The following is a 115,343-nucleotide window of genomic DNA, read 5'->3' as shown; positions in this document are numbered from 1 at the left end:
GCTCTTCGTCGTAGCCGCCTTCGAGCGCACCGATAACGTCGCGAGTTTCGCTTGCCAGGTGCTGTACAAGAATCTCCCGCGAGATCGGCTGCAGACGGAGAGAGGAAAAGTCGAGAGTGAAATCGCGGAAGCCGGCCCTTACGACGCCCTTTGGCAGCACTATCACCCTCGGGATGGCGATCGTGTAAGCGACATAGATCGCCGTGGCGTCGCGTACGAGCCCCACGATATCGTTACTGCTGAGCGCGGGATACATAGACAGCTGACCCAAGTTGACCTTCTCCGTCACTTCGGTGACCAGTCGCTTCTGTACCTCCTCGGTTTGAAGCGCTTTGGGGCCGGGCACCGTCTTGGGATCACGCGTGGCATTGTAGATGGCGTCTAGGGCAAGCCTCGCCGCCGCCGCTTCCTCCGGCTTCGTGAACCTGGGCGCGACTGCCGCTTCAATAAGCGTCGGCGAAGCGCCCGCTGCCGCTGACTCGCCGGTGCGGCCGGCCACGACGGGCTCGTGCGTGATGCCGAGAAGCGCTTCGAGCACCGGCGCAATCATGACCGTCTGCTTCGGTACTTCGGGGACATCTACTCCGATCGTAACCGTGCTGAATGTGTATCCGCCTCTCTTGGCCTGATCGACGATATCTTGAAAACGGTCATGCGCGACAATGGTCAATCGGTCCACCGCCGGGACTCCGGTGCGCCTCCCGTAAGGTAAGCGGAGTCCTCGTCCGATTGACTGCTCGACGAGTGTACGCGAGTCGGCCGTACGAAGCGGTACGATTGTGTAGAGGTTGGTAACGTCCCACCCCTCTTTCAACATGTTGACGTGGACAACGATCTCGGTCGGCTCGTCGGCGCGCTCAACCGACAATAGCCGTTCAACGTTCTCGTCCTTCTCAGCGCCCTTGAGCCCCGAATGAACTTGGATGACACGGCCCTTGTAGCGTCCATCGAAGAATTGAGCGTCCTCGATGAGCTTTACCAGCGTGTTGGCATGCTCGGTGTCCGAGGCAATCACCAGCATAAACGGCTTCACCTTTCGGACGTCGTTCTGTTGTGCGTACACGTCGAGATCCACTTTGGTCGACTCGTGGACACGGATGCCGTCCTCGAGCTTGAGGCGCTCGAGCGCCGCCTCAGTCATGGTGGCGGGGTTGAAGTTGGCCCGTGTGGCGACCGCTGGCTCTTTCACGTAGCCATCCCGCATCGCCAGGGCGAGTGAATAGTCGAAAATAACGTTGCTGAAGCGGATCGGCTTGTTTCCAGCTTCGACCTGCGGGGTCGCCGTCACTTCCAACCCGAGAACGGGCTTGAGTTCCTCAATCGACTTCATGCTCGAATCCGCTCGGTATCGGTGTGCCTCATCCATGATCAGCACAAGGTCATCAAGACCGGCGAGGTAGTCGAAGTACGACTGCCCGAGAAACTCCGAGAGTCGGCGGATTTTCCGCGAATCAGCCGCGCGCGTATTGAACTTCGCGATATTGAAAATATTCACAACTACGTCGTCGCGCTCGAATAGGTCCAAAACCTGCGGCCGTTGCTCGAAGTTCTCGCCCGTCACCAATGCGGGCGATTTCACTGCAAACTCCGCAATGCCTTGGAACACATACTTTGGGGTGTTCGGCGTGAAGTCAGCGACGAGCTTGTTGTAAATGGTAAGGTTTGGCGCCAGCACGAAAAAATGACGGATGCCGTGCTCAAGGTGGAGGTAGGCAATAAACGCTCCCATTAGGCGTGTCTTGCCCACGCCAGTGGCCAGCGCGAAGCACAAGCTAGGAAACGAGCGCTCAAAATCTTCCACTGTCGCGAACTCAGAGCGAATGACAGACAGTGCTGCCTCGAGATCACCGTTCTTGCGAGGCGGAGCGATCTCCATTACGCGATGCAGGATCTCGAGCGACTTTCGTTGCGGTGTGCGCAGACTGAGACGTCCACTGATGCTATTCACGTGGCGGCTCATCGATGCCCCTCTCCGTTTCCGAGCCCCGCGAACAGAGGGAGGTCCTGCACGGCATGGCCTTTCTTACGGCGCCCCTCAGACTTGCGACTGGTCGCCTCGCCGTTAGCGCCCGCGTTCATACGCGCCTCAACCTTGGCTTCTTCGACAACCTGTACCGGCGGTAGCTGTTCGACGTTGAGGCTGTAGTCATCGCGCCCCCACTCGCATGCACTCAGCACAGCTTGGGGAATCTTCCTGACAGTGAGGTTCGGAAACTCGTCCTTCTTAGCGCGAAAAGCAGAACAGCAGATTAGCAGTGTACGCTCGCGTCCCACCTGATCGCTGATGAACCTCAACTGCTCGCGGCTCAGGTTTTGTGTCGTAACGTAGATGAAATCGTTCTCAGTGGACCTTCCATGATTCCAGAAGACCTCGGGTTCTGGCGCGTAGTGAAACCCTTCGAGCTTGCACATCGCCTCCGCCAACATCTCCGGATGGTAGGCTCTACTCACGATCCAGTTGCCCCACTTATCCTTCTCCAAAAGAGACGGGGCGAGTCGGTAGCAACGAAACCCACCGCCGCCTCTCCAGCCCGTAGCTTCGGTAACCCCTCCAGGGTCGGCACCATCTATGACCTGTTTTAGGCGCGGAAGGACATGGGTAAGGCAGTGCTCACCCAACTCCACCATGATCCACCGACGGCCCATCTTGTGCGCGACGGCCCCGGTCGTTCCGGATCCCGCAAAAGAATCCAACACCCAGTCGCCGGGGTTAGTTACCGCGTCGATGAGCGTCGATATCAGTTTCTCAGGCTTCGGGTAGTCGAAGGCTGCATCTCCGAAGAGCGCAATACTCTCGGCCGTGGCATCCTCGTAGGTGCTCATCTCGTAGTGAGCGACGCTCAGGAGATTCTTGAGCTTCTTCGGTTCACCACCATCCTTAACGTGGTTCGGGCGAAATGGAGACTTACTGATCACCAGGGTCTCGCCTTCGGCAATGATCTCATCGACCCTCGATTGGGAGTATCGCCATTCGCCTTCCAAGCGGAAGATGCCGACATTGCGCCCGTCGCGCACCTCAAGCCGGTCTAGAAGCCTCGTAACAATCTTGCCCTCGCTCATGTCCTGTGGCTCGAAGACCTGATCGACGCAGCGAAACACAACGGCTCCAGACGGAAATGTCAGCACTTTGACGCCGTTTCCCGCATTGTTCAGTGGGTACTTCTTGCCCGCCGTCGTGAGTCCGCCGATGAACGGCGGCGACTTAGTCCGATCTTTTGCGTAAGCTAGAACGTACTCTGTCACCACCCCCATACTGGCGTTGAGAAAGGACGGCTTCTTCTTCTTCTCCCAGACGAATTGTCCGCATCCGTTCTTTCGGCCGAAGACCTCGTCGAGTAGAATTGTTAGGTACGCAACTTCCGAATCATCGATAGACGAAAATAGAACGCCGTCTTCTGTCAGCAGTAGCCTTAGCAACTCCAATCGGTCCCGCATGAGCGACAGCCAAAGCGAGTGTTCGAGACCATCATCATAGTGTTCGAACGCTGACCCGGTGTTATAGGGCGGATCGATGTAGATACATTTGATCTTGCCGGTGAACTGCTGCTCTAACGCCTTCAACGCGAGCAGGTTGTCGCCGTGAATCAGCAGATTCTCAAAGCTATCGTGTTCCGTGGCCCGTTTTGCGGCGTGGTAGGAGAGTGAGGTCGTCTCCAGCAGGATGCGTGGCTCTAAGCGAGGACGCTCCTCTTTGCCGATCCATGTAAGTTCCAAGCGTTTCTTTCTCTCTGCCATGGTTTCTCTTAGGTCCGCGCGTTGGCTGAGACCGTCCATCTAATCGTGAAGACCGTCTCGCATTGTGTCTCTATGGCTAGCTGACGCTCGATCTTTGCGATCAGTTCGGAGCGCCTCTCGTCAATATCGTCCTGAGCGTCGAAGAATTGTCGACGCTTCGCCGTGCGTCGCTGTTCTAGAGTTTTGATCGCTCTTTGGGCCTCAAGCTTATCGGCGAGTACGATTACGGACTTCGAGCTCTTGCGAGCGGCTCGAATCTCCGCGTCGAGTTCCTTTAGCTCGCGCTCGAGGGTGAACTTCACATCCTCGGCCCAGCGGTCAAGCTTGTCTATTTCCAGATCAAACCAAGCGCCATTGCGCCTCGTCAACTCCTGGAGCAACACCGCACGGCGTTGCGTTTCCGCCTCACGAAGAATCCCCGCAGCGGCGTCCGGAACGGCGCAGCAGCTCTCTACATCCGCCGAAAGGTCAAAAAGCCGTCGGCATTGGGTCTCGTCAATCGGCTCGCCTGTGTCAGTCGTTCCGACGAAGAAGAGATGGTCTTCAATTTCCACCGCACCCACGGTCAACCGCATGCAGCCGATCCACCCGCTAGCCCCGATGAGCGACTCGAGGATCGTGATTTTCTTGCCATTCTCGCCGTAGTAAAAGCGAAGTTGCGCAACGGGTGTTGCTAGGCTGCGGCCGAGCGCGAGAACTCCCTGTGCTAGCGGGTGTCCAACGCGATAAGTGTTCGCAGTTTCCGTTCGTTTCCCAAGGCGGTACGGCCCAGGATGGATCGCCTCGCCACCGAATGGATTGACCAGCAACACGAACGCGAACTCGGTATCATCAAACCGCGCGCAGTCACGGAGTAGATGGCGGGTGAGTCGCCACAGGCGATCATTGAAGCGATCCAGAACGTCTAGGGTCTGGACGCGGACTTTCTCAACCACCTCTTGATCAAAATTGTCGAGGAGCTTCTCGCGTGCGTCGCGCTGCCCCTCGCCGATCTCTGCCTCCAACTCCCGCTGCAGTTGGTCGAATTCGGACTGAATCTGGTCAGGCGCGCGGCACTTCTGGTAAATCGCCGCAATCCGCTTCTCGAAGTCCACGCCGGACTCGATGGCGCCAAGCACTTCGTCGCTCGCACCGAATACGCCGCTGAACAACCGGAACTTCTCGTCAAGCAGTTCATAAACACGGCGGTCAGCGGCGTTGCTCTTGTTGAGGAAGTTGACGACTACTACGTCGAATCGTTGACCGTAGCGGTGACAGCGGCCGATGCGCTGCTCAACCCGCTGTGGGTTCCAAGGCAGATCGTAGTTCACTACGAGATTGCAAAACTGAAGGTTAACCCCCTCTGCGGCGGCCTCCGTGGCGATCAGGATCGCCGCTTCGTCGCGGAAATGCTCTACCAGGGCTGCGCGCATGTCGGCGCTCGGCGAGCCGCTAACTCGATCGGTGCCCGCGTGTAGCTCCATCCATCTCTTATAGATGGCCTTGGAACTTGAGTCGTTGTTCGTGCCATTGAACAGCATGACGCGGCCAGCGAACTCTGTCTTTTCCAGCAGCCCGAACAGGTACTCCTGGGTGCGACGCGATTCAGTGAAGACGATGGCCTTCTCTTGCAGTACCGCGCGACCCTGGGCCGCTTGAGCCTCGGCGGCAGCGGAGAAGCCGCGCCGAAGCGCAGTCAGAAGGACTTCTCCTTTTGAGTTCTTGACGATCGACGTGGCAAGCGCGTGGAACTCACGCAACTCGGCCATCTCATGCTTTAGCCCCGAAAGCTGTTCCGGAGCGAGGCGCGCCCGGTCGGCTGGCATGTCGCCCTGGCCCTCCTCCTCCCACTCGTCGGCCAGTTCATCAAGTTGCTCCCAATCCTGCTGGAGACCAGCCGGCCCGGCCTCAACCGCTTCCGCCGCCGATGCAGCCGCGTGGAGGCGCTGGGCCATGCCGTCGAGTGTCCCGGCGATGGCGTAGGTCGACGAAGCCAGTAGCTTCCGAAGGATCAGCGTTACGAGCTGACGTTGGCTAGCGGGCAGCGCATATAGCGTTTCGCGCTGAAGGTATTCGGAGATCAGGTCGTACAGTCGTTGCTCCTCAAGCGTCGGCACGAACTCCTGCACAAGGGCGTGGCGGTTGGTGTACTTTACGTATTCGAGCACTTGGCGACGAAGCGTGCGTTTGCACAGTGGCGCAAGTCGTAGCTTCAACTCGGCAAAGTCCGCATCGTTACCGATCCGCGCATACCGCGCGCGGTAGCTTTCGAGGTCACCGAAAGCGAACTCGTCGATGATGCTGACTAGCCCGTACAGTTCCAATAGTGAGTTCTGAAGCGGAGTGGCGGTTAGAAGGACTTTCGGAAATGGAGCGATGGCCTGTTTGATTGCCAGCGCGATCTTGCTCGAGTTCTTGTACACGTTGCGAAGACGGTGGGCCTCATCGATGACAACGAGATCCCAAGCCGTCTGCCGGAGATAAGGCTCCTTGGTCCGCGCAAACTGGTAGGAACAGAGGATGATCGCATCTTGCTGAAACGGATTTAGATTGCCGGCGCGAACGGTTTCGTTGAAGCTTCGGCTCTCAAGAATCACTGATGGAAGATAGAATTTGTCTTCGAGCTCCTGGCTCCATTGCTTACGTAGATTGGCGGGGAGGATGATCAGCAGACGCCGCTTTCGCTCGGCCCACTTCTGCGCGATGAGCAGTCCGGCCTCAATTGTCTTCCCGAGCCCAACCTCGTCCGCCAAGATCGCGCCTTTCGAGAAAGGACTCCGGAAGGCGAAGAGTGCCGCCTCGACTTGATGAGGATTCAGATCGACTTGGGCGTCGGCTAGCACCGACGCGAGCTTCTCGACGCTGTCTGAAGCGCAGCGCCTCGTCAGCTCGTGGGCCAGATATTTGGCGTGATAGTCCGTAAGGCTCATCGTAAGAGCCTTACCGTGGTGCTGGGTTTCAAAGCGGGCCGGCCTTCAACGACACGGCACCCGACCGTGACAAGGGCGACGTCGCCGATGTCTGCGCGAATTCCGATGCGGCCGCCGTCGGAGCAGCGTACGCCAGCGTTGACGGCGATGCGGTCCGGGTGGATCCTGACCCGTATCTGAGCGCCGACGGCCAGACCCGGGTTGGCAAGTGGCGGGTGGAGGTATGGACGGGCGGCATCTTCGGTGTTCGGCCTCCCGGCCGCTTTCTCCAAGAGGTTTTACCTTAGGGGTGCCGCTCGGGCGAGCATGGGGGATGCACCGCATTGGCATTCAGACTGCTCGGCCAACCCTCAGGTCGGCGCCCATCAGTCCCGTCTCGCGAAGCCGCGCCAGTGCGGCCTCGGGAATCGGCCACGCATCGTGCCAAAGAACGCCTCGTGTAGGTCGCGCGACGGACTGACGCGTGCCACGAATCTCGTTGACCCTGAGTCCAGAGAGACACGTGTCACACAGCGACGAGGGTCTGCTTCGAGCTCTGGACGCTGCTCGGACTCCGCGCGCGCGCTGGCGGACTCGTGTTCGATCTTCAATCGACGAACGTTGATGGCCACGTGGCGCTCGGGATGTGAGTATCGGGCGGATGGACTGCCGGAGCCAGCTGGTAACGCGCACCTGGCCACGCGAGCGACGCGCGCGACACAAGTGGTCGTATCCGGTTATTTGCCACGCCGCCGGCAGCAGCATAGGAAATAGGAACACGCGCGTTCATCTCCAACCGCCGTGCAAGAAACACTCGCGACCTCCCGTCGCCAATCCGAAGGACAGCACCAACGAATGCCCGGCTCCACGTTCCAAACCAACCCGTTCAATCTCGATAAGCTTCTCGAAGAGTGCCATGTCGGCAGTCTTCAGTTGCCAGATTTTCAGCGAAGTTGGGTCTGGGATGAGGATCGCATCAAGAGTCTGATTGCTTCAATCTCGCGAGCATTCCCTGTTGGCGCCCTCATGACGCTCAACACGGGAGGCCCGGTGAATTTCAAGCCCAGGCCGATCGAAGGCGCGCCGCCCGAATCAAAACAGACTGTTCCTCATGCCCTTCTTCTCGATGGTCAGCAGCGAATGACCTCCCTCTACCAGGTCACGTTGCGCGGAAAGGTTGTCGAGACAGTCACGCCCAAAAACAAAAAGGTAAAGCGCTGGTTCTACCTCGACATCAAAAAAGCGCTCGACCCTTCCGTGGATCGCGAGGAGGCCGTGGTCGGTGTGCCTGAAGATCGCCTCGTCCGAACCGATTTCGGCCGCGAGATCGCATTCGATCTTTCTACTCCGGAGCGGGAATACGCGTTACTCATGTACCCGATCACCCAAGTCTTCGATTGGGACCATTGGCAGGACGGCTTCGACGAATACTGGTGCGGTGACCAGAACAAAAGCATTCGCGACGAATTTCGGACTTTTAAGAAACAGGTACTGGAGAACTTCAAATCGTACCACGTACCGGTCATCACACTGGACAAATCGACTTCGAAAGAAGCGGTCTGCGTTGTCTTCGAGAAGGTGAATACGGGCGGAAAGTCGCTAGATGCGTTTGAGCTCGTGACGGCGATGTACGCAGCGTCAAATCACGAACTGCGGAGAGACTGGTACGGCGATGACACGTCAAAAGGTCGGCACCGACGGTTCGCAGAAACGCTGCGGCCAGCCGGTGCAGACACTGGTATCATTGCCGAGGTCGCCAATACCGACTTCCTGCAGGCCGTCTCGCTATTTTACACCCGTGACCGGCGCCGCGCGGCGGAAGTCGCCGGCAAGCAGGGGAAGGAATTGCCCGCTATATCGGGCAATCGACAAGCGCTGCTGAATCTACCCCTCGAAGCGTACAAGAAGTACGAGGCCCAAGTAGAACGGGGCTTCACTCAGGCAGCAAAATTTCTACACACGCTCCATATCTATCGGATTTTTGATCTTCCGTACCAATCCCAGATCGTTCCGTTGGCTGCCATCTTGGCGGATATCGGTGATGCATGGGAGCACGAGGCGAACCGCGCAATGCTCGTTCGCTGGTACTGGAATGGCGTGTTCGGAGAACTCTACGGATCGGCAGTCGATTCCCGCATTGCGCGGGATTTCATGGAAGTCCCGGCTTGGCTGAAGGGTGGCCCAGAGCCATCCACCGTATCCGAAACTATGTTCCGAGCGGACCGTCTGAAGACCATGCGCATGCGCCTCTCAGCCGCTTACAAAGGCGTGAATGCGCTTCTTATGAAGGAAGGGGCACTCGACTTTCGCTCAGGCCAACGGTTCGATCACACAGTGTTCTTCGGGGAGAACGTCGACATTCATCACATATTCCCGCAAGACTGGTGTAAGCGCCAAGGCGTGAAGCAAGCCGTCTACGACTCCATCATCAACAAGACGCCTCTCTCGTATAGAACGAATCGTATCGTCGGTGGCGTCGCGCCATCTGAGTATCTCGCCAAATTGGAAGGAGGGAATGCGAAGGCGCCGCCAATCAAGGGTGAAAGCCTCGACACCTATCTCACCTCCCACTTGATCGACCCAACCCTCTTACGCGCAGATCGGTTTGATGCTTTTATGGCAGATCGGCAACAACGCCTTCTTAGGCTCATTGAGAAAGCGATCGGCAAAGCCGCGTACGTCGGAGACGTCGAGGATGAAGGTGAGGATGTAGAGATTGACGAGGACGCTGCCGAAGCTGGGCTCACGATCGGGCAATAGTGTCTTTTGCCAGCCTGTTAGCCGGCAAGCTGGTACCACGCGGCTTTGCACCGCATTCGGGTACATCAGGTAAGTCTGTCATCACCTCCGCACGGCACATCCAATGTGGTGGGGCTCTCAATCAAGACACCGTCGTCCCAGGCCGCGCTCTGGGCCGACCACGACTCGTGACTACCGATCCGTCGAAGCGTTCGCTCACTGATCCGCTCCATGTCGGTATCCGTCAGCCGGAGAACCGCCTTCTGAATTCGCGGATCCAACAGCGTCAGGTCGAGTAGTTGCGTCACCCGCGCCCGCGTCGTCTGAAGCTTTCGCGCTACATCCGCCTGGTTGCGGTTCTCTCCTGAATCGATCGATCGCTGGATCGCATGAGCGAGCGCCAGTGCTAGCGCCGCATTGGCGTGAGACGGCTCGGCCGAAGGTTTCGGCAGCGTTGCTTCGAAAGCGGTCCGCTTGCCTCGCCTGACACGGTCCAGCCGCCCCACGACTACTCGCGAACTGCCGGAAATCTCAACCTTCGTCCCGATGCTCATGCCGATTTCTCCTCCGTCGCATCCCCGCCGAGATTTGCCAACGTTATCCGCACTTCCCCGCCCTCGTCGTCGACGTCCACACGCTCGACGACGGCTCTAAACAGTCGTCCTCGGTTCTGCGAGGTAAGCACGTCCCAAACCGAGTTGAAGTCGCGGAGGCACTGGGCGATCCAGCAGGCCTCAAGTTTCGTCGCATCGAGCATCGCAATTTCGCCCTCGACCTCCGCGAGTCGGCGCTCGCGCTCTTGTAGCCGAATATTTGTGTCGTTCAGGTCGGTGGAGAGCGTCGCGATCTCAGACGAAAGTCGGTGACGCTCGACCGTGAGGTCACGACGCCGAGTTTCTATGCGTACCGTGACGCTAGTCGCCGACGCGGCCAGGTCCGAATTCGCGATTGCCTCACGCAGGCGCTGGGCGACGTATTCTTCGATGGCGGAGGCTGACATAGGTCTTGTTGGACAAGCCGCCCTGCCCTCCCGGTCACGCTTGGTGCATCGATAGTAGCGATAAGCACGCCCTCCTTTCCGCGACGACGCCGCAGTCAGCGCCGAACCGCAGCGCGCGCACATCAGGATCCCGCTGAGCAGGTAGTCTGGATTTCGCCGCCGCGGAGTTCTACCTCCGTTGGTGCGCGCGAGCAGGGTTCTTGCCAACTCGAACGTTCGCAGATCGATGATGGCCTCGTGCTCCCCGTCATGGAGTTCATCACGATACCTCATGAGACCGATGTAGAGAGGCTTTTTGAGGACACTGAGCACGTCCCCCTTTCCCCAGGCACGAGCCTCTCGGACGCGTCCCGAATTTGCGAGGTAACGACCAGTAGTGCGACCGCGGTCTGTAAGGGTTTGAGCAACAGTCAGCGCCGAGCGTTGTTCCAAGTAGAGTCCAAACAATTCGCGGACGAGCTCGGCCTCATGATTGTCGATCACCAGCTTCTTGTCGATGACCCGATAGCCGAGCGGCACCACCCCTCCCGTCCACTTCCCGCGTCGTCTGGACGCAGCCATCTTGTCGCGCGTCCGCTCGCCGATCTGCTCGCGCTCGAACTCGGCGAAGGTCGCGAGCAGGTTTAGAGTCATGCGCCCTACAGCGTCCGTCGTCGAGAAGTTCTGCGTAACCGAGACGAAGCCCACGCCTGCACGGTTGAGCCGATTCATAACGGTGGCGAAATCGAGCAGGGACCGCGAAACGCGGTCGAGCTTGTAGACAACGACCGTGTTGACCCTTCCTGCCTCGACATCGGCAAGGAGTCGCTGGAATGCCGGGCGATCGATATTGGCGCCGGTGAAACCGCCATCGTCGTAACGGTCAGCCAGAGTCGTCCAGCCGGCACTGGCTTGCGAACGAATGTAAGCCTCGCAAGCCTCGCGCTGCGCATCGAGAGTGTTGAACTCCTGCTCGAGCCCCATCGTGGTCGACTTACGGGTGTAGATGGCACAGCGCTTGATCGGCGCCGACGCGATCGCGGCTGACGAGGCTCGCTTCATCGGCCACTTTCCGAACCGGAATCGGCGGGAGCAGTCGTCGCCACCTTCTCCCCCTCGACCTCGGCGACGACGAGAAGCTGTTCAAGGTTGGCGTTCAGGCGCGCGAGTTCCCGGACGAGGCCCGGCATCGTGGCCTCATAAAAGGCATGGCCCATGCGTGTCTGGTGGAACGGGATGTCGCTCATGCTGCGCCCTCCGGTGGGGTCAGCTTTCCTGCGCCGCACCCGAAGAACGTGAACCCGTTCCACGGCGTCCCCGTAATCTCGCGCGCGATCTTCGACAGGGACCGGAAACGCTGGCCCCGGTACTCGAAACCATCCTCCAGGACCGTGACCTCGTGGACGTTGCCGCCGTACACGCGGCTGACGACTGCTCCCGGATTGGGGAGCCGGGGATCGCGGGCTGCGTCCGTTGCCGTGGTCTTCGAGCGCGGTTCGGGCCTCGCGCGTCGCCGCGAAGACTGGTCGAAGCGCCTCATGGCCATAGGCGCCAACTCGTCGATCTTGGCGAGCGCGGCTTCGGAGAGCCCACCGTACTCGGCCGCCTGGAGATGCCAGGCAACGCGCTTTCTAAGGTAGGCGCGGTTCCTGTTTCGGGGTAGCTGGCCGGTCAGTTCCGCGAACCTCGTCGCGAGTTCGGCCGTGGTCATCGTGGCCAGAGCGGCCAGTTGCTCGGCGACGCGCGCCGTCGTTTCCCTATCGTCTCGTCTTTGTGCTGGTGTGGGTTTTCCCACGGTTGTGCCTCCTTGCCGGAGGGCCTCTTCGGACCCGCCGGGCGGCGACATGACCGCGTGACGGGGCGATCTTATCAAGTTAACCGGCGGGGCTTTCCGCTGTGTTTTTGGGTGCTTCGGTGCTTGTTTCGTAGGTTGTGCGTAAAGACCGCCCACGGAGGGCCGGGAGGCCCGGGGAGGGCTCGTCACCAGCCGGACCAAGGCGCCAGCCATGATGTCGATGGCCTCGGCGCGGCGGGTCCCTGCCGCTGCGAGAAGTTGCGGTGTGCTCCCCTGTACTCGTCGGTCTTTATTGATCACTTCCGATGGTCTCCACCAGATCGCGCTCCTCAAGGCGCGACAGAAAAAGACCGGACGAAGCTGGAAAAACCCGATCCCCCAAAGCCCATCGACGCCACGGCCCGCGAGATCGATGCGACGCATTTTCGAGACCGCCACGCCGCCTTGGTAGAGTCGCCGTGGCAGCGCTTGCTCGTCGGCCGGAGGGGGCAACTGGCAACTTGGTCAATCCTCGTATCGCTGGTGAACGTGCACGGAGAATTGGGACGATGGGTATTAAGGAAATTCAGGCGTACCGGGCGCGCGAGGTGATGACGACTGGACAGTTCATGAAATTCTGGCTCGACGACTATCCGGGAGACGACGCCTACGAGGTAGCCAAGCTGCTCGCCGACGTTATCGAGGCGGATGCACACTGTATTCACATCGCGAACACCAATCCCGATCTCGATGTATGGGACGAAGATCAACACAAAGCGCGGCGTGACCTGCAGAGCGAAGCAGCGACAACCCTTCGTACGCTCGCAGCTTCGGGCAAAGGACTCGATGCCGCACCACCGACGATGTTGAGCCGCGACGTACTGGCGAAGACCTGCGAGGCGCTAAAAGTTCCCGTACCTAGATTCTTGTACCCTCCCGCCGCCGAGGACGGATTTTGGAATGGTCGTCAGTGTGGAACCCCGGCGGCTGCGCCCGTAGCGACGGACAGCGAAGCGGCCCCGGATTGTCACCACACCGACGACTTCCGAAGAGTTCGGTGGTTTGGAACGACCTACACGTTCTCACCGAATCAGGCTCGTGCTGTCGAAGTGCTGTGGTCACACTGGGAACAGGGCGGCCTAGGCCTGACGCAGAAAGTGCTGGGGGACCTGATCGACTCGAGAAGCGATCGTTTTCGTATGCGCGATCTTTTTCGGCTGTCAGGCAAGACGGGCGAAATGCACCCGGCGTGGAATACGATGATTCACGAGGTCGACCGAGGCATGTATGCCCTCGGCCGACCGGGCGATTTCTGCACGCCGAAGTAGCTCGCCGCAGAAACCCCAGAAAACCCCCGTTTCCCCCCACTTCCACTCCCACTTTTCCCCCATGGCCGTCGACTAACTTGATCCCGGAGCGGCGACGTTCGGTCTGCAAAACGCAGCACCGAGCAAACCACGCCCGCCCCGGAGGTCATGATGAAACCGTCCCCCTCGCCCGCCGCAACTTCGAGCGCCGAACCGGTAGTTCTGCCCAAGCGCTTCGAACACTGGGATATTGATCGGCTTCGGCCCTACGACAAGAACCCGCGCACGCACTCCCCGGAGCAGATCACCAAGCTTGTGGCTTCACTCCGTGAGTACGGATTTACGAACCCGATCCTGGTCGACTCCACGGATGGAATCGTAGCCGGCCATGGCCGGCTCGAAGCCGCCCGCGCCCTCGGCATGACCGAGGTGCCGGTGGTCGTGCTCGATCACCTGACCGCGGCCCAGCGCCGCGCCTACATCATCGCCGACAATCGCCTGGCGCTGGACGCCGGGTGGGACCCAGCCCTCCTGGCCTCTGAACTGGCGGGCTTGAAGCTCGACAGCTTCGACCTCGGGCTTACGGGTTTCGATGATGAAGAACTGGATGCGATCTTCGCAACTGCCGATTCGCAGATCACCGGCGCAATCGATGAAGACGATGCGCCGAATCCGCCTGTCACACCCGTCTCGCGAACAGGAGATCTCTGGACACTAGGTCGACACCGGCTGCTCTGCGGTGACGCAACGATCGCGAACGATGTAAGCCGGCTGGTTGGCGGACGACAGGTCCACTGCCTTTGGACAGATCCGCCGTACGGGGTCGCCTATGAAGGCAACGCCGGTACGATCCAAAATGACGACCTCGATCCGGCAGCTTTCGCCGTATTTCTCGGTTCGGCATTTACGAACGCCTTCACAACGCTGCGTCCCGGCGCGGTCGCCTACATCTGTCACGCCGAGACGGGGGGTATGGCTTTCCGCCGAGCTTTCGTCGAGTCCGGCTTCAAACTCTCGTCCTGTCTAATCTGGCGAAAGAACTCGCTCGTCCTCGGCCGATCGGACTGGCAGTGGGCCCACGAACCCGTCCTCTACGGTTGGAAGCCCGGAGCCGCGCACGCTTGGTACGGCGGCCGCGACAAGACGACAGTTCTCGACGAGAACAAGCCGTTCCGCAACACCGAGCACCCGACGATGAAGCCCGTCGGCCTGGTCGAGCGCATGATCGTGAACTCGACCAAGACCGGCCAAGTCATCCTCGACCTGTTCGCGGGCTCGGGCACCACGCTGATCGCCTGCGAGCGCTCCGCACGAATCGCCCGCGCTCTCGAGATCGATCCCCGCTTCGTCGATATCGCCGTGCGCCGCTGGGAAGAGTTCACTGGCAAGCAGGCCGTCCTCGAAGAGACCGGTGAGACCTTCGCCGACATCCGAACGCAGCGCCTTCAGGAGGCCGCGTGATGAAGGCCGAACGGAAGAAGCGCGGCCGGCCCGAGGCGGCAATCGACATCGACACATTGGAACGGCTCGCGGGTCTCGCTTGTACGATCGAGGAGGCAGCGGCGGTCCTCAGGATATCCAAACGGACGCTGCTGCGGCGCCTCGAGGACCCCAAGTACAAGCGCGTCTGGGAAGACGGCCTTCTGAAGGCCAACGTTTCGCTGCGCAGGCGTCAGTGGGCTCTGGCCAACTCGGAATCTCCGTCGGCCGTCACAATGCTGCTCCACTTGTCGAAGCACCGTCTCGGCCAAAACGACAAGTCCATCGTCGAGATGACCGGGAAGAACGGCGGGCCCATCCAGCTTCTGGAACTGGCCAACATGAGCCGCGAGGAACTCGTGGCGAAGGCGGCAGCCCTCGGCTTGCCGGAGAAAATCTTTGAAGACTGATGCTCGACGTACCGGCGAAGGTCTCGCGATCCTCACCGCCCTCGCTGCCGCGGAAGCCCGGGAGTCCTTCTGGGCCTTCCGGCAGTTTCTCTATCCGAAGATGAAGCGTGGATGGTGGCAGCGGGAAATAACGGCCGAGTTGCAGCGCTTCTATGACGACCTGCTTCGGGGCTCGCGGCCAAAGCTCGTGATCGAGGCTCCGCCCCAGCACGGCAAGAGTAGAATGGTCGTCGAGTTCACTGCGTGGGTTGCCGGCAAGAATCCCGACCTCAAGGTGATCTTCGCCAGCTACGGCGAGCGACTCGGCAAGAGAGCAAACACGGATCTGCAACGGATCTACGCCACGTCGCGATACCGGCTGGTGTTCCCGCAGACAATGACGAGGCTGACATCAGTCGACGCCGACGATCTGGCTCCGGCCATGTTGACCCAGACCATCATCGAGTTTGTCGGCCGGGAGGGATCGTTCCGGAATACAACTATCCGCGGCGCGATTACTGGCGAGGGCTTGGATCTCGGCATCATTGACGATCCGATCAAGGGTCATGACGAGGCCGGCAGCAAAGTTGTACGCGACAAGACGTGGAACTGGTTTACTGACGACTTCTTCACGCGTTTCTCCGAGCACGCCGGCCTGCTGATGATTCTTACGCGTTGGCATATCGACGACCCCGTCGGTCGCCTGAAGGCGGAGCTCGGGGACAAACTGCGCGTGGTCTCGTACCCCGCCATCGCCGTACAGGATGAGGTCCACCGTCGGGAGGGCGAGCCCCTGTTCCCGGATCACAAGTCGCTCGAGTTCCTGATGGAGAAGAAGGCCATCATGGCGAATGTGAGTTGGGAGGCCCTATATCAGCAGAACCCGCAGGTGATCGGCGGGGACATCATCAAAGGAAAGTGGTTCGGCCGATACAAGCTCCCGCCGCGGATCAAATACCGAATGATCTTCGTCGATACGGCGCAGAAAACTGCCGAGCGGAATGACTTCAGCGTCTTCGAACTCTGGGGCAAAGGCGAGGACGGCAAGATCTACCTACTCGACATGATCCGTGGGAAATGGGAGGCGCCTGACCTCAAGCGTCGGGCGATCGAATTTTGGAACAAGCATCACGCCGCCGACACTTTCAAAATGGGCGACCTCCGCGAGATGAAGGTAGAGGACAAGACGAGCGGCACCGGATTGATCCAGGAACTCAAGTGGCCTGCGAGGATCCCCGTCGTCGGCATCGAGCGCACTAAGGATAAGTACACGCGCGTGCTCGACGCCGTCGGCTACATCGAATCGGGACACGTGATGCTGCCAGAGGACGCGCCGTTCACGAACGACTTCGTGGCGGAATGCGAGGCATTCACGGCTGACGACAGCCACCTGCATGACGATCAGGTGGATCCGATGATTGATGCGATCGGCGAGATGCTGGCACGGATGAGCGTGGTGGAGCTGTGGGAGAACATGGACTGACAGTGACAGGCGGTTACACGGGTCGGTTCCCGGGGTTTTGAGGAGGGTCCGCACGGCAATTCTTGCCTTCGGCCTCTCGGGCGGAGACACTCTTCTGCGAATGCCTCCTCCAGACATTGTGGTCGTCGACGCAATCATGCTGGATTCAGTCCGCCACGCGTGTCGAAGCGGCGGGCTCGATCAAGTGCTCAGTACGTCGACTGGCACTTGCACGCTCGGGACCGCCTTGGAATTTGCCTGCTGGGCAGCGGCTGAACCTGAAGAGACCAGACCTCTCGTCGCCCGGTGGCGCGCGACTATGGTCAGTATTGATCTCGCCTATTCCGCACTGGTCGAGGGAAAGAGTCAGCGCACGCCCGGGGCGCACGACGCGCCACTTTTCGAGCTGCGGCGCTGCCCAACCGCCCGGGAACTGCAGGATCCAGCCGCCGACACGGAATGGAGCTATTTTCAGGATCGTTTCCGCCGGTCCCTCGCCAACAGGCTCTCGCTCTCGCCGAAGCTAGCTCGAGGGATCGCTGCCGCACTCGGAGAGATGGTCGACAATGTCGTGCAGCATGCCGGGCTCGGCGACACGCCGAAGGCCTTGGTTGCGTATGAGGTCAACACGCAGAGCTTCAGCATGTCTGTCGCGGATACCGGACGCGGCATCCTGTCCTCACTACGCGAGAATCCGACCAATCGGACCGTGACGAGCGACTCAGCGGCTCTCACGGCTGCTGTTCTCCTGGGCGCATCGAGGCGGACGGACGCCCCGGGCAGTGGCTTCTTGGAGCTCCGGCAGGCGCTAGCGGACCTCCAAGGCCTTTTCTGCTTCCGAACCGGCTCGGCTCGGCTCCAGTTGGACGGCCGCGGTTCGGGCGAGCGGGTCGAAACGATCTCCAACTCCCCGGAACTGGTGGGGTTTCAGATGTCCGTAACGGCAACCCCAGGCTTTACGCACAGCCCGCCTTTGTGAGGCGAGACGAGCGAGCGTATCTCACATCTCAGAATGAGATCAGAGATACGCATAGTCGCTCTCTCAGGAAAACACCTTGTCGGTAGAACGCTGGCCGAGAGCGTTTTCCAAACGACCATCCTGCCCGCCCTTGAGGGGTGCCGACCCGATGACCGCCTGGTGCTCTCCTTCGCCGGCGTGGAACTCGCCACTGGAAGTTTCCTCAAGGCCACGTGGTTGAAGATCCACCAAACACAGCCGCGCGGCCCGCGCTGTCTTGTCACTGACCTCTGCGAAGAGGTGCGTTCCGAGTTCGACATCTTCCTCCACGGTAACCGCCTCCCCGGCCTTGAAGCCACAGATTGGACCGACGACGGGGTGTCCGTCGCACGGCTCCATGGCCGCATCGAGGACGCTGCCTACGCCGCGCTAAGACTTCTGACCGAGATGCGGGGCGCGACTGCGCCCGAGCTTTATCGCGCAAGCGATCAGAGGCTCACGCCGACTGCGTGGACAAACAGGTTGAACGAATTGTGGCGATTGGGCCTTGCGTACCGGGAGCCGGCCGGCCGCGCATCGCGATTCTATCCGGCAGCCAACGAGGTGCTTCGTGGGTGAATCGTTCAAACGAAAACGTGCGCGAGCGTTCAAGAATCTGAGTCATGATGCCTATCAGGAACTCGTCGACATCGACCTCTTCCGGCTTACGCGGAGGACGCGCGTCGAACGCGAGCTCATCTGTCGGCGCGACCGCGACGACGGGACAATTGCTGTCGGCGATAGGTGCCTGCTTCTGCAAGTAGGCGACGCATTTCGCGTCGTGCGCGGCAACAAAGTTCTCGTCACGCTCCCCAAGGACGCGGCAGAGTTTGCGCGCGAAACGATAGCTTCAGCCCCGACATTCAACGGTATCGTCCCGTGCCGTGTCACGCGGGTCGATCCATTCGGTGGACTATCGCTGCAGATGGGAAGCGAGGCTGGGAATGCCAGAAAGTAACCACCGGCTGTATGAGCCTTCGCCGAAGGGCCCCTGTCACTCCTGCGCCTATCAGCAGGGATGCCCGGGGCTCGCCGGCGATCAGTCGGAATTGTTCGGGTGCTTCGGTAGTTGCGGGGATTGCGGAGCGGCGGATGGCAACTGTTCCTTCACCTGCCCGGGAAAGCCGGAAGAATTTTTTCGCAACTATGCCGAGATCGGCGGCCTGGCTCCGACACAGCGGCGTGATCTCCCGAGTCCTACGACACAACTTCCGCTGTATGTCCCTATGATCCGGCACAGTGGTGCGCGGCGCGACGTCCTGCCTCGCCAGACGGTCGCACTCGACACCTTTCGAGTTATCACGGGGGACTGTCGCCCACGCGTGCGTTCCGCAGCCTCATTGCGAAGGCGTTTCAAGGTCGATGCGAAGGCAAAGCTGCTCCTTATCTCGGTGCAGCAGGACAAATGGGTCGAAGGATTCTGGCAATCTCGAAGCGCGGAAAAGCTGAAGGCGCTCGCTGCTCTGAACCTGCTCGCCATGACGACTCCTAATTTTTCGTTCTTCGACGAGGCGCCACGCACCGATACCAAGCGCAATTTCTGGCGCATCATTCGGAGCGCAGAGGAACTCGCGGATGCGGGAATCCATCCGATCCTCCATCTCAACGCGCAGTCCGGTGGAGATTGGGAGCAGTGGCTGGAAGTCCTTCGTAATACCCCAAGCGCGACATACGTCTGCAAGGAGTTTCAGACCGGGCTCAAGAACAGGGAGCGCGGACTCACCGCGATCGCTGATCTGGCTAGGCTTCGCGATCGACTCGGTCGCGAGCTGCATGTCGTCGCCGTCGCCGGTAGGCGCTACCTCAGAACTCTCGCGCGAGAATTCGAGAGGCTGACGATTGTTGATTCCGTGCCTTTTATTTCGGCCGTCCATCGCAAACGCATCATGGCTGACGGCAGCCGGTACCGGAGAATCGATTGGCCCCTTGCGGTAGAATCTCCACTCGACAATCTGCTGAACGAGAACGTGGGCGAGTACGAAGCACTCGTCGAGAGGCGTGCAGCTGAAGCGCGCGCCAGCCGGACCGGGTGCGGCGAGTCACTCGCAAGCGGTGGTCACTTGGATCTCGCGGGACCGCTGGCGAGCACGTTGACTGCTCCGGGTTCAGCGTTCGAGTCGGCCATTAGAGCCTACCGATGGTAGCGCCGCTTCGCCGGGCGAGACTGGACGGGACTCCCTACTCCCGGCGGCCCAACGTCGAAGCGGCGCTGGTCGACCTCGTCGTGTTGCCGGAGTCAGACGTCGCCGACCGGTGCAAAATAGTCGATACTGCGCACGCCGAGTATCTCCCGTCAGAATGCCTGCTTCACCTCGTCCGGGCGTCAAGGGCAGACGACTCGGACGTCCACTTCACGGCGCTATTCCGGACGCTCCGACGGCGCATATTGGCGCTACTGCCGAGGTTGGTGGTTGGGCGCTTGCCTGATGGCAGGTTGCTCGAATCCCACACGAAAACCGTGATTGCCGATGCGGTCATGGACCGATTCCAAGAGCTACTGTTGCTCGACCGCGACGGGTACGAGGACCGACTCGACTATTTCGAGATCAATTTCGACGATGCAGTGGCGAAGCTCCGGCTGACAGCACGAAAAAAGGCATGGAAAGAGGAAAACCGGTCCAAGCCAATGACTGAAGACGAGGCTGGTGAGTTGGAGGCCGAGATCGAGGAAGCGGCTGCCGACGCGGCCGCCGCCCAAAATCCCCCGATGGATTCGAGAATTGACGATCCGGGTTACCGGTTCCGGATTAACGTTGCGATTGATGCCTTGCCAGAGGATCAGCGCCGGGTTGTCGAGTTGCTGAGGCGGGGATTCCCGATCGATTCCAAGGAGCCGGGAGTCCAGACGATCGTAGGTATTCTCAAGTGCGCCGAGAAGACCGTCCGAAACCGCCGAGACAAAGCATTCGAAGTAGTCCGGAAGGTGCTCGAGGAGGAGGAGTCATGAGCCCGGCGAAGCCGCAGATACCGCTCGAGGACGTACTATTCGCGTTTTCGGTCGAGCCCACCCACGACAAGTTGACGCTCGAACGCTACCTGACGCTATATCCGCAGTTTACGGAGGATCTCGTCGATCTGTCGCATGAACTTCGCATTGAAGGTCGCGGCATTGCCGAGGCCGTGGAAGACGAAGCGACCTTCCAGCGGGCGCTGAAACAGTTCACAGGCGTGCGGAGGCCAGCCGCCGTAATCAATCCCTTCGACGCCTTCCGAGGAGCGGGATTCGCCGCCTTAGCGAAGAAGTTACGCGTACCAAGATCGGTCCTATTGGCGTTCAGGGATCGCCTCGTTATCGCTTCATCGGTGCCGGCGGCGTTCGTGGAGCGGGTCGCTCGAGCGGCAAACACAACAGTCGCTGACCTAATGACGCATCTGGACTTGCCTCCGGTTGTCGCCACGCCCGCGAACTATAAGGCCAACGAAAAACCAACGCTCGCAGACAAGGTGGCGTTCGATACGCTGCTTGATGCGTCCGGTACGACGACGGAGCAGAAGCTCGACATCTACACGGCGGCAGAATGACATGGACACCGTCGAGGTCACGCGTCAAACAGCCGAAAGTCTGCACTCGCAAGCGATCGCCCGCGGCCTGGATCCTTGGCGTCTCTACGAGTTCGCGTGCACTGAGGGATTCCGCCGGAATGTCGCTGTCGAGAAGCTGCCTAAGGGCGACGTCCGACTGCGAGGAGCCCGCGCATTGTACGATCCCGGCGCTTTGGCGATTCTTCACGAAGACGCGGGTGACGACTTCACGAATGCGTTCCTCGTCGCCCACGAGCTTGGACACGTAGAATTTGGCGGTGCAAGCGAAGCGAACGTCTCGTTAGTGCCTGATCCTACTCGACCAGCGGAGGCCGCACCCATAGGCGTCGATCGCGTCATCGACTACAGCCGCCGCGAGCGGCGCGAAGTCCAGATGGATCTCTTCGCCCGTGAATTCCTTCTGCCACGTTCCGTCGCGCGGCGGCTGCACGTGGATGAAGGAATGACGGCGTCGGACATCGCCGCCCGCCTCGGCGCGCCGTTCGATGTGGTAGCTCTTCAGTTGCTCGACGCGCTCCTGTTGCCGCCGGTGACGCTCGACCTGCATGGTCGCGAGGAGCAGGATCTCAACAGTGAACAGAAGTGCGCTGCCGAGCATTGGGGCTCGCCGTACCTGTTGGAAGCCGGACCGGGCACTGGAAAAACGCAGACTCTTGTCGGCCGAGTAGAGTGGCTTCTCGAAGAGAAGAAGGTGCCGGCCGAAAACATCCTCGTACTGACCTTCTCAAACAAAGCGGCTGGCGAGCTCTCGGACAGGATCGCGGCTAAGCGGCCGCAGGCAGCGGCCGCGATGTGGATCGGCACCTTCCATTCGTTCGGCCTCGATATCATCCGTCGCTTTCACGAGCGGCTTAACCTGCCACCAAACCCACGACTGATGGACCGCACGGAGGCGATCGATCTGCTGGCGGACGGCTTTCCGCGGCTTGCGCTCACCCATTACCAAAATCTGTGGGATCCCTCTTTCGAGATCAGTGACATTCTCGCCGCTATCTCGCGCGCCAAGGACGAAGTCGTCTGCGCCCGGCGATATGCCGAGTTATCGGACGACATGTTCCGCGCCGCAAGAACACCCGAACAGCAGGAGGCGGCTGAAAAATGCCAAGAGGTGGCCAAGGTCTATGCATACTACGAATCGCTCAAGGAGGAGCGGAGATGCTTGGACTTCGGGGATCTGGTGTCGATGCCGGTGCGGCTCATCGAGCGTGATGAAGAGGTCCTGAACCTTTTGCGCGCCCGCCATCAGCACGTCCTCATCGACGAATTCCAGGACGTGAACCGTGCGAGCGTTCGCCTGCTCAAGGCCATCGCCGGGTCCGGGGAAAATCTGTGGGTCGTTGGCGACGCTAAGCAGTCGATCTACCGTTTTCGTGGCGCGTCATCGGTCAATGTGGCGCAGTTCGGCAGAGAAGACTTTCCTGGCGGCAAGCGTGACCGCCTCAGTATCAACTACCGCTCCAGCGAAGAGATCGTCGATGCCTTCGTCGAGTTCGCCGGCCGCGACATGAAGGCGGCCGCTGGTGACGACGTCAGGCTGAAGGCCGACCGAGGCGCCTCCGGCGTCAAGCCGGAGTACCGCGCGGTTGAGATGGCATCTGCTGAGATCGCGGCGATCGCCGAGGCCATTCAAGAGCATCGCGCGGCAGGAATGTCGTACCGCGATCAGGCTCTGCTCTGCACCGGCAATGAGCGGCTCGGACGGATGGCCGCCGGACTCGAAAGTATGGGCATCCCGGTCCTATACCTGGGTAGCCTCTTCGAGCGAGACGAAGTTCAGGAACTCCTTTCGCTGCTGTCCATGCTCGCCGATCGCCGAGCGATGGGATTGGTTCGCGTCGGGACTATGCCGGAATTTCCCCTGCAACTTTCCGACGTCTCGACCGTGATCGCCCACCTAAAGGACAGCGAGGAGCGACCGCTTCAATGGCTCGATGCGATCGACGGCATCGCGGGGCTTTCGTCCACCGCCGTCGCAGTGCTCGGCACGCTGCAGCAGGCCCTCAACGGGTTCGACGCAACATCCAACCCTTGGATGGTGCTCGCGAAGCTTTTGCTCGACCGAACCCGCATCGGGGCGGGAATAGCACAATCGGGGGAAGTCGCCCTCCGGGCGCGCGGCGTCGCAATCTGGCAGTTCATGAACTTTGTAAGGGCGCAGCCGCTCGCAGCCGGTCTGCCGATCACGCGACTGCTGGACCGCATACGCCGGCTCGTGCTTCTGTCGGACGAGCGGGACCTGCGCCAGCTACCTGCCGCGGCGCAGAGTATCGATGCGGTCAGACTCATGACGATCCACGGCAGCAAGGGGCTCGAGTTCCTTGCGGTCCACATCCCGGGCATGAACTCGGACACGCTCCCCAGATCGCCCAATCATGTGAAGGGATGCGCACCGCCGGACGGGATGGTGGAAGGCGTGTCCGGCACGGGGATCGAGGTACTTAAGGCCGGACATGTCGAAGAGCAGGAATGCCTGTTCTTCGTCGCGCTCTCGCGCGCCAGAGACCGCCTGATCCTCTATTCGCCAACGAAAAAATCCAACGGACACGCACGCGGGCGGTCGCCTTTCATCGATCGGCTCGGCGGCAGGATCGACAGCACACCGGTGACACCGAAGCTCACGTTGCCCCGCGCCGCCGACGACGTGCCCATTCCGGTGGAGTTTCCCGAAGGTGTCCTGCTCACGGAGCGCAAGCTGGGACTCTTCGAGCGGTGCCCTCGACGTTTCTTCTACACCCACGTGCTCGAACTCGGCGGGAGACGAAACGAAACGCCGTTTATGCAGATGCATGATGCGGTGAGATCCATCGTCGACTGGCTCACCGGTGAGCCGTCGGCGGCGCCGTCGCCTTCGGAAGTCGAGTCTCGCCTCGCCGAAGCATGGGACCAGCAACGATTAGGGGATCACGGCTACTCCGACGACTTCATGGTCATCGCGAGACAGCTCGTCGGTTTTTTCATCGAATCCCGCGACGGGTACGCGAAGTCGCTGTCGACCGAGTTGCGGCTGGGTGTGTCCGGCGGCGAGATTGTTGTCCGACCCGACGACGTGCTGACCGGAAAGGACGGCCACACTCGTTTTCGGATGATCCGGACGGGACACGCTTCCTCGAAGGAACTGGAAACTGTGTCCGCCGCCGTCTTCGCGCTGGCGGCGCACGAGACCATTCCCGGTTGCGTGGTGGAATTCGTTCATCTGGGCGACGCCACTGTCAGAATGGTCGGCATGAAGCCGAAAACCCTCGCCGATCGGAAGTCCACAGCAGAGAAGGCCTTGGACGAGATCCGTGCTGGGCGCTTTCCGCGGGACGAGTCTCCTCGGACTTGTCCCCGGTGCCCAGCGTTCTTCATCTGCGGCCCCGTGCCCGACGGGTCCATCGAAAAAAGATTCACAATCTAGCGAGTCGAGTTACCGGTCGGGTTGTCCGGCTCTGATTGACCTGTCGTAGACGGCCCATACCGGACCATCGCTAGACAGAAATTCAAACAGAGGTTCAATCATATGAGTGTATCTTCCCCCGCTCCCACCAGCCGTCCCGACGTCGATGACCTCGAGACGGCTATCCGCGAAGACCGTCCACTGCATCCCGCCCGCGCCTACCTGATCAAGGTCGCGGACGAAACTCTGAACTACCGCGTTGTCGAAGTGACGGACCCGGTGCCCCTGGGCCGTCAGGTGCTCGACGCCGCGGGGGCCCGTCCCGTCGATGAATTCAGCGTCTGCGCCGTGCTACCGAACGGCGAGTTTGAAGACCTGCGGCTCGACGAGCCGTTCGATCTCCGCGGCCACGGAACGGAAAGGTTCATCTACTTTCGCACCGATCGACTCTTCAAGTTCACCATCGACAACAAGCAGCAGGAGTGGGGCAAGGCGCTGATCACCGGCGCCATCCTGCGCCGTCTCGCCGCCGTCGGTCCGAAGTACGCGATCTACCTTGAGGTACGCGGTGGGCAGGATGTCGAAATCGGCGACACCGACCCGGTCGATCTATCGAAGCCCGGCATCGAGCGTTTCATCACTGTCATCAAGGAGACGACGGAGGGGCTGACGGCCCTTCCGGAGGCGGACCGCAACTACCTCGAGCAGCACGGAATCGCCCACCGGCTGGTCGGCCACGGCGGCCAGGTAGGCGTCGTCATCGAGGGCTTCCAGCTGCCGCCGCACAAGTACGACCGCGACCACGTCGACCTGCTAATCATTCTCCCAGGCGGCTATCCCGACGCGTGCCCCGACATGTTCTTCATGGACCCATGGGTTCGTCTCGCGGAGACGGGGCGCTACCCGGAACGCGCTGACCATGCGCACCAATTCAGCGGGCAGTCGTGGCAGAGGTGGTCGCGCCACTGCGGAGAGTGGCGTCCCGGTATCGACGGGCTCCACACCATGATCGCGCGCGCCCGCTACGCCATCGAGAGGGCACGCTGATGGCCCCCGTTCTCGATCTCACGGTGCTCGAGCCACACAACTCGCGCCTCCGACAGATGCTCGCCAGCGGTTCCGCTGAGACAGCGGCCTACATGCTACTCGGAGTGTCGGACATCGCCTCCGATCCTTGGACAGGCCGAGCGCGAACACGGCTGGTATCGCACCAGTTCCGGGACATCGAGTCGACGGCATTCGTAAGCACGTCTGCAGAGCACGTCACATGGAGCACCGCCGGTTACATGAGGCTGCTCTGCGACGCCCTCACTGCTGGCTTGGTACCGGCCATTGTCCACACCCATCCCGGCAGCACGGCCTTCTTCTCGGAGCAGGACACCGCGAACGAAACCAAGCTCGCGCGCACCGCAGCGGTGAAGGGTGTCCTCGGTCTCGTCAGCATCGTGCTCGGCGGCGATGGCTCAATCCGAGCGCGACTCTGGCGCGGCGACGCGCCCCCCGTCGACGCGGTGAACGTACAGCGCGTCGGTGGCCGGTTCACTAGGTGGACGATGGATGCGGCCGTCGCCGCCAACACCGAACACCTGGACCGCCAGGCAAGGCTGTTCGGCCTGTCGTTCAACCCGACCTTACGCGGCCTGCGGATCGCGATCGTTGGGCTTGGCGGCACGGGCAGTGCCGTGGCGATGCTCCTGGCGCGCCTTGGCGTCGGGTACCTACTGCTACTCGATGATGACGTGGTCGAGACCAGCAATCTAAACCGAGTGCATGGGTCCCGTCGGAGCGATGTCGATGAGCTACTGGCGAAGGTCTCGCTCGCCGAACGCGAAATCGCAGCCGCCGGCCTCGGCACCCAGGTCGTAACGAGGAAAGCATGGGCGAATTCCCGCGAGATGCGGGACGCGATCAAGTCGTGCGACTTCGTTTTCGGCTGCACAGATGACCATTCCGGACGCGCGATGCTGAACCGCCTCGCCTACTACTACGGTATCCCTGTCATCGACGTCGGCCTGAGGATGGCCGCTGCCAGAGACGGCCACGATATCAACGGCAGGGTAACAACGCTCTCGCCGGGACGGCCTTGCCTTCTCTGCAGCGGCGTCATCAACCCACGGCGCGCGGCCGAAGAGGCGCTCGAACGTGCGGACCCGGAAGAATTCAGCAAGCGCAAGGCAGAGGCTTACGTCATCGGTGCAGGCGACCCGGCTCCAGCGGTGGTGACGTTCACCACCGAGATGGCCTGCGTCGCGGTGAACGAGATGGTCGACGCGATCACCGGCTACCGTGGTCCGGATGGGATGATCCCGAACCACATACGGCGCTTCCATGCCGGTGATGACCGGAGTCTTGCCCCGAAGCGCAACGACGGCTGCCCGGTCTGCGTGGGCACATCCGCATGGGGCCGTGCAGACACCGACCCATTCCTTGGGATAATGGGGTGACGCTGCTCAGGAAACGCATTGCCAAACTGCTGCGGAGAATCGGCTGGCTCGACTTCGACCTTGTCGCCGTCATGCACCGAGAACATCCCGGTCCCGGCGCGCTGAAGTCAGACGAGATGGTGATCGTAATCGACGGCGAGGTACGGAAATGGGCGTGCCTATTGTGTCCTGGCGGTTGCGGCTCGGCGATCTCGCTGTCGCTGAATCCTCAGCGACGGCCTCGCTGGGCGGTCCTGACCGACTTCTGGACGCGGCCAACCGTATCGCCGAGCGTGCATCAGACAAATGCGTGCGGATGCCATTTCTGGATCAAGGATGGAGTGGTCGAGTGGTGTCCGGGCGGGCACCCAGCCGCCGCGACGGAGTTGCCGTGACGATTTTCTGTTCCCGCGTATCGCACCACGTCGATGCTGCGATACCGAGCCGCGCGACTTCGTCGCATGCCCTGCCCGCTCCAGTCCCGCCCTGCAGAAGAACCTGCAGGGCGGGACGCTCATAACGACTAGTTGCCGCGGTCAGTTTGCGTTGAAGAACGCCGTCGGGTCCGTCCTACCCGTGAGATCATTCGAGTAACCGGTACCCGGCGGCGTCAGCGGTGAGGTCCACATTTCGATGTGGGAGTGCGACCCGGTGCTGCCGAGCGGAGTCTCACCGATGATCCCGATCGGCTGTCCGCGACGGACGACGTCGCCAACGCGCAACCAGGACCTCAGGCTTCCGGCCGACGGGCACCCTGTCAGAGGCGTATTGGTCCAGCACTTGTCCAGATGGCCGTAGAAGGACCACGCCGTTGAGACCTTACTCTGCGACCAGTTCTTCGCGGACGTGCAGGTCGAAGTCGCCCTGGAACCTGCAGGGACCAGGAACGGAGTCGCCGTGGGCGCGGCGTGCCTGACTACGAGGACGCCCTTCCACGAATCACTGGGCGTGCCATCGGAGGCAAGCGGCTGGGCCACGTAGGTCACCACGCCGTCTGCGACGGCACGCACCACCTCACCGCGGTCGGGCCCGGAACGATTCCAGTCTTCTCCGAGATGCAGCTTGGGCGGGATCGTGGACGTGTTGCACTCTCCGAAGTCCTGCGCGGAGTACCATCCATCTGCATCCGTATCGGTTTCAGTTGCCGCGGGCGGAGCAACCGGACTGTCGAACACGCTTGCCGTAGGCACGGGCTGACCGCTGTACTGCTCGAACACCGAGAGCATATATCTTCCCGCGGTCGTACCGTTCACCAACAACCAGTAGGTCCCCGTGAAGGAGGCGACGAACTTACAAACCTCAGGGGTCGTCCCGGTTTCTCGCGGGGCGCACTGGTACGCGGTCGTCGATAGGTTGCTGTTGTTCGACGTGTACAGATCCACGTCCGTCGCAGGGTGTGCGCCAGGAATCGCCACGACAAAGTACGTGCGCCCCAGGACCATGGGGAACCGGTAGCGGTGCTGTTCGCCGAGAGCGATGGCACGATTCGCGATCGTGCTTCCCGGGCTCAGCTCAGTCCCACTCTGTGACGATGCGGTATAGGCAGTATAGGTAGCGTTCGTGTTCTGCCATGCACCGCCGATCCAGGACCAGAGCGTGACGTAGAGAACGCGCCCATCCGTCGGCAATCCGCTCACGGTCACGGAGAGGTTCGTCCCCTGATCCTGGCTATAGAAGTCATTCCCGCCTGCCGAGCTGCCCACGTACAACCAGTAGTCAGTCACACCGGTACCCGTCGACCACTTGAAGGTTGCCGAGGTCCCCGAGAAAGCGCTGCCGGGCGATGGTGCAGTCAGCTTCGCGGGCTGGCTGGCGACCACGCTCGGCGTCTGGAAGTACAGGAGCGTCGTGTAGCCCGAGCAGCCCGAGGCATTGCAGGCGGCGACGTTCCATCTGTACTTCTTTCCCGCCGACAGGCTGGCCGAGTACGAGGTTCCGGTCGTCGTTGTGTCGACCACCAGTACGCCCGCGGCGATGTCGGTGACGCCGAAGCTGTAGTACGTCGCGCCGGTCACGGCGTTCCAGCCCAGGCCCACTGTCGTACCCGAAGTCGTAGGTCCGGGGCTGGTCGTACTGCCTGGCGTCGTCCCCGTCGGCATCGCCGGTGCCGTAGCCGCCGAGGGCGTCTGGAAGTAGAGGAGCGTCGTGTAGCCCGAGCAGCCCGAAGCATTGCAGGCGGCAACGTTCCACCTGTACTTCTTTCCCGCCGACAGACTGGCCGAGTACGAGGTACCGGTCGACGTCGTGTCGATCACTAACACGCCCGCGGCGATGTCGGTGACGCCGAAGCTGTAGTACGTCGCACCAGTCACGGCGTTCCAGCCCAAGCCCACCGTCGCTCCCGAGGTCGTCGGCCCGGGACTCGTCGTGCTTCCCGGCGTCGTGCCCGTCGGCGTCGCTGGTACCGTGGCCGCCGAGGGGGTCTGGAAGTAGAGAAGCGTCGTGTAGCCTGAGCAGCCCGACGCGTTGCAGGCGGCAACGTTCCACCTGTAGTTCTTTCCCGCCGACAGGCTGGCCGAGTACGAGGTTCCGGACGTCGTTTTGTCGACCACCAGTACACCCGCTGCGATGTCGGTGACGCCGAAGCTGTAGTACGTCGCACCGGTCACAGCGTTCCAGCCCAGGCCGACCGTCGTCCCCGAGGTCGTAGGGCCGGGGCTCGTCGTGCTGCCCGGCGTCGTCCCCGTCGGCATCGCTGGCACCGTGGCCGCCGACGGCGTCTGGAAGTAGAGCAGCGTCGTGTAGCCTGAGCAGCCCGAGGCATTGCAGGCTGCGACGTTCCATCTGTACGTCTTGCCCGCTGCCAGGGCAGCGGAGTACGAAGTGCCGGTAGTCGTCGTGTCGACCACCAGCGTGCCGGCGGCGATATCCTTGACTCCGAAGTCGTAGTACGTCGCGCCGGAGACCGCGTTCCAGCCCAGTCCGACCGTCGTCCCCGAGGTCGTAGGGCCGGGGCTCGTCGTGCTGCCCGGTGTCGTCCCCGTCGGCATCGCCGGAACAGTGACCGCCGACGGCGTCTGGAAGTACAGGACCGTCGTGTAGCCCGAACAGCCCGAGGCATTACAGGCTGCGACGTTCCATCTGTACGTCTTGCCCGCTGCCAGGCTGGCCGAGTACGAAGTGCCGGTAGTCGTCGTGTCGACCACCAGCGTGCCGGCAGCGAGATCTTTCACCCCGAGGTCGTAGTACGTCGCGCCGCTGACCGAGTTCCAGCCCAGCGGCACCGAAGTGCTCGAAGTAGTCGGACCGGGGCTTGTCGTGCTGCCGGGCGTCGTGCCGGTCGGGGTAGTCGGCACCGCGGCGGCTGCAGTTGATGCGATACCCAGAGTCAGCGTCACAGTCAGTCCATAACTGAAAGCCAGAAAGCCGCTGACCCTTTTCCCGGTGCGCTTGAAACGGGAGAGAAAAGTGGGGGAATCCATTCGTGTCCTCCTAGGGCCGGTTGTGATGCGGCCTTGGCTCACCCGCAGGGTGCGCGGGAAGCTTCGGAATGCTCGGCATCGCGGCGAGGAGGAGTGGAGCGGCCTCCGGCGTGCGGGAACCCTCGAGCGTGGGATGAACTTGGGTTGCGGACTACTGGGCTGGCCGCTACGCTTTCTTACGGAGCGGCCTCCGACCTGGGTGACCCGTCGGAGACTCGGTGCGCGGCGGCGTCAACCGCCGCGCACCTCTCTCTTCAGTTCTCGACCCCAGCGAAATCGTGCAAAACAAACTTTCTGTCTCACCTCCTTAGGTTCCGGCAGCCCTCCAGTTCAGGAAAAACTCATCCTTTTCGGTAGCTTGGCCATGGCCAGGCGTCCTGCTGGTCTGCGGAACGCCGGAGGGAACCACCACGAGCACAATGCAGGTGCCCCGCGCAGGCGGGACTGCGATCGACTTGTTCGCTGCGTGGTTACCGCCGGTGCGCCGCATAGCCCTTCTCTAGCAGGGCGTACGACTTCTCGTCAATGTTTTTGGTTAACTAACTGACTGGACCGGATAAATAAGTTGCCGGCGGAAGCAGGCCGTGACAGTTTTGCCGACTGGGCGCGAGTGCGAGGCCCATCAGGAACAGCAATGGCAAAGAGAACTCCTCCGGAACCCCGTCCGCCCCTCAAAGAGCAGATAAAGCGTGAGTTGGCCGTCGCTCGGTGGACGCAGGAGGACTTCTGCAGCAACGAGAAACTGAAGCTGAGCGCGTTTCGCGAGCAGTTGTCCCGAAACCGTTATTCCGAGTCTACGTTGAGAGCTGTTGCCGTCCTTCTCGGCGTCAATGAGGCACAGCTAGAGACGGACTTCCGCTTCGAGAAGACAGGCGAACGATCTCTCGTCGAAAATCCTAGGCTCATTGTTGAACGCGACGCCGAAAAGGATCCAAGAAAGCGAAGCCTGACAATCAGCAGAAGCGTCGAATTCTTGTATTCGAGTCTTAACCGCGACGACCTCGTGGTTGTGTTTTCATTGGCCGAGCCGCCGCTGGAATGCACGCGCGAAGGCTGGAGCGCTATCGGGGCGGTATTGGCTGCTGCGCTGCAGCGAGGCGCTAGACTCCTGCACGTGCGTCCGAGCAGGAGTACCGTACGGACTTTCCTAAGCGCCATGCCGGACTATCCGGAATTCGATCCCGATGAACAGTTCAAGATTCTCCAGAGAAACCTGAAGGCAGCGGGGTCCGGGGAAGCGATGGCGAACTGCGTGCTGTGGCGGCCGGACTATTGCCCGCTCTGGTGTCTCGGTCTTCGATTCGGATACTACGCGACCGGCCGCTTTCCCAGACGCGAATACAAGCTTTTCGCCAAGTTTCCCTCGACTCTTGGGTCATCGCGCGGCGGAGAAATCCTGCTGCCGACTGACGGAGCAAATCTAGCTCAGCACTGTCACACTTACCTAACACACGCGTTTCGTACGGAACCGTCGCTACACCAGCTGCAACCCCTGCTCGAAAGCAGGGCCGCATTGGATGACTGAGCAATGACGCTTGCCAGTCCAATCGTACTGGTGTCTGGACTGAAGAAGTCCTTTGAGGGCCCTGCGGGCGCCCTCGAAGCGATCGCCGACCTCAGCCTTGAGATCGGCCCCGGCCAGATCACCGGCTGCGTTGGCCCCTCGGGCTGCGGCAAGACCACGCTACTGCGACTCATCGCAGGACTGGACGCGCCAACGAAGGGATCCATCCTAATTGGCGGGCGGTCTCCGCAGTTCGCGCGGCCCGCCGTCGTTTTTCAAAACTACGCACTCCTTCCGTGGCGCAACCTTCTCGAAAATGTCGCTCTCCCACTGGAGATCGAGGGGGTCGCTTCCGGAGAGCGCCACGCTCGCGCTGAGGAGGTGTTAGCAGCCGTTGGGCTGAAAGGCTTCGAGCGATTCAGGCCGTCAGAGGTTTCGGGCGGCATGCAAGCGCGCACGGCAATCGCCAGGGCCCTTACCCAGAAGGCCGACGTTTTACTGCTCGACGAATGGACCGCCTCGGTCGACGAGATCACCAAGGAATCCCTGCATGCTCTTGTGGTGGAGCTGAATGAGACATTCCGCAATTGCGTGGCGATCGTCACGCATTCGATCAGCGAAGCCGCACTTCTATGCGATCACATCGTCGTGCTTTCCCAGCGACCGGCCCGGATTGTCGGCACCATCGACATTGATCTGCCGAGGCGGGACCGCCTTGCAAATCCAGATCATCCTCAACTCATTGAAGCGCGACGCCTCGGTCGCGCCTTGCTTCAACAATCGTGCGACGTGTCGCAGGTAAGGTTGTAGGAAGCATGTCCTCTCGATTGTTCACATTCTTGGCGTTCGTCGCCGCATGGGCGCTGGCTTGTCGGCTGTTCGAGATCCCGAGCTATCTCCTCCCCACACCGATCGAAGTCTTCCAAACCGTCGTGTCCGAGCGCAGTCTTCTCGCGACTGCGACCCTCGTATCCGCCCTAGAAGCGATCGCCGGGTTCCTGCTGGCCGCTGCGGTCGCACTCGGAATCGGAATCTTCGTCAGCTTGCAGCCGAGGACTTTGAAGCCCGTACTCGGCGCGGCGATCGCACTGAAGTCCATTCCAGTAGCCGCACTGGCTCCGGTGTTCCTGATCTGGTGCGGCTACGGTGTGCAGGGGAAGATCCTGCTTGCTGCCATTGTCGCGGTGTTCCCGATGCTGATCGCCTTAGTCGAAGGAATGGCTGCGATCCCGCCAACCGACCGCGACCTGTTTCGCACATTGCGCGCATCGCGCTGGCAAACGGTCGTGAAACTCTCTCTCCCGAGGTGCGTGCCGTTTGCGGTTGCGGGACTTCGCATCGCGGCGCCGATGGCCGTCCTCGGCAGCCTTATTGCCGAGTATTCGGGAGCTAGAGAGGGACTCGGAGTTACGATGATGATTGCGGCCGCGAATTTGAACTCGCCGCTACTTTTCGGCGCCGCGATCCTGAGCGCGTTCCTCGGAATCGGAGCATTCAGTGCAATACGCCTGTTGGAGATTCCACTGCAAAACTACATGGAGTCAAAGTCATGAAATCGAACTGCAGAGCCTTGCCGTCAATCCGGCGCTTCGTGCGACTCGTCAGCCTCGCGGCCCTGCTCATCACCGCTGGTAACGCGGCTGCAGAACAAGTCCCAGCCGCAAACATCTCTCTCCGCCTGAAGTGGTTCATCTACAGCTCCTTCGCCCACCACCTAGTCGCCGAGGAGAAAGGCCTCTTTGCGGCCGAGGGCCTGAAAGTAGACATACGACCAGGAGGCGTCGGCATCGACCCTATCAAATCCGTAGCCGTCGGTGAGGACGACCTGGGATTGGCCAGCTACGGGCAGATATTGCTCGCGCGTCAACACGGGATTCCGGTGGTCGCAATCGCCGAGGAATATGTGTCGTCCGGCGTTGTGTTCCTCGCTCTGAAATCCTCCGGCATCACCAGCCCGAAACAATTTGTTGGCAAGAAGATTGGCTGGATACCGGGCTCGGATACGGCGACGGTCTACCAGGCGCTGATGGCGAAGGAAGGCGTCGACCGGAAGTCGCTTCAGGAGGTGAGCATCGGCGCGGATCTGGCGCCATTTCTCGCTGGGACTATTGACGTATGGACGGCGGGTTACATCTCGAACCAGCCGATCGTCGCCGAGATGAAGGGCTACCCAGTCAACGTGATCGATCCTCACGACTACGGGATTGACGTGGGCGGCAACGTCGTCTTCGTCAGCGAAGAGACGCTCAGAACTAAACGACCTCAGATCGAGGCTTTTATACGGGCCATGCTGAAATCGATCGAGACCGCGCGTGACATGCCTGCGGCAGAGGTTGTAGACATCGTTCTGAAGTACAATCCCAACCTGAAGCGTGATTCCGAAATCAAGGTGTGGGAAGTAACCAAGGATCGTCTCCTGTCGAAGGATCCCGCGACGGCCGGAGTAATGAAGAAGGAAACCTGGACAAGTACCGCATCCGTCTTCCACGAATTCGGCGAGTTGAAGAATATTCCGGGACTCGAGAGCGTCTACACAAATGACGTGGTGCTGGCGGCGCACGCCTCCAAGGTCAAGGTAGCGGAAAAATGAATGACGTTCTGTATGATCGGCCCGAGATGTTCGAGGCATACGCTCGATATCGAAGCGAGGCCGGCTGCAAGAACGACACGATTGAACAGCCGGCGGTTCGGCGGCTGCTGCCGCCGCTCGCGGGCAAACGGATTCTCGACCTCGGCTGCGGCACGGGAGGTTTCGCCCGCTACGCGCTCGACTGCGGTGCGGATCTCGTCGTCGGCGTCGATGCTTCCTCACGGATGTCGGCGAGAGCGCGCACCCGACTCGGCACGACCGCACATGCGGAGATCCTGGAACAAAGGATCGAGGACTTCCGCTGGGGCGGCCGCCCTTTCGACGTGATTGTCAGCTCGCTGGCGCTGCACTATGTCGAGCCCGTTGATGAAGTATTCCGCCGTTGCTCGGAGTGGATCCGTCCTGACGGCACGTTGGTCCTGACCGTAAGCCACCCCTTGATCACTTCACTACTGGGAACCAACGTCAGCCCATTCGAGAAACGCGATCTCTGGAATACCGAAGGACCTCGCCCGCACACGTGGCTGGTCGATAACGTGGTGAAGTATCATCGCAGGCCGCAAACGTACCTTCAGTACCTGACCAAATCAGGATTTTCCGTCGCGTCCGCCCAGTCGCTTGGTAGACTCGGAATCGCCTCTTGCTCGCCGGCTGGTGGCGAGAGCCCGCTGCCGGATTACGCTCTGCTCTGCGCTCGCGCGCACTGAGACACCAAACATGGACACGTCTGCGCACGCTCAAGCCGCTTCGAGAAGCGAATTTCACATCCACGTCGATCCTATCGACGCCGCTACGTCGTTCGAGGAGCTTCTTCTCGCGGAGGGCTTCGTGCGAGTCGAGTACGCGCTGGAACCGAGCACTTTTGAGACGAATGCCGCTGACTTCTGCCACGACCATCACCTCACCTACAAGACCTTCTCCTCACGGGAGTACAAAAAGGTAAGCGATTTCGTCTTCGCACTACTGGACGAAGGTCAGGCGATTCGCCGAGGGTACGTCGAGTGCGAGTGTGTCACGTTTCGCGAAGCTCTCCCCCAAGCGCCCTATCGATCCAACCCCCTCCCTTTCCGGCTCGAAATGAGCTCGCCTTCGCCATCAGCTTTCCGCGAGAGCGAAATTCACGTCACGCTCGATTCAGAGCGCTCGGACCCACGTTTACTGAAGAAGCTGCGTGAGATCGGAATGCTCAAAGGCACCATTCCAAAGCCGTGGGGGAAGGCGAGCATCTTCACAGCGCAGGGCACCCAGGAACAGATCGACCGAATCAGGGAACCGCTTTGGGATTTTCTGCGTAGGAGCGGCGGTGGGGTTCGCTGCACTATCAAGGAAGAAAAGACCGTGCGGTACTGGCTCAGTCATGCTGTCGGGATTGGGCTTCCACAAGTGATTTCGACGATAGGAAACTAGTTGCGGGCGGAAATCAGCGAGACCCGACAGGAACCCACACCGTCGCGCACGAGACAAGCGGCCTGACAAGAATCGGGCTTCAACTCGGAAGCTCCAGTAGTCAACGACGCAATTAGGAGAGCACAATGGAGCACATCGCAGACATCGTTCGTCGACTTCTGATCGACCAGGACGTAACAAGTTCCGAAGCAGCTTCCGTCAATCGTCGGCCCGAGATCGATTCAGCCCGAAAACTCATTAGCGCCGACGACATTCCTACACTCCTCCGAATCTGCAATGACAAGTCTCCTGGCACGCGGCTTCTCGCCATAAACCTTCTGCACCGTTTCTCCTATGACACGCGCGTCCAAGAGACCATGAGAAACCTTTGGCGGGATTCTTCAGACTTCAGTGTACGACATGCGGCCCTCTGGCGGCTGCTCGACATCGCCGACCTTTCGGCTGCGCAACACGACGCTCTCTTCAGTTTCGTGTGCGAGCACTGGGCAGAGTTTCTTCACGAAACAAAGGCATGGCACGGTGCGAATGGTGATCTTCTTTCCGGCCTCCGCTCACGTCTAAGCAGCGGTGCGCAGCCGGATTCGAAGCGCTGGATCTACGTGTGTGCGGCAGCGGCAGCGGACGACCACAACTCCGCTCACGAATTCATAGAGTCGCACAGCGGTTGTGACGATGCCTTCCTTGCGAAGGTTGCGAACTACTGCCTTCGCCAGATCGACCGCGGTCACTAGTCCGGAAAACACGTCTCGGCGGCAACTTGCGCCCGGTGGGGTGCGCGGCTCACGGGAGCACGCCCTGAATCTAGAGGCTAGGCTCAATCTGTTGTTGGTAGCACCCAATCGACCTGAAGGTCAAAGTTCTTGGCGATCGTCGCATAGCTCAACTCTGAGCTGACCATTCCAATCGAGCGCAGCCCCCGCTCCAGGTCGCTCTTAAACGTCCTCAGCAGATGATTGTTATGCGCTCCGCACTCGTCGATCAGATCTTTCGATGGGGCAGCGTACAGTGTTACAGGGCCCGCATCACCCGTTTCGGACACCTCGACCAAATAGAAGCGACCACGCAGTGATTGCACCAGAAAGGCCGATAAGGACCGGATAGAGATGGAGGTGGGTGGATCGTCGGAACGCGGGGCGACACGAAGCGAGATAAAATTCGCGCGAACCTTACCGCTCTTCCAAATATCCGACAGCGTCCATTCTCGACCCTGTTCCTCAAACTTGGTGAACCTGGATTCCTGCTCGTTGACTACCCTACCTACCCGTTCCGAAAAGTACTGGATGGATTCGACTAAAGACTCGCCTATCTCCATTTCCTCCCCATTCTCGCACTTGACGAAGGCAAGAAAGATCCCCAAAAGTTCCTTCTCAAAAAAAAAGATGCGTTCCGAGCGCCATTGCTGATATCCAAGCTCCGAGAAGACCGGGATCGCGATAATCCGATTGAATCTAAGCTTCTGAGTTTCCAGCAGGTACGGCAGCGCGCGTTGCTCGAAATAGCTTGACTCATCAAGCGAGAATACTCTGACCGGGAATCGTGTCGTGCCCCTTCCCGACCCTTCGCGGAGTGCATCTAACATCGCTCCAACTGCTCCCCATTCCGGGTAGCATACCGAATAGGACATCAGATCCATCGCGGTTGGGTAGGTTCGCCGAACCTGGAATATCTGTTCTCGCGGTTCCCAAGAGAAATACGTTACGGCTCGAAGTCCCGATGAGGTTTTTAGATCTTCACTCCCATTCGGAACGTCGCAAGCTCTGCAAAGATGATCGAACAAGTACTGCTGAAGTTCGAGAAGAAAATGGAAGATAGTGGGCCGCTCCGCGCGATCGGCAAAATTCCGCAGGTGCTTCTCGACACAGGCGTCGATCACTCGCTTGAAATCTGCGGCTTCAGTCATGAGAGTGTGCCTTTGCAAAGACTACCGCAGCTTGGCCAGGCTCATGTCGCCCCCGGCGCGTCGTGCTCAAAACAGCCTTCACTCCGACAGAGGGCCGCATTGCGGGAAATCGGCAGTTCGAGCGCTCTCGCCCGGAGTTTCCCGGATTCCCCAGCGAGATGACTGCGGGTTTCTATTCTGTCCCAGGAGCCACTGCGAATTTTCGTAGAACAAATCTCCCAGGTACCTGAAACCGTGACTGATTTTCTCGGCACCCCCCGGTTTTTGGTGACAAAATCCCCCGCGTTTTTGGTGACAAAATTCTCTCCGACCAGCGACCCGCCAAGTTCCCGAGACAGAGAGTTTCGGTTTCCGAATTCACTGCCGAGCCAACTCCTCTGAACACCAAATGTCTCTCCGCGGATTGGCCGCGCTGCCTCCCTACAGGAGCGGCGCGAATCCGCGTGATGTCGCGAGGCTTTGCGAGTTCGAGTTACCGAAGCTCAGCGCCCCTCTGTTAACCAGGGCGGCGACTGAGAAAGCCGTTCTTACGTCGACCAGGCAGAATTTCGCTCTCAGAGAGCCTCTCCGGGGAGAGAGTCGGCAGAGTGTTTAATAGAACCTGTTAACCACGCCGCGAATCCCGGAGCGCCTGGTTAACAGCCGGTGCAAAATCTCGGTGATCGCCGCAGACGGTGGCGTGACTATGAGCGACCGATGGCAACATCGCGCCCTATCGGTCCGCCTAACGTTCCCTTCCCGCCTAAGCTTTGGGTGAAAGGGCTTGACACGCTGTTCGCTATTTGTGTACAGAGTATGCCGTGGCTTGGGTGCTTTTCCAGCTCTCTCGAAGCCTTCACGGCGCGTACTTCTTATACACGCAGCACCCCGTCGTCGGAGCCATCCTGACGTCGCTACTCGGCACCGTAGTATTGGAGATTGGCAAACTCCTCCGGCGAGCTTGGATCAGAAGACGAACACTTCGAGCTTTCTATCCAGCATCGGCCGGGAGTAATGCAGTCGATCTAGCCCAACATGTAAAGGGTTTCTTCGAGTGGGTTAGGAAGTTCGACGAGCAACTTGAATCGATTGGTTCGCCGAATCAGTTTTCTGTCTGGCTCGCTCTACACGCAAGACAACTACGGATTGCACTGTCGGCACTTTTCCTTGTGGGCCTCCACTACCTCGCTCTATTCTGGCTGTTGCCGTTGGTGCTCCACCCGATCCGTGATGCCATCGACGTAATCTGCGTCGAGTACCTACTTATCGTCGGCTCACTCGAGTTATGGCAGATCGCGCGCGCCCCAGCCGATGAAATAGTTGTCCGCGTTCAGCAGTGGTGGACAAATCGTACTGGGCAGGCAAAGGCGTTGAACGATTGCCGTACACTTCTCCTCTTCGTAATGCCTTCGAGCAGAAGCATCGCGACCGTCCTGTCCCGACGTGATGAACATCTCGCACATCTGCAAGCAGTCCGCGATCTACTCCTCCCGTTGCGAGACAGCCCTCAAATCAATGCAGCAATCATTGATGCAGAGTGGGCAATCGAGCAGATCCGTTCGCACTGGCCAAATTCGTGCAGCAAGATGCTGTCACTTGACATTCCGGAATTAGCGCAGGTTACGTTGGAGGACGTGCCGGCAGAGGATGAACGTCGTAATGCGTGAGTTTTCGTCTCAGTTTCCGGTAGAGCTCCGGCAGATCGTCGGCGGACAGCTCGAAGCCGCCCGACGGCTGCGAGCGCTATCATTGCGGGTCGCCGCGGTGCAGCTCGGGATCTCCCATAGCTATCTTGCGCAGATTGAAAAGGGACAGCGGACGCTACCGATTGAAATTCTTTTTAAAGCGTCTCGCCTTTACAAAGTTAGCGTGGACGTACTCTTGGGGCGCGAGGATCTGCCCGGCAGCAATCAACCGAAAGCGCTATTGGCGTCGTTTGCGAAGTTCTTTCGCGCCGCTAGCGCGTGATTGAGCGAGGTCGACTAGCTGACACTCGGCGCCACGCAGTTAACCAGCACTCCGGCTGAGAGCACCGTATGGTGCCTCATCAGGCCGAATTCCGACTCGGCATCGAGAGCTTCGGCTGGTCAACAGGCGCTAGGACGCCGGTGCACCTAGATATCTGAACCCTTTGAGCGATTGCACTGCTCGCACAGAAGCTGGACGTTCCGTTCGGTGCCGCTGCCGCCTTTGATCACCGGAACGATATGGTCAAACTCCAGCTTGCTGTTGCATCCACACCGGACACATTTTCCTTGGTCGCGTTGCCAGACGAAAAGCCGTACCGAATCGGGAATTCGTTCGCGCCGTGCCCCGTCAACTCTCTCGACGTTTTGAAGCGCCTCAAGCTCGCGCCGCATCTTATCGAACCCTTTGTCGCGGCTAAGTACGACGTGCTTAATCTTTAACTTTGCTTCATCAAGTGACACGTCGCTTCCGTCGTCAACCAGCAACAAGTATCCCCGATACGCCCACGGTCCATCGATCGGCGATTCATCCTCGCCAAACGGTCGAGTTGGTTCTGAACTCGCAGGATCGTACCCAGGGCTCAATTTCAACAGTATAGTCCGCTTCTCCCGCGCTCTGCCGATGGTTAAAGGCGCTTGGTCTTGCCCTTCAGCGTCCTGGGTAATTCGTCCGTGTACTGAAACCTTCACGGATCTTCGCCCCTCTGCAAAGACTTCTCTCGCAGGAGAAGCCTGAGACTAGTTAAGATCTGCTATCGGTGCGCCATCGACCGGGTGGGCTGTATACTAGCGGAACGACCCTAGACGTCGCGGCCGCCGGCTGAACTACGCATCTCTCCGCGTCCGTCATATCGCCTAGCGGCCCGCATTCTATCTCGCGGCGTTGTAGTCGCGATGGAATTGATCAAGCCAGGTCTTGAAAACCCCTCGGTCCTCTATGTGAATCGCTTTCAGCGCTTCTTCGTACATTAGATTCTGATTAAATCTTGACCCACAGAAGTTGCACGCGAGCCATGTCGCGACCAACACAGCCACGTGCGTCCATTCTCGATTCATCAATGCAAGAATTGTAAGAACAACGCAGACCCAGCCGGCGAGTGTGATGAGGAGAGAAAACATACTCGCACCATGAGGAAACATTAGGCACGGCGCGTTGTTTACGATGTAGCCTCGGAGATGTTCGCTCGCTCGGCTGTGCTTCTGCAATATGGCAAGAGTCTGATTTGAAGGCAGCGAGAATTGATCAAGACTGAGTACGGACTTCATCCTACTGCGCGCTGAGTAGATCATGAGCAAACAAACCAGATTCGCGACCCAGATCAGACCGATCGCGATTGTTAAGTAGGTAGCCATTCCCTCTCCTCTGAATAAGAGCCTCGCCCCAGCGATCAGACCTTTCAACTCAACTTAACCCTTGTCCACGAGTCTCCTATGATGCTGCGCGTCGGCCGAGCTCGCTCTTACCATGGCGTAGTAGGTAATCGAGGGGCTCTAGCGAATCTTGCCGACATACGCTTGAGCCAATCCTCTAAAGTCTATCCCGGTCACATAGGTGTCATTTCATACCGGACACATCGGTAACACCTCCGCCGCGAATAAATTCTCTGCGGGTTCGACCCTTTCTCTCCCTGCGGATGAGCCGCGCCGCCTCCCCGCAAGGAGCGGCCCGAAACCTGCGCGATGTCGCGAGGGTTTGCGGGTTCGAGTGGCAGCGTCTCGACGCCCCGCTGTTAACCAAGGCAGCGGCTGAGAGAGCCGTTTTGATGACGACGAGGCCGAATTTCGCTCTCAGGACGCCTCTCCGGTGAGAGAGTCGGGGCAGCGGTTAACAGAATCTGTTAACCAACCGTCAATGAGTATGGCGAGTGGTTAACAGGCTCGGTACTCGAGCGATGGCTCGAGCCTAGGTCCTACCGGATCCAACCAGAAAACGCCGAGTTGCAGGACGTGTTGACGATGGAAGCGCCTACACCAAGCCGCGGTACCTCTAACTAACTGATTAATTCGAGTTCAGAGAGGACGTCGATTGACACAGCCAAATCAGAAGTGCACCTCTCGACATGACGCTTTAGCGTCATGTGTTTTTTTTGCAGATTGAGCACCGCAAGGAGGTTGCTCGTGGTGATCGAGGAGTAAGAAATGGAAACGCCACCGGGCCAGATCCGGTGCCGCCGAGCGTGACCTGGCTGCGGCACTTTCCCAAAAGGTCGTCAACCTGAAGGATACTCCGGATTGTTCCGGAGACATTGGAGCCGATGTGCTCTCAGACTGAGAAGCCTGCCCGCGGGAACGTGGCGCAGGCTTTTCTTTTGGATCACTTTACCCGCGCGTCACGCTCACGGGCGCCACAGGCTCAACTTCGGGGAGAGAATCGTGAGAGTGGACAACATTTGCTGTTAACCACGAAGTGGCAAGCGCATCTACTGGTTAACAGCCAGAAGCATTGGGCTCCCACACCGGCGCTCGTCGGAGTAATGAGTCCGTAGGATCCGAAATCCGGAGGCTCACTGATTTCCATTCGATCTCGTCGATGCCCGCGGCCGTGGGTGCGCGCGCATTGGTGTCATTCCGAGGATCGATCACCTGCAATGTAGAGAAGGCTAAAGCGTGCAGGACCGTGCGCAGCGTCGACGGACGCCTCTCGGTCGAGCATCAGCCAGCGGGCGGCTGATCGACACCGGTTGCGCGGAACGCTTCGAGGATTTCCGATCAAGTTTTCGAGGCGCCAGCTGCGGCCGGTGGACGACCAGCCGCGGAATTGGGTATCGCTCGGACTTCGCTTAAGCGCACCTCTATGTATCACCCAATGCGGTAGCTCGATCTCATTTTTCCGACGCTGCCGACTCTGTCAGGTGCGCGCCGCGCTCGACAAGTCAAAACGACGACAGCTAAGAAACACCCACGCACCGCTGAGCTGCGCTTTCCCGCCCCGGATCGAACGGAGGACGTCATGAGGCAATCCTCTCACGCAAACCTGTTCTGCCGTGCTCTCTCACTCACGCTCCTCCTTGCCGCCGCGCTCGTTGCGCGCGCAGCCCAAGCCGACCCGTGCCGGCCAGCCGGCCAGCCATGTCTGAGCAACAAGAGCTGCTGCAGCCGGACATGCGTCGGCGCCGGCCCGCCGGGCTCTCAATCGTTCGGTACGTGCTGTACGCCGACGACGTGCGCCGCGCAGGGCAAAAACTGCGGCAGCATTCCCAACGGGACTTGTCCTGACACGCTGGATTGCGGCACCTGTACGTTCCCGGAGACCTGTGGGGCGGAGACGCCGAACGTCTGCGGCTGTACGCCGACGACGTGTGCGGCTCAGGGGAAAACCTGCGGCACGATTTCCAACGGCTGTGGCGGACGCCTGAGCTGCGGCAGCTGCGCCGTACCCGATACGTGCGGAGGTGGTGGTACGCCGAACGTCTGCGGCTGCACGCCGCTGACGTGCGACGACGTCGGGGCGACCTGCGGAACGATCGCGAACGGCTGCGGAGGGACAGTTGACTGCACGACTCAGTGTTCCGACGACTCCGACTGCAGTGCAACGCAGCGATGCATCACTCCCAGGAGCAAGTGCGAGGACAGGCTCAGCCTGAGTCGCGGGTGCCGGGCGGACGACGATTGCCTGTCCGGATGCTGCTGCGTCCTGAATGACGCCGAGAACTGTGTTACCGGCGTAGGTCTCGGATTCTGCGACACGCTTTCTGACTGCACGACCGCATCCCGGGCGGGCGCTGCTGTCTTCAGTCTCGCGCAGTGCCCGGGTACGGCGTGCCAAAGCGACGATGACTGCAACACGGCTACCGAGAGCGACAAGTGCGGTGCCGTTGAGTCGCAGTTCTGCAGTGGAGGCGTCTGTCGCATGAAGCAAGAGCTCGATTCCCCTTGTTCGTCTACCTCCGCGTGCGGTGGTGGGGATGAGTTCGTGGACGGAGACTGGCCGCCCGAGTGTTGCTGTTCCACAGCGACTTCGACTGGCGTGTGCAGCACGCAGGACAAGTGCATCCGGATCTCCGGTGGCACATGCGAATGCGGCGATCCTGACCAGTTTGGCGGCGTATGTCTGGGGTCCCCGTGCGACGAGGACTCCGACTGCAATCTCGACGAACAGTTCTGCACGTCAGGGGCGTGTCGACCGAAGCAGGTCGCCGACTCGGCATGCTCGTTCAGCTCCCAGTGCCTGGGTCCGGCGGGGCTGCCGCGAGGTGGTTGCTGCTGCGATACGGGCGGCGCGGTGGCGCAGTGCAAGGACTTCGAGCTCCACTGCGAAGGGACGTGTCTGCCATGACCGTCGTGAGCGGACCTTAGAGCGTCACGGAACGTACTCGTCGGCACCGATGTCGCACTGACTGCCTTGCGGCCGCACCTCACCGTCGAAGTCCTCGGCCGGTGAAGCCGCGCACGAGACCGCGTCGATCGCGGGAGAGTCCGCCCGCAGATGCAGGTCCGAATTTGCGCTCTGAAAGCGCGGGTCCACGTTGAGAATATTGTTGTTCACGATGGTGACGTCCTCGGATGCCCCCGAGGCCGGCCCCTGGATCCCGTTCCCTCGCGTCAGGTTCACAGGGGCGCCGAAGTAGCTTACCGCCAGCACATCCCCACCGGCGTTCCCGTAGATGATGTCGTTGGTGGACACGAACTCGATCTGCGCAGGCTGATACCCGAAGTTGCCTGCTTCCACGACGAGCGCGGGAATGCGACCGGAGTTGTGGCTCACGCTGTTGTTGACCGACGTAGCGCGAAGATGGCCGGGCACATGCTGGTATCCGCCGGCACCGTCCGGCACGGCGTTCGGACCCGCGATGGCGAAAAGTGCCGTTCCCCAGTCGATGCTCGTGTTGTTCACGAAAACACTGTTTTCGAGCTGCAGATCCAGTTCGCCGCCACGCACGTCGACGTCGACAGTCCCACCCCTGTTCTCCTGGAAGGTAAGCCGCGAGAGCAGAACCGTAGAGGTGGTTTCCGTCTTCTGTCGTACAGCAACCAACAGGGCAGAGATGGCTCCCGTTCCGTTGTTTTTCGAGAATACCGTCCGTTCGACATTGATGTTGGGCATCAATGCGCTGTCATCGAGAACGAAGAGGCCGCCTGCGGTAGACGCCCTGTTCTTGGAGAAAACGCTGTCTGCGACCGTCACCGTCATGCTCGCATCGCCGGAGGCGATCAGTGCCGCGCCACCGCCCAACGGACTCCTGTTTTTCACGAACGAGACGTGATCGATGACGACGCCGACCGAGGCGTTCCCGCTCGCGAGGACGAACAACCCGCCGCCGTACGCGCTGTACGTGTTGTCGCCGTACGCGTTGACGAGGTCGGAGCGGTGTCCGTACCGGGTCTTCTGAATCGTCAGGTCGCGAAGCGCGACGGTACCGGAATTGGTGCCGTCGTAGGTGAACGCCAGGCCTCGATCATGCCGAGGCTCGATCACGGTAGCGTCGTTCGGATCGGACACGCCGTCATCCCACCCGCCGGAGATCTCTATGTCGCCCGCATTGATCACGGAGTTGCTTTCGGTGTAGGTGCCGGGCGCGACTTGCACCGAGTCTCCGGAGACGGCGACGTCCAGCGCCCGCCCCACCGTTTTGCAGGGACTCGCGGCCAGCGTGCATGCATTGGCGTCGTCTCCGGCCGAAGCGGAGACATACAGCGTTCCGGCGGCAGCCGCGTTGCAGACGAGTACGACAAGCGCGAGCGCGCGAGCGAGAATGATCATGGTCCCTCCATCAAATTTCGGACGAAGCTGAGGTCCCCGGTCACGGACCGGACCGGGCGAGTGTGGCATTCCTCCACTCCCTATTGCAAAGGAGGAAGCGCCGAGCCCGCCCATGCCTGAAGACCCGCGCCCCCGCCGCCTGACCACCATCGTCGCCCTCGACGTCGCCGGCTACTCCGCGCGAACCGAAGCCGACGAAGACGCCACCACTGCCGAAGTCGCGGCACTGCGCAGCGTAATCGAAAGCATCGCCGCCCCGCGCGGCGGCCGCATCTTCAACAGCGCCGGCGACGGCTTCATGCTCGAGTTCGGGTCGAGCGTGGCCGCGGTCGAAGTCGCGTTCGCGCTGGCCGCGCAGTGCGTGCCGAAGGTGCGCGTCGGCGTGCATCTCGGCGACGTCGTGGTCCAGCCGGGCGGCGACCTGCTCGGCCACGGCGTCAATGTTGCGGCCCGCCTCATGGCTCGCAGCGATCCCGGCTCCGCGCTCGTCTCGGCCGACGTGCGGCGCACGATCCGGGGCCCGCTTGCCGAACGCCTCGTCTCGCGCGGCGATCTTCAGCTCGACAAGATGTCCGAGACGATCGAGGCCTTTGCGCTTACCGCTGTGGGAGCCGCGGTGTCGGCCGCTGCGCCGAGAAACCGCGAGCCGCTGCTTGCCGTGCTCCCGTTCGACAACCTTTCGGACGACCGCGAGATGCAGTTCTTCTCCGACGGCGTCTCCGAAGACATCATCCAGCGCCTGGCGCGCGGCGCCAGCATGAAAGTGATCGGCCGGACTTCGAGCTTTCAGTTCCGCGGCGCCGACAAGACTGCGCGCAAGGTCGCCGACGAGCTCAGGTGCACGCACATCCTCGACGGCTCGATCCGGCGCGCCGGCGGGCGCGTGCGCATTTCGGCGAACCTCGTCGAAGCCGCTTCGCAAACGATCCTGTGGTCGGAGCGCTACGACCGGAGCCTCGAGGACGTGTTCGCCGTGCAGGACGAGATCTCCGAGGAGATCGCGGCCGCGCTAGACCGCACCTTCACGAGCTTTTCGACCAAAGCGATCGATCCGGCGGTCTACGACCTCTACCTGCGGGCCAGCCCTCACTCGTTCTCACCCGACGAGCTGCGCACCAACGTCGGCCTCCTCGACATCGCCACGCAGCGCGCGCCGCACTTCGCGGAGGCCTGGGGCCGGCTCGCGTACCTGCGCGCGTGGCTGCGCTTCTACCAGCCGTTCGCCGAACGCGCGGCGAACGCCGACCTCGTTGCGCGCGAATGCGACCGCGCTCTCACGCTCGATCCGCAGAACGAAGATGCTCTCGTCGCGCGGCTGTTTACGATCGCGCCGTTCGGACGTTTCGGCGAGCACGTGCCGATCGTCGAGCGCATCCGGCGCACGCCCGGTGTCGGAGCCGGCCGAATTTTTCTCGGCTGGTACATCCGCAACGTCGGCCTGGTTCGCGAGAGCCTCGAAGAGACCGAGCGAGCCTATCGGCTCGACGCGCGAAATCCGGGCTGGGGCAACATGATCGCGCTGGCGAGAATGGCCGCCGGACGCGTCGCGGAAGCCGTGCCCGATCTCGAAGACCTGATGAAACGCGTGCCGGAGATGAGTTTCCCCGTCGCGAATCTGCTGCGGGCCAAAGCGTTTCTCGGGGACTGGGCGGCGGTCGATCGCATTCTCGACCCGGCGGCGAACTTTCCGCTGCGCGAATTCCAGGACGGCGTCACGTTCATCCAGGCCAAGCGCGATCCGACGCCGGAGCGCATCGGCGGCATACGGCGCGCGCTCGAGGAGCATTTCCAAAGGACCGGCGGCGTCGATGTCTCGCGCCTCGTGTACGCGGCGCACCTCGGCCTCGTCGACGAGGCTTACCGCATCGCCGAGGGCGCTCGTCTCGGGCCGCGCGGAGCGGCCGACGACATCATGGGCCCCGACGGCTACCGCACCGCCCTGCTCTTTCACGCCGGCATGCCCGAGCTGCGGAGTGATCCGCGCTTCGTGCCGCTTTGCGCGCGGCTCGGCCTCGTCGAGTTCTGGTTATCGAGCGGACAGTGGCCGGACTGCGCCGGCGAGGTGCCCTACGACTTCAAGGCCGAATGCGAGAAGGCGCGAGATATTCCAGTCGAAGCCTTCGAGTTCTGAGACGATCGCCGCGGGCTATCCCGCGACGCGTCCGCCAAAGAATGAGCCGACGAGCAGCGGCCCGGTAAAATCCGCAAAGCACAGGAACACGAACACCAGCACGTACGCGAGCCGAAGCCTGCGCCGTTCGGCCGGGCACTGCGCGAAACCCATGACGGCCAGGACGATTCCGAAGTGCGACACCTGCGCCAGCAGGTACGTCGGCAGCACGAACAGAAAGAGCAGATAGTGCCGGTAGCGCGCGAACCAGCGCGGACGCGGCAGCAGAAACGACAATCCTACTGCGGCCTCGAGAGTAAGAACGAAGTAGCCGAGCACCAAGGCGACCGCACGCAGCCTGTCGCTCGTGATGAGCGTGACACTCTCGACGGCCGACGGCATTGCGGTGAGCGCATTCTTCAGCTGAGTGTTCGCGAGCAGATCCTTCGCGTCGAGACCTCCGAGAGTCATCGCGACGCTGCGGAAGCGCTCGTCCCACAGGATCAGCCCGTGCATGAAGGCGCCGTCCCAGTATTCGCCACGCAGAGCCTTCTGCGTCGCAGCGAGCGCAAACGTAAGGCCGATCAGCAGGCGGCCGTGGCGGGCGAGCAGGCTCTCGGCTTCGTCATCCGGGAAGCCGACGGCGAGACAGCACGCGAGCAGCCAGTAGAAGTCGAGAAACCGGTTGTTCTCGGACGCCGGCCAGCGGGCAACCAGGCCGTAACCGACGGCAGCCACGACGACGGCCCAGGCCCAGCGGCTCACGAGAACGCGCGGGCTCAGCAGCATCAGCACCGCCATTACCGCGGCGAGAAGACTGATCGGATGCCATGCGAAGAAGATGCGCGTCGTCGCGAGCAGGAACAGGGCCGTCAGGCGCAGTGTCGTTCGCCCGTGCGGCTGCGCGAGCAAATCGTCCGCAACGGCGGAGACCGCGGACGGAGCGTTCACCTCGCGAGGTCTGCCTCGCCGGCCTCTCCGATCGGCATCGCCGTGAAGCGCGCCTCTCTGCCGTCGAAAGCAAGCCTCCACACACGTGCGCGCGCATGCACGAGCACGAGGTCGGACGATGCGCGGGCATCCGGGCCCGTCATCAAAGGTTCGATCTTCGCGATCGCGCCGGCATCCGCGTCTCGAAAGCGAACCCGCTCGAGAAGGCCAGCGTTCTCGACGGCAGCGAGAGCCTGCCGCGGTGCCGCGCCGCCGCGGCGCGAGGATCGCAGCGCGTACTCTGCAAGCGACGTAAGAGACTCGCGGTCCGGCTGGGCCAGAAGCCTCTCGCGAGCGAAAAGTCCCGTCGCGCCGAAACGCTGCGGGATCCAGCTCGAGAGATAGTGCTTGCCCGAGGCATCGTCCGCTTCGATCGACAACGCCTGGGGCCATGGCCGGTACGTCGTAGAGAACATTGCGAACCCGCCGCCGAACCACGGATTGAGATCGGCGGTAAGGGTCTGGTGAAGATGCACGATCGCAACTGCGACGAACAGAACGGGCGGAGCCCAGCGGGCAACTCCGCGACTCGCGTGCGAGCTCAGCCGGCTATCTGGCCGGCTGAGCTGCACTTCGGGATCCCTGGATAAGGCTGATGAGCTTCAGCATCCGCCAAGGCTCAGAACGCACAAGTCATCTGTCCCTCGAGCGAAACGCAGCCGCCGAAGCAGCACGGCATAATGGTGCAGTCCTGGCCCGGGAATGCGCACACCGGCGGCATCGTCGTCGATGTGGTTGACGTCGTCGTCGTCGACGACGTGCTCGAGGTGCTCGTCGAAGACGTCGTCGAGCTCGTGCTGGAAGTCGTCGAGCTTGTCGTGGACGTCGTCGTCGTCGTGGTCGTCGTGCCCGACTCGCACTGGAAGTTCACGCAGGTGAAGCCGGGTCCGCATTCGCTGCAGTCGAGCGGACGTCCGCAATTGTCCGTGCCGGATCCGCATTGACGCCCGAGCTCGGCGCAATCCTGCGGCGCACAGCATTCCCCGAACTTGTCCTCGGGATGAATGCGCGTGCAGACGCCGCTGCTGCAGCTCTTGCTCACGTGGCACATCGCGCCGTTCGGCTTGCCGCGGGCAATCGCGCTGTCGGGAAGGACGAACGACACAGTCAGCAGAAACGTGATGCCGACGATTGCTCTCATGCTCATGGGGAACTCCTCCTCGCCCCTGCTACGCCGCGGCATTCTTCCGCTGCGGCACACGTCGCAGGATTTTGCAGGGACGATGGCCGAAAAGCGAGGCCAACGGGCTTGTGTAGCGTCACTGTCTTTTATCTTTGGCTCGATGAGGGTTGGTCCAGCCTGCCCTTCTGATCCAGCGCGTGACGCGCCCGCGTCGTAAAAACTTTTGGCGCGAATGATTGCCTTGTCCGGGCCTCCGGTGGTTGTACGGTCATTCCGGCTTCCCCCGATCGATCGCTCGCGACGATCCCGCCCGCGGCCCGCAGCAAATATCACCCGAATGGCGCAGCTCTCGTGTCGGCAACTCTCGTGTCGGCAGCTCTCGTGTCGGCAGCTCTCGTGTCGCAGCTCTCGTGTCGGATGATCTCGCGCACCAAGCGTGTGCAGCGATTCGCACGAGACGTCAGAATCATATTTCCCAAAGATCTTGTCGGACTTCCTGAGCCGTGAAACTGTGCGAGTGAGCCTCAGTCACAAGGGTGAAGAATTTCGCTCTTACTCAAATCTTCCGTCGCAGGGGGTTCCATGAAGACAGCAACAACGGCTTCGCTGCTGATGATCATTTTGTGTGCAACCGTGGGTGTTGCCGGCCCTGCGGGGAGACCAGGTGGTGCGACCTGCGCCGTCGACAGAGTCTGCAGCAGCAACCTGTGCTTGAAACGGAACCCGTCCGACAGACTCGGAACCTGCTGCGGCGCGCAAAGCTGTGCGCAGCAAGGACTGCAGTGCGGCAGCGCGAGCAACGGCTGCGGTACACCGATCGATTGCGGAGTATGCGGGCCAGGGGACCTTTGCATCGAGAATCAGTGCGTGACCGTGACGACAACGTTGCCGCCGCCGACGACGACCACCACCATCAGCATCACCACGACGACGATTCCTTGCTCGGACGCGACCTGCGGCTCATCGCCGCTGTGCAATCCGGAGCTCGGGTGTTATCGGAACCAGACCACGGAGACGACCTGTGGGGAGTGCGTCTTCAACAGCCTCTGCTTGTTTCCATGCACCGACAGCCAGGACTGCGGCTCAGGTCAGGTCTGCATCATCAACACGTGTTGCGGTGCTTCCGGCGTCTGCGCAGACCTCTGCGAGCCGTCGTCGATCACCACAACGACGGTGCCAGGGATAACCACAACCACGATGCCGGGGATAACCACAACCACGATGCCGGGGATCACCACCACCACCGTGCCGGGAATAACCACGACCACGGAGCCGAGGATAACCACGACGAGCATTACCACGACGACAATGCCGGGCATTACAACGACCACCATTCCATAGCGCGCGACAGAGACCGCCAGTGCGGCGAGGAATGACGTCAGCGGCGCGATTTATTTGAAGCGACGCTTGCAGACTCGTGCCACCGCGACGAGGAGTGCTGGTTCGCGCGATCTCGCGTCAGCGTTGTTGCGACTTCGCCTGCTCGATCGCCGCACGGAGTTTCCCGCCCGCGGCCCGCAGCAATGCCGAGCCTTCGTCGCGGCTTCGGCCATGAGCAATCAGCACGGCCAGCTTGATGTTGCTGCCCGCCTTTTCGAGAGCGTCCGCGGCAACCGGATCTTCGACACCGGCCGCCCGCGCGACGATCCTCACCGCACGATCGCGCAGCTTTCGGTTCGACAGCCGCATATCGATCATCAGACCCATGTCGGCCCGCCCGAGTCGCAGCATCACCGCAGTCGAAAAAAGATTGAGCGCGATCTTCTGCGCCGTTCCGGCCTTCATCCGCGTCGAGCCGCCAATGACCTCAGCGCCCGTGTCGAGCAGGATCGGATGATCGACCGCTTCGAGTAGCGGCGTGCCCGCGTTGTTCGCAAGCCCGACAGTCAATGCGCCTGCGGCTGCCGCCGTTCGAACAGCGGCGAGTGTATAGGCGGTGCGCCCGCTGGCAGCGACGCCGATCACCACATCGTGCGAGGTCGGTGCAAGATTGCGCATCGCCGCGTCGGCAGCCTCTGCGTCATCTTCCGCGCCTTCGACGCTCGAGCGCAGCGCATCCCAACCTCCGGCCAGCAGATACGCCACGCGGTCCCAATCAAAGGTAGGCCCGAGCTCCACTCCGTCCTGCACCGCAATGCGCCCGGACGTGCCCGCACCGACGTAGATGAGCCGCCCTTCGGCGCCGCTGAGGCGGATTGCTGCCTGTTCGGCCGCTTCGACGATCCTTGCGGCCTGCGACTGCACGGCTGCAACAGCGGCGAGCTGGTCTTCGACCATCGCGTGCACCGCGTCACCGGTCGTCCACAGATCGAGATCGGCAAATCGCGCGCTGATATCTTCGGTCGGCAAGTCAGCGTCTCCCCAGTGAAGGTTGCCTTGCTATCACCGTTGCTCACGCTATCCGAGCAGAGATGCCGTTGTACCTCGGGATAGACGCCGGCGGCACCCATACGCGCGCACGGCTGGTATCGGATGACGGCGAAGTCCTCGGCGCCGGTGAAACCGGCGCCGCCAATACGCCGGCCGGACTGCCGCACGCACTCAACGTGATCGAGGAAGCCTACGGCCACGCGATCGACCAGGCAGGAATTGCGGACGGCGAGCTCTCGTCGATTCACGCGGGCATCGGCATCGCCGGGCTCAACCGGCGCGGCGTTCTCGACGGACTCAAGGCGCATCCGTTTCCTTTCAAGTCTACCGCGTTCGCAAGTGATGCGGCGATTGCCAATCTCGGCGCGCATGCCGGGCAGGATGGTGCGATCGTCGTCGTCGGAACCGGGAGCATCGGCTTCGCCCGCGTCGACGACGAGATCTTCACGATCGGCGGGTATGGATTTGCGGTGTCCGACGAAGGCAGCGGCGCCGAGCTCGGCCTGCGCGCAATCCGCCGCGCGCTGTGGGCGCGCGACGGACGCATTTCGCACACGCCGCTTACGCGCGAGCTGCTCGATCACTTCCACGGATCGGCAGGCGAGATCGTCGACTGGACCGCGCGCGCGACTCCGCGCGACTATGCAGCCTTTGCACCGATGGTGATGCAGCACGCGAATCAAGGCGATGCGACGGGCGAGCTGATCGTGCAGGAAGCTGCGCAGCGGATCGGAGCGGTGATCCGCACGATGCTCGAACGCGGCGCTCCGCATTGCTGCCTGATGGGCGGCGTCGCGCCGTACCTTCGCGACTGGCTCGCGCCCAGCATCAGGGCGCGCCTTCGAGAGCCGCTCGGCGATGCGCTCGACGGCGCGATCCTGCTCGCCCGTACACGCGCGGCGCAGCTGTAGAGCAGACATTGCCGCGTGGAACTGATGCGGCGCGACATCGAATCGGACCTGCCCGGTATCGGGAGCGGTGATCGGCCCGGAATTCGACCTGGACCCGTACGAACATCATTGTTAGTAAGCCCAAACTGTTCCACTCTGCGGATGGGGCCGGCCGCCGCGGGCCGGCCCGTGGAGGGACCGACCCATGTCGCAGACTCGCAACCCGGCGATTTTCCTCGCCCCATTGCTCTTTTCGTTGTGCATCGCGACCGACGGGCGAGCCTATCCGCCAACCGAAGCCACGCAGGCCGTCCTCGGCAAGAAGCTCCAGATCAGCCTGACCGGTGATCAGCCTGGCGACCGGATGCTGCGCGCGATGGCCCGCGAACGCGGTAGCTCCGCGACGATCGTGGGCGATCCGACAGTTTCCGGCGCCACGCTGGAAGTCGTCGTCAACGGCGCCACCGCAAGCGACCAGTCCTTCGACCTGCCCGCCGCCGGCTGGAAGGCCAACGGTACGAGCGGCTTCAAGTTCTCCGGAGCGGGCCTCGGCACTGCGGTCGTTGGCGCCAGCATCGCCAAGAGCAGCAGCGGCGTCTTCCAGATCAAAGTCCGCATCAACGACGAGAACGGCCCGGTCGACATCGTACCACCCAATCCCGGCAGCGACGGGGGCTTCATTCTGACGATCCCCGGCGCGACCAGTTACTGCATCGCCTTCGGCGATGTCGCCGGTGGCACGATCACCTCCGACAGCGCTTCGAAGTGGTCGATCAAGAACCCGACGGCAAGCGGTTGTCCGGTGCCGATCCACGAGCTTTCGGTGAACACCTCGGGCGACGGCACCGTCGTCTCGTCACCTGCCGGCATCGATTGCGGCACCGACTGCAACGAGAGCTATGAGGGTGGGACCGAAGTCGCACTGACAGCCACGCCAGCAGACGGCTACGACTTCGACAGCTGGGACGGCGACTGCACGGGCAGCGCTGCCTGCGTCGTCACGATGGACGGCGACCGGCAGGTCACGGCGATCTTTACGCCGATTCCTTTCCATCGCCTCAGCGTCACGCGCCTCGGCAGCGGTACGGTGTCCTCGCTTCCTGCCGGAATCGACTGCGGCGCCGACTGCAGCGAAGACTACCAGGACCAGACCGTCGTTACGCTCGATGCAGCGCCGGCAGATGGATTCACCTTTACCGGCTGGAGCGGCGATTGCAGCGGCTCGGGCGTTTGCATCGTCTCGATGGACGCCGCCAGGAACGTGACCGCAGCGTTCGATCCGGTGGTCGCAGGGTGCATCAACGACGAGCCGACGCTCGCGCTCAGTGCCGGTCCGCCTGCGGGCCCGGCCGTGATGTACGAGGATGCGCCCGATCTTCCGCAGCTGCAGAACAGAGACGCGCGCTTCAGCGCAGCGCCGCTGCTCGTCGCCGGTCACGAAGCCTACGCCGGCGGAGAATACCTCTACCAGGATTATGTCGATGACGACTTCGGCGCCGAGACCAGCGGCGGCCCGTACACGACGAGCTTCGTGAGCAGCCCGTCTTCCGGCACCGGCACGCCGGATGCCGCCAACTATCATACCGGCGACATCACCTATCCGACCGATGTCGCGCGCTACGGCAACAACGCCGCCGACCTGGTCGAGCTGCGCATCGCACCCGGCCCTGCCGACGTCGCTTACCGGATCACGCTGAACACGCTGCTGGCCGACGACACGACGATGGTCGCGATCGCGTGGAACAGCGACAGCAGTAACACCGGCACCTCGACGCTCTCCCGAAACCCCGGGGTTACCGTGCAAGGCACCGACGAGGTCCTGTACCTGTGGGGCACTGGCGGCGAGCACGTGAAATACAACAGCAACGGCACGGTCGCCGCGACGACACCACTGGCAGTGACAGTCGACCTGGAAGCCAACCAGATGACGACCTTCGTGCCGCGCAGCATTCACAATCCGACCGGCACGTCGTGGAAGTACGTCGTGATGACCGGCCTGCGCAACGGCTCCATGGCCTGGGTGCGGCCGACGACCACTGCCAACACGACAACGCCCGGAGGCGCCGCATTTGCCGCTCCGAATCCGTGCGCGGTCTTCGACATCAACAACCACTACGCGATCGCCGACGGTCAGTCGGGCAAGACTGGCGAGATCTGCCACTTCCTCGACGGTCCCTGCGACATGGTGCAGGCCATCGACCTGCGCGGGGTCAATGGCGGCGCGCCGGCGCTGGCCAAGTACGCTCGCGCCGTCGATTTCGACCGGCTCGCGGCGCACGCCGACTCGACCAGCGTGCCCGACAGCGGAACGCTCGTGCGGATTTTCCCGAGCCGTCTTGTGACGACGCCGGCAGAGGGCCGCAGCAATGCACTGCCCGATGTTCCCGCCAACGACACGGTCTACTTCTACGGCGCGCTGCAGTCCTACAGTATTTATGTTCCGACCGCGTACGACGCCGCCGCGCCCGCAGCGCTGACCTGGGCCAATCACTCGCTGGCCCAGTTCCACTGGCAGTACAACGGTACCGACTACGTCCAGGAGATCGGCGAGAAGCGCGACAGCCTTGTCGTCACGCCGAATTCGCGAGCGACCGACGGCTTCTACGTCGGCCGCAATGAATACGACCACTTCGAGGTCTGGAACGACGTGCTGCGCCACTACAACGTCGATCCGAATCGCGTCGCGATGACCGGCTATTCGATGGGCGGCTATGCCACGTACCGCATGGCCACGCTCTATCCTGACCTGTTCGGCAGGGCCTACAGTATCGTCGGCCCGCCGGGCGCGGGCATCTGGCGCGGCACGGGTGGCGCCAGCATCAGCTCGAGCAAGGGCGACGATTATTCGACGCTCACCAACTACTGGCTGGAGAACGTGCGTAACGTGCCGTTCTTCAACATGGCCATGGAGACCGACGAGCTGGTTCCCGTTGCCGGCACGCGCCAGCAGAACATCGGCGGCGTCGACGAGACCGGCGAGGCACAGAGCTTCGATGGTCTCGGCTACCGCTACACCTTCCAGGAATTCACCAGCGGTGAGCACCTGACGCTCTTCGTCAACGATGCCTATCCGCGTGCGAAGGATTTCCTCGGAACTGCCCTGATCGACCCCGACCCTGCGCACGTGACCTTCACGTACGTTCCCGAAAGCGATCGAGCCGACCTGACGCTGGTGCACGACCACGCGTACTGGGTCTCGGGTCTTACGCTGCGTGACGCCGAAGGAACGCCGACGACGAGCGGCAGCAAGTCGGCCAAGGGCACGGTCGACGCGTACAGCCTGGCCTTCGGTGTCGCCGATCCGGTGGTTTCTGCGCAGTCGAGCGCTCCCGGTACGCTGACCGGTGGCAACCTCGGCCCGCTCGCATACACCGAATACAGTCGCAGCTGGTCGGCGCCGGCAGCGATTCTTCCCGAGAACGTTCTGCGCCTTACACTGACCAACCTGCGATCGGTGCAGGTCGATGTCGCTCGCGCGGGGCTCGTCGCCGGCACCGAGCTCGTGCTGGAGACCGTCTCCGACGGCGCGACCACCGTGGATCTGTTCGGGGTGTTCCCGGCAGGCACGGCGATTTACGAGGACGGTGTGCGGCTGTGCCTGCAGGACGGTGCGATGATCGGTTCGGTCGGTGCGCGGGTGCCGGTGGCGGACGGCACGCACGTCTACAGTTTGCGATTGCCCTGACAGTCGCCGCGGGTCGATCGGCTACCAGGCGGGCGCTGAGATCGACGCCTGATGTTATCTCATGGACGAGTCGTCGCTCCCGCCGATCCATGTCTCAACGACATTTCGCTCCGCATCGAGCAGCACGAGATCCGCGCGCAGGCCGCTGCGGATCGCGCCGCGCTCGTGCGAGAGCCCGAGTATGTCGGCCGGCACCTTGCTCGCCATGCGCACTGCAGTCGCGGCATCGACGCCCATCAGTCGCTCGGCGTTGCGAACCGCCTCCGCCATCGTCAGGTGAGATCCAGCGAGCGTGCCATCGGCGGTAACGCAGCGGCCGCCGTCGACAAAAACACGCTGTCCCGCGAGCTCGAATTCCTTGTCGTCCGATCCGACCGAAGGCATCGCGTCCGTCACCAGCGCGAGACGCTGCGCACCTTTGGCCGCGAGTGCGATGCGAAGCGTCGCGGGGTGCACATGATGGCCGTCCGCGATGAGCCCGCACCACGCCGCGCGGCTTTCGAGCGCGGCTCCGACCGGCCCGGGCTCGCGGCTGCCGAGCTGCGGCATCGCGTTGAACAGATGAGTAAACCCGCTCAGCCCTTCGGCGATGGCGAGTTGGATCTCGTCATAAGAGGCGGCGGTGTGACCGGCGGAAACCACGATGCCGCGCTCGACGAGCGCACGAATGGAGCCGGGCGGAGCCGCCTCCGGCGCGAGAGTGACCAGAGTGCGGCCGCGATGCAGCGAAGAAAGGAGGTCGATCGCCTCGGCACCCAGAACTTTGAACTTCGAAGCATCGTGAGCGCCCTTCCTGGACGGGTTCAGGAAAGGCCCCTCGATGTGAATGCCGAGCACGCCGGGAATGCCCTGGGCGATCGCCGCATCGACCGCTTCGATCGCGCGGCGAACGACCTCGAGATCGTCACTGATCAGCGTCGGCAGAAACCCCGTGGTTCCGAATCGACGGTGCGCCTCCCCGATCGCCGCGATGCCGGCAACGGTCGGATGATCGTTGAACAGTATTCCGCCGCCGCCGTTCACCTGCAGGTCGATGAAGCCCGGCACGAGCTCGCCGTCGAGCGCTCTGCGCGGAACACCGTGCGGGCACTCGCGCGATGGGAGCACATCAACGACAAGGCCATCGTCCACCACGACGCAGCAATCCTCGCGAAACCCGTCCGGTGTCAGCACGCGCGAAGGATGAAGTGCGAACGCGCTCATCGCGTCTCGGTAACCTTCTGCAGATGCGGCGGCCGGTCCGGGTCGAACCCGCGCGCAACACTGAGCGCGGCGGCAAGACCGTAAAAACTCTGAATCATCGACAGCACCGCCAGCACCGGATGATCGGCGCCGGAAGGTGCCGGCAGCATCAGCGCGCCTTCGGCCGGGCCGTGCCCGTGCGTGTCGGCCCCTGCCATGATCACGCGCGCGCCGCGGCCGACGAAATCGTTCGCCAGCTCGTCGAAATCCTCCGCACCTTCATCGCCCGGCGGAAACATCACGACCGGAAATCCCCGGCCGACCAGCGCCATCGGACCATGCTTCACCTCGGCGGCGCTGAACGCTTCGGCGTGAATCCCGCAGGTCTCCTTCAGCTTGAGCGCTGCTTCCTGCGCGATCGCCAGCGTGAGTCCGCGCCCGATGACGAACACGCTGCTCGCCCCAGACAACGCAGCAACAGCCGGCGACCAATCCAGATCCCATGCGCTGCGCAGAACGCGCGGCGCATCCGCAAGAGCGAGGCGGAGATCCTCCTCCTCCGTCCAGGTGGCCACCAGATGCACAATGAGGAGCAACGAAGCGATGAACGATTTGGTGGCCGCCACGCTTCGCTCGGTACCGGCCAGGAGCGGAATCGTCAGCTCGGCGACTTCCGAAAGCGGCGACGCCCGATCGTTGACCACCGCAATCACACACGCGCCTGCCTCTCTGGCCGCGCGTGCCGAGATGACGATGTCGGGGCTTCGGCCCGATTGGGAGATCGCGAGGAACAGAGCGCCGTCGAGATGGCGCCACGGCGTCGCGTAGAGCGACGACGTCGACGGGGCAAACGAGGCGACCGGCGTTCGGACCCGGGTCTCGATCAGATATTTTGCGAACGTGGCAGCATGATCGGAGCTTCCCCGTGCACAGGTGATGACGACGGGCGGATCCATCGCCCGCAGTCGCTCGCCCAGAAGGCGCATGTCATGCGCAAGCTCCGCCAGCTGACGCTCCGCGACGTCGCCGGATTCGGCCGCTTCCGCATGCATGAACGATTGCTTCGGTGTCATCTGCGCCTGGGTCCTGTCGCCGGTTTATCGATCTTCGACGGCGGGATGTCGAGGTCACCTGTTGCGCGACCGAGGCCGCGTTTTAACCGGTCCGAGCGATGATCGAAGACACATTCACACTGAGAAACGCTCGCGCGTATCGCGAGACCTGGCCGCTTGCGAAGCCTTTCGTCATCTCCCGCGCCCGGGCCGACACGACCGACGTGCTCGTGGTCGAGGTCGACGATGGCCAATGCATCGGACGCGGCGAGGCGTGTCCGATCCGACGCTTCGGGCAAAGTATGGAGAAGGCGCTTGCCGGGGCCGAAGGAATGCTCGCCGCACTGCGGGGCGGCGCAGAATGGTCGAAGCTGCACGACCTCACCTCCGCCGGCGCTGCGCGCAACGCGGTCGATTGCGCGCTTTGGGACCTGCGGGCCAAGCGCGCCGGCAAGCCGATCTGGGAATTGCTCGATCTTCCCGAGTGGCAGCCGGTCGAAACGGTATTCACGATCAGCGTCGCCGCGCCCGAAGCCATGGCTGCAGCAGCACGCGATGCCGGCCATTATCCCGTGCTCAAGATCAAGCTCGGCGGAAGCGACGACGATCTTCGCATCCGCGCGATCCGCGACGCCGTACCGGACAAGCGGCTGATCGTCGACGTGAACGAAGGCTGGAGTTTCGCCGAGCTCGAGCGATGCCTTCCCGCGATGATCGACGCGCGTGTCGAGCTGATCGAACAGCCGCTGCCGGCCGGGCGTGACGACGAGCTCGCCCGCTTGCCGCGAGCGGCGCGATCAGTTCCGATCGGTGCCGACGAATCGTGTCACACCGCTGACGACACCGACCGGCTGGCCGACCTCTACGACGTGGTCAACATCAAGCTGGACAAGACAGGCGGGCTGACCGAGGCGCTGCGCATGCTCGATCACGCGCGCGCCGCCGGGCTCGACGTGATGGTCGGATGCATGCTCGGAACATCGCTCGCGATGGCGCCGGCGATGCTCCTTGCGCAATCGAGCCGCTTCACCGATCTCGATGCACCGCTGCTGATCGGGACGGACCGAGCTCCCGCAATGGTCTACAAAGACGGCGTCGTTTTTCCGCCGTCGCCGCAGGTCTGGGGCTGAAGGCCACCGGCAGGCTGGTCGAGAAAGACTACCGGTCGCACGTCTCACTGACCGCGTTCTGCGGCCGGAAGTCCTGAACGGACAGGATCGACGGGAGCGACGTTCCGCCGTGCGTTTCCCACACGCAGCTCGACGACAAGCCGCCGCCGCTTCCGCTGTAGATCGGCCCGTCGCTAAGCGACGCGCCGGTGACGAGCACTGTTCCGTTGATGCCGGTCGAATTTGCGGTGGGATCGATGGTATCCCGTGAGGCTTCGGTCGCAACGAAGTAGGAGTCGCGCGCCGGCACCGGGCTGCCGCTGGCAGTGAACGTCACACCGTCCTGCAGGTCGCGGTTCGTCTTCGAGATCATCGCGTGGAAGATCGGGACGAACAGCCCGCCGGAGACGGGCGGCGCGCCGGAGAGTTCCCACGTGTCGGTCGTCGCTTTGGACGCGACCCAGGCGTCGAAGTTCGGGGTCGCGGCGCCGGCCTGCTTCGGCGTTGTGACGGTCACGGTGTTCGTCGATCCGGTCGGTCCGTGCTTCGCGACATCGGCGTCATCGATCGCGAGCTCGATGAACGCGCCGGACGGGATCGCGACGTCCGGCACGCGATAGCGACCGCAGTCGTCGATGAAGACCGCACCCGAAGTCAGCGCCGGCGCGGTCGCCGGATTCGTGCCGAACCCCACGGCATCGTACGCGACGATGTCGAGCGAGCACGGGCCATCGACGGTCGTCGTGGTGCACGCTGTGCCCGTCGCGCCTGCCGCCTGGAATTTCGAGCTGTCTTCGAGATCGTACAGCTGACCGCAGATCGTCTGGTGCGCGCCGTCCACCGGCGCGGGGCACGTGAACGGCCCGTCGCAAGCGGCGTTCGACGCGCCGCAAACGATCGTCAGCGGATTGGTCGGATCGTCGCCTTCGAGAAGGTGCTTGATCACCCCGCCCTTTCCCGTGCATTTCGGGCCGAGCTTCGGATCGTCGCATTCGAACGTTTTTCCGTGCTTTCCTTTGGCACTGACGCACACGCAGACCGGTTCGGCCTGGGTGATCTGGCAGCCGGAAGCCGAGAACGCGGCAAACGCTTTCGCAGCCGGGAGGCTGGCGAGAACGACGCCCGAGAGAATGATCGACACAGATTTCATCAAATGCTCCTCCGCAGAGCTCGCGGTGTGCGACGAAAGGCGCAGCAACGTTCGCCTTGATCGCACCGTGCGGCAGCGAGCCGAAGCTCATAGCGGACCCGACTCCGCTCTGTAAACCGCCATTCGTTGCGAATCCGAGCCGATGCGAACGATTTTAGTCTGCAGCCCCGATTCCGGGGGTGAACATCTTGCAGAACAAATTCAGTCGAGCGCAGCGCGGCGGCGTAGCACATAAGAACGCCCGCGCTCCTTTGGAAGCGCAGGCGTTCTCGTCGGCAATCCCGGCGGCTAGCGCAGTCTATTCCGCGTCGCCGCACGAACGTGATTTGCCGGCAGCGCTGGAACGATAGTAACTTCAGAATGCCTGCCGGCTGACGACTCGACGTCCTTGCGCAAGCGCTATCGTCGTAGTGACATGGCTTGGTCTGCGCAATGATGAATGTCACTTTCGACAAACGTCGAAGTGATTCAGTCTCTTTTCCTGAATAGAGAGCGGGGCCGCGCGGCAATCTTTAATTGCAGGGCTGTTAAGGGACGTCGGCGTCCGCAGTGCCGGTGATTCCGTGGTTTCGGGCGCCGAGTGCCTGATCCGTCAGGGGAATCGACGTGTGGGCCGAGTTGCCCACCTCTCCTCGCCTTCGCAGCTTTATGGTGAAGTCGGTGTCGCCGTCGAAGAACTCATCTGCCAGCTCTTTGCGAAGTCGCGCCGAGACGACCCGGTTGTCCAGCTCGCGCTCGGCATCTGCCGCGTTCAAACAAAGCGCGTAGGCGTACTCCACATAGCGTCCGCGATAGCCGGCTGCCTCGAGAGTTTTACGAACTTGCGCGCGTGAGTAGCTGTCCGAATTTCCATATCTCTGAGCAAGCAGCCTGGGCAGCTCGGCAACCATCCGGCGCAGAACCCGACGTTTTCGCCGTTGCTCGAAAACTCGAAACAAGAAGCTCATGCGACAAATCTCCCGAAACGCCGAGCGTCGACAGTACGACCTGCAACGCCCGCCAGATTCGAGCTGTCTGAGAAAACTATTCGTCGTCGAGACAGACGCGCCAGCTCTTTGCCGCCGGATCGACGGTGCTGCCGCAGGTCGTCAGCGGATCGGGGCTGGCCTGCGCAGAGGCGGCGAACAAAGCGATGGCGGCGAGAAAGACGGGAACGGCACGTGTCATGGAATCCTCCCGGACGAATGCACGAACCTAGCACTTCGGCACACTCCTTGGCGAGCGCGATTCCGTGCCAGTTCCATGTTGGTTTTTGCGATGAGGTGTGGTCGGCTTCGAGTGCCGTCGCGTGCCGGAAATCTCGCTCCTGCGTGCAGCGGAATGCTCTCGAACGGCTACACACTGCCGAAGTGAGCGCAGCCGATCAGCAGGACGTGGACTCGACGCCGGGCAACACGGATCCCAGCGAAGACGACTATGCGGTCGCATCGGTCTTCTTCAGCTGCGACTGAGCGTTGGAACAACATCAAGCTGGGGATGCTCCTCACCCTGCTCGCCTCCGGCACGCGTAGCGCGGCGTTGCCGTGCCTCGGCGCGCAACTTAATAGTGCGCGCAGCAACGCGGGCAGCATGAATCGATTTCTCGCCGCATTGAATGCGTTCTTCCTTCTGCTCTTCGGCCAGACCATCGCGCTGGCCGTGGCCGAAGGCTTCGGCGGGCTCCACATCGATCCCTTCGGCTCGAGGAAAGCCCTGTTCTTCGTCACTCTCGCCGTGAGCGTGGCCGGCGCGATCCTGCGCTGGACGAGGTTCCGAGAGCGAACAGCGCCGGCAGGCTCAGCGCCGCGAACAGGCGCCGGGTCGCGCCCCGCCGCAGCACCGCAACCAGCCGCAGGCCCGTTACCGGCGGATAGTCCGCTGCCGTTGAGCGAGCCGGCCGCTCAAATGATCGCCGCCGCAGCGCGGCAGGCCATCGTCTTCCGCCAGCACTTTCCTCCGCGTCACGAGCCCGCCGAGCGCAGCTTCTTCGGTGGCGCGCCGTTCGCTCCGCGCGGCTTCGCGTGGCCGCGCTCGCACAATCCGAAGTCGCAGGGGCAGCCTTTGCACTTCGTCCTTCAGGTCGACTGCGCCGCCGTGCCGGAAGCAGCCCGTCTCGATGCGCTGCCGAGTCGCGGCGTGCTCTACTTCTTTCTCGACATGTCGTGGGAGATCTTCGAAGCCGGTGTTGTTCATGCCGACGCTCCTGCCGGCGACTGGGAAAGCATCGCGCCTCCGGGCGACCTCGGTCCGGCTTTCGGCAAACATGCGGCTTCTCACTGGGGCTGGACGCAGTCACTGGAGCAGTGTCCCATCCTGCTGCCGAAGTGGACGTTCGATCCGATCGTCATCGAATTGCCGGAACGCGTTCTCGAGGAAGTGGATGAGGGCGACGGTCCCTACCCCGCTCTCTGGCCGGGAGATGCCGCAGCAGAGCGGCTGCTCGAAGCGCAGGGCGACCCGGTCCGCTACGACTATCTGACTGTCAGGGACGTCATCGACGGAACTTCGGTGCGGCGTCCGTTCGCAGCCTTTCCGCACGACTGGCGCGCGCTGCAGATCTGCAGCGCCGAGCTCGTGCGGCAGGCCGATCGCCAGCGCCGGTATCCCGACATGGGCACGTTCCGCGACATGGACAGTGGCGCGAAGGCTACCCTCCTCACGGAAATCTCCGCGGAAGCACAGTCATGGTTCGACCGCGCAGCCGCCCAGCCGGCATTCGACGAAGTTCCCGCCGCCGACCGCGATGCGTTCTGGGAGCTCATCGCCCGCCATCCGTCGCTTACGCGCTACATGCTCGTCGACGCGCTGACGCAATCGATCGAATCTTCGCTGTCGCACTCCGCGCGGGCGGCGGCGCGCGTTCCGTCCGAGATCGCCGATCGTATCCGCGGTCGCCACGCGCTTGCCGTCCAGACCGATTCCGGCATTCACGCAAATATCCCGGATCGAATGCTGGCGCCGCCGGTCGACGTACAGGGGAATCAGTGGGAGCGCGCGCAGACGCACCTTCTGCTGCTCGAGCTCTCGTCGAATCAGGGGCTTGGGCACAACTTCGGCGAGGGCGTCTTCCAGTTCTGGATCACGCCGGAAGACTTCAAGGCCAGCCGCTTCGACAAGGTCGAGGTGACGGCCGACGCGTACTGAGGTTCGTCCCCATTCAACCAGACTGCAGATAAGCGATCAGCGGCGTGAGCGTAAACGGACTGAGGAGCGTCGACACCAGCACCGCGCTGGTCACGAACGCAGGGGCGACGTCGAACTCGAGCGACAGAATCGTCGTGATCACGGCAACCGGCGTCGACGCGAGGCACACGGCAGCCTGGCGAGCAGGCCCGGTCACCCCGAGAGCAGCCGTCAGGCTCAGCGCGACGAGCGGCGCGATCACGAGCGAGACGAGCACCGCTGCTGCGACGACGGCAGGTCGCTCCGGCAGCGTTGCGCGCTCGAGCTGCATGCCGAGCACGAGAATCATCATCGGAATCGCCGCGTCGCCGAGCATCGAGATCGGGCGCGTGATCGCGAGCGGCAATCGGGTCCCGGTCGCGAGAACGAGCGCTGCCGCAGCCACGGCGTAGATGGCCGGCACTCGCAGAACTCCGCCAAGTGCCTGCTGCATGCTGCGGCGCCCGCTTGCCGCGACGAATACGCCGACGGTGTAGGTCAGCAGCGATCCGGTCACGAAAAATGCGCTGGCATGAGCGAGCGCGTCCGGGCCGAACGCGAAAAGCACGACCGGCAGCCCGTAGTTTCCGGCGTTGGAGATCATCACCACGAGCATGAACGCGCTCATCTCCGGCCGGCTCAGGCCGAGCGGCACGGCGATCACCCGTGCAATCACGGCCATCGATGCGACGACGAGCACGTTGAGCAGCGCCATCCGGCCGAACTCTGCGGACGTCATCCCCGACGTGACGAGCAGGTTGAAGACGAGGCATGGGACCAGTGCGTAAAAGACCACGTGCGATAGCGTCCGGACGTTGGCCGCGAGCGTACGGGCAAGCACGAATCCTACCCCCGCGATCGCAAAGATCGGCAGGATGTCGGACGCGAAGATGGACAGCAGCAGGGTCATTCGATTCTCGTCTACACGTTGGAACGTCTGCCGCGGCGACTGAGACCTCGGGATGCGCTGACCACGCCGAGGCCCCTGACGTCAGGCGCTGCGCAGCTCATGCGGAGTCTGCCGCATCTCCTCGGCTGGTGCACGTGAGCGATTCGCACTCGACGCCGCCTCGGATATTTCACGGCACGTGCGGGCACCCATCGAGCGAGCCGCGAGATCGTCGCGAGCGAATGGCGTGGGATGCGGCGCGAACATAAGATCCCCGCTGCCGTCGACAGCACATCCGGCCCCTGCCCCGAAGACGCTGAAACCGTGATTCCCGCAACCTCGCGCCAGTTCCGGATTCCAAGATGAAACGACTGGTGTTCGTGCTTCTCGGCGTTTACGCGTGGCTGCTCTTCGGCGTCATCAATCGCCTGCGGTCCGAGGGCCGCGAGAACCTCGTCGGTCTGCCGGCGAAAGGCGTCCTCTTCGTCTCCAATCATCTGACGTACTACATGGACGTGCTCGGCATCCACAGCGCGATCGCAAGCGCCAGATGTTCGCCGATCGACGGGTTCCGCCACAACCTCAACGTGCGGTTCGTCGCGGCGTTCGAGACGCTTAACGAGCGCGGCTTCTGGCCGCGGGTATTCAACTTCGCGGGAGCGGTCCTCATCCGCCGCACGTGGCGAGACGGCGATCGCGACGTTCAGCGTCCATTGGACGTCGACGACATCCGGAAGGTCCGCGAAGCACTCGATCGCGGCTGGCTCATCACGTTTCCGCAGGGAACGACTACGCGCGGTGCGCCCGTGCGAAAGGGCACGGCTCGCATCATTCGAGACTGCAATCCGGTCGTCGTCCCGGTCTTTGTCGACGGCTTCGACCGGGCGTTCGACCGGAAAGGATTCCGCTTGCTGGAGCGCAACGTCGACCTCGTCGTCCGTTTCGGTGCGCCGCTCGACATTCGCGCGGAGGATTCCGTGGAACGAATCGTCGAGATCCTGACTGCTGCACTGATGCCCGGCGATGAGCCCGGCAAGCTCGCAAGCGGACAGTGACGACGGCCAGCAGCCTTCCAGATCAACGTCCGGTATCGCTCGGCCGCTTTTCCCTGAGATGCCCGGATGGCCATCCGGGTCCTGACTCGCTAAAAACCCAGCCGTGCACACCTCGATCGATCTCCAGCCGACCCTGATCGGCCCGCGCATCACGATTCGCCCGATCCGTGCGGACGACTGGGACGGCATGTTCCGTGCGGCGTCCAATCCCAAAGTCTGGGAGCTTCATCCGATCCGCGATCGTTACACCGAGCCGGTTTTTCGAGAGTTCTTCGACGGCGCGCTCGCAAGCGGCTCGGCGTTCACGTTCGTCGACCACGGCACCGGCGCAATCATCGGCTCCAGCCGCTACTACGGCTTCGACGCGGCAGCGCGCGAGATCGAGATCGGCTGGACGTTCCTTGCGATCGCGTACTGGGGCGGCAGCTACAACCGCGAAGTGAAAGGACTGATGCTCGAGCACGCGTTCCGGTTCGTCGATACGGTCGTGTTCTGGGTCGGCGAGACGAACTACCGTTCACAGCAGGCGATGCAGAAGATCGGCGGAGTGCAGCGCGGAGGGCTCACCCCTCGCACGCTGAACGGCGTCACGCTCAGCAATGTCGTCTACGAGATCACCAGGGAGACTTTCGACGCGCGCTTCCGGTCGGCCAGCGGGCCGGGACGTCGCGACTGAGCCGGAGCCCTGGCCTGAGCGTGGAGCGCGTCCATCCGGCCTCCCTCGATGCGACTCGTCACACCTTCTCCGGCAACTCGCCGTAATCACGAGATCTGCTGGCATCTCTGATCGCCACGAACGCAGCGAGCTCGACGCGTGTCGGGGCTGCGCGGACGATTATTCCCCGCACGCAGACCACCATTGCGCGCCCCGACGTGCTTGCTCTCCACGTTTTCCCGCTCAATGTTCGCGAGACGACGACGTCGCCGGTGTGCGACTGGCGCGACCCTGAAGAAATTCCGTGATCTGTGTTCCTCGCGACGACGGCTTCGCGGATTCAACCAGTCCTCTCACGTTGCGCCCTGCACGATTTTATCGGGTGACGGAGAAACCTGTGTGATCCCGGTTCGTACTACCGACATGGAGGAGGCTCGATTGCAGTCCGCGGCGAACCCGCGCGCAGCAGGCGCCGACGCAGCAATGGAGCGCTACTCCAACGGCGACAACGCTGCATTTGCGGAGCTCTACGACGCAATTGCACCGCGCCTGATCGGATATTTGCGCAAGGCGACGCGTGACGACGTCGCGGCCGAGGACCTCATGCAACAGACATTTCTGCAGATTCATCGCGCGCGAGGCACGTTCATTCCCGGTGCCCCGGTCATGCCGTGGGCGCTTGCCGTCGCGAAGCGGCTGATGATCGACAGCGCCCGGCGTCGAAACGTCGAGCTCGGCTTCCTGGTGGACACTTCCGTCGAGGACGACCGGATTGCGGGCGGACAGACCGACGCCGCGTCTACGGCCGACCTGCTCGATGCACATCGCGTCGAGCACCGCGTACAGCAGCGCCTCGACGCCATGCCCGAGAGCCATCGCACCGCGTACCGCCTCGTCAAGGAGGAAGGGATGAGTCTCAAACGGGCAGCAGAGCTGCTCGGCACGACGATACCCGCCGTGAAGCTGAGAACGCATCGCGCATACCGGGCGCTGCGCGCGGTGCTTCGCGAAGAAGGCGGCCCGTTGTGAGCGCGGATCTCAAAGCGTGGGTTCTGGAATCGGTAGCGGCCGAGGCTTCGCCGACGCGCGCGGCGGTCCGTCGTCGCAACATTCTTGTCGGGCTGCTGGCGGTCGCGAGCGGTTTGGCCGCATTCGTCGTGTTCGCGATGTTCACGTCGCAGGGACAACTCGTGAGGCTCGGTGGCGAGATTGCACCGCAGCACGATGTGGAGCGATCGGTCTGGCTCGTAGGGATGACAGCCGGCGGCGCACTCGCGATTGCGCTGACCGCCACATGGCTCGCACTTTCCAGAGGGCGGTCGATGCTCGGACGGCCTCGCACCTGGCTCGTCGGCGCAATTGCACTGACTCCGCTCGCGCTGTTCGCGTGGAAGGTCGTCTGCAGCCTCGGATTCGGCGATCCGATGGCACAGTGGCCCGCGCGGCCGGGACTGAGATGCCTTTCGCTGACGATGCTGGTCGCGGCCGGACCCTTGCTCGCATTTCTTGCCGTGCGCCGCAGCGCGCCGGCGCATCCCGCGCTCAACGGCGCGGTCATTGGCGTGGCGTGCGGTGCGTGCGCGTGGGTGCCGCTCGATCTGTGGTGTCCGGTCGCTTCGGTGCCGCATCTGCTGCTCGGACACGTGCTGCCGCTCGGCATTCTCGGCGGCCTCGGTGCGCTGCTCGGACAGGCACTGCTCTCGGTCCGAAGCCGCTGACGAATCCTTCCCTTTCGTGATCCTGCCTTCGCGGTGATGGCGGCGACGTCGTCGTCACCGCGATCTTTCCATTCTCGCGCTGTCGTCCACGCCGAGGCAGCAGCGCACCGGCAACGGTCACGAGCACGACGTCGTTGTCATTCGCACCGCTGATCGCCTTCGTCAGCCACGTCGTCATCCACGCTGCGCGCTGCGGCTTCATGATGAAACGCGGCGGTGAATGCGCGCAAGACTTTGATCCAGGCGAAACCTCCCGTTCGTCCACTCGTAGTTGTCGATAGGCAGCGCTGCCGGAACTCGAACCGGGAATCGTTTCCGCCTTCCCCAACAACAATCACCCAAGAGGAGACCGTCATGAATCGATCACACACGACAATCCGGAGATTCTGCGCCATCGCATTGCTTGCGTTTGTTCCCGCCGGGGCGGCGACGCCGGCATGGGCAGATCCATTCTTCTTCAGCACCAACGACGCCGACGGCCTGCTCGCAGCGCTGTCGCAGCCGGCCGCGAGCCGCACACTCGAAACCGAAACTGCCGACGATTTTCTTCTGGGCGAAACCACGGTGATCTCCGAGGCGACGATCGTCGGATTGATTCCCGACGGAGCGTCGGTCGCAGATATCGGCGACGTCGAGATCGAGATCTATCACGTGTTCCCGAGGGATTCGGCGGTCCCTGCGTCGACCGCCGTTCCGTCGCGCGTGAACTCTCCGTCGGATGTCGAGATCGACAGCGCGACACGCGACGGGGCCGAGGGAACGCTCGCGTTTGACGTCGATCTGCTCGAGGCGAGCTTCGCCGCTGCGAACAGCGTCGTGGACGGGATTCATCCGGCACCGGCGAACCAGACCAACGGCGACGGCCCGACAAGCGGCAAAGCGGTTCAAATCACGATGCGCTTCACGCCGCCGATCGTGCTGCCGGCGGAACACTATTTCTTCCGCCCGGAAGTTCAGGTGACCGGCGGCGACTTCCTGTTCCTGTCGGCGCCGAAGCCGATCGTATCGCCCGGCACGACGTTCCTCGGCGACCTGCAGGCGTGGATCCGCAACTCCGCTCTGCGACCGGACTGGCTGCGAATCGGAACCGACATCGTCGGCGGAGCGCCGGTTCACACGTTCAACATGACCGTCTCGCTGGCAGGCCAGACTGTTCCCGGCGCAGGAACGCCGGGAACAGCGAGCTGTCACGGCAAGACCATCTCCGCGTTGTCGGATCAGTTCGGAGACATCGATGCCGCGGCCGCAGACATGGGTTTCGCCGGGCCGGGCCCGCTTCAGGACGAGCTCAGGGAGTTCTGCGACGCGGTGCAGTTGCAGAAGCCGCACAAGCGCGCGGACCGGAGGCGGCGATGATCCGGCCAACGATCACAATGACTCAAAGCTTTGCGGCGGCAGTTTCTCGTTTGCGTTCGGCGGCGCGACTGCCGGTCCGCTCAGCGTCAACGCCAGCATCTCTCCGGCGGCTTCGAACGTGCTCGCCGGCTTTCGTTGTGCCCGCCAGGCGAACGGCCGTCCCGGCAGCTCCGGATCAATACCGAACGCATGCTGCCCGCGCGCGCGGCGTGAGAAGAAGCGTTCTGCGGGCAAAGGTGCGAGCAGACCCGATCCTCTGTTACGCGAGGATATGCGTAGTTCTCACATCGTCGCTGTAGCCGTCGGAGCTCGCGGCGAGCGAGACTCCGGCTGCAGCAGCCGTCAGAAACGCGGCGAGTGCGAGTATGGCCAATCCGGCGCCGTAGATGTTCCACTGCGAGTGGTCCTGATGGTCGATGGTGGACATGGCGTTCGCTCCCCAGCAGCCGTGTTTCCGGGTCGGACCCGTCCAGGGTCGGTCGGCTGGTTGCGACCCGGCAGCTGCGGCGCGAAGCTACTTACACCGTTTTCAATAGTATAGGACTTTTACTGACATTCTTGTAACCCATGAGTGCGGGAGGCACTTTTACCCGTAATTACGGCAGGTTGAGCGTCGCCAAGCGGGAGGCCGTGGCGATCCGGAATTTCCGTGACCAGCCTGGGCGGCGCGCAGGTGGGGGAACCAAGCCGCACTTCGGCGTCGTCCACTTCGCCTCGTCGCTGCCGACAGGGCTCTCCGCCAGCAATCAAAGGATACAGGGAAGACCTATTCCGCTGCCGGCTTGCCCGCCCGCCGGGCCTTCGGCCGGCTCTTGCGCTCGCGATTGAGAGCCACGGCCGCACGGATCAGGTCCTTCAACGCGGTCTCATCGATCGCGTCGCCTTCGTGAATGTCGATCGCGCGCCGCACGTTGCCGTCGAGGCTCGAGTTGAAAAGACCGCAAGGGTCCTCGAGCGCCGCTCCGTTTGCGAACGTCATCTTGACGACGCTCTTGTACGTCTCTCCCGTGCAGACGATGCCGTCGTGAGACCAGACCGGAGTTCCCCTCCACTTCCATTCTTCCACGATCTGCGGGTCAGCGTCGTGGATGATCCGGCGCACGTCGGCGAGCGTCTTTCCGCGCCAGTCGCCGAGCTCGTTGATCTTGCCGTCGATCGATTGGGAGGCGGATGTTGCGCTCAATCGGGAATCTCCGGCTCGACGAGCCTCTGGAGCTGGTCGAGCGAATCCTGCCAGCCGAGATAGCAGGCCTCTTCCGGAATCACGGCCGGAACTCCTTCCTGCGTGACGCTGAGCTCGGTACCGCACGACACCTGTTTCAGCGTCGCGGTGACCGTCATCTCGCCGGGAAGATTCGGGTCGTCGAAGCGATCCGTGTAGCGAATGCGTCCGCCCGGATCGAGCTCCAGATATGTCCCGCCGAACGAATGGCTGTGTCCGGTCGTGAAGTTCGTGAACGACATGCGGAACGTGCCGCCGACTTTCGGGTCCTGCTCATGCATCCTGGCCGTGAAGCCGTTCGGCGGGAGCCACTTGCACAGCGCGTCGGCATCGAGGAACGCGCGGTAGAGCTTCTCGGGCGTAGTACGGAGAACGCGGTGAAGACGAATGGTGTGTGACGACATGGCGACGCTCCTGCGAGGTTTTGATCCGAGGACGAACCGCAGTGGTTCAATCCGACAGCCGATGCAAAAAAAACCGCGCTGGCCCGCAGATGATGCCGACGCCCCGGCGAACGCCGCGATGACGCATCTCCGCCGCTGCGTCGGCTACGCTGAAAAACGCGCCGTACTGATCACGGAATGCCTCGGCGTGCGCGCGCGGCGTCGGAGCCGGCGAGCGAATGAGCTTTCCGACTCGCCCGCGGGGTTTGGCCCGGCTTACCGCATTGACAACATCGTCAGCCACTTCTCATAGTTGGCTCAGCTGAATTTGCAGCGGTTTTTTAAATGTACCTGTCCCCTTTTTTCATACTGGCGGCGTTGCTGATTCCTGTCGCAGCATTCGCGCAGATGTCGCCGTGGGGCGACTATCATCGTGCAGTGCTCGTCAGCTGGGACGGCGTACGTCGCGACGTGCTTTTCGACCTGCTCGAGCGCAGCGATCCTTTGCAGCCGTGCTGGGACGGCGGCGACGTGTTCCCGGTCGCGACCGGACGCAGTGATGCGCAAGGCAATGCCGTCTACACGTGCCTGCCGGCTCTCGGCGGCGCAGTGCCGTTCGATGCGCCCGAAGGGTCGCCCGCATACGCGCCGTTCCAGATGATCGCGAGTCACACCACCAACGACGGCACGACGATGACAAAGCCGCAGCATACGTCGATGCTGACCGGCCTCAATACCGAGACGCACGGGCTCGTCGGCAACGAGACCAAAGGGCCGATCGCTCCGGGGATCACGATCTACGAGATTCTCATGGACGCCTTCGATCCGCCGAACGAATTCGGAGAGCGCGACGGAACCATCCTGCGCACGCATCAGTCGAGCGACAGGAAATACGTCGGCCGGGCAATCGACAACTGGGCGCGGCGCAGCGGTGCGCTGCAGGTCGCGACCGGACACGGCAACGGCGACGGAATGAACCCCGGGCCGCTTCGTCACGCCGAGAGAAGCTTCGAAAAATGGAAGCAGGACGAACTGGAGATGGGCCTCGGCGAGACCTACTTCTTCATGTTCCTCCATTTCAAAACGACCGACTGGACCGGGCATCGAAGCGGCGCCGACTCGCGCGCGTATCGCCGAGTCATCACCGAAACCGATCGCAAGCTCTACATGCTGATGGAGATGCTCCGGCATTACGGCTGGGGTGACGCAGCGATCCTGGTGACGACCGATCATGGCTTCCATCGCGTACAGCATGCCCGCGGCGCCGGCCGCGTCGTCTTCAATACGTGGCTGGGCGCGCACAACGTCACGCTGCACACCGACCAGGTTCCAGTACGCACCGCCGACGACTACTGCGCGTCCTGCGAGTCGCCCCAGCAATGCCTCGACGAGCCGATGCCGGCCGAAGACGCCGTGCCGAACGTCTACGTCACGTCGATCACGCCGACCCTGCTCGACATGTTCGGCGTCGACTGGCGCACGACGACGCAGATCGAGGGAGTCTCGCTCTATCGATGAATCCGAAGAATTCCGTGGCCGAGGGCGAAATGCCGGATCCCGCATTTCCCGCATCGCCGCGGCAGGCTGCGTTCTTTTCGCCCTGACAGTCCCGAGCTACGCAGCCGAGCCTCCTGCTGCCGCTGCCCGCGCCGCCAGCACTCCAGCGCCATCCGCCAGCACTCCACCGCAATCCGCCGCTGACACCGACCGCGCGCAGCAGCTCGACGCCTACATGCTCGCCGCGTCGGCGTTCCTCGGCGTCGATCAGCTCGATGCGTTGTCGAAGATCACCGACAAGGACCGGCGCTACCTCGCGATGACCTACTATCTGCGTGCGCGAAGCCCGATCGCCGAGCGCTGGAGCTGGACGAACGAAGAGATCAAAGCCTACGAACGATCGACGGAGTACACGCAGGCGCTGGCCGAAATCGAAAAAATTACCACCCGCTTCTCGACCGACAATCCGGGATATCTTCTGCGCGCGAATACACGCTCTCGCAGCATCGAAGAACAGCTGTTGCTCTGGCAGACGGAGAGCTCCGTGGGGAGCGCAGCCGCCGAGCTGCGGGCGCACGCACTGGCAACGCTGGCCGACAGATCGTACGCAGCAGAGCCGGACGAGGCTTCCGTCAGGCGCTTCCGCGATTTCCTGAACGGCTGGCGGCCGTCGCGCCGGACCACCGTGATGGCGCCGGGCCTGTCGCTGCACGGACGAGGGCGCGCATACGACTTTCAGATCCTCGACAAGGCCGGACGCACCATCGCCGATACCAGATCTTCGACCGTCGCCGCAGTCTGGCAAGATCAGGGCTGGTCAGAAAAGCTGTCACAGGCGGTCCATGCGGCCAGCAGCAGGTTTACCGGTCCTCTCGAGAACCCGAACGAACCCTGGCACTACGAATATCAGCCCGATCCGTAACAAAGCCGCGTAACGTCTTCGTAGACCTGTGGAGTCGGCGCCGTGCGGAACGTAAGCAAGGCCAGCTTGCCCGCGCTTCCATATCCTCGCTGCGTTCTCTGGCTGATCGACGTCGAACCGGACGCGCGAAAGCCGGTGTGCGGCGTACGTGGTGGGTGGGAAGGCACGCGCGAGGCGTTACCGCTCATCGAGGCAGCGCGGCGAGAGCTCGAGAAGCGGACCGCGACGCCGGTCGTCATCAACTGGTTCTTCCGATTCGATCCGCAGATCGAACAGACGTGGGGTCGCGCCGATCACGCGCTCGCGGTCGCGCCCGATCTGCTCGGCACGATCGCGTCGCACGGCGACTACGCCGGGATTCATCCGCATCTGTGGCGATGGCATCCGCACGCGCGCGACTGGTTCAACGACTTCAGCGACGCATGGATGGAGCACTGCCTCGACACGGCGGTCGCGACCTTCGCGTCGGTCTTCGATCGTCGGCCCGAAGCATCCCGCTTCGGCGATCGCTGGCTCAACGATACGGCGATGCGTGCGCTCGCGGCGCGGGGAATCCGCTACGATCTCAGTCTGGAGCCGGGACGGCCGGCGGAGCCTCCGCTGCGCGACCGCCTCGCGAGCGGGATGTTGCCGGACACGCGCAACGCACCGCGGGTTCCATTTCAGCGCGATGGCGCGGCCGGTCCATGGATCGTGCCGCTCACGACGTCCGCTCCTCGATGGCAGCCGGTGTGGTACAGGCCACTAATCGCCAGGGCGAGCGTCAATCCGAACCTCGGATCGTGGCCGGCGCTGGTCGCGCCGCACCTCGAGCACGAGCTCGCGCGCCGGAGCGAGGAACCGCTCGTCATCGTGCTGCGCACCGGCGACTTCTGCTCACGCCGGCGGCAGGCGTGGTTCCGGCGCAATCTCGCCCGAATGCTGGCGCACCCCGGCCTCGACCGCTGCGTGTTCACGACGCCGCCGGTTGCGATCCGCCGCTGGATCGAATTGCGCGACGCGGCGTCTCGCCGCTGTGCGCCGTAGCGAGCGCTCGAGCGGCGCCGCGACCGGCACCCCGACTGTTTCACACTGGACCCGAGCCGTCCTTTAGGCTACGCGGACAGTTGACCGTACAGGACCAATGCCCCGCACACTTGTCGTCGCCGTGCGTCATCGAGGAGCCACCGATGGGACTTGCTGAAATTTTCGAGAGCCATGCCAGCGCAGTGAACCAGGCCAGGCAACAGGTCGAGGAGAAACCGCTCGCTACGCTGAACCCGGCCGACCGCGACCTCTTCCTTACCGATACGGTGCTGCCGTACTTCGAGCGCCTGCGACGCGAGGCGCCCATTCACTACTGCCCGGACAGCGAGTTCGGACCGTACTGGTCGATCACGCGATTCGATGACATCAAGGCAATCGAGCTCGACTGGGAACATTTCTCGTCCGAGCCGAATATCGTGCTGTTCGACGGCATCGAGGGTCGCAGCGACGAGATGATGGACCTCAGCAGTTTCATCAACATGGATCCGCCGCGACACACGGTGCAGCGCAAGGCCGTGCGACCGAGCGTTTCGCCGAACCAGGTCCGGCAGATGGAGGACCTCATCCGCCAGCGTGCGGGTGCAGTGCTCGATTCGCTTCCAATCGGCAGGGAGTTCGACTGGGTCGACCGGGTTTCCATCGAGCTGACGACGCAGATGCTGGCCACGCTGTTTCGGTTCCCGTTCGAAGACCGCCGCAAGCTGACACGCTGGTCGGATGTGACGACCGCGGTTCCGGGCGACGGCATCATCGATTCGTGGGAGCAGCGCGAGGCCGAGCTTACCGAGTGCCTGAACACATTCCTCGCGATCTGGGACGACCGGGCCGCCGCCGCACCGGACTTCGACCTGCTCTCGATGCTCGCGCATGCGCCGGCAACGGCCGACATGAATACGCGTCCGTACGAGCTCCTCGGCAACATCGTGCTTCTGATCGTCGGCGGCAACGACACGACACGCAACTCGATGACCGGCGGAGTGCTCGCGCTCAACGAATACCCCGCGGAGTACGACAAGCTGCGCACAAACCTCGATCTGATCCCGAACATGGTCGACGAGATCATCCGCTGGCAGACGCCGCTCGCGTACATGCGACGAACCGTAACGCGCGACGTGGAGTATGGCGGCGCCAGATTCCGGCAGGGAGAGAAGGTCGTGCTGTGGTACCTGTCGGCCAACCGCGACGAAGCGGTGTTCCCCGACGGCAACAGTTTCCAGATCGACCGTGCGAATGCCCGCGAGCAGCTCTCGTTCGGCACCGGCATCCATTTCTGTCTCGGCGCGCATCTCGGCCGCCTTCAGCTGCGGGTGCTGTGGGAGGAAATCATGAAGCGCTTCTCGCGCGTCGAAGTGACCGGCGAGCCCGTGCGGGTGAGGTCGAACTTCGTCCGCGGCTACTCGCACCTGCCGGTGCGACTGCACGCGGCGTGAGCCAGCGCGCCCGAAGGGCGCCTGCGTGTCGCTGGCAGGAGCTAGCGCGCCCGGCGGGCGCGAATCGCCGCAAAATCGACGACCTTGTCGCGGACGTCGTCGGAAGCACGCAGCTCCGCGGGAAGCTCGCCGTCGGTTGCGGACTCGTAAGGCCGCGCCGTGCGCGAAGTCACCGGGCGCGCCTGATGACGAAGGATCACTTCGGCTTCCTGGACCGTCACGGGCCGGCCAAACAGTGCGCCGCCGAACTCGCCGGCCGTGTTCGCCCACTGGCTGAACTCGTGTGCGCTCGGTGAATGCCCGAGTGCGAGCGTGCAGCGGCGCACGACAAAGCCGATGGCGATCTTGGTAAGGCCCCTGCCCGACATGCGTCGAGTCTGCGGGCGTGCCGCGCGCGATTCAAGTGCTGTCCGGAATTTTGATCTTCGCACGGAGCGTCGGCGCAGCGCTCGCGATCCCGCACGGCTTTCCATACTTTGACAGCGCGCAATGGCTTCCGATCGACCACTGCCGATCCGCCTGCTCGAGGTAGCTTCGGTCGCCGCATTCGTGGCCGTTGCAGGCGCGCTCGCGACGCGGCTCTGGTCCGTGCCGTGGGAGACGCCGCAGCTGCTCCTGATGTGCGCGGGAGCCCTTCTCGGATATCTCGCAGCCGACGTCGTCTCCGGCATCGTCCACTGGTTCTGCGACACATTTTTTCGCGACGATACGCCGCTGATCGGCCGCGCGTTCATCCATCCGTTTCGCGAGCACCACGTCGATCCGCGTGCGATCACGCGCCACGGCTTCTTCGAGGTCAACGGAAACAACTGCCTCGCGCTCGTGCCGTTCGTGGCCGCCGTCCTCGTTTTCGGCGAGCCGGCCGACGGCGAAGAAGTTCCGGCGCTCGTCGGTCAGAGCCTCGCGTTCGCCTTCGCGCTCGCGACCTTCGCGACCAACCAGATCCACAAGTGGGCGCATCAGGAACGGCCCGCCGCAGCGGTGCGCTGCCTGCAGCGGACAAGGCTGATTCTGTCGCCGGCGCATCATGACCGGCACCATTCGACGCACCGCCAGGCGTTCAGCATTACTGCCGGCCTGCTCGACCCGGTGCTCGATCGCCTTGGCATCTTCGAACGGATCGAGCATGCCGTCGGTCATGTTCCGGTCGACGATGCCGGGCGCGATGCACGTTGCGGCGGCGTGAGGACGTCACCACGCCGTTTGCCGGACGATCGGGCCGCGGAAGGCTGAATGTCGGCAAGCCCCTTCCACGATTTCTACAAATCCGATCTGCAGTCCGTCTACGCGCTGTGCGTCGTTCCGCTCGTGTTCCTCGCGTGGCTGCTGCTGTCGCGTCGCGCGCGCGCGTCCGCGCGAAGCGACAAGGCGTGGCGGCGTTTCCTCTACGCGTACAGCGTAGCCTTCGCGCTGGAGACGATTCTCGATCCGATCGCCACGGGCCCGCTGACGCAGTGGCTCGGCGCCGGCGACTCGCCGCTCGGCACCGCGATTCTGCTGACCTTCGTGCTGCTCGGCGACTTCCGCGTTTACCTGCTGATCTTTTTCATGGCGCACCTCGCGCGGCCCGAACGGACGCCGGGGCGTGCGCTCGCCGAGTCGGCAGCGTGGACATTCGTGGTGCCGGTCTTCGCGTACGCGGTCGATACGGCGCTGCACCATGCAAGAGCGGATCTTCCGGGCGAGACGATATGGCTCGTGTACGAGCTATCGTTTCTCGGCGTCGCGATGTGGCTTTGTGGGAAAGGCATTCCGCGCCGCTTCCATCGCCGCGACCGCGTGCTGCGGCGGCGAATCCAGGCAGTGGCGGGCTATGCCGCGGTCTACTACGCGCTGTGGGCGACGGCGGACGTGCTCATCATGGTCTTCGCGCTCGACGCCGGCTGGGCGCTGCGGGTGATTCCCAACCAGCTCTACTACTCGCTGTATCTGCCGTTCGTCTACTTCCAGCTGACGTCGCGGCGATAGATCTCGAGAAGGCTTTCGACCCACGCTTCCAGATACGCCTCGGCGCGCGAGCCCGACGCGCCGCTCGGATCTCCGACGGTTCCGCTTGGCGAATTGGCGCGAAGGTCCGGATAAAAGACACCGTCGAGGTCTCGGGCTCCGGCAGCAAGCCCGGGCGCGATTCGAGAAGCCCGCACGGCCTGCGGCGCGATCGCCATGACGATCGACGTCTCGAATTCGCCGGCGTGATGCCCGGACGCATCCGGTCCGACGGCGTGGCGGGCGCTCTCGGCGTGGAACAGCTCCATCGACGCGCCGAGCCCCGCCGCCGCGAGGATTTCCAGACCGCCCGCAGCGGCGCGCATTCGTGGAAGCGCGTTCGCGAGCGCGTCGCGGTTGCCGCCGTGCGCCGAGAATACGAACAACCGCGCGAACCCGTGGCGCGCCACGCATGCCGCCAGATCGCAAAGCACGCTCGCAAGCGTGTCGTCGCCAAGACTGAGCGTGCCCGGGAAGCCGAGATGCTCGGACGCACAGCCGAGAGCGAGCACCGGAAGCTCGATCGTCTCGGGCAGACGCGATGCGAGGCGATGGGCGAGCTCGCCCGCGATCCACGCATCGGTCGCGAACGGAAGATGCGGACCGTGCTGCTCGATCGATCCGAGCGGCAGGATCGCCGTACGACCGCCGGCCGCGAGGAAGCTGTCGAGCTCGGGCCACGTGAGCTCTTCCAGTCGACTGTTGCGGCGGGCCGTCCGTCCGGTCGCAGCGCCGTTCGCCGTTGAGGCCGGCTCCGTCGATGCATCGGGCGCGATGCGATCCGCCGAGATGCCGTACAGCGGATCGTCCGCTGCCCTGCCCGGCCAGTCGCACGGATCGATCCTCCGTTCGCAGATGTAGCGCAGAAGGAGCTCGTTCATCAGCGCTTCGTGCTCGAAGATCGCGAGCGGACCCGGGAGCTCCGCGCGAAGGCGGATCAAGCGGTGACGATCCGGGTCGAGCATCGTCGACACGCGCGCGAGCAGCTCGTTCTCGCTGCCGGCATCCGCGCGCGCGAGGGCGATCAGCGTGGCGCGGCCGGCGAACATCTGCTGGTACGGTCCGTGAGCCACATCGAGCACGTCCCATACCGGTGGCGCGGGACGCAGGGTTCCTTCGAGGAACTTGAGGCGAAGATTCTCGAGCCGCTCACCGTGCGTGCCGCTGGCAAGCAGGATGAGGGTACCCTCGAGCTCGCAGGCGGCAAGATCACCGGCGTGCTCATGGAGCTTGTCGCTCGCTGCAGCCACGGCGCGGCAGATCTCGTCTGCCGCAACCGCGCGCCACGGCAGGCTCGAACCGGATCGTCCTGCAGCAGCCGCGGCGAAGTGCAGCGCCACGGCGTATCCGAGCATCGGCCCGACGATGCGAAGCAGCGTGCCGTATTCATTGGCGCCAGGATACGTCAGCAGATGTACGCCGGCAGCGATGGCATCGTCGAGTGCGCGGCGACGCGCATCGCCGTCGCCGCCCGGTGGAGCCTCGGCGCCGTCGACGTCGCTTCCCGAAGCTGTCGCCAGCCACACGGCATGCCAGCGCTGCGCGTGTTCGAGCGCGAGCCGCGCGTTCGGCGAAAGACCTTGCGAGAACACGACCAGAGTCTGATCCGCCGCCGCACGCGAAGGCGCCTCCAGAAATGCGCTGAGCGGTGCGAAGCGCGCCGCAACGCCGAGCTCGCGGAGCACGCTCGCCAGAAAGCGGGCATGCGCGCCCGAGCTTCCGGCGCCGGTCGTGACGACGCCTCCGCGAGCGATCGAGCGCACAATCTTTTCTTCATCGACCGGCGACGTGAGCGCGATGCGCAGAAGCTCCGGGATGGCTGCGTTGCGGGCCTGGAGAAGTTTGAATCCCGCGGTCCAGTCTCCGCGCGATGAGTCAGCCGGCGGCTTCTGCCCGGAAATCGGTGTCTGTCCCCGATTGTTCATCGGAGGTCAGGTCAGGCGTGCGCGGGCCGAATAAGGCTCATGATCCGCGCTGCCGTTCGCCTGCCGCGCCACGAACGGTTCGCCCCGGTTGATGCCCGATTGCACGAGCGCAGCGATGTCGGCCGGATCCGGCTCGCCGTCGAACACGATCGGACAGATCTGCCCGCCGCGCACGTGATGAGAAAGAAGCCGTGCACAAGGCGCGGCGTCGCCGGGCATTTCCCTGAGGTCGGCGTCGAAGCCGTCGGGCGACACGAACGTCGCAACGCCCGCGCCGTGGCGAACCATCTGGCGCACCGACGCATGCCAGAGCCGCTTGCTCGTGCCGCCGTTCGCGAGAGGAAATCGTTCGAGCAGCGACTCGCGCTGGATGCGGACCAGCGGACTGGTCGAATCGGCGTCTCCGTACGTGAGCACCACGCGCTCCGCGCCGATGGCCTGGTCGAAGTACACGTGAAGGCGGAACCACACGGGCTCGACGGCATGGTCACGATCGACCGGCCGTACGGGCAGAAAGTACGACGCGACCAGGATGAAGCGCGGATCCTGCGGCAGCGGATGCGGCTCGAACGCCGTGACGGGCTCGGGAAGCACGGCCCGCGCCTGTCCGACCGGATCCTCGAGCTGATGGCCGGATCGCGACTTCGAGCCGATGTAATGCTGGTTGTACGGCGACGCCGGACGCGCGAGCACCTCCGAGCCGCCGATCTCGACTCCGGCTTCGGCCTCGAGCGCAGACAGCTTGTCGGAGTTGTTGGTCAGGATCGTAAGCGGCGCACGCACGCCGAGCAGGCGGCACAGCGCGCCGACTTCTTCATAACGGCGGAGGTCGTGGTCGAGACCCATGCGCGCGTACGCTTCGAACGTGGTCATGCGGTGGCCGCTGGCCTGCACGATCATGCGGTCGCGCGCCTTGGCCACGAGGCCGGCGCCGCGCCCTTCCTGAAGCAGATAGAAGACCACACCGCGTCCGGCCGCAGCGATCTGCGCGAGCGCGGCATCGAGCTGCTCGACGCAGTCGCAGTCGCAGCCTCCGAAGGTCTCGCTGGTAACGCACGAAGAGTGAACACGCGCGAGCAGCGGCGCGGACGAGCGACAGTCGCCGCGAGTGATCGCGAACGCGACGGCGCCGCTCGCGAGATTGCGTGCGACGTGCGCGACGAACTCGCCGTGCTGCGTGCCCAGCGGGCGCGCTCCGAGATAAAGGAGCCGGCCTGCGACGGCGTTGCGCCCTGGAATCCGATCGCTCCTCACTGCGGCTTCCCGGGGTCGTGCTTGCTCAGGCTCATCTGGCGGAAGTACGCGACCAGCGCGTCGAGCTGCGCGGCGCTGAGCTGTTCATGCGCGGGCATGCTCGTGTAACGAAAGCTCAGCGGGTTGCGGATGTACTCTTTGATCTGCGCTTCGGGGCGGTACTCGACGATGCTGCGCGGAACGTTGAGGTCGGGACCGACCTTTCCGCCTTCGCCGTTGATCGAGTGGCAGGCAATGCACTCGCTCTTGAAGATGTCGTAGCCGGCCCTCGCCGGTGAGCCGGCTGCCGCTCCGCTCGGCACGATGTGCGGGTAGGTTTTCTCGAGAGACGTCAGCTCGATCTCGACCAGCTGGTAAGGCCACGGATAGCGCTGCGTATCGCGCTGCGGCTCGCCGGACCACACGACGTAGAATGGCGCGGGATCGACCTGGCGGCGGTCGATCGGATCCCACGCCGGTTTCTCGAGCGTTCCGCGATCGGCATCGGTAAACGTCAGCCAGCCTCCGTCTTCGGTCAGCAGCGTACCCGGGCTCGGCTTTGCGTAGCCGTCACTGGCGCGAAAGACGACGTCGAAGCCCGCGAGATCGCTGCCGGTGATTGCGAATCCCTGCCGAAGGACGTCCAGCATCGGACACGCAAGATAATTCTTGACGCGACCATAGTGAGGATCCTCGATCGAGATCTTTCTCACGCCGCAAAGCTTCGCCAGCTCTGCGCGCTCGATCGAACGGGACTTGCCGTCGCGCAGAAAGCTGAGAGCGGAGGTTGTCTGACTGAAGCCGTCGCGAGGCAGCAGGATTGCGGCCGCGACGGCGAGCGCCAGGAGGCGTAACGCATGGCTCCGGCGCGGCATAGGCATCGAGCTTAGCCCGATCCGGGCAGTAAGCAATGAGCCTCGAGCGCATCGTGTCGGCGCATGAACAGAGCGATCCGGTACCCGTTCGGTTGCAGCCGCTCGCTTTCGGCCGCATAGCCATTGCTGATGCATCCCGAGCTGCTGATCGGAACCGTTGCCGCCGTCGTGGGCGCGGCGGTCATCCTCGCATGGCGTGTCCAGGAAACGCGCAGCCCGGTCACCGAGCGCAAGATCATCATCCCGCCGCTCGGCATGAGCACCGGGCTTGCGATGTTCCTGGTGCCGCAGCTTCGCATCCCCTTCACGTGGGCACTGTGCGCGCTGGTTTCGGGAGCGGTCTTTCTCGCGTATCCGCTGATCAGGACGACCGAGCTGACGCGTACCGGCGACCTCGTGATGCTGAGCCGCGGCCGCGCGTTCCTGTGGATCCTGCTCGGCCTCGTCGTCATCCGGCTGAGCGCGCGCGCCTACATCGGGACGTTCATCAATCCGATGCAGACGGCGTCGGTCTTCTTCCTGCTCGCATACGGAATGATCCTGCGCTGGCGCGCCGCGATGTGGGTGCAGTATCGCAAGCTGATCTCGCAGCCGGTGGACGCTTCGAGCGGGTCTGCCGGGCCGGTCGCGTCGTAGCTCGTCCTTCGCGCAGCTCGTCGTTCCACCCGTTTACCCGTGCACGCTGCGTTCGCTGTTTACCCGTGCACGCTGCGTTCGCTCGCAGCGCGACACCTTGCTCAGACGGGCTTGCGTGCTTTCGACGGCCCGCGCCCGTTCGCCGGCCCGTCGTACCAGACCTCGATCTTCGCCGGCGTCGAACCCGCAACTGCGGTCGAGTCGCCGGCAGCGGCGGATGGCTGAACGAACATCACCTGCAGCGACTCGAGCTTGTTTCCCGGATGCCGCCGCTCCCAGTCACGCGTGACGACTGCCGGCAGCAGCTCTCTTGCGGCCTGCGTGCCCGACGTGCGCAGATACGTGAAGTAGACCAGCCAGCGCGTGCCCGGATAGAACGCGAGCGGTTCCTGCGGTGCGAATTGCGATCCCGGATCACCGCGCGCAGCGCCATCATCGAGCACGCTCACCTTCTGCCCGTCGGTCAGCGTGCCGGAGATTTCCGGCCAGCCGCGAATCTCCGGTCCGACGCGCTCGAACATGTCCCATCGCTGATAGAGCGCGGCGACGCGACCGATCCAGCCGAATCCGCCCATCCTTCGTTCGACCGCGTAGTCGCGGAACGACAACGGGATGCCGGTGCGGCCCTGGCTCCACCACTCGCGCATCCAGCCGAGGTTCTGCTGCGCCGCATACTCTTCGACGCCAAGGCCGACGACGTTCCACGCGATGCCGTAGACGAACAGCAGAGCGACGACGGCCTGCACGAGCGCCGAGTCCCACCGTGACGTCCGCGACGCAGCCTGTTTCCCTGCCGCGTCGCCGGCATCGCCGCAGCCGAGCCCAACGCGGTCCCAGACGTCTGCCGGGACGAACGGAACGAGCGCGACGACGACGACCGGCTGGAACAGTCCCGTGCGCAGCGCCGAGCCCATCGCTGCGTGGAACGCGACGAGCAGCGGAAGCGCAATCCTGCGCGCCGCCGTCGTCTTCCACGGCATCAGAAGCAGCACCGGCGCGAAGATCTCGATCCACGGCACGGCGGAGCCGAGCATCGATACGAGCCCCGGAAAACCGGCGAGCACGCGGCCGAGCGGCGTCACGTACGTCTCGGCGGACAGCGCATACGCGAGCGCATCGCCCGAGTGCCACGACGGATTCGACTTGAGCAGCCCCGCAAACACGTACATCACGCACGGCTGCAGCAGCAGCGCTGCCGTCGCCGCCGACAAAAATCGGGGACAGACACCGATTTCCCGGGTGCGGGTCGTCCCGCTGTTCGCGACGGCAGCTCGACGACGATCGAGCGACCACGCCGCACCGAGCGGGACGAATATCGACCAGAACAGCATCAGACGCAGCAGCTGGTCGGCGCCGTAGAGCACCATCGGGTTGCGCACCTGGAGCGAAACGACGAGCGCCCACGTCACGACCGACGCCGCGCGCGTCCGGTACCCCGCGATCAGCGCGCACGCCGCCGCAGCCGTCAGAAGAAACAGTGCGGACTGCCCGGCGACGCTTCCGGTCCAGAAGTGAATCGACCACTGCCATCCGCTGACCTGCAACAGGCGCGCATAGGCTTCCCGCGACAGGACGCCGGAGTCCGTGTAGTGCTGCTCGATTGCGGAGAAGCGCGTCCACAGGTCGGCAAGCACGAGCGTGCCGATCCCGATGCGGAATGCCGCGAGCGATCGGCTATCGATTGCGAACAAACGGTCGAGGACCGCGGACCGCCGCTTCACGGGACTGGGCGTCAGACGTCGCGACGCCTCACCGACCACGGGACCCGGCGTCAGACCTCGCGGCGCCGCACCGACCACACGAATCCATCGTACCAGTAGTGCATCAGCGAGATCACGAGCGCGAGCGACGCGGTCCAGCGCATCACCGTGTAGTCGCGACCGTACGCCTGGAGAAAAGTTCCGAGCGACAGCGTGATCACGAGGAACGCGACGAGCAGGACCGGCGTGCCGAACGAGACGCGCTGCAGGCGGCTCACGCGGCCGAGGTTCTTGCGCTCGGCCCACCAGACCAGCGCGAAATACTGCACGCTGTGGAAAAGGTTCATCACGAACACCGCCTTCCACGACGTGAGGAATCCCCAGGAAACCACCGAGACGACGCCCGTCGTCGCCAGCAGCACGACCTTCTGCGGGCAGAGCCTGTAGCCCTGCTGCATGAACCTGCGGTACGAATAAACGTAGTACGCGAGGAAGACCGGTCCGGCCACGAGGAACACGCCGGCGAGCGCACCCTCGATCGAACGATGCGCATCGAGCCACGCCGCCGGCGCATGCCAGCCGACGCGTTCGAAGATCCGCAGCGACTGCAGGTGCGGCAGAAGGCTCCAACCGGCAAGGAACGGCGCGAGGTTGAAGAGCTGCTGCAGCCAGTAGTCCAGCGTGCGGCCCGTCTCCGGCGAGTTGCCCCAGCGCACGTCGTACATGCGGCCGAGCCCGAAGCTCTGCATGCCGAGGTGGTAGACGGCCCAGAACGGAGCCAGCACCAGTGCACCGGCCATCACCCAGTTCGAAGTCATGAGCCCGGCAAAAAGGAGGACCGGCACGACCACGAATGCGAAGCGGTGACGCACGAAGATCGCGCGATTGCCGTGGCTTCGAAAGAACACCGCGACCGCGTGCGCCTGCGAAAGGACCAGCATCACGAAGATCGCCGGCCCGGCCGGCTCGCGGAACACAGCGGGAATCCCCTTCGCCGGCGGCAGCACCGCGACCACGGCAACGATCGCGAGCGCGATCACCGGTGCCAGCAGGAAGAAGACGCTGTCGTAGAGTCCCGAAGCGATGAAGCCGCGCCCGGCGGCAACCGCGCTCCGCCACGACGCGCTCGAAGCCGCGGCTTCGCTTCGCGACAGCACGGCAGCCTTCGAGATATCCACTCCCGTCACCAGGAAGCCCGAGTCGGCGAGCTACGGCCGCCTAGTTGTGTTCGGTCGACTTCGTGGTTGCCATGCTGAATCCACGAATGCACTCGTCGGCCGCGCGCTTCGGATCGGTGATCTTGAACGCCATTCCGTCGTTGACGAGGGTCTGCGCCCTCGTTGCCAGGATGTAGGTGGCCGGCAGATCGTCGATCGCCTCCTGCGCGAGATCGCAGAGCTCATCGAGCCGATCCTCGTAGAAGATGCTCGGACGCGTGACGGTCTTGCGATCCATCGCGACTTCGAGCTGGGTCTTCAGGCCGAGATCGATCTTGCCTTCGATGCTGGCCGCGCGCGCGATCGCCTGCTGCACCTTGGCCTGGACTTCCACGTCGTGCGTGGCGATCTGCTCGCCGAGCTCGAGATCGTGAAGCTCGAGCTGGTGGCTCAGGTACTCCGCGCGAACAGCGGAGGCTTCGGATTCCGCAAAATGCACCTGTTCGTCGCAGAAGATCAGGTTGTCGATGAAGATTTCGCCGACCGACAGGGCAGCGTCGGCCACGCTGAGAACGATGGCTGAGACGACGCAGGCCGACGCGGCGTTGCCGCCGATGCCGATCGCGATGACGATGATGTTGCAGCCGGCCATCGCCGCCCGCTGCGCACCGTCGGCGGCCGTCAGCGCTTCCCTCAGCGTGAAAACGGTAGCCTTGAGCCCGACCTTGACTGCCGCGGTGCTGACCGTCCCGACCGCGTTGACGCAGGTCGAATCCTGCGGCGGATAGACCGCCGCGGGGAAGGTCGACAGATCGTAGTCGGACAGGATCGCACGCTGGCTTGCGCCCTGGGGCTCGACGGAGATGAACTCGAGCGCGTCCGCACGCTCTTTCGCCACCTGGTACGCTTTCAGCTTGGAAGAGATCTGGAAGAAGCCGGCATCCCCGAGAAGCTGGAGCTCGGAATCGGACATTCCCGCCACCAGCTGCTCGATCTGCGCGGCTTCGCCGGAATATCCGAGGTCGCGGATGGTATCGGCCAGCTCCAGTGTCTCGTCGCGGTCGGACGCAACAGCCGCTTGCGGCAGCGCTACGGCCAATACGGCAAGCGTGAGAAGAAACATCCCTGTCGTTCGTCGCAGGACTTTACGGATCATTGGATTCCTCGTGGGATTCCTCTTGGGATTCCTCTGCGGAACATCACCGGTATTCGAACCCATCGTTCGCGGAGACATCATCTGCATCATGTCGTTCACGCTACTGCAGCGTCGACGAGCCGGCGGTGGCTCGTACGAAGGCCGCGACACACGTGTCCGCTGCCAGCTTGGGGTCCGTCAGTTTGAGAGAAAGTCCTTCGTTGATCAGCCCCTGGCACTGGTCGGCGACCAGGTAGACGTCGGGAAGATCGTCGACGGCTTCCTGCGCATAGCCGCACAGCTCGTCGAGCCGGTCCTCGTAGAACACACTCGGACGTGAGCGTCCGCCGCGGCGGTCCATCGCAATCTCGAGCTGGCTCTTCATGAGAAGATCGAGCTTGCCCTCGATGCGTGCGAGGCGCGCGAGCAGGTCGTCGAGCAAGGCCTGCTCCTCGTCGTCGTGCGTGGTGACCTGAAGCTTCTCGTCCGTATCGTGCGTGGTCAGCTGATTGTGAATGAACTCGAGGTCGTGGAAGGTCGCGCGGATCTTCGCGTAGTCGACTTCGTCGTCGCAGAAATCGATCAGCTCGAGAGCTTTCGCCGTGACATCGAAGGCCACGTGCACGACCGTCTCCGCAATGCCGAGGCCGATGCACACGGCTGTCTGCGGGTTGCTGCCGACGCCGATTGCAACGACGAGCTGGTGACAGACCGGATTGGTGTCGTCGTAGAGCGCCTTGGCGATCTTGTAGGCGGCCTGCGCACCGACCAGCGTCGACCGGATCGCGACGATGGTTCCGATCGAGGTCTGGTCCGGCGAGTTCGGACAGCTAGTCGAGTCGGGCGTGTAGTCGGTGAACAGCGGGAAATCGTCGTTGTGGTTTCTGACGACCGGCGACGGGGGCTCGGCCGGCAGCCGGAACCCGATGTCGCGCGCCGCTTCGATTGCTTCGCGTTGCTGGTTCATCAGGCCCGTCAGCTCGCGGATGCCGGAATTCGCGAACGTCTCGAGCTCGGCCTCCGACATCGAATCCACGACCTGCGTCAGTTGCCACGCACGCTCGGTATCGCCCGTGGCGACGATCGCGTTGATCAGGGCCCTGGCATCATCGACCGGCGCTGCGGCCGCAGGCCCGGCAACGGCCATGGCCATGACGACCATGCCGACCGTCCATCGCTGAAGAATCGTTCTCGTCTTGCGCATCGCAGAGTTCCTCATTGAAGAATTGCCGGCAGAGTTTCCGGTGAAGTTCCCCATCCGATTCGTCGCCGCACTCGCGGCTGCTTCCATCGCGCGCCGCATCGGTCAGTTCGCCCTTGCCTGGAAGCGAGTGGGAAGCTGCCGCTTGAACGGCGCGCTGTAGGTTGCCTCGAAGCAGAGCCCGCTGGTGTTCTGGAGCTGCACGACGAGCGGCGATGCAATTCCGGTCAGGTCGCCGATGCCTCCGAACCCGCCGTTGGACGGGAACGGAAACAGTCCGCCTTCTGCCTTGAGCCCGATGTACGCCCTGCCATCCGGACCCGCGACGAGATCGACGCTTTTGACACCGTCCGGCTCGATCGACTGGTCGGAATCGAGATAGTTGAAGCCCTGCGACGGGCGCCCGGTCCAGCACGGTCCCGGTTCCTTGACGCCGCATTCGCCGCCGGCAGGCGCGGTGGCCTGCGCGAGCAGACCGACCGCATCGTACAGACACAGCGTGTAGCTGGTTCCGGCCGGCGCATCGGTGAGCGGATCGCCGAAGTCAGCTTCGGTAGTCGCCGCTCCCTTTTTCCAGCGCCACTGGAACTTGAGTCCGCTGATTTTCTCTTCGTCGCGAATGTCGACTCGCGACTTGCCCGGCACCGTCGACTGGCGGCATCCGGACAGCGGGAAGTACGGGCAGCCGAGCCCGGGCTCGGCCTCACACGTCGACGAGCATCCGTCGACGTCGTCGACGTTGCCGTCGTCGCACTCCTCGGTGCAGGTCAGCTGCAGCACGCCGTCGCCGCAATGCTGGGGATCGACGACGCAGACGCCGCCGATGCATTGGTCGTTGACGGTGCAGACATCGGCGTCGTCGCAGGTCGTGCCGTCGGGCTCGAAGTTGTCGGCCGGGCAATCCCTGGTGGTGCCGGTGCAGAAGTCGGCAACGTCGCACTGGCCGACATCGGCGCGGCAAAGCGTGCTCGCGGGCAGGTTGACGTCGGCCGGGCACACGACGCTTGCGCCGTCGCAGGTTTCCGCGGCGTCGCAGCCTCCCGCAGGTGCACGGCACACGGTGCCGTTGCTGCTGAGGGCAGTTGCAGGACACGCATCGGCGATGCCGTCGCATACCTCGGCCGGATCACAGCCGCCGCCCGAAGCCCGGCAGATCGCCGTGCTCTTCGAATCGGTCGGACAAACGCCGTTACTGCCCGTGCAGAGCTCCGCCGGATCGCAGACACCGGCGGACGATCGGCACACGGTAGTGGACGCCAGGACCGTGTCGGCCGGACAGAGGAGCGAAGCGTTGCCGGGACAGTTCTCCTGGACGTCGCACGAGCCGGCGGACGGACGGCAGACGAACGACGAATTCTGGAACGAATCGGCGGGACAGCTCGCGCTGGTTCCGTTGCACCGTTCGGTCGCGTTGCAGGGGTCATCGGCGCCGGCGATGCGGGTCGCGAACTTGAGCTGCGTCTGGTCGGTCTGGACGATGATCGAGTCCGCACCGCGAGTCTCGGCAAGCAGAAGGACCTTGTACGTGGTGGCGCAGTCGACGTTGGCCGAGCAATCCGAGTTCGACAGACAGGAGTTGTTGCCCGGCGCATCGGCCTGGCAGTTGCTCCCGGCATTGAACAGGTTGGCCGATACCCTCTGGTAAAGCGGTGCGCTGTTCTTCAGCGCATTGATGTCGTCGACGAACGTCTGCAGCGAGCTCGACGGCACCGCGGTAACTGTCCGCAGCAGGCCGCCGGTTCCGATTTTGAACTGGAAGCTCGACGACGCGCCGACCGAGACCGTTCCGGTGGTGTCCGGATCACTCGGCCCGCGTGTGGATTCGACCTGCGATGCGACCGATCCCGGAGACTCGCGACAGATCGTGCTGCTCGGCTTGACGCTGTTGGCCGGGCACGCCGTGCTGTTGCCTGCGCAGTATTCTTCGACGTCGCAGGCGCCGGTCGCAGCGCGACACAGCGTCTCCGACCCTCGAAACTGGCAGCCGATGCAGCAGAAGGTGCCGCCGGGTACGTCGCACTGCTCACCGTTGAGCGGTTCGAGTATGCCGTCTCCGCAGGTAGCCGCAGCCTGCAGCGGATACCAGAGCGTGGCGGCAAATAGCACGCAGAGCGTCAGTCTCGAGCGCATCGGAACCTCCCTAGGTGAAGCGACAGGCGGGATCTGCGAACCAATGAGTCCGCAGATACGCACCGTTCCCCTCCCCCGCCGTGCGCTTGAGGAGGACGGGTACAGCCGTGGCGCCGGTAGAACAAGCGCTTCACGCCCGCCGGGCGATCCTGCGCACCGGAATTTTTTGAAACTGGGAACGGAATGGTTGGTCGAAACGCTTCGCAATGCGAGGCGCTGACGCGTTGCGACCTCAGCAAACTCGGGGAGATGTCTCTATTGTCGCGAAATCGGCAATGCTTTTTTGATGCGCGACCGTCGCGCAAAGCAGAAAGTTGCAGGTGAAGCGCTTTCGACGGTGAAAGACGCGGCGGATCGACGCAGGGAACCTCGCAGCCGCTTCATGGCTGCGAGGTTCCCTGCGTTCGTTCAGTTGCCCAGAGCAGCGAGGCGCGTCTTGCCGATCACGCCGCCGTTCTGTTCCATGTGGGCCGCTGCCGGCACGCTGTCATGGCACATCGAACACGGACCGGCCGTCGGGCTCAGGATCTCGTCGGTATCGTTCGGCACGCTGTCACGAGCCGCGAGGATGCTCGCCCTCGTCGCATTCGGGCCGCTCGTGGTCACGTTCGTGCTCACCAGTACTCCGTCCGGCAGGTCGACGCCGTACGTCCCCGGCAAATGACAGGTTTCGCAGTTGCTGAGGATGCCCGGGAACGTCACTTCGCTCCAGTTGAAGTACGACGCGCCGTTTCGATTGCGGACGAAGTCGTAATCGAAGTTGCGCATTCCGGACGAGTGCAGCCCGTGCACGAGGTTCTTCAGCTGCATCGATGTCTCCGGCCAGCTGAGCGGATCGTTCGGGTCGTGGCCGGCCGCTGCGAGCGCATCCTTCTGTTCCTGCGTCACGTCGGCCGGGTTCACGGTGCGACCGCTGCTGCTCAGGTTCGGGTCGTGGCACGTGACGCACACCTGGACGTTGTTGACGCGATTGCCGCCGTGCAGCTCGAGGCTCTCGTGGCAGTTGAGGCACTTGGCCACTTCGACCACCTGACGTCGCACCGGATCGCCGGTGACCGGCTGGACGACCGACGGCGTGTGGCGCGCGAGATCGTCCGTCGTGCTGGCGGGATTGCCCATCAGCTGCGTGAAGTAGCCCTGCAGCGCGACCGCGCGCATCGTCGCGCCGGACGGGAACGGAGCGGCGTCGAGCACCGCGGTGTAGCTCTCGGGAGTACCGGTCAGCTTGCCGGACAGGCTTGCGAGCGTGACGGTCGCCGGCTGTCCTGCGCTGCGGCCGAGGTTGTTGTAATCGACCGGCACTTCGACGCCGTCCTGCGGCAGCGCATAGGCGACGAGGAAGCCCGGACCGCCGCTGAATCCGGCAGGCGGGATGGTGCTGAGATCGACAGGCTCGCCGTCGGCGTTGATGTGGAAGCGTACGACCGCCTGCCTGCTGTCGTTCACGGTCACTTCTTCGAGCACGTACTCGAAGCTCACCGCGCCTTCCGGAACGTCGGGGTTATGCGGCGTAGAAATGTCGGTGACGTGCACTTCCTTGATGGCGTCCTCGGAGTGACAGTCGACGCACGCCGCATTGGTCTGCGGACCGCCGTCGTGATTCTCGCCGGTTACGAAATCGACATCGGCGTGGCACGAGCCGCATGCCGTCTGCGACGGCCGCGTGTACCAGTTGGAGCCGTCGGTGCCGGCGTGGCACGTGGCACAGTTGCGCACGTCCTGCGGGTACGTGACCTCGGAGAAATCCGCGAGCCCTTCGATGTTCTGGGCCGCGTGGATCTTGTGCACCATCGGCGCGAACTCCGCGCTGCCGCCGACCAGCGACGTCGTGTGGCACGTCGCGCAGGCCTCGGTCGTGTAGCGGCTGCCGCCGTGGAAGCTCGCATCGCCAAGAGTGCTGCCGAGGCGGCCGTGGCAGCTGTTGCACGCGGTCGTCGTCACGATGTCGCGGCTGGTGTCGAACACGAACGGACCCGGCAGCTGCTCGGGCACGAAGTCGTACGTCACGTTCTTCGACTGCGCTACGATTGCGCCCGACACAGTCATCAGCAGCCGGTGCCGCAGCGACGGGATGTAGAGGGTGTAGAGATTGGTTGCGAGCAGGTACGTGTAGGTGCCGTCGCCGTGGTCGGTCAGGTTGGCGGGCGTCCGGTCGCCGGTCGTGTAGCTGACCCAGCTGTCCGGATCACCGCTCAGGTCTTCGGCCGGCTCGAGCTCGCTCAGCGCGAAACGCAGGTACGCGAAACGCGTGGCCTGCGTCGGCGAAGGCGCGCCGAGGTCCGGGATCGGATCGCCATCGGGATCGGTCACGGTGAAGTTGACGGTCAGCCTGGCGGTGTGGGCCACGTCGTCCACGACGATCGCGACACTGTCGATGCTGGCGTTGATATCCGGAATCGTCTGCAGGCCGGGGTGATACGACGCGACGTCGATGACCCGCCCATCGCCGTGGCAGACCGGGCACGCCTCGTTCATCACGCCGGCCACCGGCAGCGTGGTGGTCGTCGTGGTGGTCGTGGTCGTCGTTACTTCGATGGTCGTGGTCGTCGTCGTGGTGATGGTCGTGGTCGTCGTGTCACCGCATGGACAATTCATGTCGACCTCGAGGTCGACGGCGGCCCGCAGGCACATCAATGCGTCAATCGACGTGATCGAATTACTGCCGTTGACATCGCACACGCAGGAAGTCTCGCAGATCTGGGAACCGACGGCGGTCGACAGGATATGAAGGCAGTCGCTCGTCACGGGGCCGTCGCCGCCGCTGACAGGCTGGGAACAGTCATCCTTCGCCGCAAAAGCCTGCGGCACCGCAATCCATGCGAGCAGAAAGACAAAAACTGCTGAGAAAACCGCTCCCGGACTCCGCTCTGCGACAGCTTTCATGACAGGCCCTCCTTTCACGGCCTTCGAAGGGCCGTATCTGCCAACTCCTTTCCTGCAAGAAGCATGTCGTCCGAGAGCAGCCGGTCGGCAACGTGGAATGGACCGTGCATACGCAAGGTCGGCGGCCCGGGATCGGGCTCCCGCAGGCGATGTCTGATGCAGATGCGACGGCGAACAGGAAGCAAGGGAGAGCGGAAATGAAAACGAATTTAGAGAACTGCCTTCGTGTCGGCGCGGCCGTAGTGGTCGCTCATCTGGCGTTCGCGACGTGGGTTCCGTCCGCCCATGCCTATGCGACGTGGTCGGGCTGCGCCGGCTGCCACGGCGAGTTCAACTCCGGCACGTACGTCTCCGATTCGGACGGAACGAGCTGGGGCACGAATCTCATGACCGGCCACAGCGCGTTCATGGGCAGCGGTACGTGCAACGTCTGCCACCAGCCGCCGGCGGGAACTCCGCGAAGCCCGGTCTACATCGGCCTTTCGGCCGGCATATCCGGATACAGCCCGGTCTCGTGCCTCGGCTGTCACGGGCGCGCGGCCGATGCGACCGGCGAGTGCGTCACCGGCAACAGCACGACGATCGATCCGGCCAACTGCGGAATGGGCGCCGGCCTGCGGCTGCATCATGCGAACGCCGGCATCAGCGACTGCGCCGACTGCCACAGCGACGGCGCGCCGGCCGGCGAAGACGAAAAGCCTCCGTATTACTTCACGCCCGACTCCGCGCATGCGAGCAAGCCCGTCGATCCGTGCAACGCAGCCGCATCACCCGGCAACGAGAACAGGTTCGGTCTGTTCGGTCTCGACAACGACGGCGACGGTGTCTACGACCAGGACGACGCCGACTGCGCAGTGGCTGTCGCATGCGGCGACGGCATCACGTCTGCGGGAGAGACCTGCGACGACGGCGATACGACCTGGGCTCCGGGCGAATACTGCGACGCAGGATGCGATGCGCTCGCGTGCGGAGATCCGAACGATTCCGGCACGGTGACCGCAACCGACGCGCTGTTCGCGCTGCAGTCCGCGGTCTCGGCCAAAGTCTGTGACGTGACGGTGTGCGACGTCAACGCCAACGGCTCGGTTGCAGCATCCGATGCGCTTGCGATCCTGAAGAAAGCCGTCGGCGGTGCGCTGACGCTGTCGTGCCCTGCGCCGGCCTAGTTGCCGGCGCTGGTCGCGGCGCTGCTCGTATCGCGCGTCGTATCAACGGATCGTTCCGGCACCGCAGGCGCCCGCCCGTGGTGCTGGAGATCGATCTTGCGGGTCACGTTGAAGCGGAAGTCGGGATCGTTCGCGTCGTCGTGACACCCGCCGCAGATCTGCAGGATCACGCACGAGTCGCACTTGTCGCCGAGCGTTACGATGCCGGCAAGCTGCTTGCCGCCGCTCTTCACGTGCTCGGCCCCCGCGCCGTGGCAGGACTCGCAACCGACGCGTGCGAGATCCTCGTGCGCACGCACCGGCTCGCCGTCGGGAAAACCGCCGGGGCGCCCGTAGGCCGTCACGTGACAGCGAAGACACTCGGCCTTCGATTCCTTGCGCTCCTTTCGGAGGCTTTCGACCGAGCGCGCGTGGGCCGTCGTCGACCACAGGAAGTATTCATGCTCGTGGCAGGTCTTGCACGCCGATGAGCCGACGACGGCCGACCCCGTCGGCAGCAGGTCACGCGGACGGTTTCGTCCGGCGATCAGCTTCTCTCGCTCCGCGTCGCTGAGCGCGGCGATGGCCGCGTGCGAGACTTTCGGCAGGAACTTCTCGTACTCGAAGCCGAGCGAATGCTGCGGGTCGTGACAGCCTTTGCAGGCGGACCGATAGTCGACCGCCGCCGCCCCGCCGGCGGTTTTCGATCGCGCGTCCAGATGTCCGCCGCCCTTGCCGTGGCACGTCTCGCATCCGACGTTCTCGAGGTTCTGCTGGCGCGCGGCTTCGGAGTACCCGCCGGCCTGGCCGAAGCCGACGACGTGGCAGCCGACGCATTTCGGATCGTGATCTGCTCCGCGCGTCACGAGCGTGTCGAATGCGACCGAGTGTTCGGTGTACTTCCACGCGGCCGCTTCCATCGTATGGCAGATGGCGCACGTGTCGTTGCCGCTGAATCCGTGCGAGTCGAGCAGCATCGGCACTTCGGCGCCGGCCAGGCGCGCAAGGCGCATCCGCATCAGTCTTGCGTCGGGCTCCTCGCTCCATCCTTTGCTCCGGAACGCGATACGCCCCGTCGCATCGATCAGGACGATGTCGGGAACTCCCGCGAACGAACCGTAGGCCGAGGCAATCCTGCGGTCCGCATCGAGCAGCACCGGAAAGAAGTCGAGCTTCTCTTCCGCAAGCGTGGATTCGACCGAGTACGCGCGGCTGTCCATCGATACTCCGACCAGCACCGGACGATTCTTCTCGGGCATGCGCGCAAGCTCGCCCTTGAAGAAACGCAGCGCATCGCGGCAGTGCGGACAGGTCGGCATGAAAAACACCAGCGCCACCGGCTTGCCCGACAGATCGGATAGCCGGAAGCGGTCGCCTCCGCTCAGACGCTCGGCATCGAACGGCGGCGCTTTCGGCCGCGGATCGAGCGCGCCGCCGGTTACGGTGTCAGCGCGAGGAAGCCGCAGGAACTCGCGGACGTGATCTTCAACGGCAACCGCCGGGATCTCCTGCTCGTGCTCGAAGCCGAGCATCGCCATGCCGACGCGACCTTCGGCGTCGACGCCAAGCAGGACCACCGGAGCCTGCAGCCCGAGGCCGCCCGCGATCGTCGCGTCCGAGTCGTCGAAGATCGGGAAGTCGAGCTTGAGCTTCGCGGCGAATGCGCGCGCGTCCGCGGGATCGAGCCCCATCGCAACGCCGGCGATCTCGAAGTTGTTGCGGCTTCGCTCGGGCGCAAGGTTCGCAAGCGCCTGCGCATACGCCGCCGACTGCGCGATGCCGGGATTGAAGCACAGCAGCAGCAGCCGCTTGCCGGAGAACGATGCGGTCGACAGCGTCTTGCCGTCGAGCGTACGCCCCTGGAAACCCGGAAGGCGCTGCGCCTCGGTATGCTGCGGATCTTTTGCAGAAGTTGCGCTCGTGGAAGCCGTTGCGCTTCTGGAAGCGGCTGCGGCTGCAGCTTTCCCCGGCAGGCCCGTGATCAGGATGAGGTTCATCGCGGCTGCGATGCATGCAGCGCGCATGGGCAACGTGGACAACGCGGACGGGGCGGACAACGCCGTCCCGCGCCGTCTTCTTCCCGCGTTCCCGATGCTGCTCACGATCGCACGGCCGCGTGATTCCGCTTCAGAGCCCGCTCGGCATCTTCATCGGCCAGTTCGATGCGACCGTGCCGCCGTCGATCTCGTAGACCTTGCCGGTGATCCAGCTCGAGGCGGGAGACGCGAGATAGAGCACGCCGAGCGCAATGTCTTCGGGCGTGCCGAGGCGGCCCATCGGCGTCATCGCGATCATGTCATCGCGCACGGTCGGCGACGCGTTCAGAAACATACCGAGCGCCTCGGTCTCGGTCGCGCCCACCGCGAGCGCGTTCACGCGGATGTGAGGCGCCCATTCGCACGCAAGAAGACGCGTCATGTGCGACAGCGCTGCCTTGGCCGCGCCGTAGGCGACGAAGCCCGGCTCGACCATGTACGACATCGCGCTCGAGATGTTCACGATCGACCCGCCGCCTGCAGCGATCATGTGCGGCGCACAGAGTTTGGACATTTGCAGCGCCGTACCGACGTTGAAGTGGAACGACGCGGCGAGGTCGTCCGGATCGAGGAACAGCGCGGGTCCCGGCGCCGTACCCCCGGCGTTGTTGACGAGGATGTCGATGCGGCCGAACTCGGCGATCGCGGCGTCGGCCAACCGTCCGAGCTGGGCGGCGTCGTTGACGTCGGTGACGATCGGCAGCACGCGTGCGCCGGTGCCGGCGATCTCCGCGGCGGCATCGTCGAGAGTGGACGCGGTGCGGGCCGCGATCACGACGTGCGCACCGGCCTCGGCGAGCCCGAGCGCGCTGCCGCGGCCAATTCCTGCACTTGCGCCGGTTACGATGGCGACTTTTCCGTCGAGCCGAAATCGATCGAGAATCATGGGGCTCTCCTTTGCCCGGGCCGTCGCTCCGAGGCAACGCGCGCACGCCGGCGCCGTGCGCATCGCTTCTCGCGAGATCTGCGATCTTCCTCTACAACGGCGCGCCGGCCGGACCGGGCGAACAGCCGATGACGATGAAACAGCAGACGAGCGCCTCGGCGGCGCGGCGCGCGCGGGACGTCGCCGCGTGGGACAACGAAACCGACGTCGTCGTGGTCGGCTTCGGCGCGGCCGGAGCGTGCGCGGCGATCGAAGCCGCCGAAACGGGCGCCGACGTGCTCGTGCTCGAGAGATCCGGCGGCGGCGGCGGAACGTCGGCCATGTCGGGCGGCCTCATCTACATGGGCGGCGGTACTCCGGTGCAGCAGGCCTGCGGCTACGAGGACTCTCCCGACGAAATGTTCGGCTTCCTCATGGCCGCGCTCGGGCCCGAGCCCGACGAGTCCAAGATCCGCCTGTTCTGCGACGAAAGCGTGTCGCACTTCCACTGGCTCGAGGCGCACGGCGTTCCGTTCAAGCGAAGCTTCTATCCGGAGCCCGGGCTCGAAGCGCCGACCGACGACTGCCTGGTCTTCTCCGGCGGCGAGGACGGTCATCCGTTCGACCGCATCGCGAAGCCGGCTCCGCGCGCGCACAAGCCGCAGCATCCGGCGGCGGCCGGCGGCTTCCTGATGCAGAAGCTCGTCGCGGCAACCGAGCGAAGCGGTGCAGCGATCGTCTGCGACGCACGCGCCGATGCACTGATCGTCGAGGACGACGGCAGCGTGGCGGGCATCGTCGTCCGTCACGATGGACATGATCGCGTGGTGCGTGCGCGGCGCGGCGTCGTGCTCACCGCCGGAGGGTTCGTCAAGAACGAGGAGATGGTCGCGCGGCACCAGCCGCGCATCGCCGCGTGCAGCTTCAAGCTCGGCGTCGACGGCGACGACGGCCTGGCGATCCGCATGGCGATGGCGGTGGGCGCCGACGCGATCCGCATGGACGCCGCCGAGGTCGCGCTGCCGCTGACGCCGCCGCGCCGGCTCGTGCGCGGCATCGTCGTCAATCGCCACGGCCAGCGCTTCATCAACGAGGACACCTACTACGGGCGCGTCGGACAGGAAGCGCTGTTCCGCCACGACGGGCAGGTGTTCCTGGTCGTCGACAACGCGATCTACGAACGCAACGCGCTCGGCTTCGAGGCGACGTTCGTCGAGGAGACCATCGAAGAGCTCGAACGGAGTGCCGGCTTTCCCGAAGGATCGCTGCAGGCGACCGTCGAGTACTACAATCGATTTGCCGTGCGCGGCGAAGATCCCGCGTTCCACAAGGTGCCTGCCCTCGTGCAGCCGCTCGTCGAGCCGCCTTTTGCGGTCATCGACTGCCGCCCGGACAAAGTGCTGTGGGCGACGTTCACGCTCGGCGGCCTGCACACGAAGCCAACCGGCGAGGTGCTCGATCCGGATGGCAACGAGATCGCCGGCCTGTTCGCAGCAGGACGCACGACGTCGGGCATCGCAGCCTACGGCTACTGCAGCGGCATCTCGCTCGGCGACGCAACGTTCTTCGGCCGCGAAGCCGGCCGCCGCGCCGCCGCGAAATAACTACGGAAAAAAAATGGGGACAGGTACATTTACGCGCTGCGTAAATGTACCTGTCCCCTTTTCAGCAGCTACTCCGACACCGGCGCATCACCGAGCGGTCTTCCACCATAGATGACCGCGCCGCCGGCGGCGTCGTCCTGATACGTCTGCCACGGAATCGTTCCCTGCTGATCGACGCCGGGCTTCGAGAAGTCGCAGACGCCGTCCGGGAACACCGCCTGCAGCCGTGCCCATTCCGAATCCATGAACGGGATCGGCCCGTAGTTGTCGCTCCGACTGAGCGGCTTAAGCTGGCACTTGTTGGTGTCGGTCGTCAGCGCGTCGCCGGCCACCATGCGCGGCGTGCGGAACGTCGTCACGACCGCCTCGCCGCAAAGATCGTCGGTCAGCTTGTCGCCTGCACCGTCGTAGCAGCGATCGGTAAGGTCGGCGGGCTTGTCGTCGATGATCTTCTGTGCGAGCGGCTTGTCGGTGCTGTCCGCCTTGACGGCCGTCAGCCACCGGTCCATCGCGATGAAGCTGTTCTTCACGCACTGCGCGTCGGCGAACAGCGCGACCGGCCCTTCCCAGATCAGCTGGTTGGCGTGCGTGCCGTGCTCGCGATCGAGCCGCGCCCGCATCGCGAACGCACGATACGCATCGTGGAACGCGCCGGGATCGGGTCCGCGGCAGTCGATGATCGCGGTCTGGTCGAGGTTGTTGCCCTCGTTGATCAGGCCGCTGCGGTACGCGTTGGCAAGCGCCGGCCTGGTCGCGGCGATGCGCTGCGGAATCGGATTGACGTCGACGTCGAGCCCGCCGATCTTCTCGTTGAGGTCGACGAACTGCGACGGCGTGATCAGCGACTGCTGCAGCGCCGTCAGCCCGTACTGCACGCCGACGTTGTCGATCGGAACCCCGGCGAATCCGTGGCCGAGCGCCTGCTCGTTCGCAGACCAGTCGGCCGGCGGACGCGGGCCGAGAATGCTGATGGCGGCGTCCTGGATGTCGCAGCGTACGCCGCCCGGATTGGTCACGGGATCGTAGCGCTCGGCGTCGCTGACGCCGGCGCACGGATCGGTCGGAACCGCCACGTGGAACTGCGCCGCATCGCTGACTTCCGAGTTGACGATCGAGATGTGTCCCTGCACGTCCGCCATCTGCGACGGCAGCCATGCGATGCCGAGTCCCCACTTCGACGGATCGGTGAAGTACGCAAGCGTCAGGTGGTAATCGAGGAACTGCGTTGCGGTGCCCCACGCGTCGGGGAACGAGCAGCTCGGCAGAATGCCCTGGTAGAATCCCGGATACGCATTGCCGATCCACTGGATAGCGAGCGAGCCGCCCGAGCAGCCGGCACCGATCGTGTAGTCGAGTTCGCCGAGCTCTTCGACGAGACGTTCCCTCGCCATGATCAGCGATTCGGCCTGCACGGCGACGTTGCAGTTGTGGCCGCTGTTGTCGAGAGCCGTCGACATCGTCGCGTAGCCGAGACCGAGCGCGTACTCGGCGGTGCCGGCGGTATCGGCGACGGTCGCACCAGTCGTAACGCCAGGAGCTGATCCGGTCTGATGTTCCACGCCGCACGACGCGCCGTGCATGATCAGCAGCTTGTGATTCCACTGCGGCTGCGGTTCCCACGGCGTCCACGGCTGGTTCGGCTGGAACAGCGTCGCGATCTGGTACTGGTCGCGGTCCTGATAGCCGGTCTCGAGACGGACGATGAACGGCACCGTCACGCCGCGGTCGGTGGTCGTATCGGCGACGTCGGTCGGAGGGCTCTCCGGGTCGTACGACTGCAATCCCTGCTTGGTCGGATCGCTCGACTTGTAGAGGTACGTGTAGCTTGCCGGCTGGTTGCACTGCGCGTCGACCGCATCTGCCTGGCAGATCCACGGCTGGATCTGGGGACCGGAAAGGATCGGCCCACCGCTCGGATGATTGGTGATCGTGAGCTCGCGCTCGGCGCCGGGCATGCGCGCCGTCACGACGTTCGGTCCGAGCGCGAGGTTGGTCAGCAGTCCCACGTAGCGTCCGTTCGGCCGCATCGCGAAACTCGAGGTGACGTCGTCGCCGTCGACATCGACCGTAACCGTCGATGGATCGATGCCCGCGGGGATCACGACCTCGACCAGCGCATCGCCGCTGCTGACGAGATCGGCGCGGTTCGACAGCACGCGGACTTCACTCGCCGAACAGCTCGGGCCGCTACCCGGCAGCGGAGAGCCGTCGCAGACGCTCGAGCAGTCGCTCACCGTTCCCTCGAGCGCATCGCATCGCGCCGTGTCCCTCGCGATCTTGCACTTCGTCCCGGATGATGTCGCCACGCAGCACGTGACCGCGCCGGGCCGTCCGCAGGTCGACTGGGCGGAACACCGCTTCACGTACGAAAGGCACGTGCTGTCGGACAATGCCGCAGTCGCCTGCTCTTTCGCGCAGCGCGCGTAATCGCGTCGCGTCGAGTTGAAGCAGTCGCAATTTGCCGCGATCAGCGCACGGGCGCTGGCGATGTCGCTCCTGTTCGGCTCCGCAGCCGGATCGCAGGCGTAGCCTGCGGACGCGTGGACCAGAACAGACAGAAGAATCGTAAACAGAGCGGATGTTGTTTTCATTGGCTTCACAGTGTCTTGAGGTATTCGATGATGGCGGTGCGTTCGTCGTCCGTCAGCACGTCGGTGAATTCGTGCCCGCTGTTCGACTGGCTGTACATGCGGGTGTTGTAGATTTTGCGGTCTTCGATTTGCTGGTTCGTCAGCGTCGGCGCGAGCACCGTGCCGAGGATGTTCCAGGACAAGGACCCGTTCGCGAACATCGTCGACATCCACGATTCGAGGAGCGGCGTCGCAAACGGATCGGCCGGATCGCACTCGAGATACGGCGTAACCTCAGGCGACCCGCACGCGAGGTCGTCGTACTTCCACCCGAGCTTTACCGGGTCGTATCCGCGCGCGAGATCGCTCTCGTAGCCCATGACGACTCCGTCGCGCGCGGGCTTCGACAGGCGGCGCCAGAACAGCGGACGGTCCGACGACTTGAGAACGCCCCACACGTCCGGCACCGAGCCGTTGTGGAAATACGGCGCCGAGGCCCACACGCCGTACAGCGGCTGCGCCAGGTATCCGATGAGGTTGTATTTCTCCGCGCAGCCGTCCTGCCCGTAGTACGTGAACCAGCTCGCGGCGGCCGCGCCTTCGACGGCTTCGCTGTTGCCGTCCATTCTTGCCGGGTCGGTGTTGATGATGTCGATCGGCGTCACGTTGGCCGCGATTCCCGTCAGCAGCGGCGTTGCGAGGAACTGCGGCTTCTTTGCGAAGCGCGGCGAATAGGCGCCGTGACAGCTTGCGCATGAGCCGTTGCCGCCTTCTGGACGCGGCACCGGATTGGCGCGCTTCGAGTCCCACAGGTTGAGCCGGTGAAACAGCTTCGCGCCCTTTTTCGCGAGCCGTTCGTCGATCGCCATCGGGTAGACGGGCGACGTCAGGCTCAGCATCCACGTGTTGGCTGCGTAGTCGTGGTCGTTGATCCAGTCGTAGCCTTCCTGGAAGCTCGGCGTCGCCGCGCCCGGCATGTACCACGACAGCTCGATGCGCGTGGAATCGCTGCTCATGCCGGCGTCGTAGAACTTCGCGGGCCGGTGTCCGAGGTTCCACCAGTTCGGCGGGTCTTCGCTTCCGGTGTTGCCCGACGTCCACAGACCCGGATTCTCGACCATTCCCGGCAGCGTCGTGTTGAAGTCGAACAATGTGAGCAGTCCGAACAGCTGGAAGTTGGTGATGTTGCCGCTGCCGCGTACGCGATTCAGGCTCATCACCGTGAATCCGTTGCTCGCGCTTCCCATCTCGGTGAGCAGCAGGTTGACGTCGGTCAGGCCGTTGTTGCCGTTGAGAGGTCCGAGGCCCGGTCCGTCGGCCGCATTTCCGACCTGACCGCTGTGGCAGACCGAGCATGTGATGCCGACGTTGCCGGTCCACGATCCGTCGGCATTGCGCGTCTGCGTAAGCGCCATCGGCAGCTGGCCGGAGCCGCCGTCGGTCAGGTTCGGGTCTTCGCCGGGGAGCGGGTACGGATTGCGCACCGAGCTGAGCGGGGTTCCGTAGCGCTCGGCGACGAGCTCGTCATAGTCGGCCGGCCGCTCGAGCAGTCCCCATCGAAACCACAGCGAGTTGTACTGGTCCGACGAGATCGACCATGAGCTGCTCGAATGGTCGCCGCTGAACTCCCATCCGGCGCCCGGCAGGCCGTCGCCGCGAAGCAGTCGGCCGCCGAGGGCGCGAAGCTCGCGCAGCTCTCCGCAGGTTGCCGGCTGGCGTCCCATGCACGAGTACCACGCGACATTGAACGCCACCGCCTTGTCGGTGGTGGGAGTGACGAGCGAGCGCGGGTCGGGAGGCAGAGGCGTGTCGTCGGGCTGGTCCTGGCAGAAACGGAACCAGTAATGACCGCCGTGATCGCTGCCGAGGAGCTCGCCGCCGGCAGAGGCTGGACCGACGGTACCCAAGAGCAAACAGATAGATACGACGACGTTGCGAGAACGAGCTTGAAGGTCCACGGAGCCGCTCCTTTCGGGCACGCAAGGGAGCGCGACTTGCGGTCCGCGAACGCCCTCACGCCAAGCCCCCCAGTTACAACGGACTGTCCGCGGCAGGCCTGCGCCCCACGCATGCCTGCCCCGATTTCTATCTACATTGTTGTAACTGACGCTTTGTCAGTGAGCGAGAGGGTTGGCGCGGAATTTTGCCGGGAGCCTGCTTTGACCGCCTCCCACCCGGCGGGTACCTCTGCCGGGCGTGCGCAGAGTCGACATCGTCATTCCGGCCTACAACGAAGCCGCGTCGCTCCCGGCGCTGGTGCATCGCGTGTTCGCGGTGATGGCACCGCTCCCGTACCGGGTTCGCGTGCTCGTCGTCAACGACGGCAGTGACGACGACTCCGCGATCGTGCTCGCTGCGCTCACGGCCGAGGATTCTCGCGTCGGAGTCATCCACCTGTCGCGCAACTTCGGCCATCAGGCCGCGCTGACTGCCGGCCTCGATGCGGCCGACGCGGATGCCGTCGTCATGCTCGACGCGGATCTCCAGAAGCCGCCGGAGGTGATCCCGCGCTTCCTCGCCGCGTGGGAGAACGGGGCGGAGGTAGTGCACGGCGTACGCAATCCGTCGCGCGTCGAAAGCCTCTTCAAGCGGCTGACGTCGCGCGCGTTCTACCGCCTGCTGAACAAGCTGTCGGATGTGCCGCTGGTCAACGACGCGCCGGATTTTCGTCTGCTCGACGCCAAGGTCGTGCGCGCCGCGCGCAACCTGCGCGAACAGGACCGCCTGCTGCGCGGGCTCGTCGCGTGGGCCGGGTTCCGCCAGGTTTCGATTCCGTACGACGAAGCGCCGCGCGAGCACGGGCAGACCAAGTACAGCCTGATGCGGATGGCCGCGCTCGGCCTCGCCGGCGTTCTCAGCTTCTCCCGGCTGCCGCTGCGGCTGGCCACACTGGCCGGCTTTACAGTCTCGATGCTCGCGTTTGCCTACGGCGCATACGTCGGCGTGATGCACGGATTCTACAAGGCGCCGATTCCCGGCTGGACGTCGCTGGCAATCCTTGTCTCCGCCTTGTGCGGCGCACAGATGATGTTCCTCGGCCTGATCGGCGAGTACCTGGGACAGGTGCTCATGGAGACCAAGGCACGACCGCTTTACCTGATCCGCGACATGATCATTCCGCCGCTGCAGGCGGCCGGTTCGACCGGCTCCGGACACAACGACGCGCAGTGACCGGCTCGCGTGATTTCCAACGGAGCAACCGAACGTCCATGATCCGGCGATGAACCATCCCCGCGCTCGATCCGCGTCACGCGTGCAGATCACCCTCGCCTTCGTGCTGATCGGCGGCATCAGCGCGATCGCGACGACAAGGCCAGCCTCCGCGTCGAGTCTCGAAGACTTCGGCCGCTGCCTCGCGCGCAAAGGCGCGACGTTCTACGGCGCTTCGTGGTGTCCGCACTGCAGCGCGCAGCGCCGGACGCTCGGCGATGCGATGCAGCACGTCCGCTATGTGGAGTGTTCGGTCGACGGCCATCACGACGCGTCGGCGAACGCATGCACGGCTGCGCACGTCGACGGCTATCCGACCTGGATCTTCGCGGATGGCTCGCGCGAGTCGGGCGAACAATCGCTCGCCGACCTGGCGTCGAAGACAGGTTGCACGCTGTCTTCCGGAAACGGCGCCGGCACTCCCAACGCGAAGAAGCCGGATGATTCCGGTCACCCATCGGGACCGAAGATCATCGAAGTGCCGCACTAAGCCCGCAAACGGGTCACAGCACGCCGCGAAACTCCGGCGCACGCATGATACCGGAAGCCGATGCCGGTCGAGATCGTCATCGGACCGCCGCTGCTCAGCATCAACTTCGGCGCCACCTTCATGGTCACTGACCTCGGTGGTGAGATTCAGACCAGCAGCGAACAGGGAATCTTCTGCGGCGATACCCGTTTCGTTTCCTATTACGCCATCTCCGCCAACGGCGTGCCGTGGCAGCGGCTGACGTCAGCGGCCACCAAGTACCATGCAACCCGGATCGTGCTGACCAACGGCCACGTCGCCACCGAGGATGGCGGAATCCCTGCCGGAACGCTCTCGCTCACGATCAGCCGCGGAATCGGCGAAGGAATTCACGAAGACCTCGACCTGATCAACCACGGACAGGCCACGGTACGCTTCAACCTCGAGATCGCGATGCGCTCGGACTTCGCCGACCTGTTCGAGGTAAAGACGGGCGAGCTCGTACGCCGCGGACGGATCGTCACCGAATGGCGACCGCGCCGCGCCGAGCTCGAGACGTCGTACGTGAACCGCGACTTTCGTCGCAGCCTCGTATTCCGCCTGCGCAGCAGCGGCTCGACGCCGCACTACGCGAACGGCCGCATCACATTCGACATCGAGCTGGCGGCAGGAGCCGCGTGGCACAGCTGCTGCCACTACCTCCTCGAGCGCGACGGATCGAAGGAGCTCGAACGCGAGTGCTATCACCACGAGGAAGAGACCGAGCAGGACCGCCTCTATCGCGAGTGCCTCGGTGCAGCGACGAAAATCACGACCGTCAACGAGGAAATCTACCGTCTCTATCGCCAGTCCGTCGAGGACCTGACCGCACTGCGCCTGTACCAGGGCGACGACCTCATGCCTGCCGCCGGCGTGCCGTGGTTCGTTGCGATATTCGGCCGCGATGCGCTCATCGCCAGCCTGCAGAGCATGATCGTGCACGCCGCCATGGCGCGCGGCACGCTGAAGAAGCTGGCCGAGCTGCAGGCGAGCGAGATCGACGACCATCGCGATGCCGAGCCGGGCAAGATCCCGCACGAGCTGCGCGTCGGCGAGCTCGCGCATTTCCGGCTGATCCCGCACACCCCGTACTATGGGACGGCCGATGCAACGCCTCTCTATCTGATCGCGCTGCACGAGACGTGGAAGTGGCTCGGCGACGACAGCCTGCTGCGCGAGCATCGCGATACCGCGATGCGGTGTCTCGAATGGATCGACCGCTACGGCGATCTGGATGGTGACGGTTTCCAGGAATACCGGACGCGGTCGCAACAAGGCTACGAGAACATGGCGTGGAAGGACGCCGGCGACGCGGTCGTCTACGCCGACGGCCGTCAGGTCAGGCAACCCAAAGCGCTATGCGAGCTGCAGGGCTACGTCTTCGACGCATGGCTGCGCATGGCGGAAGTCTTCGACATGCTCGGCGACTGCGCGATCGCCGGCGACCTGCGCGCAAAAGCTGCCGCCCTTCGCTTGGCATTCGAAGAGAAATTCTGGTGCGAAGAGCTCGGGTTCTACGCGTTCGCGCTCGATCCCGACAAAGCGCCCGTCACGAGCATCGCATCGAACCCCGGCCACTGTCTGTGGAGCGGCATCGTTCGCCCCGACCGCGCGGAACGGGTGGTCAAACGCCTGCTCGAACCCGACATGTGGAGTGGCTGGGGCGTTCGAACGCTGTCCGCCGGGCATCCGGCATACAACCCGTTCTCGTATCAGCGGGGATCGGTCTGGCCTCACGACAACGGCATCATCGCGATGGGCTTCAAGCGCTACGGTTTCCATGCCGAAGCGGCAAGCGTGGCCCGCGACATCTCGGAGGCCGCGAGTTTCTTCATGAGCCATCGCCTGCCGGAGCTCTATGCCGGCGTCGAGCGGCAGCCGGGGACGTTTCCGGTGCTCTATCCGCAGGCCAACGCGCCGCAGGCATGGGCTGCAGGGACGGTGTTCCACCTCCTGCAGGCGATCCTCGGCGTGCGCGGCGATGCACCGGCCGGACACCTGTACGTCGACCCCGCCCTTCCTTCCTGGCTTCCCGAAATCGAGCTGCACGGAGTCTCCGTCGGTGCCGCGCGCGTCGATCTGCGTTTCGTGCGCGAAGACGATCGCACCGCCTGGAGCGCCGACGTGCGCGATGGAACGATCGACGTCGTCCAGCAGGCGTGGTCACCGTGGCATGTCGAGTAACGCTCCCTGCACGCCGGCGTCAACGCAGGTCCTCGAGCTTCGCTCGGCGTGATGCGCAAAGAGACCGGCTCCGCGATGGCGTCCTTCTCCGCCGGCAGCGCGAGTGATACACCCGCGCTCCGGAGGCCTCGATCCATGCGCAATCGCACCCCGTCGTTTTTCCTTCTCGCCACGTCGCTGTTCGCCTTTGCCGTTCCGGCCGGCGCCGCGGCAATCGGTGGCTGCATCCCCGGGGTCTATCTGGTCCGGGAAGGCAGCGGCACGCAGAGCCTGTGGAGCTTCTCGACAGGCGGCACCATTCACTCGACGAGCTCGGCGCAGGGCGCGCTTCACTTCGGCGACGGATACGGCGCGTGGAAACAGGGGCGTGGCCAGCAGGTCCGCTCCACGTTCGTCGACTTCAGTTACAATTCCTCCCCGATCGACGGCGGGTTTCCGCCGACTTCGGTTGCGCGCGTGGATGCCGTCTCGACGTTTTCCGAACGGTGCGCCGAGATCCACGGCACGTTCGAGCTGCGCTTCTTCGATCCCGCCAGCGAGGATCCGCTCGACCCTGCGACGGACGCGGGCGGAACGATCACGGACACGTTCACGGGCCGAAGGGTCAGTGCCGAGTAGAAGAGGTCCGATCGTCGATTCGATTCCGTTCGCTCACAGATGATCCAGTTCACACCCGGCAGTTTTCGAGCATCGCTGCCGCGCGCAGTGTCACTTCAAAAGTTCTTGCGTTGGCCGATGCCGGGGGCGTAGAGTCCCGCCAGCGCATTCCTGTGCGCGTTCGCGATTGCCTGCTCCACATCGGTCGCTACACCGCAAGTCCTCGCTATCGCGCGCGATTGTTCGAAGGAGGAATTCCGTGAGCAAGAACCGCTTGTCTCTTTCCGCAGGGTGCCGCGCCATTGCCGAGGTCCGACCGCGCATCACGAAGCTCGTAAGCGCTCACGTTCTGGGGTTGCTCGCCCTCTCCGTCATTTCCGCGACGACCGGCTCGGCGCAGGTCGGCAGCAGCGGCTTCGAAACCGGACCCGACACTGCTGAACTGTCGTTCAGCGCGAATGATGCCGACGGACTTCTCTGGTACGCGACCAACGAGCGCAGCACGCCGAACAGTGGCGTGAGGCGAATCAGGACCACGCTGGCCGCGCCCGCGGCGGAAGGCAGTTTCTACGCGCTGCTGCAGGCGGACCCGGGCGCATACGCCGGCGCGCCACTCGGCATCAAGGGGCCGTTTGGCGTTACCGGTGCCGGCCGGATCTACGCAACGTTCAACGTCACGCCGGACGCGGATTACACGCTGACGTTCCAGCACGCGCAGGGCGAGCTCCATTCGGTCTGTCGCGGCGGGACGAACAACGGCAATACGTGCGTGTCCAACCTGGACTGTCCGGGGACGCTTGCCGAGTGCAGGGAGGATCCGAATCTCTCGATCGTCGAAGTCGTGGACATGGACGGCGCGCGTTTCTGCAGCGGTGGTTCTCGCGCCGGTGCATTGTGCGGCAAGGATTCGGATTGTCCGTCGAGCAGCTGCGGCGGCGTACCGGCCGACATCGACCCCGCGGACAGCACGCTCGAGCAGCACGCCTTCGTGACTCCACAAGGCACGGCGTGGCGGACGGAAAGTTTCCATTTCCGAGCCGGGCCCTTCACGACGACGATTGCCGTCGCGTTCGCCGTCGCAGGCGAATCCGGTGCAACCGCCGCGTTCGACGACCTCAGGATTCGCAACCGGTCGGCCCATTTCACGTGTTACAAATCCCGGTTCGACAAAACAGCCGGTCCTGGGTTCGCAGAGTCACCGCTGCCGCAGATGTTGTGCACGCCAACCGAGAAGAATTTCGAAGGTCTTGCCAACGAGGTCGATCATCTCACCGGTTACAAGGCCAAGGTACCGTTCGAGCCTGCGATCTCCGAGCAGGTCGTGAACCAGTTCGGTACGATCTTCGTCGACGCGCTCAAACCCGACCTGCTGATGGTTCCCAGTCTGAAGCTGCTCGGCTCGGCTCCAACCCCGGGCTACACGTCGGATTCCACCGACGAGTTCCAGTGCTACCGCGTCAAGCTGTCCGCCGGAAACACGTTTACGCCGATCGCCGGTGTGAACATCGAAGATCAGTTCGGCGATCATCTGGTGAACGTGCTCAAGCCGCGACGACTCTGCATGCCGGCCGGCACCGTCGCCCATCCCGAGTCCAATCCCGACGACATGCTGATGTGCTACCAGATCCGGCCGACGGTCAAGACGAAAAGCCCGAGTGCGACCAACGACATCTACGTGAGCAACAGGTTCGGTACGCAGCCGTTGTCGATTGCCGTTCCGAGGGAACTTTGCGTTCCGTCCACGCGCACCGAACCGTGCGATGACGACATCTACTGCACCCTGGACAAGTGGGTCACGTTCATTCCCGAAACCGAGCCCGATGAACCGACGGCCGATCCGGAGACGATCTGCGTCCACGAGATGCGCTATGGCCCGGCGTTCGGTACGTGGAAGATCGACCCCGACAGCGGCCAGAACATCAGTCCCTGCTGCGAAGACGACAGCGACTGCGACGACGGGAACCCCTGCACTTTCGATCGCTGCTACTCGACGGCGCACCAGTGCGTCTTCGAGGATCGCGATCCGGCAACGTGCGGAACCACTCCCGTTCCGCCATTCGATCCCGGGCAGATCCTGCCTTGCGGGGCGGACGAACAGATCGGGGGAACGCGTGCCCTGCCGTGCAACGGGACCGGCCCGATGGGCGAGCTGTGCGACCTGTCGTGCATTCCGGGCAGTACGGACGGCGACGCCTGTCCTCCGGACGAGCGCTACCAGCTCCCGGATCACGTCAACTTGACGGGATACGCCGATATCCACGTCCACGCATTCGCAGAAGAAACTTTTGGCGGCGGGTGGACGTACGGCAAGGTGCGACCGGGACTTCTCAACGAGCAGGTCTGCGACGGCGGACACGCCGGAGATCACGGTACGATCCACACCATTCTGCCCATCCTGAACAAGGTGGCTCAGTGCGAGCTGAACAAGGGAAAATTCTTTCAGGTTGCAGGGATTCTTGGCGTGTCGGTCCTGGCCGACGCTCTTGGCTCTCGAATCATGTCGGAGATGTTCTCGAAGACCGAAGGATCGGCCGGCGACTCCGGCCGGCATTTCGATCGCTACAGATCACCATCGGGCTGGACCCGCTGGGACAGCATCGTTCATCAACGCGTACGGCGGGACGACCTTTACAAAGCATGGCAGAACGGCTTCCGCCTGATGGTCGTCGAGTTGACCGGCCAGACAGCCCTCTGTGAGCTCATCGGCCCGAGCCCCGGAAACAACTGCAAGGAAATGGGCGACGAGCATGCGGACGTCGAACGTCAGATCGTGGATGCCAATGAGTTCGTCGCCGCAGAGGAGGCCGCCGCACAGAGCCAGAACAAGAAGAGCTGGGTACAGATCGTAACGACTCCGGCGGAAGCGATGCTCGCCATCTCACAGAAGAAACTGGCGCTGGTGCTTTCCTTCGAGACCACCGACCTGTTCGGCGGGATGGTGAGCACGCCGCCGACCTTGCCGGAGATCCAGGCTGCCGTGGAGAGTTACAGGATCAAGGGCGTGAGCATGATGCACATCGTGCACATGACCGACAGTCCGTTCTCCGGAGCCGCACAGGCGGACAAAACTGCCCAGCTCCTCCAGTTCATGGACAACCCCCAGGGCCCGAGCTTCGAGTGTCAGGACGAGGACTGCGCAGGCAAAACCGTTTACGGCTTCAACGTGTGCCAGGATCCGACGGACGACTTCTGCAAAAACGAGATCGGCCTGACCCCCGCGGGAGAGATGCTGGTCGATACGCTGATGGAAAAGAAGATGCTCATCGACATCTCGCACACCTCCGAGAGGGCGATGCGTCGACTTTGGGAGAAGGCGCGCGACAATCGTTACTATCCGATGCATTTCTCGCACACGCGATTCCGCGAAATCGTCTCGCCCGAAGACGCCACCGAATACACCGTGCCCGCGTGGATGGTGCAGCGTGTCCGTCGCCTTGGCGGCATCATCGGAATTCGCCCGAGTCCTTCCGAGGTTCGCAGCTACAGCACATCGGCGACGGTAGCCGCCCCGCGCGTCGCCAATGACTGCGCCGGCTCGAGTCGCTCTTTCGCGCAGATCTACGATTACGGATTGCGCGGGCTCAAAGTGCCGATGTCGATCGGCACCGACCTGAACGGTCCGGCCATGCACTCCCGGCCTCGTTTCATCAACAACTCGTTGCCGGGAAAGCCGCGCTCGAATCGCAACGGCGCCTGTTCGGCAGGCTTCCGTGCGGAGGGAATCTGCCAGAGCCAGGCGCAATCCGATCAGGCCAGGCTGGGCACGCGCTTCGACACGGTTGGAGTTGCCGATATCAGCTCGCTGCCCGACCTCATGGAAGACATGAAGAGACTCGGCCTCGGCGCCGATGTCGATCCTCTTCGCTACCGCTCTGCAGAGGAATTCGTGCGCATGTGGCTGCGCGCACGCGATGAAGAGCCGACCGGCCCGCGCGTCGGCCCGGCCGACCTCGCCAACGACGTGGACGTGTCGGGCATCAACGACTACGTGCCCATCGGCACCCGTGAGGAAATCTACGGGAAGAAGTGCTTCCAGCGCTACTGCCCGGAATCCGTCGAGCTCGGGGGAGAATGCAAGTTCGACGAGGAATGCAAAAGCGGTCTCAAGTGCGGCGGCATCGGGCTGTGCGGTACCGTCAAGGGAAAGTGCGTCTGCGACGACGACGAGGACTGCGGCAGCGACAAGTTCTGCAAGAAGGGCTGGCCGATCAACGCCGTGGACAACGAGTGCCTTGCCAAACGGGAAACCGGCGCGAGATGTCGGAAAGACGTATGGTGCGTCTCCGGCGACTGCCATCTCTTCAAATGTACCTGAGGTCGCGGTTACTCCTTGTGTCGTGTCGCGGCCCGTCGCCCGAGCGGCGGTCCGAGAAGCGACGGACGGATGGGCGCGCCCGTCAGCGTATTCAGAAACGACACGAGATCGTCGATCTGCGCGCCCGAAAGCTGCAGCGGCTTGAGGATCCTCTCGCGGTGTCCGAAGATCGATCCGCCCAGGGTCGAATAGAAGACCGCAACGTCGCGGAGGGTCGTGATGCGGCCGTCGTGCATGTAGGGCGCGGTCTGTGCGACGCTGCGCAGCGTGGGCGTCTTGAACTGACCGATCGCCTGCGTCGACGGCCCGCCGGCCTCGGGGACGAAACGCACCAGAGCTCCGGAGGTCGAATCGCTCAATAACCCGAGCCGGTTGAATGGATCGGCCACGACCAGGCGATAGCCGCCGGCGCGGCCGGGATCGCGCCGCATGTATCCGGACGGCCGTCCGAGGTCATGAAATTCCCGATCGGTAAAGTTGGGGCCGCTGTGACAGATGCTGCACTGGCCCTTCCCGACGAACAGCTTGAGCCCCCGCTGCGCGGATTCGTCGAGCCCGCCGGGACTGGCCGCTCCGGCACGCAGGTCTCTCACGAAACGATCGAACGGCGAGTCGGTGGAGATCAATGCGCGCTCGTACGCCGCAATCGCCTTGCCGAGATTGGAGAAGACGCGGTCGATGCTCTCGCGATCCGCCTTCGTCATCGCGAGCCACGCGAGATTTGCCGGTTCGTCCGGAGTCGGCGGCGTCGGCTTCGCGACGCGAGGGAACCGGAGCGCGTCGTCGAGGTCGGGCAACGGTCCGAAAACCCGCTCGTACCTGCGTTTCAATCGCCGGTCGTTGCGCACGAGCCTCGCATAGCCGAGGCGGTTCCCGTTCATCTCGACCGGATTTTCCATCGGTCCGAGAGCCTGCGCCCACATCGAATCGGCGCGTCCGTCCCAGAAGAACCATCGTCCGTAGGCAATGTTCCAGAGCGACGGCACGTTTCTCGGAAACCTCGCGTCGAGGGTTCCGACGTTCCGACCGTTGCTCCAGTCCCGTTTCGGGTCGTGGCAGGTTGCGCACGACACGATGCCCGAGGCCGAACCGCGCGTATCGTAGAACAGACGCTGACCGAGCCGTGCTGCGCGCCGGCTCGTCGCGACGGCATTGCTCGGATCGTCCGGTACCGGCGGCAGCGGAGAATGGCGCAGGATCTTTTCCATTTCCGCCGGCGTGAATGCCGCAGACGGTGGCGTCTCGCCGATTGCGGGACTCTGCGACAGAACCAGGATCACGAACGAGGCCGCGGCGGTCCGCCGGTGCATCAACGGAGCTCGACGTCGAATGTCGCGCGGTCGCGCTTGTCATCGTCCATCACGTCGATGAAAAGCTGCCAGTGCCCGGTCATGTGGAGCAGCATTCCATCGACGTTCCAGACGCCGTCGCCGGCCGGAGTGACCAGTGGCGCCAGCGGCATCCCGTGCAGGTGCTCGGGCATCCAGCCCCGAACCTCGATGCGGCGCCCGGACGGAGATGCCGTCCGCGTCGACGAAGACGCGTCGGGTTCGACATACACGCGGATCGCGAATGGTTCGTCGAGCGGGATCGGGTCGGGGCGCGGCTCGTAGCGCACGCGCAGATGCTTGCCGGCGGTTGTGGCGGTCCTCGCGGAGACAGCACTTGCGCTCGAATCAATGGCGAGCGCCCGGGCCGTGGTGCAGACGACGGTGCCAAGTGTCATCCACAGCGCAAGAACGAGGCGAAATGCCGGCATCTGCACCCGATACCACGCCGTCGCACTTCGGAAAAGGAGGCCGACGTCGGCAGCAGAGGGGATCCGCGTTGCGCACTCCCCTCCAAACGCATAGTCCAGTCCGCATGAACGCAGCTTTCCGAACACTCGTCTCCCTGCTCGCCGCCGCGACGCTCAGCGCATGCTCGACGGTAAGCGTGACGACCAGCTACGATCACTCTGCGGCATTCGGAACGTACAAAACCTATTCCCTCGCGCCGGGACCCGATGGGCGCAAGCTGCCGACGTGGTGCGAAATGGCGCTGCGCAAATCGATCCGCAGCGGGCTTGCCGCACGCGGCGTCGCCGAAGCAACCGACGCCGAGGCCGACCTCGCGATCGTCTGGCACGTCTTTCTGACCGACAAGATCTCCGCGCAGGAACGGGCCGACTCGAGCTTCGGAGGCAACTGGTCCTATGCATACGGCGCGTACACGTCGTGGAGCGGCGCACCGTCCAACTTCTCCAATGCCACGCCATACCCGGACGGCACACTGATTCTCGACGTCGTGGACATGAAGACGAAGAAGATGGTTTTCCGCGGTACGGGGACCGCCGTCGCCATGGGTCCGGAACGCGGCGCACGCAACATCGAGCAGGCCGTCAAGGAAATGATCGCGGCGCTGCCGGCCCCGCGCTGAGACGATTCGCACGACCGGCATCGCAAGGAGACAGACCCCGATGAAGTACGGAATCATGTTCGCCAACGCCGGTCCGTTCGCCAATCCGGAGCTGTTCTCCCACCTGATGACGAGCGCCGACAGCGCCGGCATCGAGTCGGCATGGACCGTCGAGCACGTCTTCGTTCCGCGCAACTACGAATCCACGTATCCGTACGCGCCGGGCGGAAAGATGCCGGGGCCCGAGAACTCACCGATCCCGGATCCGTTCGTTGCGCTCGCATACGCAGCGGCGATCACGAAGAAGATCCGGCTCGCAACCGGCGTGCTGATCCTTCCGCAGCGCCATCCGGCTTACGTCGCCAAGGAAGTCGCTTCGCTCGACGTGCTGTCGGGCGGGCGCGTGACGCTTGGAATCGGCGTCGGCTGGCTCAAGGAAGAGTTCGATGCGCTCGGCATCTCCTTCGACGATCGAGCGGCGCGCACGCGCGAAACCGTCGATGCCATGCGCAGCCTGTGGTCGGGCGGACCTTCG

General features: G+C 63.4%; 93 protein-coding genes (1 of these 93 running past the window's edge). 50 read left to right on the top strand and 43 right to left on the bottom strand.

Features of this window, described 5'->3' with window-relative positions:
- The 3 genes in view from VN634_19790 to VN634_19780 are tightly spaced (at most 8 nt apart) and all read right to left on the bottom strand, a layout consistent with a single transcriptional unit that may run on beyond the window.
- Window positions 1-1,960: the 5' portion of a DEAD/DEAH box helicase family protein gene (locus tag VN634_19790; protein HXC53140.1), read on the bottom strand. The gene continues 764 nt to the left of window position 1, outside the view; only the first 1,960 of its 2,724 coding nucleotides appear in the window; the start codon lies at window positions 1,958-1,960; its stop codon lies off the left edge, out of view.
- Window positions 1,957-3,735, bottom strand: coding sequence for a site-specific DNA-methyltransferase (locus tag VN634_19785; GenBank protein ID HXC53139.1), 1,779 nt, complete (start codon window positions 3,733-3,735; stop codon window positions 1,957-1,959). Before VN634_19785 ends, VN634_19790 begins: the two co-directional genes overlap by 4 nt.
- Before the next feature lie 8 nt (window positions 3,736-3,743).
- Entirely contained in the window at window positions 3,744-6,644 is a 2,901-nt protein-coding gene (locus VN634_19780; protein ID HXC53138.1) for an SNF2-related protein, read from the bottom strand.
- 834 nt (window positions 6,645-7,478) lie between these two features.
- On the opposite strand from VN634_19780, the gene VN634_19775 reads away from it, so the two are divergent.
- Window positions 7,479-9,383 (top strand): DUF262 domain-containing protein, encoded by a 1,905-nt coding sequence (locus tag VN634_19775; GenBank protein ID HXC53137.1) that lies wholly within the window; start codon window positions 7,479-7,481, stop codon window positions 9,381-9,383.
- Window positions 9,384-9,448: 65 nt separating this feature from the next.
- Here VN634_19775 and VN634_19770 read toward each other — a convergent pair whose 3' ends face one another.
- The 4 genes from VN634_19770 to VN634_19755 are packed head-to-tail and all read right to left on the bottom strand — an operon-like array spanning window position 9,449 to window position 12,136.
- The gene (locus VN634_19770) at window positions 9,449-9,916 is read right to left on the bottom strand and encodes a hypothetical protein (GenBank protein ID HXC53136.1); all 468 of its coding nucleotides are present in this window, start codon (window positions 9,914-9,916) and stop codon (window positions 9,449-9,451) included.
- Window positions 9,913-11,403: a recombinase family protein gene (locus tag VN634_19765; GenBank protein ID HXC53135.1), complete on the bottom strand. Its 1,491-nt coding sequence runs from the start codon at window positions 11,401-11,403 to the stop codon at window positions 9,913-9,915. The genes VN634_19770 and VN634_19765 overlap by 4 nt, the downstream gene beginning before the upstream one ends.
- Window positions 11,400-11,588, bottom strand: coding sequence for a hypothetical protein (locus VN634_19760; protein ID HXC53134.1), 189 nt, complete (start codon window positions 11,586-11,588; stop codon window positions 11,400-11,402). Before VN634_19760 ends, VN634_19765 begins: the two co-directional genes overlap by 4 nt.
- Window positions 11,585-12,136 carry a DUF2924 domain-containing protein gene (locus tag VN634_19755; GenBank protein HXC53133.1) on the bottom strand — a complete coding sequence of 184 codons (552 nt, stop codon included), beginning with the start codon at window positions 12,134-12,136 and terminating at the stop codon, window positions 11,585-11,587. Before VN634_19755 ends, VN634_19760 begins: the two co-directional genes overlap by 4 nt.
- A gap of 548 nt (window positions 12,137-12,684) precedes the next feature.
- On the opposite strand from VN634_19755, the gene VN634_19750 reads away from it, so the two are divergent.
- The 5 genes from VN634_19750 to VN634_19730 all read left to right on the top strand — a co-directional run bounded on the left by VN634_19750 (window position 12,685) and on the right by VN634_19730 (window position 17,731).
- Window positions 12,685-13,443, top strand: a complete 759-nt coding sequence (locus tag VN634_19750) for a hypothetical protein (GenBank protein HXC53132.1) — start codon at window positions 12,685-12,687, stop codon at window positions 13,441-13,443.
- Window positions 13,444-13,590: 147 nt separating this feature from the next.
- Window positions 13,591-14,883, top strand: coding sequence for a site-specific DNA-methyltransferase (locus tag VN634_19745; GenBank protein ID HXC53131.1), 1,293 nt, complete (start codon window positions 13,591-13,593; stop codon window positions 14,881-14,883).
- A complete protein-coding gene (locus tag VN634_19740) occupies window positions 14,880-15,311 on the top strand; it encodes a hypothetical protein (protein HXC53130.1) in 432 nt (143 codons plus the stop codon). The genes VN634_19745 and VN634_19740 overlap by 4 nt, the downstream gene beginning before the upstream one ends.
- Window positions 15,301-16,773 (top strand): phage terminase large subunit, encoded by a 1,473-nt coding sequence (gene terL, locus VN634_19735; GenBank protein ID HXC53129.1) that lies wholly within the window; start codon window positions 15,301-15,303, stop codon window positions 16,771-16,773. Before VN634_19740 ends, terL begins: the two co-directional genes overlap by 11 nt.
- A gap of 298 nt (window positions 16,774-17,071) precedes the next feature.
- A complete protein-coding gene (locus tag VN634_19730; protein HXC53128.1) occupies window positions 17,072-17,731 on the top strand; it encodes an ATP-binding protein in 660 nt (219 codons plus the stop codon).
- 63 nt (window positions 17,732-17,794) lie between these two features.
- Here the strand turns inward: VN634_19730 and VN634_19725 are convergent, their stop codons facing one another.
- Window positions 17,795-18,040, bottom strand: a complete 246-nt coding sequence (locus VN634_19725; protein HXC53127.1) for a hypothetical protein — start codon at window positions 18,038-18,040, stop codon at window positions 17,795-17,797.
- A 280-nt stretch (window positions 18,041-18,320) separates the two neighbouring features.
- Between VN634_19725 and VN634_19720 the strand changes: the two genes are divergently transcribed.
- From VN634_19720 to VN634_19685, 8 genes are all read left to right on the top strand, one after another.
- Window positions 18,321-18,707 carry a hypothetical protein gene (locus tag VN634_19720; protein HXC53126.1) on the top strand — a complete coding sequence of 129 codons (387 nt, stop codon included), beginning with the start codon at window positions 18,321-18,323 and terminating at the stop codon, window positions 18,705-18,707.
- A gap of 382 nt (window positions 18,708-19,089) precedes the next feature.
- Window positions 19,090-19,893 carry a DUF4417 domain-containing protein gene (locus VN634_19715; GenBank protein HXC53125.1) on the top strand — a complete coding sequence of 268 codons (804 nt, stop codon included), beginning with the start codon at window positions 19,090-19,092 and terminating at the stop codon, window positions 19,891-19,893.
- Complete coding sequence (locus tag VN634_19710; GenBank protein ID HXC53124.1) at window positions 19,887-20,696, top strand: hypothetical protein; 810 nt, start codon at window positions 19,887-19,889, stop codon at window positions 20,694-20,696. Before VN634_19715 ends, VN634_19710 begins: the two co-directional genes overlap by 7 nt.
- Window positions 20,693-21,271: a hypothetical protein gene (locus VN634_19705; protein HXC53123.1), complete on the top strand. Its 579-nt coding sequence runs from the start codon at window positions 20,693-20,695 to the stop codon at window positions 21,269-21,271. The genes VN634_19710 and VN634_19705 overlap by 4 nt, the downstream gene beginning before the upstream one ends.
- A gap of 1 nt (window position 21,272) precedes the next feature.
- Window positions 21,273-24,689 carry an ATP-dependent helicase gene (locus VN634_19700; protein HXC53122.1) on the top strand — a complete coding sequence of 1,139 codons (3,417 nt, stop codon included), beginning with the start codon at window positions 21,273-21,275 and terminating at the stop codon, window positions 24,687-24,689.
- Between the two features lie 102 nt (window positions 24,690-24,791).
- The gene (locus VN634_19695; protein HXC53121.1) at window positions 24,792-25,715 is read left to right on the top strand and encodes a multiubiquitin domain-containing protein; all 924 of its coding nucleotides are present in this window, start codon (window positions 24,792-24,794) and stop codon (window positions 25,713-25,715) included.
- Window positions 25,715-27,112, top strand: a complete 1,398-nt coding sequence (locus tag VN634_19690) for a ThiF family adenylyltransferase (protein ID HXC53120.1) — start codon at window positions 25,715-25,717, stop codon at window positions 27,110-27,112. The genes VN634_19695 and VN634_19690 overlap by 1 nt, the downstream gene beginning before the upstream one ends.
- On the top strand, window positions 27,109-27,486 hold the full coding sequence (locus VN634_19685; protein ID HXC53119.1) for a DUF6527 family protein: 378 nt from the start codon (window positions 27,109-27,111) through the stop codon (window positions 27,484-27,486). Before VN634_19690 ends, VN634_19685 begins: the two co-directional genes overlap by 4 nt.
- 141 nt (window positions 27,487-27,627) lie before the next feature.
- On the opposite strand, the gene VN634_19680 is transcribed toward VN634_19685, so the two are convergent.
- Window positions 27,628-30,513 carry a M23 family metallopeptidase gene (locus tag VN634_19680; GenBank protein HXC53118.1) on the bottom strand — a complete coding sequence of 962 codons (2,886 nt, stop codon included), beginning with the start codon at window positions 30,511-30,513 and terminating at the stop codon, window positions 27,628-27,630.
- Window positions 30,514-31,147: 634 nt separating this feature from the next.
- Between VN634_19680 and VN634_19675 the strand changes: the two genes are divergently transcribed.
- The 7 genes from VN634_19675 (at window position 31,148) to VN634_19645 (ending at window position 36,745) form a co-directional block, all read left to right on the top strand.
- The gene (locus VN634_19675; GenBank protein ID HXC53117.1) at window positions 31,148-32,038 is read left to right on the top strand and encodes a hypothetical protein; all 891 of its coding nucleotides are present in this window, start codon (window positions 31,148-31,150) and stop codon (window positions 32,036-32,038) included.
- 3 nt (window positions 32,039-32,041) lie between these two features.
- Window positions 32,042-32,827 (top strand): ABC transporter ATP-binding protein, encoded by a 786-nt coding sequence (locus tag VN634_19670; GenBank protein HXC53116.1) that lies wholly within the window; start codon window positions 32,042-32,044, stop codon window positions 32,825-32,827.
- A gap of 17 nt (window positions 32,828-32,844) precedes the next feature.
- On the top strand, window positions 32,845-33,570 hold the full coding sequence (locus VN634_19665; GenBank protein ID HXC53115.1) for an ABC transporter permease: 726 nt from the start codon (window positions 32,845-32,847) through the stop codon (window positions 33,568-33,570).
- Window positions 33,567-34,607: an ABC transporter substrate-binding protein gene (locus VN634_19660; protein HXC53114.1), complete on the top strand. Its 1,041-nt coding sequence runs from the start codon at window positions 33,567-33,569 to the stop codon at window positions 34,605-34,607. The genes VN634_19665 and VN634_19660 overlap by 4 nt, the downstream gene beginning before the upstream one ends.
- Window positions 34,604-35,314 (top strand): methyltransferase domain-containing protein, encoded by a 711-nt coding sequence (locus VN634_19655; protein ID HXC53113.1) that lies wholly within the window; start codon window positions 34,604-34,606, stop codon window positions 35,312-35,314. Before VN634_19660 ends, VN634_19655 begins: the two co-directional genes overlap by 4 nt.
- A 10-nt stretch (window positions 35,315-35,324) precedes the next feature.
- A complete protein-coding gene (locus tag VN634_19650; protein HXC53112.1) occupies window positions 35,325-36,014 on the top strand; it encodes a hypothetical protein in 690 nt (229 codons plus the stop codon).
- 125 nt (window positions 36,015-36,139) lie between these two features.
- Window positions 36,140-36,745: a hypothetical protein gene (locus VN634_19645; GenBank protein ID HXC53111.1), complete on the top strand. Its 606-nt coding sequence runs from the start codon at window positions 36,140-36,142 to the stop codon at window positions 36,743-36,745.
- A gap of 83 nt (window positions 36,746-36,828) precedes the next feature.
- Here VN634_19645 and VN634_19640 read toward each other — a convergent pair whose 3' ends face one another.
- Window positions 36,829-37,914 (bottom strand): hypothetical protein, encoded by a 1,086-nt coding sequence (locus tag VN634_19640; protein HXC53110.1) that lies wholly within the window; start codon window positions 37,912-37,914, stop codon window positions 36,829-36,831.
- 800 nt (window positions 37,915-38,714) lie between these two features.
- On the opposite strand from VN634_19640, the gene VN634_19635 reads away from it, so the two are divergent.
- Together VN634_19635 and VN634_19630 are read left to right on the top strand one after the other, a co-directional pair.
- Complete coding sequence (locus VN634_19635; protein ID HXC53109.1) at window positions 38,715-39,560, top strand: hypothetical protein; 846 nt, start codon at window positions 38,715-38,717, stop codon at window positions 39,558-39,560.
- Window positions 39,553-39,861, top strand: a complete 309-nt coding sequence (locus tag VN634_19630; GenBank protein ID HXC53108.1) for a helix-turn-helix transcriptional regulator — start codon at window positions 39,553-39,555, stop codon at window positions 39,859-39,861. Before VN634_19635 ends, VN634_19630 begins: the two co-directional genes overlap by 8 nt.
- A gap of 146 nt (window positions 39,862-40,007) precedes the next feature.
- On the opposite strand, the gene VN634_19625 is transcribed toward VN634_19630, so the two are convergent.
- The 3 genes from VN634_19625 to VN634_19615 form a co-directional block, all read right to left on the bottom strand.
- Window positions 40,008-40,322 (bottom strand): HNH endonuclease, encoded by a 315-nt coding sequence (locus VN634_19625; GenBank protein ID HXC53107.1) that lies wholly within the window; start codon window positions 40,320-40,322, stop codon window positions 40,008-40,010.
- 2,844 nt (window positions 40,323-43,166) lie between these two features.
- Window positions 43,167-43,358 (bottom strand): hypothetical protein, encoded by a 192-nt coding sequence (locus VN634_19620; protein ID HXC53106.1) that lies wholly within the window; start codon window positions 43,356-43,358, stop codon window positions 43,167-43,169.
- 802 nt (window positions 43,359-44,160) lie between these two features.
- Window positions 44,161-45,675, bottom strand: a complete 1,515-nt coding sequence (locus VN634_19615; protein HXC53105.1) for a choice-of-anchor Q domain-containing protein — start codon at window positions 45,673-45,675, stop codon at window positions 44,161-44,163.
- Here VN634_19615 and VN634_19610 point away from each other — a divergent pair.
- A complete protein-coding gene (locus tag VN634_19610; protein ID HXC53104.1) occupies window positions 45,674-47,692 on the top strand; it encodes a hypothetical protein in 2,019 nt (672 codons plus the stop codon). The two genes, VN634_19615 and VN634_19610, sit on opposite strands and share 2 nt — an antisense overlap.
- Window positions 47,693-47,707: 15 nt before the next feature.
- Here VN634_19610 and VN634_19605 read toward each other — a convergent pair whose 3' ends face one another.
- From VN634_19605 to VN634_19585, 5 genes are all read right to left on the bottom strand, one after another.
- The gene (locus tag VN634_19605) at window positions 47,708-48,622 is read right to left on the bottom strand and encodes a hypothetical protein (GenBank protein ID HXC53103.1); all 915 of its coding nucleotides are present in this window, start codon (window positions 48,620-48,622) and stop codon (window positions 47,708-47,710) included.
- Window positions 48,619-49,233 carry a hypothetical protein gene (locus VN634_19600; GenBank protein ID HXC53102.1) on the bottom strand — a complete coding sequence of 205 codons (615 nt, stop codon included), beginning with the start codon at window positions 49,231-49,233 and terminating at the stop codon, window positions 48,619-48,621. Before VN634_19600 ends, VN634_19605 begins: the two co-directional genes overlap by 4 nt.
- 47 nt (window positions 49,234-49,280) lie before the next feature.
- On the bottom strand, window positions 49,281-49,808 hold the full coding sequence (locus VN634_19595) for a hypothetical protein (protein ID HXC53101.1): 528 nt from the start codon (window positions 49,806-49,808) through the stop codon (window positions 49,281-49,283).
- Between the two features lie 1,064 nt (window positions 49,809-50,872).
- Entirely contained in the window at window positions 50,873-51,103 is a 231-nt protein-coding gene (locus VN634_19590; GenBank protein ID HXC53100.1) for a hypothetical protein, read from the bottom strand.
- Between the two features lie 139 nt (window positions 51,104-51,242).
- Window positions 51,243-52,133 (bottom strand): N-acetylmuramic acid 6-phosphate etherase, encoded by an 891-nt coding sequence (locus VN634_19585; GenBank protein HXC53099.1) that lies wholly within the window; start codon window positions 52,131-52,133, stop codon window positions 51,243-51,245.
- A 62-nt stretch (window positions 52,134-52,195) separates the two neighbouring features.
- On the opposite strand from VN634_19585, the gene VN634_19580 reads away from it, so the two are divergent.
- Window positions 52,196-53,065, top strand: a complete 870-nt coding sequence (locus VN634_19580) for a BadF/BadG/BcrA/BcrD ATPase family protein (protein HXC53098.1) — start codon at window positions 52,196-52,198, stop codon at window positions 53,063-53,065.
- Between the two features lie 184 nt (window positions 53,066-53,249).
- Window positions 53,250-56,729, top strand: coding sequence for a prolyl oligopeptidase family serine peptidase (locus tag VN634_19575; GenBank protein HXC53097.1), 3,480 nt, complete (start codon window positions 53,250-53,252; stop codon window positions 56,727-56,729).
- 54 nt (window positions 56,730-56,783) lie between these two features.
- Here VN634_19575 and nagA read toward each other — a convergent pair whose 3' ends face one another.
- Both nagA and VN634_19565 read right to left on the bottom strand, forming a co-directional pair.
- Window positions 56,784-57,932: an N-acetylglucosamine-6-phosphate deacetylase gene (nagA, locus tag VN634_19570; GenBank protein ID HXC53096.1), complete on the bottom strand. Its 1,149-nt coding sequence runs from the start codon at window positions 57,930-57,932 to the stop codon at window positions 56,784-56,786.
- Window positions 57,929-58,867: an SIS domain-containing protein gene (locus VN634_19565; GenBank protein ID HXC53095.1), complete on the bottom strand. Its 939-nt coding sequence runs from the start codon at window positions 58,865-58,867 to the stop codon at window positions 57,929-57,931. Before VN634_19565 ends, nagA begins: the two co-directional genes overlap by 4 nt.
- Before the next feature lie 215 nt (window positions 58,868-59,082).
- On the opposite strand from VN634_19565, the gene dgcA reads away from it, so the two are divergent.
- Window positions 59,083-60,093: an N-acetyl-D-Glu racemase DgcA gene (gene dgcA, locus VN634_19560; GenBank protein HXC53094.1), complete on the top strand. Its 1,011-nt coding sequence runs from the start codon at window positions 59,083-59,085 to the stop codon at window positions 60,091-60,093.
- A 28-nt stretch (window positions 60,094-60,121) separates the two neighbouring features.
- Here dgcA and VN634_19555 read toward each other — a convergent pair whose 3' ends face one another.
- The 3 genes from VN634_19555 to VN634_19545 form a co-directional block, all read right to left on the bottom strand.
- On the bottom strand, window positions 60,122-61,222 hold the full coding sequence (locus tag VN634_19555; GenBank protein HXC53093.1) for a hypothetical protein: 1,101 nt from the start codon (window positions 61,220-61,222) through the stop codon (window positions 60,122-60,124).
- Window positions 61,223-61,749: 527 nt separating this feature from the next.
- Window positions 61,750-62,169: a DUF6559 family protein gene (locus VN634_19550; protein HXC53092.1), complete on the bottom strand. Its 420-nt coding sequence runs from the start codon at window positions 62,167-62,169 to the stop codon at window positions 61,750-61,752.
- Between the two features lie 76 nt (window positions 62,170-62,245).
- Complete coding sequence (locus VN634_19545; GenBank protein HXC53091.1) at window positions 62,246-62,389, bottom strand: hypothetical protein; 144 nt, start codon at window positions 62,387-62,389, stop codon at window positions 62,246-62,248.
- Window positions 62,390-62,791: 402 nt separating this feature from the next.
- Between VN634_19545 and VN634_19540 the strand changes: the two genes are divergently transcribed.
- Window positions 62,792-64,345, top strand: a complete 1,554-nt coding sequence (locus VN634_19540; GenBank protein ID HXC53090.1) for a DUF1963 domain-containing protein — start codon at window positions 62,792-62,794, stop codon at window positions 64,343-64,345.
- 13 nt (window positions 64,346-64,358) lie between these two features.
- Here the strand turns inward: VN634_19540 and VN634_19535 are convergent, their stop codons facing one another.
- Window positions 64,359-65,273, bottom strand: a complete 915-nt coding sequence (locus tag VN634_19535) for an AEC family transporter (protein ID HXC53089.1) — start codon at window positions 65,271-65,273, stop codon at window positions 64,359-64,361.
- Window positions 65,274-65,614: 341 nt separating this feature from the next.
- Here VN634_19535 and VN634_19530 point away from each other — a divergent pair, with 341 nt between their 5' ends.
- The 5 genes from VN634_19530 (at window position 65,615) to VN634_19510 (ending at window position 70,036) form a co-directional block, all read left to right on the top strand.
- On the top strand, window positions 65,615-66,307 hold the full coding sequence (locus VN634_19530; protein ID HXC53088.1) for a lysophospholipid acyltransferase family protein: 693 nt from the start codon (window positions 65,615-65,617) through the stop codon (window positions 66,305-66,307).
- Between the two features lie 103 nt (window positions 66,308-66,410).
- On the top strand, window positions 66,411-66,983 hold the full coding sequence (locus VN634_19525; GenBank protein ID HXC53087.1) for a GNAT family N-acetyltransferase: 573 nt from the start codon (window positions 66,411-66,413) through the stop codon (window positions 66,981-66,983).
- A 417-nt stretch (window positions 66,984-67,400) separates the two neighbouring features.
- Window positions 67,401-67,991, top strand: coding sequence for an RNA polymerase sigma factor (locus tag VN634_19520; protein HXC53086.1), 591 nt, complete (start codon window positions 67,401-67,403; stop codon window positions 67,989-67,991).
- Entirely contained in the window at window positions 67,988-68,680 is a 693-nt protein-coding gene (locus tag VN634_19515; GenBank protein HXC53085.1) for an NrsF family protein, read from the top strand. The genes VN634_19520 and VN634_19515 overlap by 4 nt, the downstream gene beginning before the upstream one ends.
- A gap of 354 nt (window positions 68,681-69,034) precedes the next feature.
- Window positions 69,035-70,036 (top strand): hypothetical protein, encoded by a 1,002-nt coding sequence (locus VN634_19510; protein ID HXC53084.1) that lies wholly within the window; start codon window positions 69,035-69,037, stop codon window positions 70,034-70,036.
- Between the two features lie 259 nt (window positions 70,037-70,295).
- Here VN634_19510 and VN634_19505 read toward each other — a convergent pair whose 3' ends face one another.
- From VN634_19505 to VN634_19495, 3 genes are all read right to left on the bottom strand, one after another.
- Complete coding sequence (locus VN634_19505; GenBank protein ID HXC53083.1) at window positions 70,296-70,463, bottom strand: hypothetical protein; 168 nt, start codon at window positions 70,461-70,463, stop codon at window positions 70,296-70,298.
- 339 nt (window positions 70,464-70,802) lie between these two features.
- Entirely contained in the window at window positions 70,803-71,219 is a 417-nt protein-coding gene (locus VN634_19500) for a DUF1801 domain-containing protein (GenBank protein ID HXC53082.1), read from the bottom strand.
- The gene (locus VN634_19495) at window positions 71,216-71,662 is read right to left on the bottom strand and encodes an SRPBCC family protein (protein ID HXC53081.1); all 447 of its coding nucleotides are present in this window, start codon (window positions 71,660-71,662) and stop codon (window positions 71,216-71,218) included. Before VN634_19495 ends, VN634_19500 begins: the two co-directional genes overlap by 4 nt.
- On the opposite strand from VN634_19495, the gene VN634_19490 reads away from it, so the two are divergent.
- The 5 genes from VN634_19490 to VN634_19470 all read left to right on the top strand — a co-directional run bounded on the left by VN634_19490 (window position 71,661) and on the right by VN634_19470 (window position 76,516).
- Window positions 71,661-71,954, top strand: coding sequence for a hypothetical protein (locus VN634_19490; GenBank protein HXC53080.1), 294 nt, complete (start codon window positions 71,661-71,663; stop codon window positions 71,952-71,954). The two genes, VN634_19495 and VN634_19490, sit on opposite strands and share 2 nt — an antisense overlap.
- A gap of 32 nt (window positions 71,955-71,986) precedes the next feature.
- Window positions 71,987-73,159 (top strand): alkaline phosphatase family protein, encoded by a 1,173-nt coding sequence (locus VN634_19485; GenBank protein HXC53079.1) that lies wholly within the window; start codon window positions 71,987-71,989, stop codon window positions 73,157-73,159.
- Between the two features lie 214 nt (window positions 73,160-73,373).
- The gene (locus tag VN634_19480) at window positions 73,374-74,060 is read left to right on the top strand and encodes a hypothetical protein (GenBank protein HXC53078.1); all 687 of its coding nucleotides are present in this window, start codon (window positions 73,374-73,376) and stop codon (window positions 74,058-74,060) included.
- Window positions 74,061-74,126: 66 nt separating this feature from the next.
- Complete coding sequence (locus VN634_19475; protein ID HXC53077.1) at window positions 74,127-75,086, top strand: hypothetical protein; 960 nt, start codon at window positions 74,127-74,129, stop codon at window positions 75,084-75,086.
- A gap of 143 nt (window positions 75,087-75,229) precedes the next feature.
- The gene (locus tag VN634_19470) at window positions 75,230-76,516 is read left to right on the top strand and encodes a cytochrome P450 (GenBank protein ID HXC53076.1); all 1,287 of its coding nucleotides are present in this window, start codon (window positions 75,230-75,232) and stop codon (window positions 76,514-76,516) included.
- A 41-nt stretch (window positions 76,517-76,557) separates the two neighbouring features.
- Here the strand turns inward: VN634_19470 and VN634_19465 are convergent, their stop codons facing one another.
- A complete protein-coding gene (locus VN634_19465) occupies window positions 76,558-76,884 on the bottom strand; it encodes a hypothetical protein (GenBank protein HXC53075.1) in 327 nt (108 codons plus the stop codon).
- Between the two features lie 121 nt (window positions 76,885-77,005).
- Between VN634_19465 and VN634_19460 the strand changes: the two genes are divergently transcribed.
- Both VN634_19460 and VN634_19455 read left to right on the top strand, forming a co-directional pair.
- Window positions 77,006-77,749, top strand: coding sequence for a fatty acid desaturase CarF family protein (locus VN634_19460; GenBank protein ID HXC53074.1), 744 nt, complete (start codon window positions 77,006-77,008; stop codon window positions 77,747-77,749).
- A complete protein-coding gene (locus VN634_19455) occupies window positions 77,750-78,484 on the top strand; it encodes a hypothetical protein (GenBank protein HXC53073.1) in 735 nt (244 codons plus the stop codon).
- Here the strand turns inward: VN634_19455 and VN634_19450 are convergent.
- From VN634_19450 to VN634_19440, 3 genes are read right to left on the bottom strand one after another with little or no spacing between them, the layout of a single operon-like run.
- Window positions 78,457-80,427 (bottom strand): creatininase family protein, encoded by a 1,971-nt coding sequence (locus tag VN634_19450; protein ID HXC53072.1) that lies wholly within the window; start codon window positions 80,425-80,427, stop codon window positions 78,457-78,459. The genes VN634_19455 and VN634_19450 overlap by 28 nt on opposite strands.
- Window positions 80,428-80,433: 6 nt before the next feature.
- The gene (locus VN634_19445) at window positions 80,434-81,681 is read right to left on the bottom strand and encodes a hypothetical protein (protein HXC53071.1); all 1,248 of its coding nucleotides are present in this window, start codon (window positions 81,679-81,681) and stop codon (window positions 80,434-80,436) included.
- Complete coding sequence (locus VN634_19440; GenBank protein HXC53070.1) at window positions 81,678-82,373, bottom strand: cytochrome c; 696 nt, start codon at window positions 82,371-82,373, stop codon at window positions 81,678-81,680. Before VN634_19440 ends, VN634_19445 begins: the two co-directional genes overlap by 4 nt.
- Window positions 82,374-82,664: 291 nt before the next feature.
- Here VN634_19440 and VN634_19435 point away from each other — a divergent pair, with 291 nt between their 5' ends.
- A complete protein-coding gene (locus tag VN634_19435; GenBank protein HXC53069.1) occupies window positions 82,665-83,171 on the top strand; it encodes a cytochrome c biogenesis protein CcdC in 507 nt (168 codons plus the stop codon).
- A 101-nt stretch (window positions 83,172-83,272) separates the two neighbouring features.
- Here the strand turns inward: VN634_19435 and VN634_19430 are convergent, their stop codons facing one another.
- The 6 genes from VN634_19430 to VN634_19405 form a co-directional block, all read right to left on the bottom strand.
- On the bottom strand, window positions 83,273-84,892 hold the full coding sequence (locus VN634_19430) for an HTTM domain-containing protein (GenBank protein ID HXC53068.1): 1,620 nt from the start codon (window positions 84,890-84,892) through the stop codon (window positions 83,273-83,275).
- A gap of 50 nt (window positions 84,893-84,942) precedes the next feature.
- Window positions 84,943-86,049 carry a hypothetical protein gene (locus VN634_19425; protein HXC53067.1) on the bottom strand — a complete coding sequence of 369 codons (1,107 nt, stop codon included), beginning with the start codon at window positions 86,047-86,049 and terminating at the stop codon, window positions 84,943-84,945.
- A 40-nt stretch (window positions 86,050-86,089) separates the two neighbouring features.
- The gene (locus VN634_19420) at window positions 86,090-87,184 is read right to left on the bottom strand and encodes a hypothetical protein (GenBank protein ID HXC53066.1); all 1,095 of its coding nucleotides are present in this window, start codon (window positions 87,182-87,184) and stop codon (window positions 86,090-86,092) included.
- A gap of 100 nt (window positions 87,185-87,284) precedes the next feature.
- On the bottom strand, window positions 87,285-88,367 hold the full coding sequence (locus VN634_19415) for a hypothetical protein (protein HXC53065.1): 1,083 nt from the start codon (window positions 88,365-88,367) through the stop codon (window positions 87,285-87,287).
- 102 nt (window positions 88,368-88,469) lie between these two features.
- Window positions 88,470-90,494 carry a hypothetical protein gene (locus VN634_19410; GenBank protein HXC53064.1) on the bottom strand — a complete coding sequence of 675 codons (2,025 nt, stop codon included), beginning with the start codon at window positions 90,492-90,494 and terminating at the stop codon, window positions 88,470-88,472.
- Window positions 90,495-90,902: 408 nt separating this feature from the next.
- Entirely contained in the window at window positions 90,903-93,377 is a 2,475-nt protein-coding gene (locus VN634_19405; protein ID HXC53063.1) for an OmcA/MtrC family decaheme c-type cytochrome, read from the bottom strand.
- Between the two features lie 197 nt (window positions 93,378-93,574).
- On the opposite strand from VN634_19405, the gene VN634_19400 reads away from it, so the two are divergent.
- Window positions 93,575-94,543 (top strand): dockerin type I domain-containing protein, encoded by a 969-nt coding sequence (locus VN634_19400; protein ID HXC53062.1) that lies wholly within the window; start codon window positions 93,575-93,577, stop codon window positions 94,541-94,543.
- On the opposite strand, the gene VN634_19395 is transcribed toward VN634_19400, so the two are convergent.
- Entirely contained in the window at window positions 94,540-96,519 is a 1,980-nt protein-coding gene (locus VN634_19395) for a multiheme c-type cytochrome (GenBank protein ID HXC53061.1), read from the bottom strand. The two genes, VN634_19400 and VN634_19395, sit on opposite strands and share 4 nt — an antisense overlap.
- 130 nt (window positions 96,520-96,649) lie before the next feature.
- Window positions 96,650-97,444, bottom strand: coding sequence for a glucose 1-dehydrogenase (locus VN634_19390; GenBank protein ID HXC53060.1), 795 nt, complete (start codon window positions 97,442-97,444; stop codon window positions 96,650-96,652).
- 128 nt (window positions 97,445-97,572) lie between these two features.
- On the opposite strand from VN634_19390, the gene VN634_19385 reads away from it, so the two are divergent.
- Entirely contained in the window at window positions 97,573-99,027 is a 1,455-nt protein-coding gene (locus VN634_19385; protein ID HXC53059.1) for an FAD-dependent oxidoreductase, read from the top strand.
- Window positions 99,028-99,095: 68 nt separating this feature from the next.
- Here VN634_19385 and VN634_19380 read toward each other — a convergent pair whose 3' ends face one another.
- Window positions 99,096-101,618 (bottom strand): DUF6351 family protein, encoded by a 2,523-nt coding sequence (locus VN634_19380; GenBank protein HXC53058.1) that lies wholly within the window; start codon window positions 101,616-101,618, stop codon window positions 99,096-99,098.
- Window positions 101,619-101,623: 5 nt separating this feature from the next.
- On the bottom strand, window positions 101,624-103,504 hold the full coding sequence (locus VN634_19375) for a hypothetical protein (GenBank protein HXC53057.1): 1,881 nt from the start codon (window positions 103,502-103,504) through the stop codon (window positions 101,624-101,626).
- Between the two features lie 289 nt (window positions 103,505-103,793).
- Here VN634_19375 and VN634_19370 point away from each other — a divergent pair, with 289 nt between their 5' ends.
- From VN634_19370 to VN634_19350, 5 genes are all read left to right on the top strand, one after another.
- Window positions 103,794-104,768, top strand: coding sequence for a glycosyltransferase family 2 protein (locus VN634_19370; protein HXC53056.1), 975 nt, complete (start codon window positions 103,794-103,796; stop codon window positions 104,766-104,768).
- A 49-nt stretch (window positions 104,769-104,817) separates the two neighbouring features.
- Complete coding sequence (locus VN634_19365) at window positions 104,818-105,297, top strand: hypothetical protein (protein HXC53055.1); 480 nt, start codon at window positions 104,818-104,820, stop codon at window positions 105,295-105,297.
- A 60-nt stretch (window positions 105,298-105,357) separates the two neighbouring features.
- Entirely contained in the window at window positions 105,358-107,499 is a 2,142-nt protein-coding gene (locus VN634_19360; GenBank protein ID HXC53054.1) for a glycogen debranching N-terminal domain-containing protein, read from the top strand.
- 135 nt (window positions 107,500-107,634) lie between these two features.
- Entirely contained in the window at window positions 107,635-108,117 is a 483-nt protein-coding gene (locus tag VN634_19355) for a hypothetical protein (GenBank protein ID HXC53053.1), read from the top strand.
- Window positions 108,118-108,355: 238 nt separating this feature from the next.
- Window positions 108,356-112,411, top strand: a complete 4,056-nt coding sequence (locus VN634_19350) for a membrane dipeptidase (GenBank protein HXC53052.1) — start codon at window positions 108,356-108,358, stop codon at window positions 112,409-112,411.
- 8 nt (window positions 112,412-112,419) lie between these two features.
- Here the strand turns inward: VN634_19350 and VN634_19345 are convergent, their stop codons facing one another.
- Both VN634_19345 and VN634_19340 read right to left on the bottom strand, forming a co-directional pair.
- Window positions 112,420-113,721: a cytochrome c peroxidase gene (locus VN634_19345; protein ID HXC53051.1), complete on the bottom strand. Its 1,302-nt coding sequence runs from the start codon at window positions 113,719-113,721 to the stop codon at window positions 112,420-112,422.
- Window positions 113,721-114,170 (bottom strand): hypothetical protein, encoded by a 450-nt coding sequence (locus tag VN634_19340; protein HXC53050.1) that lies wholly within the window; start codon window positions 114,168-114,170, stop codon window positions 113,721-113,723. Before VN634_19340 ends, VN634_19345 begins: the two co-directional genes overlap by 1 nt.
- Before the next feature lie 104 nt (window positions 114,171-114,274).
- Here VN634_19340 and VN634_19335 point away from each other — a divergent pair, with 104 nt between their 5' ends.
- Both VN634_19335 and VN634_19330 read left to right on the top strand, forming a co-directional pair.
- Window positions 114,275-114,829, top strand: a complete 555-nt coding sequence (locus VN634_19335; protein ID HXC53049.1) for a DUF4136 domain-containing protein — start codon at window positions 114,275-114,277, stop codon at window positions 114,827-114,829.
- A gap of 40 nt (window positions 114,830-114,869) precedes the next feature.
- Window positions 114,870-115,343, top strand: a 474-nt coding sequence (locus VN634_19330) for an LLM class flavin-dependent oxidoreductase (protein ID HXC53048.1), incomplete at its 3' end; no start/stop codon positions are given.

This window comes from Candidatus Limnocylindrales bacterium, from assembly GCA_035571835.1.
GTDB lineage: Bacteria > Desulfobacterota > Binatia > UBA1149 > CAITLU01 > DATNBU01.
The sequence above is the reverse complement of the archived record's forward strand: the minus strand, read 5'-3'. Positions and strand labels throughout refer to the sequence as shown.

Coding starts and splice junctions, on each gene's coding strand:
- VN634_19785 (HXC53139.1), bottom strand. CDS start 3,735: ATGGCAGAGAGAAAGAAACGCTTGGAACTTACATGGATCGGCAAAGAG.
- VN634_19780 (HXC53138.1), bottom strand. CDS start 6,644: ATGAGCCTTACGGACTATCACGCCAAATATCTGGCCCACGAGCTGACG.
- VN634_19775 (HXC53137.1), top strand. CDS start 7,479: ATGCCCGGCTCCACGTTCCAAACCAACCCGTTCAATCTCGATAAGCTT.
- VN634_19770 (HXC53136.1), bottom strand. CDS start 9,916: ATGAGCATCGGGACGAAGGTTGAGATTTCCGGCAGTTCGCGAGTAGTC.
- VN634_19765 (HXC53135.1), bottom strand. CDS start 11,403: ATGAAGCGAGCCTCGTCAGCCGCGATCGCGTCGGCGCCGATCAAGCGC.
- VN634_19760 (HXC53134.1), bottom strand. CDS start 11,588: ATGAGCGACATCCCGTTCCACCAGACACGCATGGGCCATGCCTTTTAT.
- VN634_19750 (HXC53132.1), top strand. CDS start 12,685: ATGGGTATTAAGGAAATTCAGGCGTACCGGGCGCGCGAGGTGATGACG.
- VN634_19745 (HXC53131.1), top strand. CDS start 13,591: ATGATGAAACCGTCCCCCTCGCCCGCCGCAACTTCGAGCGCCGAACCG.
- VN634_19730 (HXC53128.1), top strand. CDS start 17,072: ATGGTCAGTATTGATCTCGCCTATTCCGCACTGGTCGAGGGAAAGAGT.
- VN634_19710 (HXC53124.1), top strand. CDS start 19,887: ATGGTAGCGCCGCTTCGCCGGGCGAGACTGGACGGGACTCCCTACTCC.
- VN634_19705 (HXC53123.1), top strand. CDS start 20,693: ATGAGCCCGGCGAAGCCGCAGATACCGCTCGAGGACGTACTATTCGCG.
- VN634_19700 (HXC53122.1), top strand. CDS start 21,273: ATGGACACCGTCGAGGTCACGCGTCAAACAGCCGAAAGTCTGCACTCG.
- VN634_19695 (HXC53121.1), top strand. CDS start 24,792: ATGAGTGTATCTTCCCCCGCTCCCACCAGCCGTCCCGACGTCGATGAC.
- VN634_19690 (HXC53120.1), top strand. CDS start 25,715: ATGGCCCCCGTTCTCGATCTCACGGTGCTCGAGCCACACAACTCGCGC.
- VN634_19680 (HXC53118.1), bottom strand. CDS start 30,513: ATGGATTCCCCCACTTTTCTCTCCCGTTTCAAGCGCACCGGGAAAAGG.
- VN634_19675 (HXC53117.1), top strand. CDS start 31,148: ATGGCAAAGAGAACTCCTCCGGAACCCCGTCCGCCCCTCAAAGAGCAG.
- VN634_19670 (HXC53116.1), top strand. CDS start 32,042: ATGACGCTTGCCAGTCCAATCGTACTGGTGTCTGGACTGAAGAAGTCC.
- VN634_19660 (HXC53114.1), top strand. CDS start 33,567: ATGAAATCGAACTGCAGAGCCTTGCCGTCAATCCGGCGCTTCGTGCGA.
- VN634_19655 (HXC53113.1), top strand. CDS start 34,604: ATGAATGACGTTCTGTATGATCGGCCCGAGATGTTCGAGGCATACGCT.
- VN634_19650 (HXC53112.1), top strand. CDS start 35,325: ATGGACACGTCTGCGCACGCTCAAGCCGCTTCGAGAAGCGAATTTCAC.
- VN634_19645 (HXC53111.1), top strand. CDS start 36,140: ATGGAGCACATCGCAGACATCGTTCGTCGACTTCTGATCGACCAGGAC.
- VN634_19640 (HXC53110.1), bottom strand. CDS start 37,914: ATGACTGAAGCCGCAGATTTCAAGCGAGTGATCGACGCCTGTGTCGAG.
- VN634_19630 (HXC53108.1), top strand. CDS start 39,553: ATGCGTGAGTTTTCGTCTCAGTTTCCGGTAGAGCTCCGGCAGATCGTC.
- VN634_19610 (HXC53104.1), top strand. CDS start 45,674: ATGCCTGAAGACCCGCGCCCCCGCCGCCTGACCACCATCGTCGCCCTC.
- VN634_19615 (HXC53105.1), bottom strand. CDS start 45,675: ATGGGCGGGCTCGGCGCTTCCTCCTTTGCAATAGGGAGTGGAGGAATG.
- VN634_19595 (HXC53101.1), bottom strand. CDS start 49,808: ATGAGCATGAGAGCAATCGTCGGCATCACGTTTCTGCTGACTGTGTCG.
- VN634_19590 (HXC53100.1), bottom strand. CDS start 51,103: ATGCCCGGCATTGTCGTCGTGGTAATGCTCGTCGTGGTTATCCTCGGC.
- VN634_19580 (HXC53098.1), top strand. CDS start 52,196: ATGCCGTTGTACCTCGGGATAGACGCCGGCGGCACCCATACGCGCGCA.
- VN634_19575 (HXC53097.1), top strand. CDS start 53,250: ATGTCGCAGACTCGCAACCCGGCGATTTTCCTCGCCCCATTGCTCTTT.
- nagA (HXC53096.1), bottom strand. CDS start 57,932: ATGAGCGCGTTCGCACTTCATCCTTCGCGCGTGCTGACACCGGACGGG.
- VN634_19565 (HXC53095.1), bottom strand. CDS start 58,867: ATGGATCCGCCCGTCGTCATCACCTGTGCACGGGGAAGCTCCGATCAT.
- dgcA (HXC53094.1), top strand. CDS start 59,083: ATGATCGAAGACACATTCACACTGAGAAACGCTCGCGCGTATCGCGAG.
- VN634_19555 (HXC53093.1), bottom strand. CDS start 61,222: ATGAAATCTGTGTCGATCATTCTCTCGGGCGTCGTTCTCGCCAGCCTC.
- VN634_19550 (HXC53092.1), bottom strand. CDS start 62,169: ATGAGCTTCTTGTTTCGAGTTTTCGAGCAACGGCGAAAACGTCGGGTT.
- VN634_19545 (HXC53091.1), bottom strand. CDS start 62,389: ATGACACGTGCCGTTCCCGTCTTTCTCGCCGCCATCGCTTTGTTCGCC.
- VN634_19540 (HXC53090.1), top strand. CDS start 62,792: ATGAATCGATTTCTCGCCGCATTGAATGCGTTCTTCCTTCTGCTCTTC.
- VN634_19535 (HXC53089.1), bottom strand. CDS start 65,273: ATGACCCTGCTGCTGTCCATCTTCGCGTCCGACATCCTGCCGATCTTT.
- VN634_19530 (HXC53088.1), top strand. CDS start 65,615: ATGAAACGACTGGTGTTCGTGCTTCTCGGCGTTTACGCGTGGCTGCTC.
- VN634_19510 (HXC53084.1), top strand. CDS start 69,035: ATGAATCGATCACACACGACAATCCGGAGATTCTGCGCCATCGCATTG.
- VN634_19505 (HXC53083.1), bottom strand. CDS start 70,463: ATGTCCACCATCGACCATCAGGACCACTCGCAGTGGAACATCTACGGC.
- VN634_19490 (HXC53080.1), top strand. CDS start 71,661: ATGGCGACGCTCCTGCGAGGTTTTGATCCGAGGACGAACCGCAGTGGT.
- VN634_19495 (HXC53081.1), bottom strand. CDS start 71,662: ATGTCGTCACACACCATTCGTCTTCACCGCGTTCTCCGTACTACGCCC.
- VN634_19485 (HXC53079.1), top strand. CDS start 71,987: ATGTACCTGTCCCCTTTTTTCATACTGGCGGCGTTGCTGATTCCTGTC.
- VN634_19480 (HXC53078.1), top strand. CDS start 73,374: ATGCTCGCCGCGTCGGCGTTCCTCGGCGTCGATCAGCTCGATGCGTTG.
- VN634_19470 (HXC53076.1), top strand. CDS start 75,230: ATGGGACTTGCTGAAATTTTCGAGAGCCATGCCAGCGCAGTGAACCAG.
- VN634_19465 (HXC53075.1), bottom strand. CDS start 76,884: ATGTCGGGCAGGGGCCTTACCAAGATCGCCATCGGCTTTGTCGTGCGC.
- VN634_19460 (HXC53074.1), top strand. CDS start 77,006: ATGGCTTCCGATCGACCACTGCCGATCCGCCTGCTCGAGGTAGCTTCG.
- VN634_19455 (HXC53073.1), top strand. CDS start 77,750: ATGTCGGCAAGCCCCTTCCACGATTTCTACAAATCCGATCTGCAGTCC.
- VN634_19450 (HXC53072.1), bottom strand. CDS start 80,427: ATGAACAATCGGGGACAGACACCGATTTCCGGGCAGAAGCCGCCGGCT.
- VN634_19435 (HXC53069.1), top strand. CDS start 82,665: ATGCATCCCGAGCTGCTGATCGGAACCGTTGCCGCCGTCGTGGGCGCG.
- VN634_19420 (HXC53066.1), bottom strand. CDS start 87,184: ATGATCCGTAAAGTCCTGCGACGAACGACAGGGATGTTTCTTCTCACG.
- VN634_19415 (HXC53065.1), bottom strand. CDS start 88,367: ATGCGCAAGACGAGAACGATTCTTCAGCGATGGACGGTCGGCATGGTC.
- VN634_19410 (HXC53064.1), bottom strand. CDS start 90,494: ATGCGCTCGAGACTGACGCTCTGCGTGCTATTTGCCGCCACGCTCTGG.
- VN634_19405 (HXC53063.1), bottom strand. CDS start 93,377: ATGAAAGCTGTCGCAGAGCGGAGTCCGGGAGCGGTTTTCTCAGCAGTT.
- VN634_19400 (HXC53062.1), top strand. CDS start 93,575: ATGAAAACGAATTTAGAGAACTGCCTTCGTGTCGGCGCGGCCGTAGTG.
- VN634_19395 (HXC53061.1), bottom strand. CDS start 96,519: ATGAACCTCATCCTGATCACGGGCCTGCCGGGGAAAGCTGCAGCCGCA.
- VN634_19390 (HXC53060.1), bottom strand. CDS start 97,444: ATGATTCTCGATCGATTTCGGCTCGACGGAAAAGTCGCCATCGTAACC.
- VN634_19385 (HXC53059.1), top strand. CDS start 97,573: ATGACGATGAAACAGCAGACGAGCGCCTCGGCGGCGCGGCGCGCGCGG.
- VN634_19380 (HXC53058.1), bottom strand. CDS start 101,618: ATGAAAACAACATCCGCTCTGTTTACGATTCTTCTGTCTGTTCTGGTC.
- VN634_19365 (HXC53055.1), top strand. CDS start 104,818: ATGAACCATCCCCGCGCTCGATCCGCGTCACGCGTGCAGATCACCCTC.
- VN634_19360 (HXC53054.1), top strand. CDS start 105,358: ATGCCGGTCGAGATCGTCATCGGACCGCCGCTGCTCAGCATCAACTTC.
- VN634_19355 (HXC53053.1), top strand. CDS start 107,635: ATGCGCAATCGCACCCCGTCGTTTTTCCTTCTCGCCACGTCGCTGTTC.
- VN634_19345 (HXC53051.1), bottom strand. CDS start 113,721: ATGCACCGGCGGACCGCCGCGGCCTCGTTCGTGATCCTGGTTCTGTCG.
- VN634_19340 (HXC53050.1), bottom strand. CDS start 114,170: ATGCCGGCATTTCGCCTCGTTCTTGCGCTGTGGATGACACTTGGCACC.
- VN634_19335 (HXC53049.1), top strand. CDS start 114,275: ATGAACGCAGCTTTCCGAACACTCGTCTCCCTGCTCGCCGCCGCGACG.